The organism is Kitasatospora azatica KCTC 9699, from assembly GCF_000744785.1.
Classification (GTDB): Bacteria; Actinomycetota; Actinomycetes; order Streptomycetales; family Streptomycetaceae; genus Kitasatospora; species Kitasatospora azatica.
Genome location: NZ_JQMO01000003.1, coordinates 4,906,869 through 5,017,871 on the forward strand (window position 1 = coordinate 4,906,869; position 111,003 = coordinate 5,017,871).

112 protein-coding genes, 1 pseudogene and 2 riboswitches (1 of these 115 cut by a window edge) are annotated in these 111,003 nt (G+C 71.7%); of the genes and pseudogenes, 55 read left to right on the forward strand and 58 right to left on the reverse strand.

The window, feature by feature from the left end; all coding sequences use genetic code 11:
• The 3 genes from BR98_RS32440 to BR98_RS32450 form a co-directional block, all read left to right on the forward strand.
• Positions 1-574 carry the end of a purple acid phosphatase family protein gene (locus BR98_RS32440; RefSeq protein WP_083977735.1) on the forward strand. Its footprint begins 1,094 nt before the window's first position, so 574 of the gene's 1,668 nt are visible here — the last part of the coding sequence; the start codon falls outside the window, past its left edge; its stop codon occupies positions 572-574.
• Positions 575-701: 127 nt separating this feature from the next.
• Positions 702-1,790 carry an S-(hydroxymethyl)mycothiol dehydrogenase gene (locus BR98_RS32445; protein ID WP_035850542.1) on the forward strand — a complete coding sequence of 363 codons (1,089 nt, stop codon included), beginning with the start codon at positions 702-704 and terminating at the stop codon, positions 1,788-1,790.
• Positions 1,790-2,434, forward strand: a complete 645-nt coding sequence (locus BR98_RS32450; RefSeq protein ID WP_232247767.1) for an MBL fold metallo-hydrolase — start codon at positions 1,790-1,792, stop codon at positions 2,432-2,434. Before BR98_RS32445 ends, BR98_RS32450 begins: the two co-directional genes overlap by 1 nt.
• A gap of 18 nt (positions 2,435-2,452) precedes the next feature.
• Here the strand turns inward: BR98_RS32450 and BR98_RS32455 are convergent, their stop codons facing one another.
• On the reverse strand, positions 2,453-2,929 hold the full coding sequence (locus BR98_RS32455) for a peroxiredoxin (RefSeq protein WP_035850549.1): 477 nt from the start codon (positions 2,927-2,929) through the stop codon (positions 2,453-2,455).
• 72 nt (positions 2,930-3,001) lie between these two features.
• Between BR98_RS32455 and BR98_RS32460 the strand changes: the two genes are divergently transcribed.
• On the forward strand, positions 3,002-3,556 hold the full coding sequence (locus BR98_RS32460) for a TetR/AcrR family transcriptional regulator (protein WP_232247769.1): 555 nt from the start codon (positions 3,002-3,004) through the stop codon (positions 3,554-3,556).
• On the opposite strand, the gene BR98_RS32465 is transcribed toward BR98_RS32460, so the two are convergent.
• The gene (locus tag BR98_RS32465) at positions 3,534-3,866 is read right to left on the reverse strand and encodes a YnfA family protein (RefSeq protein WP_035850553.1); all 333 of its coding nucleotides are present in this window, start codon (positions 3,864-3,866) and stop codon (positions 3,534-3,536) included. The two genes, BR98_RS32460 and BR98_RS32465, sit on opposite strands and share 23 nt — an antisense overlap.
• Positions 3,867-3,910: 44 nt before the next feature.
• Here BR98_RS32465 and BR98_RS32470 point away from each other — a divergent pair, with 44 nt between their 5' ends.
• The gene (locus BR98_RS32470; RefSeq protein ID WP_035850558.1) at positions 3,911-4,555 is read left to right on the forward strand and encodes a suppressor of fused domain protein; all 645 of its coding nucleotides are present in this window, start codon (positions 3,911-3,913) and stop codon (positions 4,553-4,555) included.
• Positions 4,556-4,578: 23 nt separating this feature from the next.
• On the opposite strand, the gene BR98_RS32475 is transcribed toward BR98_RS32470, so the two are convergent.
• Both BR98_RS32475 and BR98_RS32480 read right to left on the reverse strand, forming a co-directional pair.
• Positions 4,579-6,849: a terpene synthase family protein gene (locus BR98_RS32475; RefSeq protein ID WP_035850562.1), complete on the reverse strand. Its 2,271-nt coding sequence runs from the start codon at positions 6,847-6,849 to the stop codon at positions 4,579-4,581.
• 159 nt (positions 6,850-7,008) lie between these two features.
• Entirely contained in the window at positions 7,009-8,220 is a 1,212-nt protein-coding gene (locus tag BR98_RS32480) for a pyridoxal phosphate-dependent aminotransferase (protein WP_035854600.1), read from the reverse strand.
• A gap of 91 nt (positions 8,221-8,311) precedes the next feature.
• Between BR98_RS32480 and BR98_RS32485 the strand changes: the two genes are divergently transcribed.
• From BR98_RS32485 to BR98_RS32495, 3 genes are read left to right on the forward strand one after another with little or no spacing between them, the layout of a single operon-like run.
• Positions 8,312-8,683 carry a winged helix-turn-helix transcriptional regulator gene (locus BR98_RS32485; RefSeq protein WP_035850565.1) on the forward strand — a complete coding sequence of 124 codons (372 nt, stop codon included), beginning with the start codon at positions 8,312-8,314 and terminating at the stop codon, positions 8,681-8,683.
• Between the two features lie 23 nt (positions 8,684-8,706).
• Positions 8,707-9,492 carry an SGNH/GDSL hydrolase family protein gene (locus BR98_RS32490; protein WP_035850566.1) on the forward strand — a complete coding sequence of 262 codons (786 nt, stop codon included), beginning with the start codon at positions 8,707-8,709 and terminating at the stop codon, positions 9,490-9,492.
• Between the two features lie 20 nt (positions 9,493-9,512).
• A complete protein-coding gene (locus BR98_RS32495) occupies positions 9,513-11,180 on the forward strand; it encodes an AMP-binding protein (RefSeq protein ID WP_035850569.1) in 1,668 nt (555 codons plus the stop codon).
• 31 nt (positions 11,181-11,211) lie between these two features.
• Here the strand turns inward: BR98_RS32495 and BR98_RS32500 are convergent, their stop codons facing one another.
• Positions 11,212-11,601, reverse strand: coding sequence for a PPOX class F420-dependent oxidoreductase (locus BR98_RS32500; protein ID WP_035850574.1), 390 nt, complete (start codon positions 11,599-11,601; stop codon positions 11,212-11,214).
• A gap of 247 nt (positions 11,602-11,848) precedes the next feature.
• Here BR98_RS32500 and BR98_RS32505 point away from each other — a divergent pair, with 247 nt between their 5' ends.
• Positions 11,849-14,227, forward strand: coding sequence for a Tex family protein (locus tag BR98_RS32505; RefSeq protein WP_035854602.1), 2,379 nt, complete (start codon positions 11,849-11,851; stop codon positions 14,225-14,227).
• Between the two features lie 58 nt (positions 14,228-14,285).
• On the opposite strand, the gene BR98_RS32510 is transcribed toward BR98_RS32505, so the two are convergent.
• Positions 14,286-14,846, reverse strand: coding sequence for an NUDIX hydrolase (locus tag BR98_RS32510; protein ID WP_051970625.1), 561 nt, complete (start codon positions 14,844-14,846; stop codon positions 14,286-14,288).
• A 119-nt stretch (positions 14,847-14,965) separates the two neighbouring features.
• Here BR98_RS32510 and BR98_RS32515 point away from each other — a divergent pair, with 119 nt between their 5' ends.
• The 5 genes from BR98_RS32515 (at position 14,966) to BR98_RS32535 (ending at position 20,487) form a co-directional block, all read left to right on the forward strand.
• Positions 14,966-16,033 carry a type III polyketide synthase gene (locus BR98_RS32515; protein ID WP_035850577.1) on the forward strand — a complete coding sequence of 356 codons (1,068 nt, stop codon included), beginning with the start codon at positions 14,966-14,968 and terminating at the stop codon, positions 16,031-16,033.
• Positions 16,030-17,226 carry a cytochrome P450 gene (locus tag BR98_RS32520; protein WP_035850580.1) on the forward strand — a complete coding sequence of 399 codons (1,197 nt, stop codon included), beginning with the start codon at positions 16,030-16,032 and terminating at the stop codon, positions 17,224-17,226. The genes BR98_RS32515 and BR98_RS32520 overlap by 4 nt, the downstream gene beginning before the upstream one ends.
• Entirely contained in the window at positions 17,223-17,798 is a 576-nt protein-coding gene (locus tag BR98_RS32525; protein ID WP_063774873.1) for a cupin domain-containing protein, read from the forward strand. Before BR98_RS32520 ends, BR98_RS32525 begins: the two co-directional genes overlap by 4 nt.
• A gap of 20 nt (positions 17,799-17,818) precedes the next feature.
• Positions 17,819-18,766: a GNAT family N-acetyltransferase gene (locus BR98_RS32530; protein ID WP_035854606.1), complete on the forward strand. Its 948-nt coding sequence runs from the start codon at positions 17,819-17,821 to the stop codon at positions 18,764-18,766.
• 89 nt (positions 18,767-18,855) lie between these two features.
• Positions 18,856-20,487 (forward strand): isovaleryl-CoA dehydrogenase, encoded by a 1,632-nt coding sequence (locus BR98_RS32535; RefSeq protein WP_035850583.1) that lies wholly within the window; start codon positions 18,856-18,858, stop codon positions 20,485-20,487.
• 57 nt (positions 20,488-20,544) lie between these two features.
• Here the strand turns inward: BR98_RS32535 and BR98_RS37165 are convergent, their stop codons facing one another.
• From BR98_RS37165 to BR98_RS32555, 4 genes and pseudogenes are all read right to left on the reverse strand, one after another.
• Complete coding sequence (locus BR98_RS37165) at positions 20,545-22,074, reverse strand: carbohydrate binding domain-containing protein (protein WP_035850588.1); 1,530 nt, start codon at positions 22,072-22,074, stop codon at positions 20,545-20,547.
• Positions 22,075-22,216: 142 nt separating this feature from the next.
• Positions 22,217-22,816, reverse strand: a complete 600-nt coding sequence (locus BR98_RS32545) for a GNAT family N-acetyltransferase (RefSeq protein WP_051970629.1) — start codon at positions 22,814-22,816, stop codon at positions 22,217-22,219.
• A gap of 54 nt (positions 22,817-22,870) precedes the next feature.
• Positions 22,871-23,265, reverse strand: a pseudogene (locus tag BR98_RS32550) (nitroreductase family protein).
• 29 nt (positions 23,266-23,294) lie between these two features.
• Positions 23,295-24,932: an ABC-F family ATP-binding cassette domain-containing protein gene (locus BR98_RS32555; protein WP_035850589.1), complete on the reverse strand. Its 1,638-nt coding sequence runs from the start codon at positions 24,930-24,932 to the stop codon at positions 23,295-23,297.
• Positions 24,933-25,376: 444 nt separating this feature from the next.
• Between BR98_RS32555 and BR98_RS32560 the strand changes: the two genes are divergently transcribed.
• Positions 25,377-26,987, forward strand: a complete 1,611-nt coding sequence (locus BR98_RS32560) for an ABC-F family ATP-binding cassette domain-containing protein (protein ID WP_051970633.1) — start codon at positions 25,377-25,379, stop codon at positions 26,985-26,987.
• A gap of 34 nt (positions 26,988-27,021) precedes the next feature.
• Here the strand turns inward: BR98_RS32560 and BR98_RS32565 are convergent, their stop codons facing one another.
• Positions 27,022-28,323: a hypothetical protein gene (locus tag BR98_RS32565; RefSeq protein WP_157538022.1), complete on the reverse strand. Its 1,302-nt coding sequence runs from the start codon at positions 28,321-28,323 to the stop codon at positions 27,022-27,024.
• 69 nt (positions 28,324-28,392) lie between these two features.
• Positions 28,393-28,938 carry a SigE family RNA polymerase sigma factor gene (locus tag BR98_RS32570; protein ID WP_232247770.1) on the reverse strand — a complete coding sequence of 182 codons (546 nt, stop codon included), beginning with the start codon at positions 28,936-28,938 and terminating at the stop codon, positions 28,393-28,395.
• A gap of 84 nt (positions 28,939-29,022) precedes the next feature.
• On the opposite strand from BR98_RS32570, the gene BR98_RS32575 reads away from it, so the two are divergent.
• Entirely contained in the window at positions 29,023-29,250 is a 228-nt protein-coding gene (locus BR98_RS32575; protein WP_035850591.1) for a hypothetical protein, read from the forward strand.
• Between the two features lie 2 nt (positions 29,251-29,252).
• Entirely contained in the window at positions 29,253-29,621 is a 369-nt protein-coding gene (locus BR98_RS32580; RefSeq protein WP_035850599.1) for a hypothetical protein, read from the forward strand.
• A gap of 49 nt (positions 29,622-29,670) precedes the next feature.
• Here the strand turns inward: BR98_RS32580 and BR98_RS32585 are convergent, their stop codons facing one another.
• From BR98_RS32585 to BR98_RS32605, 5 genes are read right to left on the reverse strand one after another with little or no spacing between them, the layout of a single operon-like run.
• Positions 29,671-30,318 carry a Pr6Pr family membrane protein gene (locus BR98_RS32585; protein WP_035850606.1) on the reverse strand — a complete coding sequence of 216 codons (648 nt, stop codon included), beginning with the start codon at positions 30,316-30,318 and terminating at the stop codon, positions 29,671-29,673.
• A gap of 56 nt (positions 30,319-30,374) precedes the next feature.
• Positions 30,375-31,061 (reverse strand): response regulator transcription factor, encoded by a 687-nt coding sequence (locus BR98_RS32590; protein ID WP_232247775.1) that lies wholly within the window; start codon positions 31,059-31,061, stop codon positions 30,375-30,377.
• The gene (locus tag BR98_RS32595) at positions 31,058-32,329 is read right to left on the reverse strand and encodes a sensor histidine kinase (protein WP_035850609.1); all 1,272 of its coding nucleotides are present in this window, start codon (positions 32,327-32,329) and stop codon (positions 31,058-31,060) included. The genes BR98_RS32590 and BR98_RS32595 overlap by 4 nt, the downstream gene beginning before the upstream one ends.
• A 35-nt stretch (positions 32,330-32,364) precedes the next feature.
• A complete protein-coding gene (locus BR98_RS32600; RefSeq protein ID WP_035850611.1) occupies positions 32,365-33,180 on the reverse strand; it encodes a GNAT family N-acetyltransferase in 816 nt (271 codons plus the stop codon).
• Positions 33,177-33,908, reverse strand: a complete 732-nt coding sequence (locus BR98_RS32605; protein ID WP_232247776.1) for an EI24 domain-containing protein — start codon at positions 33,906-33,908, stop codon at positions 33,177-33,179. The genes BR98_RS32600 and BR98_RS32605 overlap by 4 nt, the downstream gene beginning before the upstream one ends.
• Positions 33,909-34,071: 163 nt before the next feature.
• Here BR98_RS32605 and BR98_RS32610 point away from each other — a divergent pair, with 163 nt between their 5' ends.
• The 3 genes from BR98_RS32610 to BR98_RS32620 are packed head-to-tail and all read left to right on the forward strand — an operon-like array spanning position 34,072 to position 38,619.
• Positions 34,072-35,214, forward strand: a complete 1,143-nt coding sequence (locus tag BR98_RS32610) for a CaiB/BaiF CoA transferase family protein (protein WP_267886107.1) — start codon at positions 34,072-34,074, stop codon at positions 35,212-35,214.
• Positions 35,211-36,425 carry an acetyl-CoA C-acetyltransferase gene (locus tag BR98_RS32615; RefSeq protein ID WP_035850615.1) on the forward strand — a complete coding sequence of 405 codons (1,215 nt, stop codon included), beginning with the start codon at positions 35,211-35,213 and terminating at the stop codon, positions 36,423-36,425. The genes BR98_RS32610 and BR98_RS32615 overlap by 4 nt, the downstream gene beginning before the upstream one ends.
• Positions 36,426-36,450: 25 nt before the next feature.
• On the forward strand, positions 36,451-38,619 hold the full coding sequence (locus BR98_RS32620; RefSeq protein WP_035850617.1) for a 3-hydroxyacyl-CoA dehydrogenase NAD-binding domain-containing protein: 2,169 nt from the start codon (positions 36,451-36,453) through the stop codon (positions 38,617-38,619).
• Between the two features lie 57 nt (positions 38,620-38,676).
• Here the strand turns inward: BR98_RS32620 and BR98_RS32625 are convergent, their stop codons facing one another.
• Positions 38,677-39,096 (reverse strand): ATP-binding protein, encoded by a 420-nt coding sequence (locus BR98_RS32625; protein ID WP_035850619.1) that lies wholly within the window; start codon positions 39,094-39,096, stop codon positions 38,677-38,679.
• Between the two features lie 257 nt (positions 39,097-39,353).
• On the opposite strand from BR98_RS32625, the gene BR98_RS32630 reads away from it, so the two are divergent.
• From BR98_RS32630 to BR98_RS32665, 7 genes are all read left to right on the forward strand, one after another.
• The gene (locus BR98_RS32630) at positions 39,354-40,205 is read left to right on the forward strand and encodes a helix-turn-helix domain-containing protein (RefSeq protein ID WP_035850622.1); all 852 of its coding nucleotides are present in this window, start codon (positions 39,354-39,356) and stop codon (positions 40,203-40,205) included.
• Positions 40,206-40,213: 8 nt separating this feature from the next.
• A complete protein-coding gene (locus BR98_RS32635; protein WP_035850624.1) occupies positions 40,214-40,405 on the forward strand; it encodes a hypothetical protein in 192 nt (63 codons plus the stop codon).
• Between the two features lie 335 nt (positions 40,406-40,740).
• Positions 40,741-41,268: a DUF6879 family protein gene (locus tag BR98_RS32640; protein ID WP_035850626.1), complete on the forward strand. Its 528-nt coding sequence runs from the start codon at positions 40,741-40,743 to the stop codon at positions 41,266-41,268.
• Positions 41,269-41,289: 21 nt separating this feature from the next.
• A complete protein-coding gene (locus tag BR98_RS32645; protein WP_035850627.1) occupies positions 41,290-42,138 on the forward strand; it encodes a DUF5753 domain-containing protein in 849 nt (282 codons plus the stop codon).
• A gap of 347 nt (positions 42,139-42,485) precedes the next feature.
• Positions 42,486-43,715: a methyltransferase domain-containing protein gene (locus tag BR98_RS32650; RefSeq protein WP_051970637.1), complete on the forward strand. Its 1,230-nt coding sequence runs from the start codon at positions 42,486-42,488 to the stop codon at positions 43,713-43,715.
• Positions 43,716-43,820: 105 nt separating this feature from the next.
• Positions 43,821-44,666, forward strand: coding sequence for a protein kinase domain-containing protein (locus BR98_RS32655; RefSeq protein ID WP_035850629.1), 846 nt, complete (start codon positions 43,821-43,823; stop codon positions 44,664-44,666).
• 373 nt (positions 44,667-45,039) lie between these two features.
• Positions 45,040-45,339, forward strand: a complete 300-nt coding sequence (locus BR98_RS32665) for a hypothetical protein (RefSeq protein ID WP_035850634.1) — start codon at positions 45,040-45,042, stop codon at positions 45,337-45,339.
• Between the two features lie 46 nt (positions 45,340-45,385).
• Here BR98_RS32665 and BR98_RS32670 read toward each other — a convergent pair whose 3' ends face one another.
• Positions 45,386-45,841 carry a GNAT family N-acetyltransferase gene (locus BR98_RS32670; RefSeq protein WP_035850636.1) on the reverse strand — a complete coding sequence of 152 codons (456 nt, stop codon included), beginning with the start codon at positions 45,839-45,841 and terminating at the stop codon, positions 45,386-45,388.
• A gap of 87 nt (positions 45,842-45,928) precedes the next feature.
• Between BR98_RS32670 and BR98_RS32675 the strand changes: the two genes are divergently transcribed.
• Complete coding sequence (locus BR98_RS32675) at positions 45,929-46,726, forward strand: inositol monophosphatase family protein (protein WP_035854614.1); 798 nt, start codon at positions 45,929-45,931, stop codon at positions 46,724-46,726.
• A gap of 23 nt (positions 46,727-46,749) precedes the next feature.
• Here BR98_RS32675 and BR98_RS32680 read toward each other — a convergent pair whose 3' ends face one another.
• On the reverse strand, positions 46,750-46,941 hold the full coding sequence (locus BR98_RS32680; RefSeq protein ID WP_035850638.1) for a hypothetical protein: 192 nt from the start codon (positions 46,939-46,941) through the stop codon (positions 46,750-46,752).
• A gap of 47 nt (positions 46,942-46,988) precedes the next feature.
• Here BR98_RS32680 and BR98_RS32685 point away from each other — a divergent pair, with 47 nt between their 5' ends.
• A complete protein-coding gene (locus tag BR98_RS32685) occupies positions 46,989-47,525 on the forward strand; it encodes an RICIN domain-containing protein (protein WP_051970639.1) in 537 nt (178 codons plus the stop codon).
• Positions 47,526-47,530: 5 nt separating this feature from the next.
• Here the strand turns inward: BR98_RS32685 and BR98_RS32690 are convergent, their stop codons facing one another.
• The 6 genes from BR98_RS32690 to BR98_RS32715 form a co-directional block, all read right to left on the reverse strand.
• Positions 47,531-48,259, reverse strand: a complete 729-nt coding sequence (locus BR98_RS32690) for a MerR family transcriptional regulator (RefSeq protein ID WP_035850640.1) — start codon at positions 48,257-48,259, stop codon at positions 47,531-47,533.
• 75 nt (positions 48,260-48,334) lie between these two features.
• Positions 48,335-49,357 (reverse strand): isopenicillin N synthase family dioxygenase, encoded by a 1,023-nt coding sequence (locus tag BR98_RS32695; RefSeq protein WP_035850641.1) that lies wholly within the window; start codon positions 49,355-49,357, stop codon positions 48,335-48,337.
• 256 nt (positions 49,358-49,613) lie between these two features.
• The gene (locus tag BR98_RS36790; protein ID WP_051970641.1) at positions 49,614-49,865 is read right to left on the reverse strand and encodes a hypothetical protein; all 252 of its coding nucleotides are present in this window, start codon (positions 49,863-49,865) and stop codon (positions 49,614-49,616) included.
• Positions 49,866-50,058: 193 nt separating this feature from the next.
• Positions 50,059-50,427, reverse strand: a complete 369-nt coding sequence (gene trxA, locus BR98_RS32705; RefSeq protein WP_035850644.1) for a thioredoxin — start codon at positions 50,425-50,427, stop codon at positions 50,059-50,061.
• 28 nt (positions 50,428-50,455) lie between these two features.
• Positions 50,456-51,895: a dihydrolipoyl dehydrogenase family protein gene (locus tag BR98_RS32710; protein WP_035850646.1), complete on the reverse strand. Its 1,440-nt coding sequence runs from the start codon at positions 51,893-51,895 to the stop codon at positions 50,456-50,458.
• Between the two features lie 80 nt (positions 51,896-51,975).
• Positions 51,976-52,947, reverse strand: a complete 972-nt coding sequence (locus tag BR98_RS32715) for a lysylphosphatidylglycerol synthase transmembrane domain-containing protein (protein ID WP_051970643.1) — start codon at positions 52,945-52,947, stop codon at positions 51,976-51,978.
• A gap of 116 nt (positions 52,948-53,063) precedes the next feature.
• Between BR98_RS32715 and BR98_RS32720 the strand changes: the two genes are divergently transcribed.
• From BR98_RS32720 to BR98_RS32730, 3 genes are all read left to right on the forward strand, one after another.
• A complete protein-coding gene (locus BR98_RS32720; RefSeq protein WP_035850648.1) occupies positions 53,064-53,723 on the forward strand; it encodes a hypothetical protein in 660 nt (219 codons plus the stop codon).
• A 114-nt stretch (positions 53,724-53,837) separates the two neighbouring features.
• On the forward strand, positions 53,838-54,698 hold the full coding sequence (locus BR98_RS32725; RefSeq protein WP_051970645.1) for a DsbA family protein: 861 nt from the start codon (positions 53,838-53,840) through the stop codon (positions 54,696-54,698).
• Between the two features lie 32 nt (positions 54,699-54,730).
• Positions 54,731-55,312 carry a vitamin K epoxide reductase family protein gene (locus tag BR98_RS32730; RefSeq protein WP_035854621.1) on the forward strand — a complete coding sequence of 194 codons (582 nt, stop codon included), beginning with the start codon at positions 54,731-54,733 and terminating at the stop codon, positions 55,310-55,312.
• A gap of 71 nt (positions 55,313-55,383) precedes the next feature.
• Here the strand turns inward: BR98_RS32730 and BR98_RS32735 are convergent, their stop codons facing one another.
• The 6 genes from BR98_RS32735 to BR98_RS32760 all read right to left on the reverse strand — a co-directional run bounded on the left by BR98_RS32735 (position 55,384) and on the right by BR98_RS32760 (position 62,085).
• The gene (locus BR98_RS32735; protein ID WP_035850649.1) at positions 55,384-56,631 is read right to left on the reverse strand and encodes a tyrosine-type recombinase/integrase; all 1,248 of its coding nucleotides are present in this window, start codon (positions 56,629-56,631) and stop codon (positions 55,384-55,386) included.
• Between the two features lie 72 nt (positions 56,632-56,703).
• Entirely contained in the window at positions 56,704-56,934 is a 231-nt protein-coding gene (locus BR98_RS32740) for a helix-turn-helix transcriptional regulator (RefSeq protein ID WP_035850652.1), read from the reverse strand.
• Positions 56,935-56,948: 14 nt separating this feature from the next.
• Complete coding sequence (locus BR98_RS32745) at positions 56,949-58,724, reverse strand: hypothetical protein (protein WP_063774874.1); 1,776 nt, start codon at positions 58,722-58,724, stop codon at positions 56,949-56,951.
• Positions 58,721-59,647, reverse strand: coding sequence for a bifunctional DNA primase/polymerase (locus BR98_RS42180; RefSeq protein ID WP_051970647.1), 927 nt, complete (start codon positions 59,645-59,647; stop codon positions 58,721-58,723). The genes BR98_RS32745 and BR98_RS42180 overlap by 4 nt, the downstream gene beginning before the upstream one ends.
• Before the next feature lie 90 nt (positions 59,648-59,737).
• Positions 59,738-60,223 (reverse strand): single-stranded DNA-binding protein, encoded by a 486-nt coding sequence (gene ssb / locus BR98_RS32755; RefSeq protein WP_083977264.1) that lies wholly within the window; start codon positions 60,221-60,223, stop codon positions 59,738-59,740.
• An 11-nt stretch (positions 60,224-60,234) separates the two neighbouring features.
• Entirely contained in the window at positions 60,235-62,085 is a 1,851-nt protein-coding gene (locus BR98_RS32760; protein ID WP_035850654.1) for a DNA polymerase, read from the reverse strand.
• Between the two features lie 158 nt (positions 62,086-62,243).
• Between BR98_RS32760 and BR98_RS32765 the strand changes: the two genes are divergently transcribed.
• A complete protein-coding gene (locus tag BR98_RS32765) occupies positions 62,244-63,554 on the forward strand; it encodes a PIN-like domain-containing protein (RefSeq protein ID WP_035850657.1) in 1,311 nt (436 codons plus the stop codon).
• 29 nt (positions 63,555-63,583) lie between these two features.
• On the opposite strand, the gene BR98_RS32770 is transcribed toward BR98_RS32765, so the two are convergent.
• From BR98_RS32770 to BR98_RS36800, 12 genes are all read right to left on the reverse strand, one after another.
• Positions 63,584-63,832: a hypothetical protein gene (locus BR98_RS32770; protein WP_035850659.1), complete on the reverse strand. Its 249-nt coding sequence runs from the start codon at positions 63,830-63,832 to the stop codon at positions 63,584-63,586.
• A 384-nt stretch (positions 63,833-64,216) separates the two neighbouring features.
• Entirely contained in the window at positions 64,217-65,398 is a 1,182-nt protein-coding gene (locus BR98_RS32775) for a DNA cytosine methyltransferase (RefSeq protein ID WP_232247778.1), read from the reverse strand.
• Entirely contained in the window at positions 65,395-65,961 is a 567-nt protein-coding gene (locus tag BR98_RS32780) for a hypothetical protein (protein WP_051970649.1), read from the reverse strand. The genes BR98_RS32775 and BR98_RS32780 overlap by 4 nt, the downstream gene beginning before the upstream one ends.
• 34 nt (positions 65,962-65,995) lie before the next feature.
• Positions 65,996-66,184 carry a hypothetical protein gene (locus BR98_RS32785; protein ID WP_035850661.1) on the reverse strand — a complete coding sequence of 63 codons (189 nt, stop codon included), beginning with the start codon at positions 66,182-66,184 and terminating at the stop codon, positions 65,996-65,998.
• Positions 66,185-66,206: 22 nt separating this feature from the next.
• Complete coding sequence (locus BR98_RS32790) at positions 66,207-66,737, reverse strand: hypothetical protein (RefSeq protein WP_035850662.1); 531 nt, start codon at positions 66,735-66,737, stop codon at positions 66,207-66,209.
• Positions 66,738-66,761: 24 nt separating this feature from the next.
• A complete protein-coding gene (locus BR98_RS36795) occupies positions 66,762-67,301 on the reverse strand; it encodes a DUF6197 family protein (RefSeq protein WP_051970650.1) in 540 nt (179 codons plus the stop codon).
• Between the two features lie 17 nt (positions 67,302-67,318).
• Positions 67,319-67,510 carry a hypothetical protein gene (locus BR98_RS32800; RefSeq protein WP_035850664.1) on the reverse strand — a complete coding sequence of 64 codons (192 nt, stop codon included), beginning with the start codon at positions 67,508-67,510 and terminating at the stop codon, positions 67,319-67,321.
• A gap of 258 nt (positions 67,511-67,768) precedes the next feature.
• Entirely contained in the window at positions 67,769-70,147 is a 2,379-nt protein-coding gene (locus BR98_RS32805) for an FtsK/SpoIIIE domain-containing protein (protein WP_035850666.1), read from the reverse strand.
• A gap of 100 nt (positions 70,148-70,247) precedes the next feature.
• Positions 70,248-70,433, reverse strand: a complete 186-nt coding sequence (locus BR98_RS32810; RefSeq protein ID WP_035850669.1) for a hypothetical protein — start codon at positions 70,431-70,433, stop codon at positions 70,248-70,250.
• A gap of 39 nt (positions 70,434-70,472) precedes the next feature.
• Positions 70,473-71,633 carry a hypothetical protein gene (locus tag BR98_RS32815; protein WP_035850671.1) on the reverse strand — a complete coding sequence of 387 codons (1,161 nt, stop codon included), beginning with the start codon at positions 71,631-71,633 and terminating at the stop codon, positions 70,473-70,475.
• Entirely contained in the window at positions 71,630-71,911 is a 282-nt protein-coding gene (locus BR98_RS32820; RefSeq protein ID WP_035850673.1) for a hypothetical protein, read from the reverse strand. Before BR98_RS32820 ends, BR98_RS32815 begins: the two co-directional genes overlap by 4 nt.
• Positions 71,908-72,243, reverse strand: coding sequence for a hypothetical protein (locus BR98_RS36800; RefSeq protein ID WP_051970652.1), 336 nt, complete (start codon positions 72,241-72,243; stop codon positions 71,908-71,910). The genes BR98_RS32820 and BR98_RS36800 overlap by 4 nt, the downstream gene beginning before the upstream one ends.
• A 730-nt stretch (positions 72,244-72,973) precedes the next feature.
• Between BR98_RS36800 and BR98_RS32830 the strand changes: the two genes are divergently transcribed.
• A complete protein-coding gene (locus tag BR98_RS32830; protein ID WP_035850676.1) occupies positions 72,974-74,104 on the forward strand; it encodes a helix-turn-helix domain-containing protein in 1,131 nt (376 codons plus the stop codon).
• Here BR98_RS32830 and BR98_RS32835 read toward each other — a convergent pair.
• The 3 genes from BR98_RS32835 to BR98_RS32845 all read right to left on the reverse strand — a co-directional run bounded on the left by BR98_RS32835 (position 74,088) and on the right by BR98_RS32845 (position 76,866).
• Positions 74,088-74,891: an NUDIX domain-containing protein gene (locus tag BR98_RS32835; RefSeq protein WP_083977266.1), complete on the reverse strand. Its 804-nt coding sequence runs from the start codon at positions 74,889-74,891 to the stop codon at positions 74,088-74,090. The genes BR98_RS32830 and BR98_RS32835 overlap by 17 nt on opposite strands.
• 221 nt (positions 74,892-75,112) lie before the next feature.
• Positions 75,113-76,288, reverse strand: a complete 1,176-nt coding sequence (locus tag BR98_RS38600; RefSeq protein ID WP_083977739.1) for a hypothetical protein — start codon at positions 76,286-76,288, stop codon at positions 75,113-75,115.
• Positions 76,289-76,299: 11 nt separating this feature from the next.
• A complete protein-coding gene (locus BR98_RS32845) occupies positions 76,300-76,866 on the reverse strand; it encodes a DUF4365 domain-containing protein (RefSeq protein WP_035850678.1) in 567 nt (188 codons plus the stop codon).
• A 616-nt stretch (positions 76,867-77,482) separates the two neighbouring features.
• On the opposite strand from BR98_RS32845, the gene BR98_RS32850 reads away from it, so the two are divergent.
• The gene (locus BR98_RS32850) at positions 77,483-78,157 is read left to right on the forward strand and encodes a DUF4232 domain-containing protein (RefSeq protein WP_051970655.1); all 675 of its coding nucleotides are present in this window, start codon (positions 77,483-77,485) and stop codon (positions 78,155-78,157) included.
• Positions 78,158-78,164: 7 nt separating this feature from the next.
• Here BR98_RS32850 and BR98_RS32855 read toward each other — a convergent pair whose 3' ends face one another.
• Positions 78,165-79,058: an EamA family transporter gene (locus BR98_RS32855; RefSeq protein ID WP_051970658.1), complete on the reverse strand. Its 894-nt coding sequence runs from the start codon at positions 79,056-79,058 to the stop codon at positions 78,165-78,167.
• A gap of 45 nt (positions 79,059-79,103) precedes the next feature.
• Here BR98_RS32855 and BR98_RS32860 point away from each other — a divergent pair, with 45 nt between their 5' ends.
• The 6 genes from BR98_RS32860 to nicT all read left to right on the forward strand — a co-directional run bounded on the left by BR98_RS32860 (position 79,104) and on the right by nicT (position 83,823).
• The gene (locus tag BR98_RS32860; RefSeq protein ID WP_035850680.1) at positions 79,104-79,622 is read left to right on the forward strand and encodes a MarR family winged helix-turn-helix transcriptional regulator; all 519 of its coding nucleotides are present in this window, start codon (positions 79,104-79,106) and stop codon (positions 79,620-79,622) included.
• A gap of 170 nt (positions 79,623-79,792) precedes the next feature.
• Positions 79,793-80,398, forward strand: coding sequence for a hypothetical protein (locus tag BR98_RS32865; protein ID WP_157538024.1), 606 nt, complete (start codon positions 79,793-79,795; stop codon positions 80,396-80,398).
• Positions 80,399-80,437: 39 nt separating this feature from the next.
• A complete protein-coding gene (locus BR98_RS32870) occupies positions 80,438-80,995 on the forward strand; it encodes a sigma-70 family RNA polymerase sigma factor (RefSeq protein WP_063774875.1) in 558 nt (185 codons plus the stop codon).
• A complete protein-coding gene (locus tag BR98_RS32875) occupies positions 80,992-81,708 on the forward strand; it encodes a zf-HC2 domain-containing protein (protein WP_051970662.1) in 717 nt (238 codons plus the stop codon). The genes BR98_RS32870 and BR98_RS32875 overlap by 4 nt, the downstream gene beginning before the upstream one ends.
• Positions 81,709-81,767: 59 nt before the next feature.
• Complete coding sequence (locus BR98_RS32880) at positions 81,768-82,427, forward strand: class I SAM-dependent methyltransferase (RefSeq protein WP_035850684.1); 660 nt, start codon at positions 81,768-81,770, stop codon at positions 82,425-82,427.
• A 48-nt stretch (positions 82,428-82,475) separates the two neighbouring features.
• A riboswitch (cobalamin riboswitch) is annotated at positions 82,476-82,690 on the forward strand.
• A 41-nt stretch (positions 82,691-82,731) separates the two neighbouring features.
• Positions 82,732-83,823 (forward strand): Nickel transporter NicT, encoded by a 1,092-nt coding sequence (gene nicT, locus BR98_RS32885; protein WP_407639522.1) that lies wholly within the window; start codon positions 82,732-82,734, stop codon positions 83,821-83,823.
• 77 nt (positions 83,824-83,900) lie between these two features.
• Here the strand turns inward: nicT and cobN are convergent, their stop codons facing one another.
• Positions 83,901-87,506 carry a cobaltochelatase subunit CobN gene (gene cobN / locus BR98_RS32890; protein WP_035850687.1) on the reverse strand — a complete coding sequence of 1,202 codons (3,606 nt, stop codon included), beginning with the start codon at positions 87,504-87,506 and terminating at the stop codon, positions 83,901-83,903.
• Positions 87,507-87,539: 33 nt separating this feature from the next.
• Positions 87,540-87,687, reverse strand: a riboswitch (cobalamin riboswitch).
• 135 nt (positions 87,688-87,822) lie between these two features.
• Here cobN and BR98_RS32895 point away from each other — a divergent pair.
• Together BR98_RS32895 and BR98_RS32900 are read left to right on the forward strand one after the other, a co-directional pair.
• The gene (locus BR98_RS32895; RefSeq protein WP_157538025.1) at positions 87,823-88,302 is read left to right on the forward strand and encodes a hypothetical protein; all 480 of its coding nucleotides are present in this window, start codon (positions 87,823-87,825) and stop codon (positions 88,300-88,302) included.
• 121 nt (positions 88,303-88,423) lie between these two features.
• Positions 88,424-89,071, forward strand: a complete 648-nt coding sequence (locus tag BR98_RS32900; protein WP_035850700.1) for a class I SAM-dependent methyltransferase — start codon at positions 88,424-88,426, stop codon at positions 89,069-89,071.
• Between the two features lie 63 nt (positions 89,072-89,134).
• Here BR98_RS32900 and BR98_RS32905 read toward each other — a convergent pair whose 3' ends face one another.
• Positions 89,135-89,950 (reverse strand): putative quinol monooxygenase, encoded by an 816-nt coding sequence (locus BR98_RS32905; protein WP_035850703.1) that lies wholly within the window; start codon positions 89,948-89,950, stop codon positions 89,135-89,137.
• Between the two features lie 542 nt (positions 89,951-90,492).
• Positions 90,493-91,248: an SDR family oxidoreductase gene (locus BR98_RS32910; RefSeq protein ID WP_035850706.1), complete on the reverse strand. Its 756-nt coding sequence runs from the start codon at positions 91,246-91,248 to the stop codon at positions 90,493-90,495.
• A gap of 380 nt (positions 91,249-91,628) precedes the next feature.
• On the opposite strand from BR98_RS32910, the gene cobG reads away from it, so the two are divergent.
• From cobG to BR98_RS32930, 4 genes are all read left to right on the forward strand, one after another.
• On the forward strand, positions 91,629-92,846 hold the full coding sequence (gene cobG, locus BR98_RS32915; RefSeq protein ID WP_035850708.1) for a precorrin-3B synthase: 1,218 nt from the start codon (positions 91,629-91,631) through the stop codon (positions 92,844-92,846).
• Positions 92,843-93,469, forward strand: a complete 627-nt coding sequence (locus BR98_RS32920) for a precorrin-8X methylmutase (protein ID WP_035850710.1) — start codon at positions 92,843-92,845, stop codon at positions 93,467-93,469. The genes cobG and BR98_RS32920 overlap by 4 nt, the downstream gene beginning before the upstream one ends.
• Positions 93,466-94,959: a precorrin-2 C(20)-methyltransferase gene (locus BR98_RS32925; RefSeq protein WP_035850713.1), complete on the forward strand. Its 1,494-nt coding sequence runs from the start codon at positions 93,466-93,468 to the stop codon at positions 94,957-94,959. The genes BR98_RS32920 and BR98_RS32925 overlap by 4 nt, the downstream gene beginning before the upstream one ends.
• Before the next feature lie 376 nt (positions 94,960-95,335).
• Positions 95,336-96,832 carry a helix-turn-helix domain-containing protein gene (locus BR98_RS32930; protein ID WP_051970668.1) on the forward strand — a complete coding sequence of 499 codons (1,497 nt, stop codon included), beginning with the start codon at positions 95,336-95,338 and terminating at the stop codon, positions 96,830-96,832.
• A gap of 137 nt (positions 96,833-96,969) precedes the next feature.
• Here BR98_RS32930 and BR98_RS32935 read toward each other — a convergent pair whose 3' ends face one another.
• Both BR98_RS32935 and BR98_RS32940 read right to left on the reverse strand, forming a co-directional pair.
• Entirely contained in the window at positions 96,970-97,908 is a 939-nt protein-coding gene (locus BR98_RS32935; protein ID WP_035850717.1) for an SDR family oxidoreductase, read from the reverse strand.
• A 43-nt stretch (positions 97,909-97,951) separates the two neighbouring features.
• The gene (locus BR98_RS32940; protein ID WP_035850719.1) at positions 97,952-98,689 is read right to left on the reverse strand and encodes a cobalt-precorrin-6A reductase; all 738 of its coding nucleotides are present in this window, start codon (positions 98,687-98,689) and stop codon (positions 97,952-97,954) included.
• A gap of 23 nt (positions 98,690-98,712) precedes the next feature.
• On the opposite strand from BR98_RS32940, the gene BR98_RS32945 reads away from it, so the two are divergent.
• Complete coding sequence (locus BR98_RS32945) at positions 98,713-99,852, forward strand: cobalt-precorrin-5B (C(1))-methyltransferase (RefSeq protein WP_035850721.1); 1,140 nt, start codon at positions 98,713-98,715, stop codon at positions 99,850-99,852.
• Between the two features lie 44 nt (positions 99,853-99,896).
• Here BR98_RS32945 and cobM read toward each other — a convergent pair whose 3' ends face one another.
• Positions 99,897-100,649 carry a precorrin-4 C(11)-methyltransferase gene (gene cobM / locus BR98_RS32950; RefSeq protein WP_035850723.1) on the reverse strand — a complete coding sequence of 251 codons (753 nt, stop codon included), beginning with the start codon at positions 100,647-100,649 and terminating at the stop codon, positions 99,897-99,899.
• Entirely contained in the window at positions 100,646-101,884 is a 1,239-nt protein-coding gene (gene cbiE / locus BR98_RS32955) for a precorrin-6y C5,15-methyltransferase (decarboxylating) subunit CbiE (RefSeq protein ID WP_232247779.1), read from the reverse strand. The genes cobM and cbiE overlap by 4 nt, the downstream gene beginning before the upstream one ends.
• A 284-nt stretch (positions 101,885-102,168) precedes the next feature.
• Here cbiE and BR98_RS32960 point away from each other — a divergent pair, with 284 nt between their 5' ends.
• Positions 102,169-103,116 (forward strand): DMT family transporter, encoded by a 948-nt coding sequence (locus tag BR98_RS32960; protein WP_051970670.1) that lies wholly within the window; start codon positions 102,169-102,171, stop codon positions 103,114-103,116.
• 72 nt (positions 103,117-103,188) lie between these two features.
• On the opposite strand, the gene BR98_RS32965 is transcribed toward BR98_RS32960, so the two are convergent.
• Entirely contained in the window at positions 103,189-103,644 is a 456-nt protein-coding gene (locus BR98_RS32965) for a MarR family winged helix-turn-helix transcriptional regulator (protein ID WP_035850727.1), read from the reverse strand.
• 174 nt (positions 103,645-103,818) lie between these two features.
• Here BR98_RS32965 and BR98_RS32970 point away from each other — a divergent pair, with 174 nt between their 5' ends.
• Positions 103,819-105,210 (forward strand): FAD-dependent oxidoreductase, encoded by a 1,392-nt coding sequence (locus BR98_RS32970; RefSeq protein WP_035854655.1) that lies wholly within the window; start codon positions 103,819-103,821, stop codon positions 105,208-105,210.
• A 7-nt stretch (positions 105,211-105,217) separates the two neighbouring features.
• Here the strand turns inward: BR98_RS32970 and BR98_RS32975 are convergent, their stop codons facing one another.
• Positions 105,218-105,892: a Tat pathway signal sequence domain protein gene (locus tag BR98_RS32975; RefSeq protein ID WP_051970672.1), complete on the reverse strand. Its 675-nt coding sequence runs from the start codon at positions 105,890-105,892 to the stop codon at positions 105,218-105,220.
• Positions 105,893-105,999: 107 nt separating this feature from the next.
• Positions 106,000-106,800, reverse strand: a complete 801-nt coding sequence (locus BR98_RS32980; protein WP_051970674.1) for a hypothetical protein — start codon at positions 106,798-106,800, stop codon at positions 106,000-106,002.
• A 536-nt stretch (positions 106,801-107,336) separates the two neighbouring features.
• On the opposite strand from BR98_RS32980, the gene BR98_RS32985 reads away from it, so the two are divergent.
• From BR98_RS32985 to BR98_RS33005, 5 genes are all read left to right on the forward strand, one after another.
• The gene (locus tag BR98_RS32985; protein ID WP_232247781.1) at positions 107,337-107,975 is read left to right on the forward strand and encodes a TetR/AcrR family transcriptional regulator; all 639 of its coding nucleotides are present in this window, start codon (positions 107,337-107,339) and stop codon (positions 107,973-107,975) included.
• A 166-nt stretch (positions 107,976-108,141) separates the two neighbouring features.
• On the forward strand, positions 108,142-108,828 hold the full coding sequence (locus BR98_RS32990) for a DUF6230 family protein (RefSeq protein WP_035850733.1): 687 nt from the start codon (positions 108,142-108,144) through the stop codon (positions 108,826-108,828).
• A gap of 2 nt (positions 108,829-108,830) precedes the next feature.
• Positions 108,831-109,223 (forward strand): DUF6114 domain-containing protein, encoded by a 393-nt coding sequence (locus BR98_RS32995; RefSeq protein ID WP_035850736.1) that lies wholly within the window; start codon positions 108,831-108,833, stop codon positions 109,221-109,223.
• 216 nt (positions 109,224-109,439) lie between these two features.
• Entirely contained in the window at positions 109,440-110,474 is a 1,035-nt protein-coding gene (locus BR98_RS33000; protein ID WP_232247783.1) for an amidohydrolase family protein, read from the forward strand.
• Positions 110,475-110,638: 164 nt separating this feature from the next.
• Positions 110,639-110,923 carry a hypothetical protein gene (locus tag BR98_RS33005; RefSeq protein ID WP_035850739.1) on the forward strand — a complete coding sequence of 95 codons (285 nt, stop codon included), beginning with the start codon at positions 110,639-110,641 and terminating at the stop codon, positions 110,921-110,923.
• Positions 110,924-111,003: the final 80 nt, after the last annotated feature.

Below are 111,003 nucleotides of genomic sequence, written 5' to 3' on the forward strand. Positions count from 1 at the left end.
CTTCGTCGTGGTCTTCTTCCACCACTGCGCCTTCTCCACCACCACCGCGCACGCCTCCGAGGGCGGTGTCCGCGAGGCCTGGGTGCCGCTGTTCGAGAAGTACCGCGTGGACCTGGTGATCAACGGTCACAACCACGTCTACGAGCGCACCGACGCGATCCTCGGCAACAAGGTCTCCAAGGCGATCCCGAGCGGCGCCACCCTGGAGCCCGAGAAGGACGGCGTGGTCTACGTCACCGCGGGTGCGGCCGGCCGCAGCCTGTACTCCTTCGGCGCCCCGCAGACCTACGAGGGCCACGAGAACCGGGTCGACGAGGTGCAGTCCTTCCACTTCGAGAAGGGCCAGGTCAAGGTGCCCGAGACGGTCGAGTGGTCGCGCGTGCGCTACCTCGGCTACTCCTTCATCAAGGTCGACGTCACCCCGGCCCACCTGGGCCAGAAGTCCTCGATGAAGGTCACCGCGCTGACCGAGACCGGCCAGCAGATCGACCACTACACCATCCTGCGCAAGGTCGGCGAGGGCTGGGACAGCAACTCGGACGACGACGGCCAGGGCGGCGGCTGGGGCTGGTAGTCCCAGCGCCGAACGCCGCGGCGCGTGACGCCGACTGACGGACGGGCGTCGCAGGGCGGCCCCTCGGGAGAGAATCTCTCCTGAGGGGCCGTTCGGCTTCTGCGACTGAACGAAGGGTCAGGGCCGCATGTCACAGCAGGTCAGGGGCGTCATCGCCCGGGGCAAGGGCGAACCGGTGCAGGTCGAGACGATCGTGGTGCCCGACCCGGGGCCCGGGGAGGCCGTGGTCCGGGTGCAGGCCTGCGGGGTCTGCCACACCGACCTGCACTACCGCGAGGGCGGGATCAACGACGAGTTCCCGTTCCTGCTCGGCCACGAGGCGGCCGGACTGGTGGAGAGCGTCGGCGAGGGCGTCACCGAGGTCGCGCCAGGCGACTTCGTGATCCTCAACTGGCGTGCGGTCTGCGGACAGTGCCGCTCCTGTCGGCGCGGTCGCCCGCAGTACTGCTTCGCCACCCACAACGCCAAGCAGCCGATGACCCTGCTGGACGGCACGCCGCTGTCGCCCGCGCTCGGCATCGGCGCCTTCGCCGAGAAGACCCTGGTGGCCGCCGGACAGTGCACCAAGGTGGACCCGGCCGCCTCGCCGGCCGCCGCCGGACTGCTCGGCTGCGGGGTGATGGCCGGGCTCGGCGCGGCGATCAACACCGGCGGGGTGTCGCGCGGCGACAGCGTCGCGGTGATCGGCTGCGGTGGGGTCGGCAACGCGGCCGTGCTGGGCGCCCGGCTGGCCGGCGCGGCGCGGATCATCGCGGTGGACCTGGACCAGCGGAAGCTGGAGCGGGCCCGCGGGCTCGGCGCCACCGACGTGGTCGACGCGTCGTCCGGTACGGATGTCGTCGAGGCGATCCGGGCGCTGACGGGTGGTCACGGCGCCGACGTGGTGATCGAGGCGGTCGGCCGCCCCGAGACCTACAAGCAGGCCTTCTACGCCCGCGACCTGGCCGGCACCGTGGTGCTGGTCGGTGTGCCGACCCCCGAGATGACCCTGGAGCTCCCGCTGCTGGACGTCTTCGGCCGCGGCGGTGCGCTCAAGTCCTCCTGGTACGGCGACTGCCTGCCCTCCCGGGACTTCCCGATGCTGATCGACCTCTACCTGCAGGGCCGTCTCGACCTGGACGCCTTCGTCACCGAGACGATCGGCCTGGACGAGGTCGAGGCCGCCTTCACCAAGATGCACGGCGGCGACGTGCTCCGCTCGGTGGTGGTGTTCTGATGCGACAGATGCCCCCCGAGCCCGAGATCGAGCTCCTCACCACCTCCGGCGTCTTCGAACTGGACGGCGGCAGCTGGGAGGTGGAGAACAACGTCTGGATCATCGGCAACGAGGACGAGGCGGTGGTGATCGACCCGGCGCACGACGCCGCGGCGATCGCCGAGGCGCTGGGCGACCGCCAGGTGCTGGCGATCATCTGCACCCACGCGCACAACGACCACGTCAACGGCGCGCCCGCGCTGGCCGCGCTCACCGGTGCGTCGATCCACCTGCACCCCGACGACCTGCCGCTGTGGAAGCAGGCGCACCCCGACGACAACCCGGACGAGGAACTGCGGGACGGTCAGCGGATCGTCGTCGGCGGCCTCTACCTGCACATCCGGCACACGCCGGGCCACAGCCCCGGCTCGGTCAGCGTGTACGTCCCCGCGCTGGACGCCGTCTTCACCGGGGACACGCTCTTCCAGGGCGGGCCGGGTGCCACCGGGCGGTCCTTCTCGGACTTCCCGACCATCATCCGGTCGATCCGGGAGCGGCTGCTGGACCTGCCCCCGGAGACCGTGGTGCACACCGGGCACGGGCCGACCACCACGATCGGCGATGAGGCGCCGCACCTGGAGGAGTGGATCGCGCGCGGGCACTGACGCGCTGTGCAGCGCCGGTCAGAGCGCTGCGAGTGCCTCGGTGAGGGTGTCGGTCTGCTGGAAGGTCAGACCGGCCAGCGCGATGTGCCGCCAGCGGACCGTACCGTCGCCGTCGAGGATGAAGACCGAACGGCGCAGCCCCAGCCCCGGGACGGCGATCCCGAAGGCCTTGGCGACGGTGCGGTCCGGGTCGGCCAGCAGCGGGAAGCGCAGGTCGTACTTGCGGGCGAAGCCCTCGTGGCTGTCCAGGTCCTGCGGGCTGACCGCCCAGACCGCGGCGCCGAGGTCGCGGAAGCGGTCCAGGTCCGAGGTGTAGGAGCAGAGCTGCTTGGTGCAGACGGCGGTGTTGTCGCCCGGGTAGAAGACCAGGACGAGCGGGTGGCCCTTGGCCTCGGCGAGGCGGTACTCGCGGCGCTCGGCGCCCTCCTCGGCGAGCAGCAGGCCGGGGAGGGTGAAGTCCGGGGCGGGGGCGCCGATCTCGGGGGACTTGGCCATGGGGTCCTCGTCTTCTCATCCGGTGAGGCAGAACGTTCGTTCTCTCTCTTGGATAGTAGTACGGTCCTGGGTGTGAGTACAGATTCCCCCGCCCGCGCCCGCGTCCTGGAGGCCGCCACCAGGCTCTTCTACGCGGAAGGCATCCACGCCGTCGGGGTGGACCGGATCGTGACCGAGGCCGGCGTCACCCGCGCCACCTTCTACCGGCACTTCCCCGGCAAGGAGGACCTGGTCCGGTCCTACGTCCAGCACTGGGACGCGCAGGTCCGCGCCGAGGTGGCCGCCGCCTTCCCCACGCTGACACCCGATCAGGCGCTCGGACTGTTCGTCGCGCGACTCAGCCAGGAGATGTGCGGCCCCGGCTTCCGCGGCTGCCCCTTCATCAACGCCGCCGCCGAATACCCGGACCCGAACCACCCGGTCTCGCTCGCCATCGCCGAGCACCGGCGCTGGCTGCACGGCACGTTCGAACAGGTGCTCCGGGGCCTCGGCCTGCCCGACCCCGAGCGCCGCGCCGACATCCTGCTGCTGCTCCGCGACGGCGCCATGGTCGGCGCGGCGCTGGGCGACCCGGCGGCAGTCGCCGAACAGTTGGCCGCCGCCGTTACCGCCTTGGTCCATACATGATCACGCCCACCCCGACCAGGCAGATCGCCGCGCCGATCAGGTCGTAGCGGCTCGGCCGGAACCCGTCCGCCAGCACGCCCCAGAGCAGCGAGCCGGCGATGAACACCCCGCCGTAGGCCGCGAGCACCCGCCCGAAGTGGCTGTCCGGCTGCAGCGTCGCCACGAACCCGTAGGCCCCCAGCGCCACCACGCCGGCCCCGATCCACGCCCAGCCCCGGTGCTCGCGCGCCCCCTGCCAGACCAGCCAGGCGCCGCCGATCTCGAGCACGGCGGCGAGCAGGAACAGCAGGGCGGATCGGGCGACGGTCATGAGCAGGAAGTCTAGGCGGGTGACTGGGGCTGGGAAGGGCGGTCATGGCCTCCGAACCTCGCGAGCTGATGCTCGAACCTCGCGAGCTGATGCTGGAAAGGCTGCAGATGAACGAACGAGACACCCCGGGCCGACTGGCCCGCTATCTGGCGCGGTTGACCGAGCTGACCGGCGGTGAGCCGACCGTCCAGGAGGTCGCGGCGCCCGGAGCGGAGCAGGGCCGGGTGCTCGCGGTCTCCTTCGCGGACACCCCGGAGCCGGGCTGTCTGACGGCGTTCAGCTACGGGCTCTCGCTGGCGGACCGGTCGGATCCGGACTCCGCCGGGCGCGAGCTGGTGCTGACCGGGCGGACGGACGATCCCGGCTGGGCGACGGTTCCGGCCACGGTGGTCGCCGCGTTGCGCGGGCGCTGCCCGTTCGACCACGGCCAGGCGATCGGTTCCGCCAGGCGGCTCGTGCCGAGTACCGACCTGAACAGCCTGGTGGTCGCGGAGCCGGTGATCGGCGGCGGCTCGGAGTCGATCCGGTTGGACCTGAGCGATCCGGACACGGCGCAGGCCGATCCGGTCGAGATCCTCGGCGTCTACCCGGTGTTCGACTACGAGCGGGAGTACGTCACGGAGCACGGCTTCGAGGCGCTCTGGAGCTTCGACTGGGACCGGCTCGACCTGCGGCGGGCCAGAGCCTGAGTCGCTGACTGAGAGGGCCCCGTTCAATCACGCACGGGAGTGAGGATCGTGGCGATCCGGGCGGCGGAGGTGCCCAGGCCCCTGAGGGCGGGGATGCGGGCGGGGATGCGGGCGGGGGTGGTGGCGAGCGTGGTCGCCGGGCGGGCGTGGTACATGGTGGGCTGGTACTCGAGTTCGGACTCGCGGTAGCGGCTGACGTCGCGGTGCCAGACGTAGATGCCGCTCATCCAGTGGCGCAGGTCGTCGACGTAGGCCTCGAGTTCGGCGCGCTGGGCGGTGGAGAGGGCGAAGTCCTCGTAGAGCTGGGGGAGTTCGAGTGCGCTCAGGTGCTCGAACTGGTGCATCCGGGAGGTCTGCAGGTCGGAGACGACGCGCAGGGCGTGTTCCAGGTCGCAGTTGAGGAAGTTCTGCACCACCAGGACGAGGTTGTGGATCTCGCCCTCGTACTGGATCTCCTTGCGGTAGGAGTAGAGGTCGTTGATCAGCCAGGCGTAGTCGGCGGCCGCGTGCTCCAGGGCCTGGAGGGAGCCGGAGGCCCACACCTCGTCGGGGACCGTGCGCTGGTGGGCGAAGCGGGCCAGGTTCATGGTCAGGTCGGAGCCGAAGGTCTTGCGGCGCATCTCGATGTAGTCGACCGGATCGGGGATGCGGTGCTCCGCGACGTTGGCGACCTCCCAGACCCAGCTCTCCAGCATGTCGTCGACGGTGGCGCGGAAGGCCGCGCGGGCGCGGGGCGGCATCGGGCCGGCGGTCTGGGCCCAGAGGTCGGCGAGGCCGCGTTCGAGGGCGGTGGTGGGGACCGGCGAGGCGGAAGGATTCTCCAACGGCATGAACCGGGCCAGGCGTTCGATGCAGGCCCGGGCGCCGGGGACGTCGCCCGAGTGGTTGAAGGCGAGCGGGAACCAGTCGTCCCCGTACGTGCCCCAGACCAGCCACTTGGCGGAGAGGTCGAGTTCGGCCGGGGACGCGTCCGGGTCCAGGCCGGCCGAGCAGAGCGCTAGGTCGGCGGCGGCGATCCTACGGTCGTCCCAGACACCGGAGTCGACCACGCCCGGGATGACGTCGAGGTAGCCCATCTCGCGGGCCCAGGCGGTGGAGGTGCGCCGGGCCGAGTCCAGGTGCGGGCTGAGGGCCGGGGTGAAGGGGAGGTAGATCTCCGGGAGTTGGAACGGCGGCACGGTCTGGTAGGGGACGTGGCTGAAGCTGCGCAGGGCGGGCGGGTCGAAGAGCCGGCGCAGGTCGGCGGCCGAGGTGCCGAGGCCGACGGGGGTCGCGGAGAAGGTCGATGTGCCCAGGTTGGCCCGGTCGTTCATGTACCGGCTGGACCGCATGTGCCACTCGTGGCCGCCGGACTGCCAGTCCTGCAGGCCCTTGGCGTAGGCCAGCACCCGCCGGACCTCCTCCGGCGACAGGCCGTGTTCGGCGAAGAGCAGCGGCAGTTCGGTGAAGAAGGTGTTCTCGAACTGGTGCAGCCGGCTGGTCAGCAGCTCGTTGACGGCGTCGGCGGCCTGCTGGGTGGTGTAGTCGAGGAAGGTCTCCAGCACCAGGACGCCGTTGCTGAGCTCGCCCTCGTTGGTGACCTCGCGCTCGTAGGAGAAGAGGTCGTTGCGCAGGTGGACGCCGTCCGCGAAGGTGTCCCGCAGTACCCGCAGCGGTCGGCTGTGGGCCACCGCGGCGGGGACCTCGGCGCCGGCCGCGTACTCGACCAGCCCGGCGGACCAGGGGGCGCCGCCGACCTTGCGGCGCATCTCGATGTACTCGACCGGGTTGGCGACCCGGCCCTCGTTGATGTTGGACAGCTCCCAGAGCGACTCGTTCAGCAGGTGCTCGGTGGATTCGCGGAAGCGGGCCCGCCAGTCCAGCGACATGTGCGGCACGGTGCGGGCCCACAGGTCGGCCAGGCCGGCCTCGACCGGGTTGGTGGGCTCGGGGAAGCCGTCGGCGAGGTCCATCGGCATGAAGAGCGGCAGCCGGTCCAGGTAGGCCTTGCCGCCGGCCCGGTCCAGGGTGCGCTTGAAGGTCTCCAGGAAGTGGTCGTCGAAGAAGAAGACCCAGACGTACCAGTCGGTGACCAGGTCCAGCGCGGTGCTGTCGCAGTCGGGGTGGGTGTAGGCGCAGAGCAGGGCGTAGTCGTGGTCTTCGAGGTCCTGGAGGTCCCAGATGCCGCTGCCCTCCAGCATCCCCATGCCGCGGGCCCACTGCCGGGTGTGCTCCCGCGCGCCCTCCACCTGGGGGTTGAGGCCGGCCGGGTGTGGCAGGTAGAAGTCGGGTAGCTGGAACGGTTGTTGCGCCATTGGTATCCCCCCACCGGGAAGTCGGACGGTCGATCTTCCTCAGTCTCGGTGGAAGATCGACTGCCGGTAAGACGCGTACGGCAGCGCGGGGGAGGCGTGCGGCCGGAGCCGCACGGGATCTTTCGAGTGAATGCCCAGCAGATCGGCGGCGGGTGGGAATTACTGACGATATGTCGCCAGGAAGCGCCCGATCCGGCTGATCGCCGTCTCCAGGTCGTCGGCGCGCGGCAGGGTGACGAACCGGAAGTGGTCCGGGCGCGGCCAGTTGAATCCGGTGCCCTGGACGATGTGGATCTTCTCGCGGAGCAGCAGGTCCAGCACGAACTGCTCGTCGTCCTTGATCCTGTGCACCGCCGGGTCCAGTTTGGCGAAGGCGTAGAGCGCGCCCTTGGGCTTGACGCAGCTCACCCCGGGCAGCTCGTTGAGCGCCCGCCAGACCACGTCGCGCTGCTCGGTGAGCCGGCCGTTGGGCAGCGTCAGGTCGTGGATCGACTGGTGGCCGCCGAGCGCGGCCTGGACCGCGTACTGGGCCGGCACGTTGGGGCACAGCCGCATGCCGGCCAGCATGGTCAGGCCCTCGAGGTAGTCCTTGGCGTGCTCCTTGGGGCCGGAGACCAGCAGCCAGCCGCTGCGGAAGCCGGCCACCCGGTAGGCCTTGGAGAGGCCGTTGAAGGTGAGGGTCAGCACGTCGTCGGCGAGCGCCGCCAGGCAGTGGTGCTCGACGCCGTCGTAGAGGATCTTGTCGTAGATCTCGTCGGCCAGCACCATCAGGCCGTGCCGTCGGGCCAGGTCGAGGATGCCGTTGAGCAGTTCCTTCGGGTAGACCGCGCCGGTGGGGTTGTTGGGGTTGATCACCACGATGGCCTTGGTGCGGCTGGTGATCTTGGCGGCGATGTCGTCCAGGTCGGGGTACCAGTCGGCCTCCTCGTCGCAGAGGTAGTGCACCGCCTTGCCGCCGGCCAGCCGCACCACGGCGGTCCAGAGCGGGAAGTCGGGGGCCGGCACGAGCACTTCGTCGCCGTCGTCCACCAGGGCCTGGACCGCCATCTGGATCAGCTCGGAGGCGCCGTTGCCGAGGTAGATGTCGTTGACCGTGACGCCGCTGACCCCGCGCTGCTGGTAGTACTGCGCCACCGCGCGGCGGGCCGGCAGGATCCCGCGCGAGTCGCTGTAGCCGTGCGCGCTGGGGAGGTTGCGGATGATGTCCTGCAGGATCTCCTCCGGCGCCTCGAAGCCGAACGGCGCCGGGTTGCCGGTGTTGAGCCGCAGCACGCTGTGCCCGGCCTCCTCCAGGGCGTTCGCCTGGTCGACCACCGGCCCGCGGATCTCGTAGCACACGCCCGTGAGCTTGCTGGACTGCCGAAACTCCATCTGGTGCCTCCCGGCGGTGGCCATCTACCTGCTTGCTTTGTTCTACCAAGTAGGCACTTGGAAAGTCCAACCTATTGGCTATGCTGATGCCATGTCACGCCGAAGCTACGACCAGTACTGCGCGATTGCCCGGGCCCTGGACGCGGTGGGGGAACGCTGGAGCCTCCTGATCGTCCGCGAGTTGCTCGGCGGCCCGCGCCGCTACACCGACCTGCACGCCGATCTGCCCGGGGTCAGCACCGACATCCTGGCCGCCCGGCTCAAGCAGCTCGAGGCGGAGGGCGTGGTGCTGCGGCGCAAGCTGGAGCGGCCGGCCAACGCGACGGTCTACGAGCTGACCGAGCACGGGTCGGCGCTGCGCGAGGTGGTCGTCGCGCTGGGGCAGTGGGGACTGGCCGCGCTCGGGGAGCAGCGGCCGACGGATGCCGTGCGCGAGCACTGGGTGACCACTCCGGTTCACTGACCCGCGAGTAGCATCGGGGGGCGATGAGTACCCCCACACCTTTCACCAGCTATGTCGCGGTCGGTGACTCCTTCACCGAAGGCATGTGCGACGACCTGCTCCCCGACGGCCACTACCGTGGCTGGGCCGACCGTCTGGCCGCCGCGCTCGCGGCGGAAGTCGCGCCCGCCGACTTCCGGTACGCCAACCTCGCCGTGCGCGGGAAGCTGATCGGGCAGATCAGCGGCGAACAGCTGGACCCGGCGGTCGCCCTCGGCGGAGAGCTGGTCACCCTGGCCGGCGGGCTGAACGACGTGCTGCGGCCCGGCTGCGACATCGCCCGGGTGGAGGCGCAGCTCGGGGCCGCCGCCGAGAAGCTGCTCGCCACCGGCGCCACCGTGGTGCTGTTCACCAGTACCGACCCGACCCGCCGGATGGCCGGCGGCGCCCGGCTGATGCCGGCCATCCAGCGGCTCAAGGCCTTCGTGGAGCAACTCGGTGAGCACCCGCGGGTGGCCGTGGTCGACCTCTTCTCGGCCGACTGCTTCGACGACCGCCGGCTCTGGGCCGAGGACCGGCTGCACCTCTCCCCGGAGGGCCACCGCCGGGTCGCCGAGGCGGTGTTGCAGGCGCTCGGCCGCCCGGCCGCCTTCGACTGGCGGGCGCCGCTGCCGGCCGCCGCACCGGTGAGCCGCCCGGCCAAGCTCCGCAGCGACCTGCGCTGGCTGTGGATTCACGTCGGCCCGTGGCTGGTCCGGCGGGTGACGGGCCGTTCGTCCGGCGACGGGCGCCCGCCCAAGCGCGCCGAACTGCTGCCCTACGAGGGCTGAAGTCCCTATGATCGGCAACCGTGACCGACGCCACCGCAACCGCGAGCTACCGCGCCGCCCGTGACCTCCTGCTGGGCCGGGAGGAGTTCTCCTGGCCCGTCATCGAGGGACGCTTCAACTGGGCGACCGACTGGTTCGATGCCATCGCCCGCGGCAACCGGCGCACCGCGCTGTGGATCGTGGAGGAGGACGGCAGCGAGGCGAAGTACAGCTTCGACACCCTCGCCCACCGCTCCGACCAGGTCGCCCACCAACTGGCCGGACTCGGGGTCGGAAAGGGCGACCGGGTGCTGCTGATGCTCGGCAACCAGGTCGAGCTGTGGGAGACGATGCTCGCGGCGATGAAGCTCGGCGCGGTGATCATGCCGACCACCACCGCGCTCGGCCCCGCCGACCTGGCCGACCGGATCCGGCGCGGCGGCGCCCGGCACGTGGTGGCGAACGCGGCCGACACCGCCAAGTTCACCGAGGACGACGGCCTGACCCGGATCGTGGTCGGCGGGGCCGCGTCGGGCTGGACCTCGTTCGAGGCCGCCTACGAGCTCGCGCGGCCGGCCCCGTTCAGCGCCGTCACCGGGCCCGAGGACCCGCTCCTCGTCTACTTCACCTCGGGCACCACCAGCCGCCCCAAGATGGTCCAGCACACCCAGGTCTCCTACCCGGTCGGCCACCTCACCACGATGTACTGGGCCGGCCTGCGGCCCGGCGACGTGCACCTCAACATCAGCTCACCGGGCTGGGCCAAGCACGCCTGGAGCTGCTTCTTCGCGCCGTGGATCGCCGAGGCGACGATCTTCGTCCACAACTACACCCGGTTCGACGCGGCGAAGCTGGTCGAGCAGCTGCACCGGGCCGAGGTGACCACCTTCTGCGCGCCGCCGACCGTGTGGCGGATGCTGATCCAGACCGACCTGTCGGCCGGTCCCGGCTCGCTGCGCGAGCTGTTCGCGGCCGGCGAGCCGCTCAACCCCGAGGTGATCGCGCAGATCGAACGGCACTGGGGGCTGACCATCCGGGACGGCTTCGGGCAGACCGAGACCACGCTGCTGATCGGCAACACGCCCGGGGCGGCGGTCAAACCGGGATCGATGGGGCGGCCGCTGCCCGGCGTGCCGGTGGTGCTGGTCGACCCGGTCACCGGCAAGCCCGCCGAGGAGGGCGAGATCTGCCTGGACCTGACTCGCCGCCCGCTCAACCTGATGACCGGCTACCTCGGCGACGAGGAGCGCAACGCCGAGGCGATGGCGGGCGGTTACTACCACACCGGCGACGTGGCGAGCCGGGACGCGGACGGCTACATCACCTACATCGGGCGTACCGACGACGTCTTCAAGGCCTCCGACTACAAGGTCTCCCCGTTCGAGCTGGAGAGCGTGCTGATCGAGCACCCGGCGGTCGCCGAGGCGGCGGTGGTCCCGGCGCCCGATCCGACCCGGCTCGCGGTGCCCAAGGCGTACATCGCACTCGCGCCGGGTTGGGCGCCCGACCGGGAGACGGCGCTGGCGATCCTGCGCCACGCCCGGCAGAACCTGGCGCCCTACCTGCGGGTGCGGCGGCTGGAGTTCTTCGAGCTGCCGAAGACGATCTCCGGCAAGATCCGCCGGGTCGAGCTGCGGGCCCGCGAGGAGCAGGGCGGCGAGCTGAGCACCGAGTGGCGCGAGGAGCAGTTCCCCGAGCTCCGTCAGTAGCTCGTGCGGCAGTAGTTCGTGCGGCAGTGGCTCAAGCAACCGTGAGGGTGATCCGGATGCCCACGGTCCCGTCGGTGCCCCGGCGCAGCCTGCTGCCGAGCAGGGTGAGCCGCCCGAGCAGGCCGTACTTGCGGGCCAGCAGCGTGCGGTAGCGGGCCGTGCCGGCGGCGTCGAGGATCTCGGCGCTGCCGGGCACCGAGGCGCCGGTCGGCTTGCCGCGCACGTCGCAGGGGCCGACCAGGACGTCGGCGCGGCGCCGGATCCGCTTGACCTTCCAGGCGTCGGCGACCGTCCAGATGCCCAGCGCCGCGCCGTCGGGCACCACCCAGACCGGGGTGGCCACCGGCGTGCCGTCCTTCTTGTAGGACGTCACCAGCAGGTACTTGCCCCGGCCCAGCCGCTCGAGCAGCGAGTCATCCATACCCGGACCTTAGACCGCCCGGCGATTGGGGGGCGGCGTCGCAACGCCCGGACTCTCGCCTGAACGGCTTCTCCTCAGTCGCCAATGCTCCGCAGTGGCTCCCTCGTCGGCACCGCCCAGACTCGGCCCGGACGCCGCTCCTTCACCCACCCCCCAATCGCCGGGCGGTCTTACCGCCGGACCGGCTGACAACTGCCAGAATGCAGGGCGTACCCGCAAGGCAACTCTGGAGAAGGTGACCGGCTTCGTGACCACGCCAGCCGAAACAGCAGTCGGGCGACGGATCGCCGAGGAACTCGGGGTTCGCGAGGGGCAGGTGAAGGCGGCCGTCGAGCTGCTGGACGGTGGCGCGACGGTGCCGTTCATCGCCCGCTACCGCAAGGAAGTCACCGGTGAGCTGGACGACTCCCAGCTGCGCACGCTGGAGGAGCGGCTGCGCTACCTGCGCGAGCTGGAGGAGCGCCGCACCGCCGTCCTGGAGTCGATCGAGGCCCAGGGCAAGCTGGACGAGGCGCTGCGCGCGCAGATCCTGGCCGCCGACTCCAAGGCCCGACTGGAGGACATCTACCTCCCGTTCAAGCCCAAGCGGCGCACCAAGGCGCAGATCGCCCGCGAGGCCGGCCTCGAACCGCTGGCCGACACGCTGCTCGCCGACCCGGCGCAGGACCCGGCCGCACTCGCGGCAGGCTTCGTGAACGAGCAGGTCGCCGACGCGCCCGCCGCCCTGGAGGGCGCCCGGGCGATCCTGGTCGAGCGGTTCGGCGAGGACGCCGACCTGGTCGGCTCGCTGCGCGAGCGGATGTGGACCCGCGGCCGGGTGGTCGCCAGGGTCCGCGAGGGCAAGGAGCAGGAGGGCGCCAAGTTCGCCGACTACTTCGACTTCGCCGAGCCGTACACCAAGCTCCCCTCGCACCGGATCCTGGCCATGCTGCGCGGCGAGAAGGAGGAGGTGCTCGACCTCGACCTGTCGCCGCTCTCCGCGGAGGACACCGACCTGCCCGGCGAGAACGACTACGAGCAGCGGATCGCCGCCCGGTTCGGCATCGCCGACCACGGCCGCCCGGCCGACAAGTGGCTCGGCGACACCGTCCGCTGGGCCTGGCGGACCCGGATCCTGGTCCGGCTCGGCCTCGACCTGCGCGGCCGGCTGCGCCAGGAGGCCGAGGACGAGGCGGTAAAGGTGTTCGCCGCCAACCTGCGCGACCTGTTGCTCGCCGCCCCCGCCGGCACCCGCGCCACCATGGGCCTGGACCCGGGCTTCCGCACCGGCGTCAAGGTCGCGGTGGTGGACGCCACCGGCAAGGTGGTCGCGCACGACACCATCTACCCGCACCAGCCCGCCAACAAGTGGGACGCCTCGATCGCCACCCTGGCGGCGCTGGCCGCCAAGCACCAGGTCGACCTGATCGCGATCGGCAACGGCACCGCCTCGCGGGAGACCGACAAGCTGGCCGAGGACCTGATCAAGCGTCACCCGGAGCTGAAGCTCACCAAGGCGATGGTCTCCGAGGCCGGCGCCTCGGTCTACTCCGCCTCGGCCTTCGCCTCCCAGGAACTGCCCGAGCTCAACGTCTCGATCCGCGGCGCCGTCTCGATCGCCCGCCGGCTGCAGGACCCGCTGGCCGAGCTGGTGAAGATCGACCCCAAGTCGATCGGCGTCGGCCAGTACCAGCACGACCTGAGCGAACTGAAGCTGTCCCGCTCGCTGGACGCCGTGGTCGAGGACTGTGTGAACGCGGTCGGCGTGGACGTGAACACCGCCTCCGCCCCGCTGCTCACCCGGGTCTCCGGGGTGACCGCCACGCTGGCCGAGAACATCGTGTCGCACCGCGACGCCAACGGCCCGTTCCGCACCCGCAAGGCGCTCAAGGACGTGGCCCGGCTCGGCCCGAAGGCCTTCGAGCAGTGCGCGGGCTTCCTGCGGATCCCCGGCGGCGACGACCCGCTGGACGCCTCCGCCGTGCACCCCGAGGCCTACCCGGTGGTGCGCCGGATCCTGGCCAGCACCGGCGGCACGGTCAAGGAGCTGATCGGCAACGGGACGGCGCTGCGCGCGCTGCGCCCGGCCGACTTCGCGGACGAGACCTTCGGTGTGCCGACCGTCACCGACATCCTGGGCGAGCTGGACAAGCCCGGTCGCGACCCGCGCCCGGCGTTCCGCACGGCCACCTTCAGGGAGGGCGTCGACAAGATCGGCGACCTCGAGGTGGGCATGGTGCTGGAGGGCGTGGTGACCAATGTGGCCGCGTTCGGCGCCTTCGTGGACGTGGGCGTGCACCAGGACGGGCTGGTCCATGTGTCGGCGCTGTCGACGAAGTTCGTCAAGGACCCGCGCGAGGTGGTCAAGTCGGGCGACGTGGTGCGGGTCCGGGTGGTCTCGGTGGACGTGCCGCGCAAGCGGATCGGGCTGACGCTGCGGCTGGACGAGGAGGTGCCGGCCGCGAAGCCCGCCCAAGGCGGCGGTCGGGAGGGCGGTGCCCGCGAGGGTGGCGGCCGTGACGGTGGCCGCGACCGCGGGCCGCGCCCGCCGCGGCAGGACCGGCGCGGTGGCGGCGGTTCCGCTGCGGCGCCGGTGGTCAACAGCGCGATGGCCGACGCGCTGCGCCGGGCGGGCCTGGGCAAGTAGCGCCGTGCCGAGGCGGGGTGTGCGAGAACCTCTCGCACACCCCGTCCCCGTACCGCCGCTAGCGCGCGCCTCGTTGCTCGGCCGCGAGCCGGACCAGCTCGCCCCACCAGGCCTCGCGCCCGTTCACCAGCAGCTTGCAGGCCTCGGCCACCGTCATGGCGCGCACCTCCACGACCTCCTCGCCGTCCTCGGGATTGGTCGGCGCCGAGTCCACCGTCACCTCGGCCCAGCCCCAGAGCCAGGCCTTCACCGGGTGCGGCTGCCAGGGCCGGTACGGGGTCGGACGGTCCGTCACCGCGCGGTGCGCGCCCACCCAGACCGGCTCGCCGAGCAGCCGTGCGCCGGCCTCCTCGCGCAACTCACGGGCCAGGCAGTCGAGTACCGACTCGGCCGGCTCCCGGGTGCCGCCCGGCAGGAACCAGTGGTTGCGGGCGTCCCGGCAGAGCACCACCCGCTGGTCCGGGGTGAACCCGATCAGGTGGATATTGGTGATCAGTTCGTCGGGCGGGAGCTCGGTGGCGAACTGGGCGTCGATACCACCCCACTCCCAGCGCTGGGGCGCGAAAAGCGCAGGAAATCGGTCCTCGGGCGGGCTGGCGAGCTCAGTCGTTTCCGTCATCGGGTGATCGTAGTCCGGGTCCCGCCGTCGATGTGTCCGGTGATCACCGACCGTGTGCGCATCGTATGGTGCTGACGAAAAGTCAGTTGGTGCTGTCGAGGCCACAGGAGACGGATGAGATGGCAGTGCTCTGCAGGCCGGCGACCGAGGTCCCGGAACACGTCATCACGATGGACGACACGCTGGCGATCGCCCGCGAGCTGCACCGGGACCACCCGGACCTGGACCTGGTGTTACGGCTGATCAGCCACACGGGGGTGCGCAAGCGACATCTGGTCCAGCCGATCGAACGCACCCTGAACCACCCCGGCTTCGAGTCCCGCAACGAGCTCTTCCTCGCCGAGGCCAAGAAGCGGGTGCCGCCGGTGGTGCGCCGGGCGTTGGACCACGCGGCGCTGCGGGTCGAGGACATCGACCTGATCGTCTTCGTCTCCTGCACCGGGTTCAGCATGCCCTCACCGACCGCCTGGCTGATCAACGAGATGGGATTTCGGCCGCAGACCCGGCAGTTGCCGATCGCCCAGCTCGGCTGCGCGGCCGGCGGCGCCGCCGTCAACCGCGCCCACGACTTCTGCACCGCCTACCCCGACCGCAACGCCCTGGTGGTGGCCTGCGAGTTCTGCTCGCTCTGCTACCAGCCCACCGACCTCGGCGTCGGCCAGCTGCTCTCCAACGGCCTGTTCGGGGACGCGGTGGCAGCAGCCGTGGTGCGCGGCGGGCAGGACGGTCTCGGGGTCCGACTGGAGCGCAACGGCTCCTACCTGATCCCGCACACCGAGGAGTGGATCTCCTACGCCGTCCGCGCCACCGGCTTCCACTTCCAGCTGGACAAGCGGGTGCCCGGGACCATGGAGCCGCTCGCCCCGGTCCTGGAGGAACTCGCCGAGGCGCACCAGTGGAAGGTCGCCGACCTGGACTTCTACATCGTCCACGCGGGCGGCCCGCGGATCCTGGCCGACCTCGGCCGGTTCCTCAACGTCCCCGCCGAGGCCTTCCGGCACAGCCGGGACACGCTGACCGAGTACGGCAACATCGCCAGCGCCGTGGTGCTGGACGCGCTGGGCAGGCTGTTCGAGGAGGACACCGCCCTGGACGGGCACCGCGGCATCCTGGCCGGGTTCGGACCGGGGATCACCGCCGAGGTGGCGCTGGGCAGTTGGAACGACCGACGGAGTGACGAGCGATGAACCGACCCCCGGTCACCCGGTGGACCGTCGATCACCTGGACGAGCTGGCCGTCGACCCGGTGCTGCTCGACGCAGTGGCCCGCGAGACGCCGGGAAGGGTCGCCCTGCAGTACGGCGAAGGGGACGCCTGGCTGGTCGGCAGGTACGCCGACGTCACCAAGGTCACCTCGGACGCCCGGTTCGGCCGGGCCGCGCTGCGGCAGCGGAACGTCACCCGGCTGGCCCCGAACCCGATTCCGCTGCACGATGCGGTCGGGCTGGCCGACCCGCCCGAGCACACCCGGCTGCGGCGCTCCGCCTCGCGCGCCTTCACCGCCCGGCGGATCGACCGGCTCCGGCCGCGCGCCGAGAAGCTGGCCGGGCGACTGCTGGACGGGATGGAGCAGGCCGGAGCGCCGGCCGATCTGCTGGCGCACCTGTACACCCCGTTCGCGCTGCACGGGATGAGCGAACTGATGGGCATCCCGGAGCCGGACCGCGCCCAGGTCGCCGAGTGGACCGGACAGATCATCACCTCCGCGGCGCTCCCGGAGGAGTGCGAGCGGGCCAAACGGGAGATCGGCGAGTACCTCGGCAGCCTGGTGGAGCAGCGGATGGCCGAGCCGCAGGACGACCTGCTCAGCCACCTGGTGGCGGGTGAGCAGGCGGGGGAGCTGAACCGGTCCGAGCTGGTCGCCTTCGCGGTGTTGATGCAGATCAGCGGGATGAACGCGGTCCGGTTCAACAGTGCCACCATGGGCTACATCCTGCTCACCAGGCCGGAGTTGTGGCAGCGGCTGCTCGCCGAGCCGGAGCTGCTGCCGCAGGCGGTGGAGGAGCTGCTGCGCTGGCTGCCGCACCGCAACGCCACCGGACAGGCCCGGATCGCCACCGAGGACGTGGAGTTGGGCGGGGTACTGGTCAAGGCCGGGGAGGCGGTGCACTCCTCCTATCTGGCGGCCAACCGCGATCCGGCGGTCTTCGACCGGCCGCACGAGCTGGACTTCGACCGGCACCCCAACCCGCACCTCGCCTTCGGGCACGGCCCGCACTACTGCGTGGGCGCGGCCTTCGCGCGGATGGAGACGCAGGTGATGCTGCGCGCGCTGCTGGACCGCTTCCCGCGGCTGCGGTTGGCCGTACCGGCGTCCGAGATCCGTTGGCGCAAGGGCGAGTTGATCCGTGGACCGGGCGAGCTCCCGGTGGCCTGGTGAGCGGGCTGGTGCTGCCGCCGGGCGGCGGGCGGCAGTTGACCGGCCCGGCGCAGCACGTGACCTTCAAGATCACCGGAGCGCGGAGCACGGTCGGCTCGCTCTTCGAGGTGGTGGTGCCGGTCGGCTTCGACGTCGGCGCGCACCGGCACACCAGGAGCGAGGAGTTCTTCTACGTGCTGGACGGGGAGGTGGACCTGTTCGCCTTCGAACCGGTGGTGCGGACGGCCGGCGACTGGTCCGACTGGCGTTCGGCGGACGGCGAGACGGTGCGCCGCGGCACTCGCGGTGCGCTGATCCACATCCCGCCGGGCTGCCCGCACGGCTTCGCAAACGCCGGGCATACGCCGGCCCGGCTGCTCTTCCAGGCCGCGCCACCGCCGGACCACGAGCGCTACTTCGAGGAACTCCTGGCCCTGCTCGCGGACGGACCGCCGGTGGCGCCGGAGGCGGTGGAGGAGCTGCGGCGCCGCTACGACATCGAGCAGCTGACGCCGCTCAAGCCGGGAGTGCCGCTGCCGGAAACCCCGCTGCCGGAAACTCCGCTGCCGGAAACCCCGTTGCCTCCCGGGTGACCCCGGCCTACCGTGCGGGCATGCTGCTGCGCTCCGCCGTCGAGTCCGACCTCGACCGCTTCCTGCCCCTGCTGGTCGCCGACCCCGGCTGCTCGACCGTCACCGCCGAGAGCTACCGGACCAAGCTGGCAAGCGGTGAGTACCGCCTCGACCGGACCTGGCTGGCCGAACAGGACGGCGACCTGCGCGCCGTCGCCGTCTGGTGGGGTGGCGCCGGCTCCGCCGCGCCGCAGGCGCTGGACGGGATCTTCACCCATCCCGCCGTCGGCACCGGGCCCGAGCGCACCGCGCTGGCGGCCGAGCTGCTGCGGGCCGCGCACACGGCCTTCGGCGACTCGCCGAGCTACCACGTCTTCCTGCCCGGCGACTGGCGCGAGCAGCCGGCGGTGCTGGCGGCGCTGACCTGGCGTCAGCAGGCGGCCCGGCAGGCGGGGCTCACCGGCGAGCTGGAGCGACTGCGGTTCGAGTGGCGCCCGGAGGTCTGCCCCGAACCCGCGCCGCCCGGCACCGGGCTGGAGTTCGCCGAGGAGCCGGACGACGAGGTCTTCGTCGAGCTGTTCCGCCGGGTGATCGCCGGCAGCCTGGACTCCGACAGCACCACCGGGGCCGCCAAGGTCGGGGCCGAGCAGCAGGCCCGCGAGGACGTCGCGTTCTACCGCGACGAGATGCTCGGCGAGCGCTCCTGGTGGCGGGTGGCCCGCAACGCGGCCGGCGAGCTGGTCGGCTTCGGGCTGCCCTCGCGCAACCACTCCTTCCCGGTGGTCGGCTACCTCGGGGTGCTCCCCGAACACCGCGGCCACGGCCACGCGGAGTCCATCCTCGCCGAGATCACCCGGATCCTGATCGCCGAGACCGCCCCCGCCGAGATCCGCGCCGACACCGACCTCGGCAACCACCCGATGGCCGCCGCCTTCCTCCGCACCGGCTACCGCAACAGCGCCCGGCGACTGGTGCTGTCTGCGGACTGAGCGGGTCCGTCACGAGTGGGGTACTCCCCAAGTGAGAGGGGATGCGGCACTCTGGTGCTGTCCACTTACTCGCGAGTAGGGAGCAGGCCGTGCCGCACACCCACGAGGTCACCAACCAGGTCCCGCCGCCGTACGGCCACAACACCGCCGAGGATCCGGCGCTGCTGGCCGCGCTGCACCGGGCGGGGGCCGGGTGGGCGGAGCCGGAGCTGCGGGAGCTGGGCGCGCTGGCCGGGACCGAGCAAGCGGCGGACTGGGGGCGGCTGGCCAACGAGAACGAGCCGGTGCTGCACACCCACGACCGCTACGGGCACCGGATCGACGAGGTCGAGTTCCACCCCGCCTGGCACCAGCTGATGGGCGTGGCCGTCGAGCACGGCCTGCACGCCGCCCCCTGGCAGGACCCGCGCCCGGGTGCGCACACCGCCCGGGCAGCCAAGTTCTACCTGTGGAGCCAGGTCGAGGCCGGGCACGGCTGCCCGATCTCGATGACCTACGCGGCCGTCCCGGCGCTGCGCACCACCCCCGCACTGGCCGACTGGCTGGAGCCGCTGCTCGCCTCCACCGTCTACGACTTCGGGCTGCGCGAGCCGCACGGCAAGCGCGGGCTGATCGCGGGCATGTCGATGACCGAGAAGCAGGGCGGCTCGGACGTGCGCGCCAACAGCACCGTGGCGCTGCCGGCCGGCGACGGGACCTACCACCTCACCGGCCACAAGTGGTTCACCTCGGCGCCGATGTCCGACGTCTTCCTGACCCTGGCTCAGGCACCCGGCGGGCTGAGCTGCTTCGTGCTGCCCCGGGTGCTGCCGGACGGCACCCGCAACGCGCTGCGGATCCAGCGGCTCAAGGACAAGCTGGGCAACCGCTCCAACGCCTCCGCCGAGCTGGAGTACGAGGAGGCGGTCGGCTGGCTGGTCGGCGAGGAGGGCCGCGGGGTGCGGACCATCATCGAGATGGTCAACATGACCCGCCTGGACTGCACCCTCGGCGCCGCCGCCGGCATGCGGCTGGGCGTCCAGCGGGCGGTCCAGCACGCCGAGCACCGGCGGGCGTTCGGCAAGGAGCTGATCCACCAGCCGCTGATGCGCAATGTGCTGGCGGACCTGGCCCTGGAGTCGGAGGCGGCCACCACGGTCGCGCTGCGGCTGGCCGAGGCGACCGACCGCGCCGTGGGCGGCGACGAGGGCGAGGCGGACTTCCGGCGCCTGGCGCTCGCGGTCACCAAGTACTGGGTCTGCAAGCGCGGCCCGGCGCACGCGGCCGAGGCGCTGGAGTGCCTGGGCGGCAACGGCTACGTCGAGGAGTCCGGCATGCCGCGGCTCTACCGGGAGGCGCCGCTGGTGTCGATCTGGGAGGGCTCGGGCAATGTCGCCGCGCTGGACGCGCTGCGCGCGATGGCCCGCAGCCCGCAGTCGGTGGAGGCGTACTTCGCGGAGCTGGACGCGGTGGCCGGCGCCGACCGGCGGCTGGACGCGGCGGTGGCGGAGCTGCGCAAGCAGCTCGGTGACCTCAGCGAGGTGGAGTACCGCACCCGGCGGCTGGTCGAGTCGATGGCGCTGACCCTGCAGGGCGCGCTGCTGGTGCGCCACTCCAGCCCGGCGGTGGCGGACGCCTTCTGCGCCTCCCGGCTGGGCGGCGACCACGGCAACGCGTTCGGCACGCTGCCGGCCGGAGTGGACACCGAGACGGTCATCTCGCGGGCGCGGATGGTCTCCTGAGGCGGTGAGCTGGGCGCCGGCCAGCCGGTCGGCGCCCCGCTCGTCAGCCCGGGTACGTCAGCCCGTGTACTTCGCGAAGATCTTCGAGAAGTCGAAGGGCTGCTGCGGCACATTGGTGCACTTGTACAGCGCGCCACCGGTGCAGGCGTTGGCGTCCCGGCTCATCTCCCAGAAGGCCAGCTCACCGAGGTGGTGCTGCTGGGCGAAGGTGACCACCTGCCGGGCGGCGGCCTGGTCGAAGATCTGGTGGTCGTCGTTCTCACCGATCATCGGGGTGACGCCGACCGCGGCCCAGAGCTGGGCGTCGGTCCTGGCCGGGTAGAGCGTCCGCAGCTGGTCGTGGGTGCTCTGCGCGGCCTGGACGGCGGCGGTGCCGTAGTTGGTGCCCGGGCGGCCGTAGTCCATCGCCATCACGTTGACCAGGTCCAGGCTGACCCCGGCGTTGATCGCGGAGCGGACGACGGCCACACCCTCCGAGGTCAGGCCCTCGGGCAGCACCGGCAGGGTGAGCGAGACCTTCAGCCCGGGGTGGGCCTGCTGCAGCTTGGCCAGCGCGGCCGAGCGGCGGTCGTTGGAGGCGGTGTCGGAGACCGCCGCGCCCTCGATGTCGAAGTCGACGTACTTCAGGTCGTACGCCTTGACCACGGCGTCGTACTCGGCGAAGAGCGAGTCCACCGTCGAGCAGGCGGCGGCGAGTTCGGTGCCGGAGGCGCCGCCGAAGGAGACCTTGACGTCCCCGCCGGCCGCCCGGACCGCGTCGATCTGGTCCTTCGCCCAGGCTGCCCGCGGGTCGTAGGCGTTGAACCAACTGGCCTTGCAGCCCACGCTGGTGACGAAGGCGAGGGTGAAGGACCTGATGCCGCTGCCGCTGGCGTCGGCGGTCAGCGAGGGGGTCGGCCAGGCGCCCATGTCCACGTACGGGGCCACCGGCACGGCCAGGTTCGGCGGCGGGCTGGTCTGGGTGGGTGTCGAGGTGGGCGTCGGCGTCGGGGTGGGCGTCGGGGTGGCGGTGGTCGTCGACGTGGGCGTGGGCGTCGGAGTGGGCGTCGGGGTGGAGCCGCCGCCGGGCCCGCTGAGCACCACGTCGTCCGCCAGGTAGGAACCCTGCCCGTACCAGCCGTGCAGGTAGACGGTCACGCTGGTGGTGCTCGGCCCGGTGGTGAAGCCGCCGTTGAGCTGGGTCCAGGAGGTCGCGCTCGGCGTCCAGACCTGAGGGTCCGTCACTCCGCTGCCGGTGGCGCCGAGGTAGACGTAGCTGCCCTGCACCCAGGCGCTCAGCGTGTAGCTGGTGTTGGGCTGGACGGCGACGGTCTGGCTGCACTGGGCGTTGTCGCTGCCGCTCGCGGCCCCTTGCAGGGCGCCGCTGCCGGAGTGGGTGGGGGAGGAGACCACCGAGCCGGTGGCGCCCGAGCAGGTCCAGGAGCCGAGGCCGCTCTCGAAGCCGGGGTTGCCGAGCAGGTTGGCGGTGGCCGCGTCGGCGCCGACGGCGAGAGCGGCGATGCCCCCGGTGGCGAGCAGGGCGGCGCAGCCCAGCGAGAGCAGTTTGGCCCGGCGGGGGACGGCCTGGCGGTGGAGCGCGCGTGGCATGGGGGTGCCTTTCGGACGTGTGGGGGTCCGCCGAAAACGACGTACGCCCAAAATGGACTAGACCAACTGGGCGCGTCAAGGCATCGGTTGGGGGCGGGGTGAGCTTTACGTCCGACTTAAGGTTCCCGCCGGCGGATCGGTGTCAGCGGTCGGCCAACTCCTTGATCCAGATGAGCTTCTGGCCGGTCTCGGCGGGGGCCTCGGCCGGCTCCTGGGCCACCCGGTCCAGCCGGTAGCCGAGCTTGCGCGGCACGGCGGCACTGGCGGCGTTCGCCTGGTCGCAGTGGATCTCCACCCGCTCGACCTCGGGGAGCGCGAAGGCGGCCTCGGTCAGCGCGGCGGCGCCGTTGGTGGCCAGCGAGCGGCCGGTGTGGTCCTGGTCCACCCAGTAGCCGATCTCCAGGGCGCCCGGGCCGATCCGCCGGTGCAGGCCGAACATGCCCAGGATGCCGGCCGGTTGGTCGGCCCGGCTGAGCACGTACATGAAGTCCGAGCCGCTCTCCCAGAGTTCCCAGCCGCGCTTGGTCATCTCGGCGCTGCGCGCCAGGGTCGGGGTGCTGGCGGCCCAGGCCATCCACGGGCGCAGGTGCGCGATGTTGCGGACGATCACCTCGTTGATCGTGGCGGCGTCGTCCAGGGTGCGCCGGCGCAGGATGTAGCCGTCGGGCAGGTCGAGCCACTCGGGCGGGCGAGAGCTGGTCAGCGGCGCGGCTTCGACAGGGCCGTCGGCAGTGTGGTTCATGACAAGTATCATCGCAGTTGATTCTCGCCGCTGACCAGCTAATTCGTCGCCCGCTCAGAGGCGCACCAGTACCTCGTCCAGTTCCTTGCGGTGAAGATCGGGCACCAGTGCGCCGTCGGCCGGGTAGCCGACCGGGATCACATAGGCGGCGCGCTCCTCCAGGGGGCGCTCGCAGACCTCTCCTCCGCCTCGGCCGCCTCGCGCAGGCGCCGCTTGCGCGCCGGATCGGTGACCACCACGAAGCGCCAGGGCTGGACGTGCGCGCCGCTGGGCGCGGTGGCGGCGGTGCGGATCGCCCAGTCCAGCACGCCCTCGGGGATCGGGCGGCGGTCGTAGTCGCGGACGGTGCGGCGCTGGGCCATCACCTGGTGGAAGGTCCTGGCGCGGTCCTCGGCCTGGTGGGCGGGCACGCTCATCGGACGCAGCGGGACGGCGGGGTAGGTCGTCATACGCGGAGTATGACGACCTGTCGAGTGGTCTAAATCTCCGTCAACTTCCCGTCCGCCACCGCGATCCGCCGGTTCACCGAGACCGCCTCCAGCATCCGGCGGTCGTGGGTCACCAGCAGCAGGGTGCCGGTGTACGAGGCCAGCGCCGCCTCCAACTGCTCGATCGCCACCAGGTCCAGGTGGTTGGTCGGCTCGTCCAGCACCAGCAGGTTCACCCCGCGGGCCTGCAGCAGCGCCAGCGCCGCCCTGGTCCGCTCGCCGGGCGAGAGGGTGTCGGCAGGGCGCAGCACGTGCGCGGCCTTCAGACCGAACTTGGCCAGCAGGGTGCGCACATCGGCCGGGTTCAGCTCGGGCACGGCCGCGCCGAAGGCGGCCAGCAGCGTCTCGCTGCCGAAGAACAGCCCGCGCGCCTGGTCCACCTCGCCGATCACCACGCCGGAGCCCAAGCTGGCCTGACCCGAGTCGAGTTCGAGCCGGCCCAGCAGGGCGGCCAGCAGCGTGGACTTGCCCGCGCCGTTGGCTCCGGTGATCGCCACCCGGTCCGCCCAGTCGATCTGCAGGTCCACCGGTCCGAAGCCGAACTCGCCGCGCCGGACCATGGCCTGACGCAGCGTCGCCACCACCGAGCCGGAACGCGGGGCGGCGGCGATCTCCATCCGCAGCTCCCACTCCTTGCGGGGCTCCTCGACCTCCTCCAGCCGTTCGATCATGCGCTGGGTCTGCTTGGCCTTGGCGGCCTGCTTCTCCGAGGAGGAGACCGCGGCGGCCTTGCGGATCTTGTCGTTGTCCGGGCTCTTCTTCAGCGCGTTGCGCACGCCCTTGTCCGCCCAGCCCTTCTGCATCCGGGCCCGGGCCTCCAGGCCCGCCCTGGTGTCGGCGTACTCGTCGTACTCCTCCCTGGCGTGCCGGCGGGCCCGGGCCCGCTCCTCCAGGTAGGCGTCGTAGCCGCCGCCGTACAGGTTGACCTGCTGCTGGGCCAGGTCCAGCTCCAGCACCCTGGTGACCGTGCGGGCCAGGAACTCGCGGTCGTGGCTGATCAGCACGGTGCCGGCGCGCAGGCCCTTGACGAAGGCCTCCAGCCGGTCCAGCCCGTCCAGGTCCAGGTCATTGGTGGGCTCGTCGAGCAGGAAGACGTCGTAGCGGGAGAGCAGCAGCGAGGCCAGACCCGCGCGGGCCGCCTGACCGCCGGAGAGCGAGGTCATCGGCTGGTCCAGGCTGACGGTCAGGCCGAGCGAGTCGGCGACCTGCTCGGCCCGCTCCTCCAGATCGGCGCCGCCCAGGTTGAGCCAGCGGTCCAGCGCGTCGGCGTAGGCGTCGTCGGCCCCGGGGCGGCCCTCGACCAGGCCCTCGGTGGCGGAGTCCAGCTCCTGCTGGGCGGCGGCCACCCCGGTGCGCCGGGCCAGGAAGTCGCGCACCGACTCGCCGGGGCGGCGCTCGGGCTCCTGCGGCAGGTGACCGACGGTGGCGGCGGGCGGGTTCAGCGTGATCGAGCCGCTCTCCGGCCGGTCGAGACCGGCCAGCAGACGCAGCAGCGTCGACTTGCCGGCACCGTTCACCCCGACCAGGCCGGTCACCTCGCCCGGGGCGACGACCAGGTCGAGGCCGGAGAAGAGGGTGCGGTCGCCGTGGCCGGCGGCGAGGTCCTTGGTGACGAGAGTGGCACTCATGATGGGGTCGATCCTAGACGGCGGCGGAAAATGCTTTGCGCCCGCGTGGGACGCCTCCTAGCCTCGTTCTCGTTGGTTCGCCGGAAATCGCTTCGCCCGGAACAGGAGAAGGCCGTTGCTCTACTGAGGTCCTGAGACACCGCTCCCGCGCTGAGTTCCCGCGCGGTCGATGGAGTGTGCCTTGCGATCTCGGTACGGAGCCTTCCGTTCCCCCTCGCCCTCCCCGCGGTGTCTCCCGTGTTGCGAGTACCGCGTCAGGCAACCTTCGCCCCGTCGCGACGCCCAGCACGCACTCTCGCCGCACCGGCCGAAAGCCCAAGTACGTCCAGTACGAGGACTTCCGGCCGGCACGCCGAGAGCACGCACCGGCCGCCGCTCCTTGACGGGCGAAGGTTGCCCGACCCGGCACTGGTTCCCATTCCGGCAACCCCGCAGGAGGCCACCATGGCACCGACCACCACCGCGATCCTCTGCACCGACCTCAGCTTCGAGTGGCCGGACGGCAAGCCCGTCCTGGACCGCTTCCACCTCGCCGTCGGCCCCGGCCGGACCGGTCTGATCGGCCTCAACGGGGCCGGCAAGTCCACCCTGCTGCGGTTGCTGGCCGGCGAGCTCACCCCGTCCGGCGGCAGCGTCAGGATCGGCGGCGAGGTCGGCTACCTGCCGCAGGACCTCGCGCTGGACACCGCCCTGCGGGTGGACGAGGCGCTCGGCATCCGGGAGCGCCGCGAGGCGCTGCACGCGATCGAGTCCGGCGACGTCGACGAGCGGCACTTCGCCGCGATCGGCGAGGACTGGGACGTCGAGGAGCGGGCCCGGGCCACCCTCGACAAGCTGGGCCTGGCCAGGCTCGACCTGGACCGCACCATCGGCGAGCTCTCCGGCGGTGAGGCGGTGCTGCTGCGGCTGGCGGCCCTGCTGCTGGAGCGCCCGGACGTGCTGCTGCTCGACGAGCCGACCAACAACCTGGACCGCGCGGCCCGGGCCCGCCTCTACGAGGCGGTGGCGAACTGGACCGGGGTCATGGTGATCGTCAGCCACGACCGCGAACTGCTCCGGCAGATGGACCAGATCGCCGACCTGCGGGACGGCGAGGTCACCTTCTACGGCGGCAACTTCGACGACTACGAGCAGGCCCTGGCGGCCGAGCAGGAGGCGGCCGAGCGGATGGTGCGGGCGGCCGAGGCCGACGTCCAGCGCCAGCAGCGGGACCTGACCGAGGCCAATGTGCGCCTCGCCCGCAGCGCAAGCTACGGCAAGAAGCGCTCCATCGCCCGGAAAGACCCGAAGATCGTCTCCGGGGCGCTGAAGCGCCAGGCCGAGAACACCGCGGGCCGGGTGCGCGGCATGCACTCCGAGCGCCTCGCCGAGGCCCGGGAGCGGTTGGACGCCGCCGAGGATGCGGTGCGCGACGACGCCGAGATCCGGATCGACCTGCCCCGCACCGAAGTCCCGGCCGGGCGCACGGTGTTGAGCATGGACAACGTCGAGCTCCCGTACGGCGCCACGGTCAAGCTCGACCTGCGCGGCCCCGAGCGGGTCGCCCTGGTCGGGCCGAACGGCGCCGGCAAGACGACCCTGCTGCGCACCATCGCCGGCGAACTGCGCCCGCCGGCCGGCGAGCTCACCACTCCGGTGCAGATCCGCTACCTGCCGCAGCGGCTCGACCTGCTGGACGACTCGCTCAGCGTGGTGGACAACGTCAAGGCGCTGGCCCCCACCATCGGGGACAACCAGGCCCGGGCCCGGCTCGCCCGGTTCCTGTTCCGCGGCGGGCGGGCCGACCAGCCGGCCGGCACGCTCTCCGGCGGCGAGCGGTTCCGGGCCACCCTGGCCGCGCTGCTGCTCGCCGACCCGCCGCCGCAGCTGCTGCTGCTCGACGAGCCGAGCAACAACCTGGACCTGGCCAGCATGCGCCAGCTCACCGAAGCACTGGAGGCCTACCGCGGCGCGTTGGTCGTGGTCAGCCACGACCTGGAGTTCCTGCGCCGTCTCGGACCCACCCGCTGGCTGCGGCTGGACCAGTCCGGGCTGCGCCAGGTGGCTCCGATGTGACGCAGGCAAGCCGGCCGGCAGGCGCGGCGCGGTGTTACTTCGCCGCGCCGTGCCAGGTCGGGCTGAGCGCGATCGCCTTGAGCTGATCCAGCGTCAGGGCGGGCTTGTCGCGGGTCGCCGAACCCTTGTAGTCGGTGCCGTTGAAGGCGTCCACCCGCACCAGCAGCTTGTCCGGGCGCAGCACCGAGACCTCGTTGCACACCACGTCCGGGTAGGGCCCGTACGGGTCCTGGGTGTCGGCGTTGATCCTGCTGCCGTCCGGCAGCGTGGGCGAGTCGGTGAACTGGTTGGAGATGTCGCCGCCGTTGAACTTCCCCTTCTGGTAGACGCTCCAGTCCTCCACCGTCACCCGCACCAGGCTCCTGCCGTCGCCGTCGTCCACCAGGAAGTGAGCGAAGGAGGGCTCGCCGCCGGGCTCCAGCTCGGTGAGGCCGGCCGGCAGCAGCGGGGCGGCGGTGTGCAGGATGTCGTCCAGCGGGAGCGGGAGCCAGGTGTGCGCCGTCGCGTCGATGTACCCGAGGTCGGGCGTTACTCCCCTCGCGGCGTCCAGCCAGACCGGGGCTTGGGCCAGCGCGGCGAGCTGGTCGGTGCTCAGCGGCGGCTGGTCCCGGGTGGCATCGGTGTGATTGGTCAAGAAGTTGCTCGAGCTCGCGGTGACCAGGATGCCGTCCGGGCGCTGCAGTTCGGCCCGCCAATCCAGCAGGTCGCTCTCACCCAGCCTGAAGCTGTCCTTGGTGATGCGCAGGTAGGCGCCGCCGGGCAGCTGGGTGCGGGTGCAGGCGATGGTAGGGAGGGCCGGATCGGCGCAGACCAGCGTCTTGAAATTCAGGTCCACCGGTGTCGGGACCCGCTGCAGATTGATCATGACGCGGCCCTGGCCCTGGCTGTCGGTGACGGTGTAGGACGCCATCGGGCCATCCGCCTTCACATTGGGGTCCGGGGTCACGCCCTGGCCGGTGCCGTCGCTCAGCCGGGTGCCCGGGGGCAGCTGCTGCTTGAGCAGGGTGAGCATCTGCTCGGTGGTGACCGGCGGGGCGCTGGTGGCGGCCACCGGGCTGGTGGCCGCCGTCGGGCTCGCGGCCGCTGCGGAGGTCCCGTTGCTCGTCGCAGTCGGCGGGTCGGCGGCCTGCGCGGAGGCGGTCGGTCGCAGCTGGGCGACCAGCACCCCGCCGCCCGCCACCAGCGCCATCGTCGCCGTACTGGCGACCAGTGCGCGCCGCAGCTTCTTGCGCCTGCCGCGCTGCTGGGCGCCGACGGCCAGCAGCTCGACCGCGGGCGGTGGAGAGGCCTCGGCGGTCACTCGCAGGGCATGACTGAACTCGTCCTCAAAAGGCATGGGAATCTGCTTCCTTGGCTTCTAGGCGAAGAAGAGAGGGGGCGGTGGGCCGGGACGGGCGGACAGGCCCTAGCCCGCCAGGCGCTCGGCGAAGGCGTCGCCGAGGATCGCGCGCATCCGGCCCAGCGCGCGGTGGCTGCGCGAGCGGACGGCGGTGGAGCTCAGGTTCAGGGCGCTCGCGGTCTCCTCGACGCTGCGGTCCTCCCAGAAGCGCAGCACCAGCACCGCGCGGTCCTGCGGGGAGACCTGTTGCAGCGCCTGGAGCATCGTCAGACGCAGGACCGGGTCGGTGTCGGAGACGGCGAGGTCGGGGAACTCGTCGGTCACCCGCTCGCGGCTGCTGCGTCGACGGCGCAGCGACAGGAAGGTGTTGACCAGCACCGTCTGCGCGTAGCCGGCCGGGTTCTCCAGCCGGCACAGGCGTCGCCAGCGCACGAACATCCGACTGAGTGCCTCCTGCACGAGGTCCTCCGCCAGGTGCGAGTCACCACCGGTGAGCAGGTACGCCGTCTTGTAGAGGTGCCCGCCTCGGGCCGCGGCGAACTCCAGGAAGTCGAGCGGGCCTGGGGGCGCCGGATCGGTCGTCGGTGAGTGGTCCATGCCTCGGTAACGCATTGGGTTCACGGTCGTGTTGCAGGGGGACGGACGGTTCTTCGAGAGCCCTGTCGGTGGTGGTACCTGTCCGGTACCCTGAGCCGCATGCCAGCTCTCAACATCGAGTACACCGAGGCGGAACTGGCCGCGATCAGGGAAGCCGCGGCAGCCGACGGCAAGAGCGTCAAGGCGTACGTGCACGACCTCAGTGTGCGCGAGCAGCAGCGCCGAACCTTCGTCAACCACGCGGTGGCGTTCTGGAACGCGCACCTGGAGGAGTTCGACGCGGCCTTCCCGGAGGACACGCCCGCCGCCAAGCGCAGCGCGGCCTGAGCATGCTGCACGTCGACATCCGGTGGCTCCTCGACGTCCAGGAGCAGGCCTCGCCCGAGGACCTGAGCGTGCGTGACTACTCCGCGCTGCAGGCCGCCGTGGCCCGGCACCGGGTGAACACCGCCCAACTCGGCCACGACGCCGACCCCGCTTGGTGCGCCGCCGCGCTGATGCACACCATCGTGCTGCTGCGCCCACTGCCGGTGCGCAACAACCTCTACGCCTGCATGGCGACCGCCGCGTACATGCACGCCGCCAAGGAGGGCATCGACCCGCCCTACGGCGCCCTGGTCGAACTGGCCAGGGACGTGGCCGAGACCAAGGCGGACATCTTCGCGGCGGCCGACCGGATCCGCGACTGGCGGATCTGATCCGGTAGCGCCTCGTCAGCCGGTAGTGCTCGGTCAGGCGGCAGCTCCGTCAGGCGGTGGCGGGGCGCAGCTTGGCCCGGACCGCGGTGCCGAGTCGGTCCAGCCCGACCACCAGCGTCGCCAGCACGATGAACTCCACCGTCAGCTGGGCGATCTGCAGCCAGACGTAGCCGTAGCCGCGGTCGCTCGGGTCGAAGAAGAAGTACGGGTACTTGTTGGGGAAGCCCGGGAAGAGCGCGGCGCGGGCCATGGTCAGCGCGGCGTAGCCCAGTGGGAAGGTGAGCCAGAGCGGGATGTCGCGCCAGGCCGAGGCGTTGCGCGGCTTCAAGCAGAGCCAGTCCAGGATCACCATCACCGGCGTCACGTAGTGCAGGAGGAACGAGGACCAGTTCTGCAGCCGGTCCGGGCCGGAGGCCAGGCCGGGCAGCGGGTTGGCGCCGTGGTTGAGCAGGATGTGCGCGACCAGCCCGGTGATCAGGATGTACAGCGTCGCGGCGCCGCGCAGTCGGGGCGCGGGCGCGTCCACGGTGTTGCGCCTGACCATCCAGTAGACCGCGCCGGCGAAGGTGCCGAGCACGATCACATTGCTCTCGATGGTGAAGTACACCAGCGAACCGGTGCCCAGGACCAGCCCGAGCCCGGCGGAGAGGACGATGGCCAGGCGCCACCACAGAGCGGGGCGGGTCCAGACGTTCATACAGGTCACCAGGTGTTTCGTGCGAGCGGGTCGCCGTACTCTACCCGCGGGTAGCATCACTTCGGGAGCACGAACCCCGACTCGTAGGCGATGATCACCGCCTGTGTCCGGTCGCGTGCGCCGAGTTTGGCCAGCACGCTCCCCACATGGGTCTTCACGGTCTCCGGGCTGACCACCAGCTCGCCGGCGATCTCCCCGTTGTTCAGTCCGACCGCCATCAGCCGCAGTACCTGCTGCTCCCGGTCGGTGAGCCGACCGGTCCGGCTGTCCTTGCGGTCCTCGGGCGCCGCCGGCCCGGTGCGGGCCTGGCCGGCGGCCAACTCGCGGATCGCCGCCGGGTAGAGCAGCGAGTCGCCGTGCGCCACCAGCCGCACCGCCTGGACCATCTCCTCGGCGCGGGCCCGCTTGAGCAGGAACCCGGCGGCGCCGGCCCGCAGCGCCTGGTAGACGTAGTCGTCGTTCTCGAAGGTGGTCACCACCAGGATCCGCGGCGGCTCGGGCAGCCCGGCGGCCAGCAGCAGTTCGGTGGCCCGGATGCCGTCCAACTCGGGCATCCGGACGTCCATCAGCACCACGTCGGGGCGGGTCTCGCGGACCAGCGGCAGCACCTCGGCGCCGTTGGCCGCCTCGCCGACCACGGTCAGGTCCGGCTCGGCGTCCAGCACCACGCGCAGGCCCAGCCGGACCAGGCGCTCGTCGTCGGCGATCACCACGCGGATGCCCGGGTTTCCAGTCGCGGTCACGGCGTGCCCACCGGGAGCCAGACCGCCAGCCGCCAGCTCGTGCCGTCCGCCGTCCGGCCGCTCTCGCAGCCGCCGTGCAGCGCGGCGGCCCGCTCGGCCACTCCGCGCAGCCCGCGCCCGCCACCCGGGCGGCTGAGCCGGTCGGCGCCGATCGGGTTGGTCAACTCCATGTCCAGCCGTCCTTCGGTCAGGTCGAGTCGTAGCGTGGCCGGCACCGGGCCGGCGTGCCGCAGCACATTGGTCAGGCCCTCCTGCACGATCCGGTAGGCCTCCCGGGAGAGCGGTTCGGGCAGCTCGGCCAGGCCCGGTCCGGCGTCCGTGCGCACCGGGACGCCGGCCAGGCCGAGCTGACGGATCAGCAGGCCGAGCGCGGCCAGCGTCGGGCCGGTCGCCCCGGTCGGTGCGCCGGGCTGGTCCGCGTCCTCGCGCAGCACGCCCAGCACGGCGTCGAGTTCGGCGACCGCCGCACGGGCCACCTCCTCGATCGCCTCCAACGCCTGCTCGGCGAAGTCCGGATCGCGGCGCAGCACCCGGCGGGCCGCGGCGGCCTGCAGGGTGACGGCGCTGAGCGCGTGGCCGACCGAGTCGTGCAGCTCGCGGGCCAGCCGGTTGCGCTGCGCGAGTTCCAGGGTGCGCCGCTCGGCGGCGGCCAGCCGTTCGGCCGGGGTCGGCCCGAGCAGCAGCGGCGCGCAGTGGGCCAGCAGGGCGCCCGCGCCGGCGCTGGCAGTCAACAGCAGCGCCAGCAGGGCCAGGCCCAGCGGCAGCCCGAGCAGCAGGCCGCCGGGCGGATGGGCGCCGAAGAGCTTGCGCAGCACGTCGCCGCCCGGGCCACCGACCCCCAGCGAGGCGAGCCAGAGCGTCACGACCATCGGTGGGACGGCCAGCGACATCCCGCTGACCACGCCGCCGAGCAGCAGGTGCAGGGCGAACCAGTGCGAGGTGCGGCGCCGGGCCGCCCAACTGGTGGCGGGGCTACGGGCCAGCTCGCCGCCGCTGGTGCCGGCCAGCGCCCGGGCGGCGGTGCTGACCAGCACCCGGGCCACCGGGAGCAGCGCCACGATCCACGCCATCGGGAGGGCGAGCGGCAGGGCGAGCAGCTGGATCAGCAGGGCGATCAGCCGGTTGTTGTTGGCCTGGCCGCCGAAGCCCACGCCGAGCAGCACCGTGGCGAGCAGCCAGAACGGCATCAACAGGGCACCGCCCAGCACCAGATGCACCCACCGCACCCGGGCCCGCCGCCCCGCCAGCGCCCCCACCACCCACTGCATGCGGAGCACTCTACGATGCGCCGGCTGAGTGGGCGTCAGCCCCCGGGAGGGCGCGGAACTCCCCCGGCCGGGGGAGGCGGCGGGGTCCAGGTGTACGGCGTGCTGGTGGTGATCGGGCGGAGGCCGAGGCGGCGCAGGATGGGCGCGCTGTCGGGGGAGGCGTCCACCTGGACGTACCGGTGGCCGCGCTGCTGCGCGAAGCGCGCGCGGTGCGCGACCAGCGCCCGGTAGACGCCCCGCCCGCGCCACTCTGGCAGCGTGGAGCCGCCGAGCAGCGTCGCGAACTCCGTCCCCGGCCGCAGCAGCACCCAGGCCGCCGAGACCAGCGTTCCGTCCGCCGCCTCCGCCAGCAGCACCCCGGCGCCGTCCGGTCGGGCGGCCAGCTGACCGGTCAGCAGCTCGGCCAGGAACCCGAGGTCCTGCCCCCAGATCGCCGTCTGCAGCGCCGCGAAACGTTCCGCGTCCGCCGCCTCCCTGGTCCAGCGCAGCGTGACCCCGTCCGTGGGCGTCGGCTCGCCGGCCAGCTCGTCGGCGTGCCCCACCAGCACCGTCGACTGCCGGCCCGCCACGAACCCGGCGGCCGCCAGTCGTTGGGGCAGCTCGGTGGGACGGTCGTGCCCGCGCACCTTCCACAGCACGCCCTGCCCGAGCCGCGCGAAGTGCGCCAGCTGACGGGCGATCAGCGCGTCCAGCTCGGCGCCGCGCACCCCGAGGTCGGGCGGGCCGCTCAAGTACCCCTGGTGCCCGCCGCTGATCCGCAGCAGCGGCCCGTCGTACTCCCGTACGGTGTCGGGGTCCTCGAAGCCACCTCGCAGGTCACGGTCGTAGGCGGCGAGCAGCTGCTCGCTCACGCCTGCGCCGCCACGTGCCGCACTGCCTCCGGTTCCACCGGCGGCCGGCCCTGCTCCGGCTCGTCCGCCGGGTCCGGCTCGTCCTCCGCCGCCACCAGCAGCGCCGCCCCGGCCACCGCGCCCGGCATCAGCAGCACGGTGGCGAACGGCACCAGGAAGGCCAGCACCAGCGGCACACCGAAGCCGATCGCCAGCATCCGCCGCCCGCGCAGCCGCTCCCGGGGCGGCACGCCGCGCAGTTCGAAGGCGGTGGCGGTCAGTTCCACGGTCAGGAAGTACCCGGCGACCAGGACCCCGAGCACCGGCGCCAGCAGCTGACCGAGCACCGGCACGCAGCCGAGCAGGAACAGCCCCACCCCGCAGCCGGCCGCCCGCAGGCCCACCTTCACTCCGTCGACCAGGGAGTCGAGGATGCCGATCTGCGGCGCATCGGCCGGCGGCGGGGTGACCTCGCGCACCAGGCGCTCGTAGAAGGGCTGCCCGATCGCCAGCGTCAGCCCGGTGAAGGCCACCACGGCGAGCAGCACGCCGCCGCCCAGCACCAGCGCGCTGAGCAGGTCCCGGAAGGTCCGGCGCCAGGCCGGGGACCAGTGCTCGGCGAACGGCGTCGCCCAGTTCACCAGGTCGCCGAGCCACCAGAGCAGCGCGCCCAGCGCCACCCCGACCAGCACCATCGCCAGTAGCGCGGGCAGCAGCCCGAACGCCCACCAGCGTGGGTTCCGTGCCACCCACCGCTGTCCCCGCCAAAGTCCCGCCACGCCCGCCACCAGGTCTGTCATGCGCGTCAGGTTATCGGCACTCGTGTCGGTGCCACCCTTGTTACTGGCGAGTCACCGGCATACCATCCCCAGTGTTACAGCTCCACTGTCACGCTCAGGAGGCGACGGTCAGGTGGAACAGCCGGGTGGTCCGCTGGCCGGTGTGCGGGTGGTCGAGCTGGCCGGGATCGGGCCGGGGCCGTTCGCGGCGATGCTGCTCGGCGACCTCGGTGCCGACGTGGTCCGGGTGGACCGGCCGCAGGGTTCGCCGCTCGCGGGCGATCCCGCGCACGACCTCACCAACCGGAACAAGCGCTCGGTCATGGTCGACCTCAAGGCGCCCGACGGCCCCGCCACCGTGCTCGACCTGGCCGCCCGCGCCGACCTGCTGATCGAGGGCTACCGCCCGGGCGTCGCCGAGCGGCTCGGCGTCGGCCCGCAGCAGTGCCTGGCCCGCAACCCCGCACTGGTCTACGGCCGGATGACCGGCTGGGGCCAGTCCGGGCCACTGGCCGCCACCGCCGGCCACGACATCGGCTACACCGCGCTCACCGGCGTCCTCGGCATGATCGGCCCGACCGACGGCCCGCCGGCGATCCCGGCCAACCTGCTCGGCGACTACGCGGGCGGCTCGCTCTACCTGGTGGTCGGCCTGCTGGCCGCCCTGCAGCACGCCCGGGCCACCGGCACCGGCCAGGTGGTGGACGCCGCGATCGTCGACGGCACCGCCCATCTGGCCACCCTCTTCTGGGGGTTGCTGGCCGAGGGCCGCTGGCAGGACCGGCGCGGCGGCAACCTGTTGGACGGCGGCGCCCCCTGCTACGCCGTCTACCAGGCGAGCGACGGCGGCTGGTTCGCGGTCGGCGCACTGGAGCCGCAGTTCTACACCGAGTTCGCCCGGCTGCTCGAACTGCCGCCCGACGCACCGGCGCAGTACGACGCCACCCGCTGGCCCGAACTGCGGGCGCTGATCGCCACCCGCTTCGCCAGCCGCACCGCCGCCGAGTGGACCGCCGTCTTCGCCGGCTCCGACGCCTGCGTGGCACCGGTCCTGACGCTCCGTCAGGCGGCTGCCGACCCGCACCTGACGGCCCGTGGCACCTACCTGACCCGGGGCGGGGTCACCCAACCCGCCCCCGCCCCGCGCTTCTCGGCCACCCCCGGCGCGCTGCGCCGACCGCCCGCCCACCCGGGCGCCGACACTTCCGAGGTCGCCCGCGACTGGGGCGTCCCCGCACTCAACTGCGTTGACAATGCCGTAGAGAGGAAATCGTGAGTACCGAAGCGTACGTCTACGAGGCGATCCGCACCCCGCGCGGACGCGGCAAGGCGAACGGCGCCCTGCACGGCACCAAGCCGGTCGACCTGGTGGTCGGGCTGATCCAGGAGATCCAGCGCCGGCTGCCCGGCCTCGACCCGGCCGCGATCGACGACATCGTGCTCGGAGTGGTCAGCCCGCTCGGCGACCAGGGCTCCGACATCGCCCGGATCGCCGCGATCGCCGCCGGCCTGCCCGACACGGTGGCCGGCGTGCAGGAGAACCGGTTCTGCGCCTCCGGCCTGGAATCCGTCAACCTGGCGGCCGCCAAGGTCCGTTCGGGCTGGGAGGACCTGGTGCTGGCGGGCGGCGTGGAGTCGATGTCCCGAGTGCCGATGGGCTCCGACGGCGGCGCCTGGGCGATGGACCCGATGACCAACTTCGACGTCTCCTTCGTCCCGCAGGGCATCGGCGCCGACCTGATCGCCACCCTCGGCGGCTACTCCCGCACCGACGTGGACGCCTTCGCCGCCGAGTCCCAGGCCCGCGCCGCCAAGGCGCAGGCCGACGGCCTGTTCGACCGCTCGGTGGTCCCGGTCCGCGACCGCAACGGCCTGGTCGTCCTGGAGCGCGACGAGTACCTGCGCCCGTCCACCACGGTGGAGACCCTGGCCGGCCTCAAGCCCGCCTTCGCCGGCATCGGCGAGATGGGCGGCTTCGACGCGGTGGCGCTGCAGAAGTACCACTGGGTGGAGCAGATCGACCACGTGCACACGGCCGGCAACTCCTCCGGCATCGTGGACGGCGCCTCGCTGGTGGCGATCGGCTCGCGCGAGGTCGGCGAGCGCTACGGGCTCCGCCCCCGCGCCCGGATCGTCTCCGTCGCGGTCTCCGGCTCCGAGCCGACCATCATGCTCACCGGCCCGGCCCCCGCCACCCGCAAGGCGCTGGCCAAGGCCGGTCTGACCGCCGCCGACATCGACCTGGTGGAGATCAACGAGGCCTTCGCGGCCGTCGCGCTGCGCTTCATGGCGGAACTCGGCTTCGCGCACGAGCAGGTGAACGTCAACGGCGGCGCCATCGCCCTGGGCCACCCGCTGGGCGCCACCGGCGCGATGATCCTCGGCACCCTGATCGACGAACTCGAGCGCCGCGAACTCCGCTACGGCCTGGCCACCCTCTGCGTGGGCGGCGGTATGGGCATCGCCACCATCGTCGAGCGCATCTGACCACCCCTTCCTGGAGACAACTCTCATGAGCGAGACGACCGTTATCCGCTGGGAGCAGGACCAGGAGGGCATCGTCACCCTCGTCCTGGACGATCCCAATCAGTCCGTGAACACCATGAACACGGCCTTCACCGCCGACTTCGAGGCCGTGGTCGCCCGGCTGGCCGCGACCGAGAACCTGCGCGGGGTGATCATCACCTCCGCCAAGAAGACCTTCTTCGCCGGCGGCGACCTGAAGATGCTCTCGGCCGTACAGTCCGAGAACGCCGAGGAGTTCCTGCAGGGCTCGCTGAAGCTCAAGCGGGCGATGCGCACCCTGGAGACGCTGGGCAAGCCGGTGGTCGCGGCCATCAACGGCAGCGCGCTGGGCGGCGGGTTGGAGCTGGCGCTGGCCTGCCACCACCGGGTGGCGCTGACCGCCTCCGGCAGCAAGCTCGGCTTCCCCGAGGTGACGCTCGGCCTGCTGCCGGGCGGCGGCGGTGTGGTGCGGACCGTGCGGCTGCTCGGGCTCGCCGACGCGCTGCTGAAGTGGCTGCTGACCGGTCGTCAGTACCGGCCCGCAGCTGCGGTGGAGGCCGGACTGGTCCACGAACTCGCCTCCTCGCCGGAGGAGTTGATTGCCAAGGCGCGCGCCTTCGTGCTGGCGAACGAGACCGCCCAGCAGCCCTGGGACGTCAAGGGGTACAAGATCCCCGGCGGCACCCCCGCCACGCCGGCCCTCGCTGCCCAACTCCCGGCCTACCCCGCCAACCTGCGCAAGCAGCTGAACGGCGCGCCGTACCCCGCGCCGCGCAACATCCTGGCGGCGGCGGTGGAGAGCAGCCAGGTGGACGTGGACACCGCCTTCGTCATCGAGGCGCGGTACTTCACCGAGCTGGCGGTCGGGCAGACCGCGAAGAACATGATCCAGGCGCTCTTCTTCGACATGAACGCCGTCAACGCGGGCGCCTCGCGCCCGGCGGGCGTTCCGGAGAAGCCGGTGCGGAAGGTCGCCGTGCTCGGGGCCGGGATGATGGGCGCCGGGATCGCCTACTCGTGCGCGCGGGCGGGGCTGGAGGTCGTGCTCAAGGACGTCTCGCTGGATGCCGCCGACCGCGGAAAGGCCTACTCGGCGGGCCTGTTGGACAAGGCGGTGGCGCGGGGTCGGTCGACCGCCGAGCAGCGCGAGCAGTTGCTGGGCCGGATCACGGCGACGGCGCAGGCGGCCGACCTGGCCGGCTGCGACGCGGTGATCGAGGCCGTCTTCGAGAACGTCGAGCTCAAGGGGCAGGTCTTCCAGGAGATCCTGAGCGTGGTCGAGCCGGACGCGCTGCTCTGCTCCAACACCTCCACGCTGCCGATCAGCCTGCTGGCCAAGGCCGTTGACCGCGACCAGGACTTCATCGGCCTGCACTTCTTCTCCCCGGTGGACAAGATGCCGCTGGTCGAGATCATCAAGGGCGAGCGAACCGGGGAGGAGGCGGTCGCCCGCGCCTTCGACCTGGTCCGCAGGATCGGCAAGACCCCGATCGTGGTCAACGACTCGCGCGGCTTCTTCACCTCGCGGGTCATCGGCCAGTTCATCAACGAGGGCGTCGCGATGGTCGCGGAGGGTGTCGAGCCCGCCTCCATCGAGCAGGCCGCCGCCCAGGCCGGCTACCCGGCGAAGGTGCTCTCCCTGCTGGACGAACTCACCCTCACCCTGCCCCGCAAGATCCGGGGCGAGGCCCGGCGCGCGGTCGAGGAGGCGGGCGGGGAGTGGCAGGCCCACCCGGCGGACGTCGTGTTCGACCGCATGGTCGAGGAGTTCGGGCGTCCGGGCCGCAGCGGAGGCGCGGGCTTCTACGAGTACTCCGCCGACGGCACGCGCGGCCGGCTCTGGCCGGGCCTGCGTGAGCACTTCACGCGTGCCGACGCGTCGGTCCCGTTCGAGGACATGAAGGAGCGGATGCTCTTCGCCGAGGCCCTGGACTCGGTGCGCTGCCTGGAGGAGGGCGTGCTCACGTCGGTCGCGGACGCCAACGTGGGCTCCATCCTCGGGATCGGCTTCCCGGCCTGGACCGGCGGCGTGCTCCAGTACATCAACGGCTACGAGGGCGGCGTCGCGGGATTCGTCGCGCGGGCGCGGGAGTTGGCGGCCGCGTACGGAGAGCGGTTCACGCCGCCGGCGATGCTGGAGCGGGTGGCGGAGGAGGGCGGCACGTTCAAGGACTGAGTGAAGTAGCAATGAGCGGCTGTCGCATCCCCTCCGGTGCGGCAGCCGCTCTGTTTGTCAGCTCTGTTTGATTCCTGCGACTACGGACTTGCCACGGGTGGGGCGGGGGACGACCGCCCAGGTATCGCAGAGCGCGTCGACCAGGATCAGGCCGCGCCCGCCGGCGGTGTTGTGGCCGGGCGCGACGAGGGTGGGCTGAGTGGGGCCCGGGTCGGAGACCGCAACCCAGTAGTGGCCGTCGGCCGCCCAGAAGACCAGCTCGACGTGCTCGTCCTCGCAGGCGCGGGCACCGTGGCGGATCGCGTTGGTCACCAGCTCGGAGGTGAGGAGGCGGACCTCGTAGGAGAGCTGGGCCGGACAGGGCCGAGGCAGCGCGCTGGCGACGAGGCGTCGCGCGTGGCCGACGGAGCTGAGTTCGGCGGGGAGCCGCCAGTGCGAGGGGATAGCAGGAATGGACGGGAGCGGGATCTCAGGCATGGCTGACTCCTCGCGGGGGTCGGGTGGTTGACGGCATGTGACGGCTGCGCCGGTGGCCTGCCTCCCTGGGCGCGGGCACACCCGTCCCAGGGAAGGTGGGCATGCTCGCGCGGTGCACTTCCGGCCGTTGCCGTGCGTGTCTCTTGCGATACCCAAAGTAGCGTATCGGGAGCACATGTAGCACCTACTTCCCGAACGAGATGGACCAGAGATCCTCCGGCGAGGCAGACTGAGCGGCATGTACGGAGAGGGAACTGATGCCGCCGAGGAGTAATCCCACAGCTCGTCAGCAACGCCTAGGAGCCGAGCTTCGAAAGCTCCGTGAGGCTTCGGGCCTGTCCACCGAGCAGGCTGCGGCTGTGCTGGCGACGAACCGGACCGTCATCACGAGCACGGAGGCGGGACGGCACGGGATCAGCCCCGAGCGAGTGCGCCGGTTGGCCTGCAACTACGACTGCGCGGACACGGTCCTGATCGAGGCGCTCGCCCGGATGGCTGCCGAACGCACCAAGGGATGGTGGGAGGAGTTCCGAGGGGTTCTGCCGCCGACGTTCCTGGACATCGCCGAGCTGGAGTGGTTCGCCAGGGGCCTCCGGATGAGCACGATGACGCATGTCCCGGGGCCCTTCCAGACCGAGGCGTACGCCAAAGCGCTGTTTGATGCGGCCATCCCGGCCCTTCCGCCGGCTGAGTTCGAGGCCAGGGTGGCCCACCGGATCCAGCGGCGTCGGGCATTCGACCGTCCGGACGCACCTCCATACGTGGCCATAGTCCACGAAGCAGCACTTCGCATCGAGGTTGGCGGGCGTCAGATCCTGCGCGAGCAGCTCCAGCACATCTTGGAGATGGCGGAGCGCAAGACCATCACGGTCCAAGTCATTCCGTTCGCCTCCGGAGCCTTTCCCGGCTCAGGGCAGTCCATCCTCTACGCCGAAGGCGATGTGCCAAGCCTGGACGTGGTGCAACTGGACCGAACCACCGTGGCCGAGTTCCTCCATCTGGAAGCGCAGCTCCGCAAGTTCGCGCTTCAGTTGGACCGGATGCAACAGATCGCGCTCGAACCGGACAAAACCCGAGACCTGATCCACTCCATCGCGCAGCAGCTATAGGAGAAGCCATGCAAGACATCACCTGGGAAGACCCCTTCTGCCAGGACTCCGGCAACTGCTTCCGCTTGGGCACCGACACCGCTGGCAACGGCTATATCGCCGTCAACGGTCAAGAGGAACACCCGCTCACCGACTCCCTCGATGCTCTCCGAAGTCTGATCCTGGACATCAAGGCCGGAAAGGCCGACCACCTTCTGTAGCTGCACGCTACCCGCTTGCGTCTATGCGCTCTTGACGGTCCGTCGGCTCCGCGAAACGGTGAGGCAGGCATGTGTCACCAGGTTGGTATGGGAGGCCACCATGGCACTACGGTTTCTCGGGATCGATCCGAACACCGGCAAGGACGAGAGTCCGACGGTCTGGTTCGACGACGAGGAAGACGAGGTCGTCATCCAGGGCTGGAACCCCAACGAGAAGCTGACGGGAAAGATCACCAGTACCGCATGGGCTCCGGACCACACGCCGGGGATACCTGATGGTGAGAGTGTGGTCCGTCTCCCGGCCCGTATGTGGGAGATCTTGAGGAAGGCAGCTGATGCAGCAGAACGTGCTCACCTTCGCCGAGCAGCTGACGGCAGCACAGAGATCGGCGGTTCACCTGGAGATGAGGGATAGTTACGGGATCGCTGGCGAGGCGGAGGAGTTCGAGCACTTCAAGCGCACCGGCGTTCATCCTGACACTGACCTTGACTCCGCAGGATGGTCCGGGTGGGTGTCTCTGGTCCGTGGGGCTCTCGCTCGCGGCGTCGTGATGCGCCGAGCCCGGATCGTCTCCGAGCCCGTGACGGACTACATCAGGTATGAACACGCTGGAACCGTGGTGAATCTGGCTGCCGGTGAGCTCGTGCGCTGGCTGCCGAGGCGTCAGGCGTCCGATATCGCCCTGCCGGGTAATGACTTCTGGCTGTTCGACGACGCGATCGTACGGTTCAACCACTTCACCGGCGACGGTGGCTCGGCGGGGCCGACGATCAGCGACGACCTGGCCGTGGCCAAGCTCTGTGCTGACGCCTTCGAGGCTGTCTGGGAACGCGCCATCCCGCACGACCAGTACATCGTTTAGCAGCCATCGGACCGTCAGTTCATGCCCGGATCACCGTCTTCCAGCGCCCATGCTGCACGTCTCGCCGTCGCTGGGCGCCTGCGAGAGATCATGCTGGACGCCGCGTTGGACGGTCAGGGGCTGGCCGCCCGGTGCGGCTGGAACGGCTCCAAGACCTCGCGCATCATCAATGCCAAGACCGCGCCGTCCGACAAGGACATCCGCCTCTGGTGCAGTGCCTGCGACGCCGATGACCAAGCCGAGGACCTGATTGCAGCCAGCCGCGCCGTGGACTCCATGTATGTCGAGTGGCGACGGCTCACCCGGACCGGCCTGCGCCAGCTGCAAGAATCCGCAGTGCCCCTCTACGAGCGCACCCGCCACTTCAGGGCCTACTCCTCCCGCGTCGTGCCCGGAGTCTTGCAGACCGAGGCGTACGCAACCGCCCTGCTCGCCACCGTGGCCGACTTCCGCCGCACACCCGACGATGTCGCCGCAGCTGTGATGGCCCGCTTGGCGCGATCCCGCGTCATCCGCGTCGGCAACCACCGGTTCGCGATGCTGGTGGAGGAGGCAGTCCTGTACTACCGCATCGGGAGCGTCGAGACGATGGCAGAGCAGCTGGCCCATCTGCTCACCGCTATGTCACTGCCGGCTGTGTCGCTCGGGGTCATTCCGTTCACCGCGCCGCGCACCATGTGGCCGGTCGAGACCTTCAACATTTTCGACGACGATCAGGCCGCTGCAGAGTTGCTGACCGCCCAGGTGACGGTGACCTCGCCCGGCGAAGTCGGCCTCTACGTGCGGGCGTTCGACCGGCTCAAGGATTTCGCGGTGTACGGAGTGAAGGCCCGTGCCTTGATTACCAAGGCGATCGACTCCCTGGGCTGAAGGTCTGCAATCGCCTGCAAACGCGTTGAGTGCTCTGCGTTGCCCTCCCTACTGTCCTCGTAGCAGCCCTGATTGACGGGGAATCGCCGCGCAAGGAGCGCAAACGTGACCACGCCTCCCCCCGAGCGCCCGCCAGGGCCGATGCCCGATGGCAAGGCCATCAGCTCTAGCTCGTCTGCGACTGGCAAAAGGTAGAGGAGACCCCATGGGAGACCAGAACAAGGGCGGCCCCAACGATGGCGGTGGCGGAAGCCACTCCAAGCCTGGTGGCCCCGTGATCGGCCCGGCCCCGTCGAAGGACGGGCAGAACCCCACCCCACCTCCGAAGCACCGGTGATAAGCACAAGATGACTGACTATCAGTACGAATCGGAGCAGGCCGCCACACGCGGCCTGCTCCAGGCCGTCAGCGAAGAGCTCGGTCACGACCTGGCTCCCGAGTGGGCGGCCGCCGCGCTGGCCGCGCCGCGCCACCACTTCCTTCCCGAGCGGATCTGGCTGGACGACGGTGCCGGCGGCTATGCTCCCTGCGGTCGCGAGCAGGATCCCGCGCGGTGGTTCGCCGCCGCCTATGCCAACGAGGCCGTGGTGACGCAGGTCAACGATGGACAGGAGCCTGACGGCCAGGTGTGGCCCTCCTCCTCCCTGTCTGCGCCGGCCATCGTGTTTCGCATGCTCGAGGCGCTTGACCTGGACGCCCTCGGCCCCGACGACGCGGTGTACGAGATCGGTACCGGCCGGGGGTGGAGCGCCGCGCTGCTCTGTCACCGGCTCGGAGACCATCGAGTCGTCACCGCCGAGATCGACGCGTCGTCGGCGGAGCAGGCGCGTGCCAACCTGGCCGCCGCCGGGTTTCTCCCCGAGATCGTCATCAGCGACGGCGCCGAAGGCTGGAACGCGCGCGGCCCGTACACCCGGACCGTCGCCACGTGTGCGGTTCGCCGTGTGCCACAGCCATGGGTCGAGCAGACGCGCCCGGGCGGGATCATCCTGACTCCCTGGGACAACCCATGGATCTGCTGGGGTCTGCTCACGCTGGCCGTCTCCGAGAGCGGCGCTGCGGTAGGCCGTTTCAGCTCGGACTCCGCGTTCATGCTGATGCGCACGCAGCGCGCCAGCCTGAGCATCTCCGACGTGGTCAAAGAGGGCCACAAGCCGGACGAGTCGACGACAACGCTCCCGCGCCGAACCGTGGTGTGGGGCAACGCGGCGTTCGCCGTCGGGATGCGCTTGGGCGATGTCGGAAACACCTGGCAGGACGCTCCGGTGGAGGGGGTGAAGGACCGGCTGTGGTTGGTCACCATTGACGGGACGTCGTGGGCGGCGGTCGACCACGACGGCGGCGACCAGGACGAGTTCACGGTCCACCAGTACGGTCCGCGCCGGCTATGGGACGAGGTGGAGGCCGCCTACTTCTGGTGGGTGGAGAACGGCAAGCCGGGGCCTGAGCGCTTCGGGCTCACTGTTACCCCCGATGGCGAGCATCGGGCATGGCTGGACGAGCCGGTGCTGTCCTGGCTGTTGCGAGACGCCTCCGGGGCCATGACCGAGGCCCCTGAGGCAGGGGCTCTACCGTGATGTGTCCGCGTGCTCCCGGGGGCCAGTCATCAGTGGAAGGCCATCACCAGGGCCTGAGTGATGAGGCGTTCGATCTGTCCACCGAGCGGAGAAGGCGGTACGAGTATGGGCGAGTTCGCTTCCTGCCCGCCGCAAGCCGTAAAGGCCGCAGAGGTGATCTGCGGGCCGGTCAAGCTGAAGGCGATCACCGACCGACGCGGCTCTGCCGTCTGGAAGGCCACCGGCCCCATGGCTGCGGTCGCGATCAAGCTGGGAACAGGAGCGGCCGCCGAGGTGACGGCGCGCGAGGCGTCCGTGCTTGACCAACTTCCCGGCTACACGGTGACGGCAGGCCGAGCTAGTGAGGCCGTATGGTTCGTCACCCCGTGGCTCAATGGGCAATCTACCTGGGACCTTTTCCGAGCCGCCCGAGAGGGCGCTGCCGGCCGTCCGACGGCGCTTGCCGGAGCAGTCGACCTGTGTCGCGCGGTCGCCGGCCTGCACGCTACAGGCTGGGTTCACGGTGACTTGCAGCCGACTCACGGCCTCCACACCAGGATGGGGGTGAAGCTTATCGACTTCGCCTGGTCCTGGCAGGCGGGGACAACGCCCTGGACCGTCTTCGAGGGGGCCATAGTTCACCTGATGGCGCCTGAGCTTGCCGCTTGGATCGCGGCCGGGCCGCAGCCGGTCAAGACGACACGGGCTGCCGAGGTGTATGCCCTCGCCGGAGTGCTCTGGACCTGCGCTACCGGTGGCTGGCCTCTCGACTACCGGGCGGCCGGTATCGACCGGAAGGAGGCAGGAGCCGAGGGGCTGCGCGATGCCATCGCCACGGGGAAGCTGCCCCTTTCCCTGGCGACGCCCTGGCCGGAGCTTCAGGACGTGCTCCGCCCGGTGCTACTCTCCGGGCCGGCTGATCGACCGACCGCTTCGGAACTCGCCGTTGCCCTGGTAGCGGTGAGCAGGTGATCCAGCTGCGGGAGCTGCGGGCTGGGGACGAGCACGCTGTCCAGCGGATCTACAGTCCTGAGGCGGTCAGGTATCTGGGGCGGGGCCCGATGGGCGAAGACGAAGCCCAGCTCTACATCAGCCGGGCTGTGGCAGCGGTTGGGCGCTCTTCTCGCACTGAGTACAGCTTCGGAATTGAAGTGGACAGCGACCCACTGGGCGTTGCCAAGCTCAACACGGACAGTGGCGACGGCGCGCTGAGCTAGATCCTGCGACCGAATGCCTGGGGCCAGGGTTACGCGACCGACGCGGTAACCCAACTCCTGGCCTTGGCCTTGGGCGCTCTGCACCTCTCGATCGTCCGCGCCAAGAAAACACCTGGCAGGACGCTCCGGTGGAGGGCGTGCAGGACCGGCTGTGGTTGGTCACCATCGACGGGACGTCGTGGGCAGCCGTGGACCACGACGGCGGTGACCACGACGAGTTCACGGTCCACCAGTACGGTCCGCGTCGGCTCTGGAATGAGGTGGAGGCCGCCTACCTGTGGTGGTTGGAGAAGGGCAGACGCGGGCCGGAGCCCTTCGGGCTCACCCTCACCCCCGATGGTAGGCATCGGGGGTGGTTGGACGAGCCGGCGACCTCCTGGCCGCTGGGGCCACATCCGGTGCGGCAGCCGCTCAGCCGAGGATTGTGAGGCTGCAAGATGAGCTGCTTACCACGGGCACCGGGGATACAACCCGTCAGAGCTCCCTGGTCATGAACGCACTGTTGGGGTCCGGCTGGTAGTCCGCGAACGGCTCGCACTGGACGAACCCGAACTTCTCGTACAGCTTGCGCGCGGGCAGAAAGAACTCGGCTGTGCCGGTCTCCAGGCTGAGGCGGGTGAAACCCCCGCGCTTGGCCTCGGTGATGATGTGCTCCAGCAGCAGGGAGGCGACCCCGGAGCGCTTGCGTGCCGCGGAGGTGCGCATCGACTTCAGCTCGGCGTGGTCCGCGTCCAGCCGCTTGAGCGCTCCGCAGCCCACCAGGGCGTCCCCGTCCCGCACCGACCAGAACGTGATGCCGGGCTTGCGGAGGGCCTCGAGATCGAGCGCGTGCTTGCTCTCCGGAGGCGAGATGGACTGCATCTGCCGGACGTGCTCGGTGAGGAACGCGGCGATCTCGGGGCCGGACAGGTCGTCGGTCGCGATCTTCATTCCTGGAGTCTGCCACGCGGGGACGGGAACGAGCCGTCCGCCCGTCCGTCGGCCCGCCGACAGGACCCGGAGGATACGATGCTCGGCATGATCAACTCCCATACCGGGCCCGGGGATGCCGAGGTGGCGATCGCCGCCGCACGGGCCGGCGCGGACGTGGTGCGCGGTATGTACGGCCGTCAGCTCGACCGCATCGACAAGGGGGCCGGCGACTTCGCCACGGCTGCCGATGTGGCGGCAGAGGCCGCGATCCTCGGGGTGATCCGGGGCGCGCGGCCCGGTGACGCGGTGCTCGGGGAGGAGGGCGGGCAGCAGGGGGCGGCCGATGCGGAGCGGCGGTGGCTGGTGGATCCCCTGTGCGGGACGCTGAACTACGCCGTCGGGAACATGCTGGTGGCCGTCAACGTGGCGTTGCGCGGCGGGGCGGCGGCCGTGGCGGACCCGTTCAGCGGTGAGGTCTTCCACACCGGCGGCGGGCCGGGCGGCGCCTGGGTACGACAGGACGGGGCGGACGCGCCGCTCGTGCCCACAGCCGCCACCCGGTTGGTGGACGTCAACCTCGACCCGCCGTTCCCGAGTGCGCCGGGATTCCGGGCGGTGGAGCTGCTGGGCCACCCGGAGTTCGTCGCGCGCTTCCGGCCGCGGGTGGTCTCCACGACGCTGGCGCTCGCCTGGGTCGCGGCCGGCAAGCGGGCGGCCTATGTCACCGATGGCGGCGACCTGTCCGGGAGCGTGCACTTCGCCGCCGGCATCGCGTTGTGCCGGGCCGCCGGCTGTGTGGTCACGGGGATCGACGGCGCTCCGCTCGGGCCGGACGGCCGCGGGCTGGTCGCGGCGGCCGATGCCGAGACGCACGGGTTGCTGATGGCGATGATCCGCGGCTGAGATCGGGACGAAGAGCTGTCCTGTCAGCGGGCCTGGTCCTGGTCGGGAAGGACGGCCTCGGCGCTGACGGCCCGGTAGGAGCGCTCGAGCCTGGCGATGTGCACGGTGAGTGCCCGGTACCAGTTGGCACGGCGGGGTCCTCGATTCGGCTGGCGGATCGGGTGGTTCAGGCGGGTCCAGCAGGCGGTCCCGACCACCACGATGTGGTCGAGCACGGGGATAAGCTCGGCGATGGTACACACCACCGCGCTACGCTGCCGCAATGTCTCTCAGAACCCGCATAGCCGCCGCCGTTCTCGGTGCCGGTCTCGCGCTCACCGCGGCCGCACCCGCCGCCAACGCGGCCGGCGCCGACTACTTCCACCCGTGGCTCCCGGACGTGGTCGTCCTGGGCAACGCAGCCGCCCCCGAGTGCCTGGAGATCGGCGGCTGGCACACCGAAAACGGCGCTCCGGCCAACCAGTGGAGCTGTCACTACGGCGCCAACCAGCAGTGGAGCCTGGTGGCCGGCCCGTCGGGGTCACTGGTCAACGTCCACAGCGGCAAGTGCCTGGAGATCGCCGGCTGGCGGACCGACAACGGCGCTCCCGCCCAGCAGTGGGACTGCACCGGCGGGTGGAACCAGAAGTGGATCTGGACGCACATCCCGGGCACCGGGTACGTCCTGCGCAACGGCTGGAGCGGCAAGTGCCTGGAGGTCGCGCTCAACCCCTACGCGATCAACGGTTCGCTCGCCCGCCAGTGGGACTGCTGGGCCGGGAACAACCAGATCTGGTACGGGTTGGGGCCGACGCGCTGACGGCCTCAGTCACCCGCCGCCGGCAACGCGTCCTCTCCGCCGCCGGCCAGCTGTTCCGCCAGTGAGCGGTGAAAGGCCGTCACCAGGGCCTGGGTGAGCAGCGGTTCGATCTGGCCGCTCACCTGGCGCATCCGCTCCACCTCGGACTCGGCCGGGGCGCTCTCGCGGAAGGGCCTCCAGACCGTGTCGCGGAAGAGGCGGTGCAGGTCGCGGGCGGCCGCCTGGCTGTGCAGGCGGACCACCGCGCGGGCGGCGACGATGGTCTCCAGCGGGATCGGGAGGTCCAACACCCGGGCGCCCAGCGGGAGCAGGCCCGGGTCGAGCAGGAACTCGCCGTCCTGATCGGTGCGTTGCAGGGCTCCCATGGCGACCAGCTGGTCCAGGTCGCCGTCCGACAGCTCGCGTCCGACCCGCCGGGAGAGCTGCTCGACGCTGGCCCGTTCGGCGGTCTCCGGGGCCCAGACGGCGAGCAGGGCGCGGTGGATGGCCAGGTCCAGCGCGCTGATGTCGGCCGGGAGTTGGTCGAGGTAGCGCTCGATCGCGGCGAGTGTCAGGCCGAGTCGCTGCAGCTCCTCGATCAGCTCCAGCCGGTCGAGGTGCTGCGCACCGTAGATCCCCACCCGGCGCGGTCCGAGTTCGGGCGGGGGCAGCAGGCCCCGGCTGCCGTAGAAGCGCAGCGTCCGCACGGTCACCCCGGCGCGGGCGGCGAGTTCGTCAACGGTCAGACGCAGCACGTGGGCGCTCCTGGTGGGACAGTCCTGCTGTGACACTAGCAGTGTGACTGTCCCACCGGCGGGCTCGCGCGCGAATCAGCCGACCAGCTCGGCGTGATGCCGGCGCGCCACCTCGGGGTGGGCTCGCAGGTATCCCTTGAGCTCGTTGAATCCGTACTCGGCGAAGAGCGGATTGGCCGGGTCCTCGGTGGCGCCCGGGGCGTGGTGGGCGTGCGGGAAGTCCAGCGGGTCGATGTGCGCGTTCAGCCGCGGGTTGTAGAAGAACGGCACCGAGTAGCGCTCGCGGCCGCCGGGCGGGCTGACCACGCGGTGGTTGGTCGCCTTCAGGTAGCCGTCGGTGGCGACCTCGAGGAGCTCGCCGAGGTTGACCACGAAGGCGCCGGGCATCGAGGGCACGTCCAGGAAGCTGCCGTCCGCGCGCTCCACCTGGAGACCGGGCACGCCGTCGGTGAGCAGCAGGGTCAGGAAACCGTAGTCCTTGTGCGCGCCGACGCCCTGGCCGGTGCCGTCCGGCGCGCTGCCCGGGTACCGGACCAGCTTGAGCCGCAGGTGAGGATGGCCGGCGAAGGCGGCGTCGTAGAAGTCGGGCTTGGCGCCGATGGCGGTCAGCAGCTCGTGCAGCAGGCGCTCGGCGACGGCGCTCAGGCGCTCGATCCAGTGCAGGCTGGCCGTGCGCAGCTCGGGCAGCTCGTCCGGCCACTGGTTCGGGCCTTCCAGCCACCAGTAGTCCGGTTCCCCCGGTCCGGGGCGGTGCGGGGGCAGCTCGGCGCCTATGTCGATCTGGTCGCGCCAGTCGCTGCGTCCGCCGGTGCGCTCGTCACCGATCTTGGTGTAGCCGCGGAAGTGCGGGGAGTTGAGGTTGCTGATCGCCATCCGCTCCGCCTCGGGGAGGGCGAAGAAGGCGTGCATCGCGGCCGTCAGCTCGGCGGTCTCCTGTTCGGTGACGCCGTGGCCGATGAGGTGGAAGAAGCCGACCTCGGTGGCCGCGTGAAGCAGGTCCGTGTGCAGGGCGGCCCGCTGCTCCGCCGTGCCGGAGGCGGCGGAGAGGTCGATCACGGGAAGGTCGTTGGCCGGCGTGGTGGTGTGCTGCTGCGACATGAGGGAGACATCCGCTGGGGTCGGCCCGGCAGCTCCGGCGGTGGCCGGGACGGTCGGGGACGCGGCAGAGATGGCGCGGCGCCCCCGGGGCCGGGGTCCTGGAAAAACTGGGGAGGGACGGGGTCAGCGGGAGCGGCGACAGGACATGCTCGTGACGCGGAGCAGGTCCACGTGGCGACGGCTGACGAGTAGAAGCACGTTCACCAGGTTAGACGAGGGCCGGCGGGGCACGGCATGTGACCTGCATAACAGACGATTATGCGGGCGGGTCCTGGAGCCCGTCGATGCGCAAGTCGGCCAGCCGGAGCTGGTACCAGACGTCGGTGTGGCCGCCGCCCGCCCAGTACTCGGTGAGGATCACCGTGGAGTGCCCGGCTCCGCTTCCGCCGTAGGCGACCGACCAGTCGGTTGGCACGCTCTGGGCCCGGAACACCGGGTCGGCGTCGTGCACTGCCGCCCACTGGTCGAGCTCGGTGTTGAGCTGCGGAGTGAGGAACTCCCCGCGCACTTCGACGGGGTTCTGGTTGGGGTTCTGACCCAGAATGGCGTCCCGATACTGGCCGAAAAACGCGTTGACCTGGCCTTCGGGCCGGCTCTGGGCATGCGCACCAGTCTGTCGACCGGCAGTCACGCTCCGCGTGCGGAACGCGGAGGCCCAATGGGAAGTCGAACGGGTCGACTTCCCATTCCCGGTGGGAAACTCAGGCCTGCGGAGTCTCCGCCGCGATCTTGCTGCGCACCTCGTCCATGTCCAGCCCCTTCGCCTGCTGGATGATGTCCTCCAGCTGGGCGGCGGGCAGGGCGCCGGGCTGCGCGAAGATCAGCACGTTCTCCCGGATGATCGCCAGGGTCGGGATCGAGGTGATCCCGAAGGCGCCCGCGAGCTCCTGCTGCGCCTCGGTGTCCACCTTGCCGAAGACCAGGTCCGGGTGGGCCTCGGCGGCCTTGTCGTAGACCGGGGCGAACTGGCGGCACGGCCCGCACCAGGACGCCCAGAAGTCGATCAGGACGAAGGAGTCCTCCGTCACGACCTCGTCGAAGTTGTCCTTGGTGAGCTCCACAGTAGTCATGGTCGGCTCAACCAGACTTCGCGCGGGGCTATTCCGAGTCCCGGTGGGAGTCCCGGTAGGTCTCCAGCAGCCGCAGCCAGATCTCACTGACCGTCGGATACGCGGGCACCGCGTGCCAGAGCCGGTCGATCGGCACCTGCCCGGTCACCGCGATCGTGGCCGCGTGCAGCAGTTCGCCGACGCCCGGGCCGACGAAGGTGACGCCGAGCAGCACCGCACGCTCCTCGTCCACCACCATCCGGGCCCGCCCGCGGAAGTCGTCCGCCGCGAGCGAGGCGCCCGCGACCTGCCCCAGTTCGTAGTCCACCACCCGCACCCGGTGTCCGGCCCGGCGGGCCTCCTCGGCGCTCAGGCCGACCGCCGCCACCTCGGGTTCGGTGAAGATCACCTGCGGTACGGCCGCCCGGTCGGCCGTGGCCACGTGCGCGCCCCAGTCGGCGGTGTCCAGCGGTCGGCCCTGGGCCAGCGCGGCGATCGCCGCGCCCGCGATCCGGCCCTGGTACTTGCCCTGGTGGGTGAGGAGCGCGCGGTGGTTGACGTCACCGGCCGCGAACAGCCAACCGCCCTCGACGCCGCGCACCGCGCAGCTGTCGTCCACCGGCAGCCAGTCCCCGTCGGTCAGGCCGACACTGGCCAGGCCGAGCCGGTCGGTGCGCGGCGCCCGGCCGGTGGCGTAGAGCAGTTCCTCGGCCGTCAGCTCCGCGCCGTCGGCGAGTCGGACCGTGACCACCGGGCCGTCCCGGTGCACCGCCGCGACGTCCGCGCCCAGACGCACCGTCACGCCCGCCGCCCGCAGGCCGTCCGCGACCAGCTCGCCCGCGAACGGTTCCAGGCGCGGCAGCAGCCCGCCGCCGCGGGCCAGCAGGGTGACCTGGGAGCCCAGCGCCTGCCAGGCCGCGGCCATCTCCACGCCGACCACGCCGCCGCCGACCACCAGCAGCCGGTCCGGCACGGTGGGGGAGCTGGTCGCCTGCCGGCTGGTCCACGGCTTGGCCCCGGCCAGTCCGGGCAGCTCCGGCAGCACGGCGCGGCTGCCGGTGCAGACGGCGACCGCGTGGCGGGCGGTGAGCAGCAGCTCGCCGCCGTCGGGGGTGCGCACCGCGACCCGGCGCGGACCGTCCAGCCGGCCCTCGCCGCGGATCAGTACCGCGCCGATCCCGTCCAGCCAGGAGGCCTGGCCGTCGTCCTTCCAGTGCGAGGCGAAGGAGTCCCGACGGGCCAGAACGGCGGCCGCGTCCAGGGCGCCGGTGACCGCCTCGCGCGAGCCGGCCACCGCGCGGGCGGCGGCCAGGGCGGCGGCCGGGCGCAGCAGCGCCTTGCTCGGCATGCAGGCCCAGTACGAGCACTCGCCGCCGACCAGCTCGCTCTCCACCACGGCGGTGCTCAGCCCGGCGGCCCGGGTGCGGTCGGCCAGGTTCTCCCCGGTCGGCCCGGCGCCCAGGACGATGACGTCGTACTCGGTGGTCATGGGCAGCTCCCCGGGATGGTTGACGGTCCGTCAGCCATCCTCGCACGCAGAACCGCTCGGCGTGCCTCGGTTGAGCGGGCTCAGAGCGCCTTGCGTCGCTGCAGCACGGTGAAGGCCGCCCAGCCCGGCAGTACCGGCAGGACCAGGGTGATCAGGCGGTAGAGCACCACCGCGGCCAGCGCCGACGGGTAGCCCAGCCGCGCGGTGCTGGCCAGCAGCGCGGCGGTGGCCGCCTCGACCCCGCCGAGCCCGCCTGGGGTCGGCACCACGTTGCCGATCGTGTTGCCGAGCAGCAGGGCCACCGCGACGGCGGCGAACCGCGGGTGCTCGCCGGTGGCACGCACGCAGCAGTAGAGGGCGGCGACCAGGGTCATCGAGATCAGCACCTGGCCGAGCATGCCGAGGGCGAGGTGCCGCGGATGGTGCAGCAGCTGGCGCAGCCGGGTCAGCGAGCCCTCGGTCAGCGGGCGCAGCTTGGCCAGCGCCCAGCGGCGCAGCCGGGGGATCAACAGCAGTGCCACGGAGAGCAGGGCGACCGCGGCCGTGCAGCCGAGGGTGATGGTGCCGAGGTAGCCGGAGTGGTGGCCGGTCGGCTGGAAGCCGGTGAGCCAGAGGAAGAAGCTCAGCTGCAGCAGGTGCAGGCTGAAGCCGACCAGCTGGCTGGCGCCGACGCTGGAGGCGGCCGGGCCGGGGGCTATCCCCGCGCGCAGCAGCAGCCGGGTGTTGAGCGCCACGCTGCCGAAGCCGCCCGGTGCCACCAGCTTCACGAAGGAGCCGGCCAGCTGCGCCAGCAGGGCCCGGGCGACGCCGATCCGCTCCGGCACGAAGCCGAGGAAGCCCATGGTGGCGGCCGGGTAGCTGGCGGCGGTGGCGAGCAGTGCCAGCACCGACCAGGCCGGGTCCGCGCTCAGCACCAGGCCGACCGGGTCGACCGGGGAGTGGGTGCCCTGGATGTACAGCAGCGCCGCGAAGGCCAGTGCCCCCGCGGTGGTGATCAGCGTGCGCGGCCTCAGCCATCGGGCCGGCCCGGTCTGTGTTATCCCCCTCGTCACGCGTGCATGCTCCCACGGGCACCTTGCATCCCGCTCAACGTTTCGAGTCGCGCAGGCGAGGAGTGTGCGGTCCGCGGTCTCGTGCCCGTTCGGCCGCGCGTGGCATACTCCGGACCGTGACCACCCGCCGAACGCCCCGCACGCTGCGCGCCGCGCTCTTCGCCGCGCTCGCCGTGCCGTTGGCGGCGGCCGGCCAGGTGGTGGTCACCGGACGGCCGTTGCCGATCACCGTGGTGGCCGGCGCCGGTGTGGCGGTCTTCGCCCTCGCGGCGCTGCTGGCCGGTGCCGAGCGCGGGTTCGCGCAGATCGCCGCGCTGCTGCTGCCGGTGGAGCTGCTGCTCAACACCACCTTCAACCTCGGTCAGCAGACCTGTGCCCCGACCCCGGGCCGCCCGCATCCGACCGGCTCGCACGGCCTCGACCTGATGGTCTGTGGTGGCGGCTCGGTCGGTGGCACGGACAGCGCGCTCGCGCTGGCGCCCTGGGTGCTGGAACTGCTGCTGCTCGGGGTCCACGTCGTGGTCACCCTGCTCGCCGCGCTCTGCCTGCGGCTGGCCGAGCTGGCCCTGCTGCGGCTGCCCGAACTGCTCGGCGCGCTGGCCCGGTTGGTGCCGGGTGCGGTGCGCGCGCTGCTGCTGCTCGCCCCGCTGCCGGCCCGGCCGGCGCCCGGCGTGCCGCTGCCCGAGCCGCGGCCCGAGCACGCGCCCACCGAGGACCTGCCGCTCGCGCCGTCCCGTCGCCGGGGTCCGCCGGCGTCGTTCGCGCTCGCCTGCTGACGTCCCGTCCCGCCCGCCGGGGATCGGGAGCACGGCCGGCCTGCGCCGTCGACGCCCACCCCGTAGCGAGACAGCGACGCAGCGGCCGGTCCGGCCGCGGAATCGGACATCCCCATGAGCAACACCAGCAACCTGAACAACAGCAACCTGAACAACAGCAGTCACGAGCAGCGGCAGGCCGCCCGGCGTGAGCGGATGAACGAGGCCCGGCTGCGCGAGCAGCGGGCGCAGACGGTCCGCCGCCGGGTGGTGATCGGCGTCTCGGTCGCGGTGGCCGCGGCGCTGGTCGGCGGCGTGGCGATCGCGATCAACAGCGCGGGCGGCTCGAGCAGCGCCGCCGCTCCCCGGTCCGCGAGCTCGGCCGCCGGCTCCGGCAGCGGCGCCGTCGTGGTCCCGGCGCACGCGCAAGGCAGCGGCACCGACAGCACGGTGATCACCTACGGCAAGCCCGACGCCCCCCACACGCTGGCCGTGTACGAGGACTTCCGCTGCCCGATCTGCAAGAAGTTCGAGGTCGCCAACGGCGCGCTGGTGCAGCAGCTGGCCGACCAGGGCAACTACAAGATCGAGTACCACCTGGCCGCCTTCCTGGACGACAACCTCGGCGGCAAGGGCTCGATCACCGCCCTCGCGGCGGCCGGCGCGGCGCTCAACCAGAGCCCGGACGACTTCAAGAAGTTCCATGACGTGCTCTACGCCAACCAGCCCGACGAGCGCACCGACGGCTTCGGCGACGTCAACCGGATCCTGGACCTGGCCGGGCAGGTCCCCGGGCTCAAGACCGACGCCTTCAGCTCGGCGGTGAAGGACGGCACCTACCTGCCCTGGGCGGAGGGCGTGGCCAAGGCCTTCAACAGCAGCGGGGTCACCGGGACGCCGACCATGAAGCTGGACGGCAAGCAGCTGACCCTCTTCGACAGCAAGGGCACGCCGGTCAGCGCGGACAACTTCAAGCAGCAGGTCGGCGCCCAGTGACCGGCCAGCCGACCGGCCACGGGACCAGTCAAGTGACCAGAGCCTACGGTTGGTTGCTCGCCGTGGCGGGTGCCCTGGGGCTGGCGGCCTCCGCGGTGCTCACGTTCGACAAGCTGCGGCTGCTGGAGAACCCGAACTACATACCCAGCTGCAACATCAACCCGATCATCAGCTGCGGCTCGGTGATGCGCACCGATCAGGCCTCGCTGTTCGGCTTCCCCAACTCGCTGCTGGGGCTGGTCGGTTTCACCGTGGTGCTGGCCACCGCGGCCGGCCTCGCGGCCGGAGCCCGTTACCGGCGCTGGTACTGGCTGGGCCTGCAGGCGGGCAGCCTGCTCGGGGTGGTCCTGGTGCACTGGCTGATCGGCCAGTCCCTGTACTCCATCGGGGCGTTGTGCCCGTACTGCATGGTGGTCTGGGCGGTGACCATCCTGCTCTTCTGGTACACCACGCTGGCCAACCTGCGCACCGGGGTGATCCCGGTCTCCGACCGACTTCAGCCGGTGGTACGGGAGTTGAACCGCTACCACTGGGTGGTGCCGGTGCTCTGGTACGCGGTTATCGCGCTGCTGGTGCTGAACCGGTTCTGGTACTACTGGCAGACCCTGCTCTGAGTGAACACCTTTGATGGCTCCCACCTGCGGGTTTCCAGGCGGGAGCCATCAACTGGTCTGTCCTGGGCCGTCTACGGGCCGTCCGAGCGATCAGCCGGGCCCTTGTAGAGCGCATCGACGGCCCGGCGGGTCCTGTCCGGGCTGCTCGGCATGAGGTGTGTGTAGGTCCGGAGAGTGATCGCGGCGTCGGCGTGTCCCAGGTACTCGCTCAGGGCCTTGATGTTCTCGCCGGCGTCGAGGAGGACAGAGGCGTAGAAGTGCCTGAGCGCGTGCATCCCGTCCCTGGGTGCGCTGGCATACCGCTGCCCTTGCTGCGGGACCGGAATGACGCCGCCGGCCGCCAGCGCGGGCTTCCACAACGAGTCGTTGAACGTCGACCTGCGGAAGGTGCACCCGGCGGCGTCAGTGAAGAGCAGGAGCTTGGTGACTTTGGGACCGTCCCAAGTTCGCCAGGGGAGCGTCACCGCGACGGGAGGGGTGGCGGCGATGTGCTCCTTGAGAATGGCCGCAATGGCCGCCGGCAGGGGTACGTCGCGCACCTTGTCCCCCTTCGGCGGCGCGAAGACCAGCCCTTGCCGAAGAACCTTCGTCTGCGAGACGACACGCAGGATTCCTGCGTCGAAGTCGATGGCGTCGACTGCCAGGCCGAAGATCTCGCCCTGCCGTAGCCCGCAGCCGCTCCCGAGATCCACCATCGGCCGGAGAGCCTGCGGGAGCCCGGCCCGGACCGAGAAGACACGATCGGGGGTCCAGGGGACGACCCGCTCCCGGCGGAACGAAGGCTGGCGGACTGAGCGGGAAGCGCACGGGTTTCGTGGGAGGAAGCCGTCGTCCACGCCGGCGGAGAGCACCGCTCGTACAACCGTGTAGATGATCCCGATGTACGACGCCGCCAGGCCGGATGCCTCCAGCCGCTTGAGCCATTCGCGGATGTGGGCGGGCTGGAACGTCCCCATCGGACGGTTGCCCAGGTAGGGGAGCACATGCAGACGGAGCCGCCTTTCGGTGCCCTCCTGGGTGACGGCGTCCGTAGTCTGCGACGCCAACCACCGCGCGGCATACTCCTGGAACGTCGTGCGGGCGGCTTTGGGGTCGATGTACTGGCCGCGAGCCATGTCGGCTTCGATCTGTGTGAGCCAGTTCTCGGCTTCGCGCTTCTTGCGGTCGGGGAAGGACTTGGACTGTTCGGCGCCGTCGGGGCCGATGTAGCGGGCGCGGTAACGCATGCCGGTGCCGTAGCGGTCGGTCTTCACCCTTCGGCTCTTGCCATCGGGATCGGTCTCGGTCTTGTACCAGCGGTCTTGGACGTGGCCAGCCATGCGGCCGGTCTCCTTTCGGGTTTGGTACGGCGAAGGCCCGCGACGGATGGCGTCGCGGGCCTTCAGGCGGAACTACGCGGCGTCCTGACGCGCCTGGCTGTCCATCCAGGCGAGGACGGAGGCCAGGGTGTACCGAACGTGACGGCCGGCGCGGAAGCCCTCCGGGCCGGTGCGCTTCCGGCGCCACTGGTAGACGGTTTCGACCGAGGGGAGCTTGAGGAAGTCCGCCAGCTCCTCGCAGGTGAGGACGACCAGGCGCGGGTCGGCCAGCCCGTCGCTGAGCAGCGCGGTGTTCTTGGGCATGTCGGCTCCGGTGTTCAGGCGGTGCAGTCCGGGTGGGTGAGGTGTCCGGCGGTGGTGAGAGCGGGGTCCATGGGATGGCCGCAGGTAGCGCAGCGGAGGTGGTAGCCGGAGATTGGCTGCAATTTGCCGTCCGAGCCGTCCGCGCTGTCCGGGGGTGCCTGTTGGTGCTGGTCAGGGACATGCATGCCGTTGGGGGTTGCTGTCCGGGTGCTGTCCGAAGTGCTGTCCGTGCTGTCCGGGGCGGGTGCTGTCGGACAGCACTCACCGGTGGTTCGGACAGCACTGACCGGAGTGCCGTCCGGCGGTCGCCGCAGGTCAGTGGCATGTTCGGACAGCGCGGACGGCTCGGACGGCAAATTGCGGGCCATCTCTGGTGACGCGGTCAGTCGGATGATCCGGTTGCGTCCGCTGTCGCTCTCGCGCGGGGTCTCGAAGCCGACGCCGGCGGCGCGCAGCGCGGGTGCGAAGCGGCGCAGTTGGCTGCCGACCTTGGAGGGGTTCTTGGGCCACTTCGGGTCGTGGCTCTCCGGCGGCGGGAGGAGGTTGAGGAGCTGGGTGGCGGTGCCGGTGAAGGCGCCGTGGGTCTCCACGAAGGCCAGGACGGCGGCGGCGAAGGGGTCGGCTTCGAGCGCTTCGATCGCGACGGTCTCGGAGGACTTGAGGTAGTCGCGCAGGGTGTTCCAGCCCTGGACGTGGTCGACGGCGGCCAGGACGGTGGCGAAGTCGGCCATGCGGGGCTTCTTCGCCAGGTGGACCTCGGGGAGCTGCTTGAGGACCTTGGCGAGCAGGTCGAGCAGGGCGGCGAGGATGGCGGGGCGGGCGGCGGCGTAGACGGCGTCCAGCTCCTCCTCGGTGCGGCGCAGGTGCTCGGGGATGAGCTGGAGTTCCAGCATCATCAGCCGCTCGGCCAGGTCCCCGGCGAGGGCGCCGGCGTCGATGGTGGTCATGGCCAGGACCCGGCGGAACGTCAGCACCACCACGTCGTCGTCGGTGTAGAGGGCGCGGTCCACGATGCCGTCGCCGGTGACCGCTTTGCACAGGGTGTCGGAGAACCACGGCGGGATCGTGGACACGTTGTCCAGGCACAGGGCCCAGGAGTTGAACGCCTGGGTGGCCCAGGTCTTCACGTCCCTGGGCTGGGAGCGCTTGGTGGCGGCGGAGGGGTCGACGAGGTTGATGACCATCTGGGCGGTCTTGGACTTGCCGGTGCCCTGTTCGCCCTTGAACGTCAGTACCGGGTGGGGGATGTGCGGGATCCAGGCGGCGACCAGCCAGGCGATGAGCTGGTGGAACGCGCCGTCGTCCATGTTGAGCAGGCCGCGCAGCTTGGCCAGGCCGTCGCCGTCGCCGGGTTCGGGGGTGGGCATGGGGGACATGGCGCCGGAGCGGCGGAAGTAGACCGGGGAGCGGTCCTGGACGCTCCAGCCTTCGGGGGTGACGAGGACGCAGCGGCCGTCGGCGGTGCCCAGGTCGAGGACGACGTGGTGGGAGTCGCCGGCGACGCGCAGGTGGACGGGGACGGGGTCGGTGGCCGCGGCGATGCCTTCCAGGACGGTCATGGCGTCGGCGAGGGCGGACTGGGAGGCGACCTGGCCTCCGTTGTTCTCGGTGAACTTGCGGGCCAGCTGGGAGCGCAGGCCGGCCTTGCCGCGCAGCGGGAGGACGACGTTGGGGCCGTGGCGGCGTACGCCGTAGGGGCGGCCGTCCTCGGACATGACCAGGTCGTATCCGGCCTTGGCGAGGGACACGACGAGGGCGGCCTGTGAGGGGCCCTTCTCGGCCGCGCTCACCCGCGCACCCCCGCCCGGTCCCGGGCGGCACCCTTGCCGGCGTTGCGGAACACGTGCTGGATCTCCTCCTCGTCCAGGCCGGTCTCCCGTGCGGCGTCGGTGAGTTCGCCCAGTGCGGTGGCGGGGTCGATGCCTGCGGCCAGGGCGGTGCGGGCGGCCCAGTAGAGCCGGTTGTTGCGCTCGCCCCCGGGCGCCTCCCGTACGGTCCGTACGAGGCCGTCCAGGCGCCGCCTCGGCCCTGCTGCGGGCCGCCCGGCGTCCTGCCCGTGCGGTGCGCCCGTGGTGTCGTGGCGGGCCGTCAGGAGGGCGAGGAGTTCGGCGGGGGCGGGGGCGATGGTGCGGGGGTCGGTGCCGGGGGCGAAGGCGTAGCGGCCGAGGGTGCCGGCGCTGCCGGGGCCGACGAGGTAGCCGCCGGTGCCGCGGGTGTCGACGCCGGGGGCGAGCAGCCCGGCGGTGTTCGGGACCACGAAGCGGTCGGGGGCGGTGAGCCAGACGTGCAGGCCGCCGGACTGGGTCGTGACGGCCGCGGTCGGGGGCAGGGCGAAGCCGTGGCGGGCGGTCAGGGCGTGGAAGTTGGCGATGCCGTCGGTGCCGTTCTTGCGGTCGAGGTCGAGGCCGAACAGGTGGTGCGGGGCCTGGCCGCAGGCGATGGCGTATCCGGCCGCCCAGGGGGCGGCGGCGAACATCGCCTTGACCTGCTCGGGGTTGCTGCTGGCGTCGTGGATGCCGTGCCCGAAGGTGCCGCACTGGCCGGTGCACAGGCTGTGGATGTCGTCCTTGTGGGCGGAGGCGATGGCGGGGAGCTTGGAGCGGGTGAGCGGGGCGACCTTGTGGCCGTAGAGGACGGCGGCGGTCAGGGCGTGGGCGCGTGCGGCGGGCCACCAGGGGCCGGGGTGCTGGGCACGGGCGGGGGTTCGGGGCATGCTGGGTGTCTCCTGTCGTGCTCGAGGTACGGGCAGGGGCCTGGGGCAGCCGGATTCGCCGGGAAGCTGTGCGGCTGCCCCGGGGCGCTCCTAGAAGGGCGGCTCCTCGCTGAACCCGCCGCCCGACGGGGCGCCCCAGCTGCTCGCGGCGGGACCGCTGGTGGACCAGGCGTCGCCCGCCGGGCCGCTGTCCGGGCCGGTCGTGCTTCGGGTGGTGCGGTTCACGGTGGCGGTGGCGTAGCGCAGGGATACGGCGATGTCCTCCACGTCGATGCCGTAGCCGGTGCGCTGGACGCCGTCGGCGCTGGTCCACTCGAACTGGCGCAGGGCCCCGGTGACGATGACGCGGGTGCCCTTGGTGAGGGTCTTCTCGGCGTTCTCGGCGAGCCAGCGCCAGGCGGTGCAGCGCAGGAAGAGGGTGTGGCCCTCGCCCCAGCTGGCGGTGTTCTTGTCCCAGTTGCGGGAGTTGGAGGCGATGTTGAACACCAGACGGGCCACGTTGCCGCTGGTGTAGGACAGTTCGGGGTCACGAGTCAGGTTGCCGACCACGGTCAGCACGGTCTCTCCGATGGGCACAGCAGGTCTCCTCAGGCAGCGGGGGTGAGGGTTGCGGGTTCGGGCAGGCGGCCCCAGTGGGTGCCGAGGATCTCGGCCTCGGCCTCGATGGGGACGCCCCGGTAGCTGGTGGTCATGACCTGGGTGAGTAGGTCGCGCACGCGCTCCGCGTCCTGCTCGGGGACCTGGACGATCACCTCGTCGTGGACGAAGAGCCACAGGTTCGCGGCCAGGCCGTGGGCGGTGGCCAGTTCGTGGACGGCGGCCACCAGCAGGTCGCGGGCGGTGGACTGGATCGCGTAGTTGCTGTTGGCGTAGGGGCGCTGCGGGTCCGGGGGGATGCGCCGCCCGGACCCGGTGACCACCACCGGCGCTTCGGCGATGGCCTTCCCGAAGCGGATCACCTCGGGGTAGGTGCGCTGCCAGCGCTGGATCACCTGGCGGGCCACCGCGATCGGCACCCCGGTCTGCTCGGCCAGGGCCTTGGCGCCGCCGCCGTAGATGGTGCCGAAGGTGGCCCGTTTGCCGACGGTGCGCTGCTCCTTGGTGAAGCCGGGCCCGTACATCAGCTCTGCGGTGGCGTCGTGGATGTCGACCCCGGAGGCGATGACCCGCATCAGCGTGGCGTCGCGGGACAGGGCCGCGGCCACCCGGACTTCGACGGCGGCAAAGTCGCAGCCGACCAGCACGTGGCCCACCTCGGCGCGGAAGCAGTGCCGCAGCCGGCTGTCGTGCTTCTTGAGGGTCTGCAACGCCGGGCCGGTGATGGACATGCGGCCGGTGCGGGCCCGCAGCGTCTTGACCTGCGGGTGCACCCGGCTCTGGGCGTCGGCCGCGGCGAGGAAGGAGCGCAGGTTGGTGCGGATGTTGGTGGTGGCGGCCATCGCCCGCCGGGCCGCCAGCATCGCCGCCCCCTCCTCGGTGATGGCCGCGGTCCCGGCCTCCAGTTCCTTCGCCAGCTGGGCCAGGGTCTCGGCCGTGGCCTGCGGCTGGCCCTTGGCGGTGCGCGGCAGCTCGGTGCCGGTGACCTGGCCGGCCAGCCAGTGCGCGAACCTGGGGCTGTTGCCCGGGAAGCCCAGCTCCCGCTCGATCGCCCCGGCGGCCTGCTCGAACTCCCCCTGCACCTCGTCCAGCAGGCGCTCGGTGTAGGGGCGGTCAAGCAGCAGGCCGCGCACCGTGATGCCGGTGGCCTGGGCGGCCAGCCACTGCTCCATGCGCACCAGGTGCGAGAACGGCGCGCACTCGGCCAGCAGGATGGGCAGCAGCCGGCGCACGTAGATGGCGTCCAGCCCGGCGTACACGGTGTAGGCCTCGTCCGTGGACGGGATGTGGTTCCAGCCCCAGGTCAGCGCGTTGTTCCCGGCCCGCTGACCGGTCGGGGCGAGCTGGCGCATCCGCTCGTACAGGGCCTGTTGGGCGGTGACCAGGCCGTCATCCAGGTAACGGAGCGACAGATCCTTGAGGCCGTGGCCGGCGCGCTCGTCCGGCTGGACCAGCTTGGACAGCAGGTGGGTGTCCACCACCCGCTGCCCGAGCGCGATCCCGAACGCCGACCAGACGGCCAGCACGTCGTAGTTGGTGTGGGTGGTGAACCGCCGCTCCGAATCGGCCAGCACGGCCGCGATGGCCTGGCGCTGGGCGGGGACGAGCGGGTTGAGGACCCACGCGGCGGTCGGGGTGCCGAACTGGACCAGCCGCAGGCCGGCGTCCGGGCCGAAGTGGCCCGGCCCGCCGTCCACGATCGCCCGGCCCTCCACGTCCAGCCCCAGCACCGGGTCAGAACGGGCGAACGCGGCGAAGGCCTCCCGGTCGAAGTCGCCCTCCCCGGAAGGGGCGTGGACGGTCATGGTGTACCCGGAGTAGGTGCGGGCGTGGGTGGCCACAGGCTGTCTCCCTAGGATTCATTCGCTTCCTGCTGCTATGCCTGGGCCGGCTGCGGCGGCTCTCGTCCTCGCCAACTGCTGTAAGGCCCATGGCGGTTCGGGTGAGTTCGTTGCTGCATGACGGCTACGCTTGGGTCAGGCTTGGGAGAGGCGGGGCAGTGAAGCAGCAATTCTCGGAGTACTACAGTCCGTCGGACGAGGAATACAAGGCGTTTCTTCAAGAGGGGATTATTTCCCTGGATGCAAACGTCCTTCTCAGTCCGTACAGGGTCGACCGAGAAGCGCGGGGGCAGATCTTCGAGCTTCTGGAGGTCGTCGCAGATAGGTTGTGGGTCACCTATCAGGCGGCCTGGGAGTTTTTCCAGAACAGGCCATCCGTCCTGGCAGGCGAGGACAAGGTCTACCAGAAGCTTCAAGCTCCTCTGGCGACAGCGAAAACGCAACTCGAAGCCCATATGGCCACGATTAAGCACCACCCCGTGGTCTCGTCAGCTGACTGCCAAGACATTCTCCGCTCAATGGATGCGATCATTGAGAAGGTGAATCGCCTCAGCGGAGAGAAGGACAGCAAGCTTGAGGACGCCCTCCGCACCGACCCGATTCTTGAGAAATGGGAGCGGCTCCTAGAGGGTCGGGTCGCCGACCGTCCACCCCTGGCGGAGCTTGAGGAATTCAAGGAGGAAGCTGACAAGCGCCTCAGGGAGGGGGTCCCTCCGGGAAACCGAGACGAGAAGAAGGACGAGAACGGCAATGGGGACGCTGTCCTCTGGCTTCAGCTGCTCCGCCGAGCCAAAGAGCAGAACAAGCCCGTCCTGCTGATCACCAATGACACCAAGGACGACTGGTACAGGCGACACGGAGGCAAGACCTTGGGGCCGAGAGTAGAACTCGTCCGGGAGATGATGGATGGCGCCGGAGTTCCCTACTACCAGCAGCCCCTCCCGAGCTTCATCCGGCGCGCGGGCTCTACTCTGCATAAACCCGTATCCGAGAAGACAGTCACTCAGGCGCGCCATTCAAGCCCCCAGGAAGCAGCCCGGCACTACGAAAACGCAGTGTGGCATGTCATTGCCGACCTTCACGGATCAGGCCAGCTGGTCATGGTCTCGAAGCAAGCCCATGACAATGGGACTGACCTACTCGCAGCGGGGCGAAGCGGGATCACTGTTGGCATTGATATCTGCTATATCACCCCCGGGCGGAAAGGTTCATCGGCCTATGTTCACCAGCTGCTCGGGAAGGCCGCCGTCGGCCCTGTGAATTCGATCCTAATTATCTCCAACGAGGCCCCCACCCAAAAGGCAATTTCGCTTCTGGGCGACGGAATTCCGAATCGCCCAGTGGCCCAATGGATCACGTGGGATCCATTGGAGCCATCGGAGATCCTGGCGATGCAGATCCTAATGCGAATGGATCGCTCACAGGTACAGATCAATCGACAGTGGCCGTGGCGCCAGAGGCCGGTCTGACTGGCGACATGGTGTGCAATCCCACAGTGTCACTGCGGGATGTCGCAGCTGGTGCACTGCCACAGCAGCGGGACCGCAGGAAGGCGCATCGGCCGGCGGCAGCGCGGGCACGGCAGCGGAGCGGGCGGGGGCAGCAGGCGGGCCAGCCAGCCGTAGCCGTCGCCGGCCACTGCGGCGTCGAAGGCCACGATGCTCGCCGCCTGGTACGGCACCGCCCCGGGCGTCTCGTCCGGGGTGGTGGGGGTGAACAGGGCTTCCTGTCCGATCAGTTCGGTCATCGTGTGTCTCCTTCGCGGCGGGGGTATCGGCCGGCGCGGGGAGGATGGTGACGAGGGTGCGCAGGTTCATGCCGCCCGCGCGCCTGGGGCTGGTGCCGGGGCCTCCGGTGCCGTCGGAGGCGGTGGGCGTGGGCAGCAGCACCGGCTCGGGCGGGTCGGCGCCCCGGGCCGCCCGGCCGCCGCGGGTGCGGCGGGCGGGCTTGCGCGGGGTGAGTTCGTAGGCGTGGCCGGCGCGGAGCATGCCGGTGCGCGGCCAGCTGGCCGGGGCCGCGGTCCAGCCGGGCGGGTTGGTGCGGCGCCAGGCGCGCCACGTTTGGGTGGCGCGGTCGAGGGAGGCGAACAGCCGCAGCCGCGCGCCCTGCTCGCCGGGCACTGCGGGTCTGGTCACGCCGCCTCCGCGCCGGTCTGGGTGTGGGTGGTGGTGTGGGCTTCGAGGAGCAGGCCGTAGGCGTGGTGGGCCTGCTGGGGGACGGCGCCGTTGCCGATGATCCGCAGTTCCTCCCGGCGCGGGAGGCCCAGGCCGGTGACGCGGCCGGGGTCGATGCCCATCATCCATTCGGCGAACGCGGAGGCCAGGCGCCGGTTGCCGCGGGTTCCGGGCTCGGTGGGGCACGGCGCCGGATGCCCGGTGACGTGCTCCCAGCGGCGGATCGCGGGCCCGTAGTCGGTGCCGTCCAGGGCCACCCACCGCTCGTCCAGGCGCACGGCCTGGCCGGGCAGGTAGTAGCGCCCGGAGGCGTCGCGCTGGTTCGGTCCGCCGTTGGGCCCGTCCGAGGCCTTCGGGGTCGGCAGCAGGTTCACTGCGACCTCGTTCAGCGGACGGGAGTTGACGCCCAGCAGGTTCGACGCGCCCGACTTCCAGTCCCGGGCCGCAGGCGTGGGCAGCAGGCTCACTCCCACGGCGCGGTCGGGAGCAGGAACACCGCCTCGTCCTCCAAGGTCGGGCCGTGCCCGCCCGCCTTGCGCTTGTCCGGGTGCTGCGGTCCACCGTTCACGCCAAGCTGCGAGGTCGGCGTCTTGAGCAGCGGGATACGCGACGGCGAACCAGCGGTCCCGCGGGTGCGGGGCGCCGACCTCGGGGTCACCAGCTCGAAGGCATGTCCACCGCGCGTCATACCCGAGCGCGGCCAGGTCCGCGGCGACGACGTCCAGCCCGCGGGAGCGGATCGCCGCCACGTTCTCCAGGAACACGAGGCGCGGTCGAAGGACGCGAACAGCCTCAGCGACGTTCTTCCAGATCCCCGAGCGCTTGCCACCGATGCCCACCCTTCGTCCGGCGTTGCTGATGTCCGTGCACGGGAACCCCGACGCCAGCACCTCGGGCGCGAACTCCTCGCGCACCCGGTGCCAGTCGGTGCGGGTGATGTCCCCCAGATTCGGCACCCCCGGGTGGTGCGCGGAGAAGGCCTGGGCGGCGAACGGGTCGTTCTCGGCGAAGGCCACGACCTGGCCGCCCAGGCCGGCGCGGACCGCGATCTCCAGCCCGCCGTACCCGGAGCACAGCGACAGCAGCCGCGGCCCGCCGCCCAGCAGCGCGAGGCCGGCGGGGGCCGGGTTGGCGTTCACCGGGCACCGCCGGCGGCCAGTTCGTTGACCGCCTTGGCCTGGGTGTTGACCAGGTCCACCAGGGTGTGGACGGCCTCCTTGGCCTGGGCGATCAGCTCGGCGCCCTGGGTGGTCGTCGGGCGGGGAAGGAGGTCCTCCGGGACCGGGACGACGATGGCCGCGGTGAGCAGCAGCGCGGGCCGCCCCCGCAGCTCCTCCGGCTCGATCAGATCGGTGAACCGGCCGTCGTCGCAGTACGTCCGCTGCTGCCACCAGTCCGAGAACTCGACCCTGGGGCGGTTGGCCAGGACGCGGTGTCGCAGCGGCACGTCGATGCTCAGCAGCAGCTCGCCGTCGTCGGTGAACGTCGTGTAGATGCCGTCCACGTCGGGGCGCAGGCGCACGTAGCCGGGGGCCATGACGGGGCTGGTGGCGATCCGCCAGGCAACGGCGGCGAAGTGCCCCGGGGGCAGCGGCTCGCCGTCCAGGACGAAGTCCCGGCGGTGCTGGGCCAGGTAGTTGCCGTAGCGCTTGCGGGCGTACTCGTCGCACAGGGCGAGCGTGTGCGAGGTGAACTCGGTCATGCGGACTCCCTCCACGGGTCGGGGTGATGCCGGGTCAGGCCTTCTCGACCTCGTCGTTGAAGAACTTGTAGGTCTGGGTGCTGTCCGGGCCGTCGAGTCCGGCGATGGTGACCCCGTCGGCGGTGGGGGTGACGACGGTGCCGGTCTGGCCGACGAACGTGCGGTCGCCGGGGTCGGCGTACAGGTTCTGGGTGATGCGGACGGTGTCGTTCTTCTTGAACATGGCTTTCTCCTTGGCGAGTTGATCAGGCGGTGGCGAGGGTGGGGGTGAGCAGGTTCTCGATGCGGTAGGCCTCGTCCTCGTCGCGGGCGACGGACGCGTTGTGGTCGGCGAGCCAGCGGCGGGACTGCTTGCCGAGGCCGAGGTGGTGCCGGTTGCGGGCAAGTGCGGCGTTGGCGACGGCGGGGCGGCCCATCTGCACGGCGTGGGCGAATTCGTGGACCAGGGTGGGCATGACCTGGTCGTCCTCGCGCATGGCCTCGGTGTGCAGCAGGACCAGCACGCGCCCGTCGTGGGTGGGCAGGGTCATGCCGGTGGCGATGTGGGCGGTGCTGCGCATCTGCTCGCCCTGCCACAGCTGGCGCCACAGGCGCGGGGTGCCGCCGGTGGCCTCCACGACGGCGGGGCCGAAGTCCCCGGCGCCGGCGAGCCGCACGAGGGTGTCCGGCATCCGCTCGCGCATGTGCCGCTGCACCGCGTCGGCGGCGCCGGTCAGCAGGGGTTCGATGCGGCGGCGCAGCGAGCGCGGGCCGACGGTGTCGAGGGTGACGCTCAATCCGGTCAACTCCTTTAGCTGGATTCAGTGGTGGGCGCGGGCGGCGGCGATGTCGAGCTGGCGGTGGACCTCGGCCGCGGTGCGGCCGTCGGCGTCGTTCCACTCGTCCACCGAGCGGGCGCCGGGCTGGAGCCGGCGGAACTGCTCCATGAGGCAGGCGCGGGCGCGCATGGCGGTGGCCTCGGTGCCGTATCCGGCCTGCACGACGGCGAGTTGGGCGCCGAGGATGCAGCGGCGCCCCTGCGGGTCCCAGAGCAGGCCCTGGCACCAGCCGTGGACGGTGAGGTAGCGGGAGACCAGGCGCAGGTGGGTGGCCGCGTCGATCGGCACCGGGGCCGGCGCCCGCTTGCGCAGCCGGTCCAGTGCGGTCGGCTGCGGCCGGGTCATGCCGAGGTCCCACTGGACGGGGGCCTGGCCGAGCGCGCAGATCACCGGGACGGGGTAGCGGGGCGAACTGGGTTGGGCGGCGAGGTACTTCTCGATCTCGCGGACCAGCTGGCCGCCGTCGGCGACGAATGAGAGGTCCGGCAGGCCGAGCAGGGCGGCGGTGCGGGTGGCGGTCATGGTCGGGTTCCTCTCGTTCAGTGCAGGCCGGGCAGGGCGTGGAAGAGGGCGGTCATCGTGCTGCGGACGGCGGGGGCTATGCCGGTCGAGGCGAGGTAGAACCCGAACAGCGCGGCCACCACGGCGCCGCCGGGCTTGGCGGCGCCGAAGCGCAGCATGAGTACCAGGACGGTGCCGAACAGGACGGCGGCGGAGATGGTGAGGACCACGGGCGGACTCCTCTCCCGAGAAGGCGGTTTGGGGTGGTTTGGGGCGGCTCTGGACCGCCGCCAGGGCGCCGCCTGGCGTGGATCGCCGCAGGTCAGCGCATTGCCGACCGCCGCCGGACCCCCGCCAGAGGTGGCGGCGGACTGGGTTTCGCGGCGGGGGTCGGCGGCGGTCCCGACACGGGGTGCGGGGCTGTGACCTGCGGCTTTCCAGGGGCGGCGGCGGTGTGGCGGCGGTCTAAACCGGGGCAGAACGGACTGTCAGGCGGCGTTGTCGAGGGCCGCGGCGGCGGCGCGCAGGTCGGCCAGGGTGTAGCCCATGGGCCGCGATCCGTCGGGCAGGGTGAGGCGGGTCTGGTCGATCTCGACCCCGAGGTTCACCAGTTCGTTCTTGAGGGCCTTGGCCGCGCGGGACTGCCAGGCGTTGGCGGTCTCGCGCTCGGTGCGGGCGTACCGGTCGGGGTCGGTCTCGGCGAACCGGGCCACCAGGTCGAGCACGGCGATGGCGCCGCCGGCCTCCTCGGCGGCCTGGACCATGCGGTCCAGCACGGTGCGGTGGGCGACGGTGCCGAAGCCGTCGGGGCCGCCGGCCGCGGCGCTGACCCCGGTGGTGCGGGCCATCGCGGTCTCGACCGGGTCCGGGTAGTGGCCGGGCAGGCACCCGGCCTCGGTCCGAAGCTCCACCCCGCGCTCGATCAGCGGCAGGATCTCCCCGGCCCCCTCGTCAATGAAGAGGCTGCGGGTCTCGATGACGCCGGTGTCGGGGGTGGTCAGCCAGTTGCGGCCCCGGCTGGTCTTCTCGATCGGGATCTTCGAGGCGTCGTAGCCCTGGCCCACCATGCCGTCCCCGAGCACCACGTTCGAGGCGCCGGGGGACTCCACGCGCATGGCCATGCGCGCGGCCAGGTTGCCGCGAAGCCGCGGGGTCACGATCTCCGAGTCCGGGTACTGGGTGGCCAGCGCCAGCACGATCCCCACCGCCGCGCCGACGGCGGCGAGCTGCGCGAGCAGCTCCGTGATCTCCTCCGCGTACTTGCCGGACGGGCCGTTCTTGGCGGTGTAGGTGGCGAGTTCGTCGATGATGACCAGCTCGATCCCGCCGAGCCTGTCGATCAGCTTCTCGTTCGCCTTGGAGAGCCCGGCCTCCACCAGGATCTCGGTGCGGCGGTTCATCTCCTCCACCATCAGCCGCAGGAACTGGACCAGCCGCTTGGGGTTGCGGCGCACGAACGTGGCCAGCACCCGGGCGTGGGGGACGTACTCGCCGGCGCCCTTGCCGTCGAACAGCCGGATCCGCACCCGCGGGTCGAGCAGCGCGGCGGCCAGCAGGTTGGCCAGGCCCATGCCCTTGCCGGAGCGGGTGGCGCCGGCGAACAGGAACGAGTAGTCCGACAGGGTCGGCTTGATGATGTTCCCGCGCTTGTCGAAGGCGAGCGGGAACCCGTCGCGCCAGGTGTTCACGGACTTGGCGTTACCGGCGACCAGGGGGTTGCGGCGGGTGGCCAGGAACGGGTCCTGCCCGCACGCCCAGATTGCCATCCGTCGGCCGTTGGAGCCGACCTGGCGGATGTCCAGGTTGGTGCGGTCGATGCCCATCGGGCTGGCGATCTCGTCCACCGCCGCTTTGGCCTTCTTGACCGTCACCCCGTCGGGGAGGTCGATGACGGCGTGCCAGGCGTTGGGCACCGCCGGGTCGATCGCGCACGGCGTCACCATCGACAGCCGCTGGTTCTCGCCGATGACTTTGGCGGCCTTGAACGCCCGGTCCAGCATCGACTCGGTCATCGGGTCGCCGTCCGACAGCGAGCGCACATCCGCGTCCCAGACCGTCTCCCGGTCGGGGCGGCGGCCCAGGAACGCCTCGAAGGCGAGCACCGCCCCCATGCCCAGCCACAGCCCGGCGCCGCCGAACGCGACGTAGACGGTGAGCACGACCGCAAGGGGCAGGCCGTAGGCGACCAGGGCGCGGGCGAAGCGGACCCGGCGCCGGTTGGACTTGGCCCTCTTGTGCGCGGCCACCGCCGCCACCGAGGCGGCCACCGCGGCCTCGGCCTGCTTGTTCGCCACCGCCCGGTCGCCGGGCAGCAGCGTGAACCGCGCCCGGCGGGTCAGGTCCCTGGCCTCCCGGGCGGAGATCAGCGCCTGGTTCGCCGCGGCCTGGACGTGGACGCCCTCGAACCCGGCCACCCACTGGCCCGAGCGCCGTATCCCCCGCCCCGCCTGGGCCAGGTGGCCGCGGGTCGTGGTCTGCCGGGCGAGCCAGCGCCGCACCGCCCGCCGCAACTGGACGGCGTTCGCCCTGGCCATCGTCCGGCGGCCGTCACGGGTGCGGAGCCACGCCGGGATCAGCGGCCGGTCCCCGGCCAGGTCCGCCAGGCGGCTCTTGGCCACCACCTTCGGCGCCTCGGTCGGCGGGTCGAGGTCGGCGGTGCCGCGGCTGTCCGCCAGGTACACCGAGCCTTCGCCGACCGGCTCGACCTGGGCCTCCTCGACCGGTGAGGGAGCGGGCTCCGGCTCGGTGTCGGGCTTGGCGAAGCGGTCGGGGAAGGGGAGCACCTCCCCGCCCGGCTCGCCGTCGCCGTCGATGGGTCCGTGCGGCCAGTCCGGCATGCGGTCGGCCGGGGTGTCGTCGTGGTTCACTGAGGGTCCTTCCATGCAGCTCAACGAGGTTGGGTCGTGCTGGTTGGGGAACCCGGGGCGGCCGTCGTGCCGGCAAGCTGGGCGGCCGTCCCGGGGCAGGTCAGTGGTCGGTGGAGCGAGGGGTGTTGTCGGGGTCGGGCTCGGAGCAGACCCGGCGCATCGTCTCGGGGCCGAACTCGGTCTCCAGTGCGTCGAGTTCGGCCATGACGGCATCGAAGCCGGCGGCGTGGGCCTGGTCGATGCGGTGCTCGATCGCGGCGCGGACCGCGGGCGGAACGGTGCTCATGAGTGATTTCTCCTCAGGGGTGTGACGGCGGTTCAGGGGTCAGCCGGCGGCCTGCTGGCCGCGGCGGTTGCGGGCGGCCAGGGACATGGCGCGCCGGGCCGCCGGGGAGAACCGCGGGGTGTCGCCGGTGCGGCGAACCGGCGGCATCCCGCCGTTGCTGCGGCGCCCGTCAACGCTGGACGTGCGGGCAGCACTGCGGGTGGGGGTCACTAGGGATTCGACCTGCGGCTTTTCCGCCTTTTCGACCGGATTCGCCGGGTCCTTGGCGGCGTCCTTCGCCGCGGCCTTCGCGGCCACCCGCGCGGCGATCGACCGGGCCGTGTCGCCGAGCTGGGCGCCCTCGGTGTCGTCCCACGCGCGCTTCCAGGTGGACTCGCTCGGGTGCAGCTCGCCGAGCGCCGCGGCCAGGGCCACCGCACGCTCCCACACGTCCGGCCACTGCACCGACCGGGAGGTCTCACGGGCGGCCAGCTCATCGGCCGCGCGCTCCTCGGCCAGCTTCTTCTCGGCCGCCGCGGCGCCGGCCTTGCGGGCCTCCTCGCGGCGCTGGCGGCGGGTCTTGCGGCCCTCGCGCTTGCGGATGCGGCCGTGCTCGTGGAGGTCCCACACCATCGGGCCGGCCAGCGAGCAGAACGCCCCGCCCAGCCCGGTGCCCAGGCCGAACGCGGCCGAGCCGTGGACGAAGTTCACCAGCGCGGCGAACAGCGCGACCGCGCCGGCCAGCGCCCGGTAGTGCCAGGACGGGCGGTCGTCGTCGATCGCGGCCTCGGCGCCCTTGAGCAGCACCCACGCCAGCCCCTCCAGCACGAGCGGGGCGGCCAGCAGGAACGGTGCCTTGGGCGACCAGAACGCCATCATCTGCAACGGCAGCGAGACGACCACGCAGACCACGGCGATGGTCTTGGCGTACTGGCGCCACTGCGCGGCCGTTCGTGCGGCCTTCTCCCGGGCTGCATCGGCCTCGGCCCGCACCCGGTCGGCCTCGCGCCGCTTGTCGGCGGCGGCCCGGCGGATCTCCTCCGCCTTCGCCTCGTCGGCGGCGATACCCACCGCGGCCTTAGCGGCCTTGGCCTGGTTGGCGATGTTGGCGGCCTCGGTCTTGGCGCGCAGCGCCTCGGCCTCGGCCTGCTCCTTCGCGGCGGGCTTCGCGGCCGCGGTGCGGGTGCGGGCGGTGCGCGGCTGGAGTTCGGAGACGCTCATCGGACCCCCTCGGGCGCCAGTCGGGACGGGTTGAACAGGCGGCCCGCGCGGACCAGCCGGCGCACCTGCCGGCGGCGGCGCGAGCGGGCCACCCGGCGGCTGACGGCCCGCGCGGCGCTGACGGCCAGCAGCACGCCGGCCGCCGCACACACGGCCCGCGGGTGGGCCTCGATCACGGACCCGGCCACGGCCAGCGCGGCCAGGGCGGTGCGGGCGGCGGCGGGGAAGGCGAGGGCGAGCAGCACCAGCGCCCACCCGAAGCGCTTGACGGCGATCACGCGGCCACCCGCCCCGCCATCGCCAGCGCGGCGACGCTCTTCCCGGACCGCGGCGCGCCGCCGATCAGGAGGACCAGGTGGCGCAGCCGGACCGGGGCCGGCGGCAGCGGCTCGGGCTCCACCGGCAGCAGCCCGGCGGCGTAGGCGGCCAGCTCCGGGTCCTCCCGGCGCAGCACCACCAGAATGTCGCGGGCGGCGTCCAGCCGCGCGGCCCGCTCCTCGGCGCCCTCCGGCCCTTCCGGACCGGCGAACAGCTCGGTGTCGACGCCCAGCGCCAACTCCGCGAACTCCTGCTTGGACCAGGCCTGATGGCCTGCGACGATGTCACGCATGGGTCGTGCTCCCTTCACGCAGGACGGCCCTATGCGGCCCCGGTGCACCACCACCGGGGCCGCAGCCGTATCGGAATCGGCACTCAACGAGCAGCCGCGGAAACCCGGCGTGCCGCCCACCCCACGGGGAGAGCGGCACGCCGAGAACCGTGGTCACTGGTGAAGCGACCAGAACGCGAAAGCCTCACCGAGCAACCGCTGGGTGAGGCCACCTATGGGACCTGCTGTCGATCAGGTGCATCGGGGCTCCTTTCGTAGGCCTGAACAGGGAGAATCACTGCATGGAGGGCTCGTGTCCCTCACTCTCCGGCCGTTGCTCGCGGTCACCGGGCCACCTCGCCAGTCGGGCCGAAACCCTGTCCCCTGGCCTTTGCGGACTCGCAGCGTCGTCCGCCTCAGCAGTGGTGCGTTCCCTTGCATCCGGGCAGCCCAAAGAAGGCCTATGGATGTTGGGGTTTTGATCAAGTCCCGGCAGACCGGGCGACGTTCAGCACTGTGGGTCCGCCTTTTGGCGGTCCCAACTGGTGCGCACCAGTAGTCTGGCAACTGGTGCGCACCAGTGTCAAGCACTTCCTGTCGGGCCGTCAGTTCCGGCCCTGAATCCATAGAACGCCGTGCGCCAACGAGCCGGTAGCCAGCAGGGGTTAACCCAGTTCTGTTAACCCCCGGTGAGATGGGAGAACGTGCTGCATGCTGGGGGAGCAGCTATCGCCGCGGCAGAGGTAGGCACATGACGAACCGTCTGCGCGTCGCTCGGGTGGAGCGGGGTTGGTCGCAGGACCGCCTAGTGCGCGCGATTTTGGAGTACGCCCGGGAACATCTCCTGGACGTGGCATCGCAGGCGAGCCTCAAGGTCTACGTCTCGGAGTGGGAGAACGGGCGCCGGTCGGTCTCCGAGACCTACTCGGCGATCCTTCGATCCCTGCTCGGCAAGACCAACGACGAGTTGTTCGGCGAACCAGTGCCGGCTGCCGCGCCGGCGGCGGATGGCTATGACGAGCTGCTCGGCCGCATCGACTCAGCTCGGAGCCTGAGCCTGAGCATGGTGGACACTTTCCTGGCGCAGACCGAGCTGTTGCGGAGCTTCGACCGCCAGATGGGCGCAGCAGGTCTGGTCGATCAGATGCGAGCGCACCTCAGCTCGCTTGAGGACGCGCTCACCTTCGCGGTGCTTCCCGATGCCCGCCGTCCGGTTGCCACTGCTCTGGCTGGCGCAGCGACGCTCGCCGCGTGGCAGGCTCTTGACGTCGGGGCAGTGGAGCGGGCTTGGCGGCACTACGAGTTGGCCAAGCGGGCGGCGAGCGAGGCGGAGTCGCCGATGTACCTGGCTCACGCGATGGCCGAGCAGGCGTATGTGCTCTCCGATGCTGGACGCGCAGAGCTGGCCGTCGACCTGGTTCGAGACGCACAGCGGACGGGAGGCTCGAAGGTCTCCCCGCGGCTTGCCGCCTGGCTCTTCGCCGCGGAAGCCGAACTCTGCGCCAAGGCCGGGTTGGCGGATGACTGCCGGCAGGCCCTCGACCGGGCGGAGGCGGTCCTCCCGCCGGGGGAGGAGGCACGAGACCCGGACATGCTGAGCCTGTTCTTGAACACCAGCCACCTGACGCGGTGGCGCGGTAACGCCTTGGCCATCCTCGGCGAGGACGATGCCGTTGCGGAGCTGTACGCGGCACTGGACCGGATGGATCCTGCCTTCACACGGGCGATGAGCGGGCTTCGCTGCGATCTCGCCCAGGCGCACATGGTGCGCGGTGAAATCGACCAAGCCCGGCAGCACCTCCAGCAGGCCCGCCTCCTGGCGAACCGAACAGGATCGGTTCGCCAGCGGAGGCGGATTGAGCGTCTTACTGATGGGCTGTAGAGCGCTGCTGACGGGTAGCCAGTAGATGCAGCAGGGCCACGAGAGTCCCAGACCCGGCCAGCTCGCCGTTCGCCATCAGCTGCGGAACCTCGGCCAGTGGGATCCAGGCGATCCGGCCGGATTCCTCCGGATCACTGGGGTGGCCGACGCAGATTGCCCCGTGGGCGACGAAGATCTCGTGAGGTGAGTCGATCATGCCGATCATGGGCTGATACGTCACGACGTGCTCGATGTTCTCCGGTCGCCAGCCGGTCTCCTCTTCGATCTCCCGGGCCGCGGCACTCGCAGCGTCCTCCCCGGCGTCCACGATTCCGCCGGGAAGCTCCCAACCGAACTTGCCGGGGACGAACCGGTAGCGCCAGAGCATCAACACCCGCTCCTGATCGTCCACCACAGCGGTGATGGCGACGTGCTGCAAGCGGACCACGTGGTGCTCGAACCGCTCGACCCCGGGAGGCTCGACATCCACCAGGGTGAGCCGGACCCACTCGTTGTCGTACACGGCCCGCTCACCGTGGATCTGCCAGGGCTCCAGCTCCACCAGCGGCTCACTCACGATCTGCCGACCGCTGCGCTCGTCCCCGCTGACGTAGTAGCCACTGCCGTGCTGAGGGGTGATCAGTCCCTCGGCGGCGAGCTTCGACAGTACGAGGCGGATAGTTGTTCGGCCCGCTGCGAGGTCTGCCGCTAGGGTGCGCTCAGACGGGAGCTTGGCGCCGGCGGTCAGCTTGCCGGAACTGATCCAGCCCCGGACCGTCTGCTCGACCTGGTCGGTCTTCCCACCCATGCTCTCGTCTGCCCCTCTGCCTGTGACGACTTCGTCGGACCAGCCTAGGTTGAGAACCATCAGTTGTGGACCCTCTCTGGGCGCCTGGAATCACTGCGCGGTCGGGTCCGCTACCGCCGGGCCGGCGCAGTGCCCTGAATAGCGTCGGCTTATGTCATGACCACGAGCGCTCCTCTGGGTAGGTCGACCTGGCGCGTAGAATCACGCGGCCAGGATTCTCGCTACTCGGTGCTCTCAGGGCTGTGCTGGTCACGGCCTACATGATGCTGCAAGAAGCTCGAATCGACCGAAATACTGCCGGTAAGCCGCCAAGCCCCGCGTTCAAATGAGAGATCGCCCGAGACAGTGAAGGGCAGCCTTTGCTGATAAGCCAGAATGGCCCAGTCGTGATCGGCGCCTGAAAGTGTCATATGGACGAGCCGTTGCTTGCGGTTGACATCAGCAGCAACCGTAACCAGGGCTGTATCTTCGTCGTCATTGGCACTGTCATCTCGGCTCAGCTTCTTCACGGTGCCGACCAGCGTCACATGCCGACGAGGCTCCTCCTGCCTCATTAGCCTTTCGCGCACTGCTGGGAGTTCCGGAAAAATATCGCGATCCATGATGATGGTTGCGAGGCCAACATCAGGGCGAGGTTCTGCTGCCGCCCATTCGAAGGAGAGATCAAGCTGCCGAAGATGTGCTGGTTTGGTCAACTCTTCTAGAGATTCAACCAGTCCCGTGCTAAGGCCTCTGGATCCCGGACTTTCCAAGACGGATTCATCCCACTGCTGCGTCAGTTGCCGAGTTGTTTCGAGCCCTCTGGCAAGAGTCTCCATAACGCGGCGAGGAAACGGTAGGATTCCGTTCAGTTCCCCGGTCTCCTGAGGCTGATCGCCCAGGCGGGAGACGATTGTGAAGATGAAGCTTCCCCGCTTTGTGTGACCGAGGCGCATGCCATCTTCGAGGAAATCGGCCACCGAGCCCGATGTTCGACCCTTTCCGCTTCCTGTCGGATTCTCTGCTGTTTTGGCGGCGGAACGCATCATCTTGTAGAGCGAATCGAGAGCGAGCTCGGCTTGGCGGAACGGAATGGTTCCGTCAAGCATAGCTTGATCAAGGCGCACAAAGAACAGGTCTGCCCGGGTAGCGACAATTTGCTCATAGAGCTTAATGGCGTCCCAGTCGTGGATGCCGCCCAGGGCAAATAGGGTGTCGTTAAATCGCTGTTTGAAATCGACGTAGTCCGTAGCCAGGGGAAGCATGATCCGAGCATCGGATGCGCCATTCCCTCCACGCAGGCGCCAAATCTGCTTAATGCCAGCCTGCGTTGCTTCAAGCTCCCACTGATGTGCCGCCAGAAATTGGGAGACAGCTCGTGGGGTGAGTGCGCTTGCCGCCTCGCGGTAGCTCTCCATGGTTGACCTGCTCACCAGACTCCACCCCCTTCGCCGATCTTCTTCATGATCCCCAAGAGCTGAGGGACATCAAACAGGTTACTCCGTGGAAGCCTGACTGTCTGTGTGTCATTGCCCTCCTTGAAGGGGGGCAACAGTGCGGCCTCCTGCCAGTACATCCGACTGCGAGTCAGCAGGCGACTCTCGTCCATCTCAAGCCAGGTTTCCGGCCCTCCTGGCACTAGAAGCACCATTAGGTACGAGGGGGCCATTCTATTTGGTTGGATTAGCTTTTTATATGTATCCGGCTTCATTGGCCACGCCATGTGATTCTTGCGTAGCAGCTCGGTCCGAGTTGTGCATTTCATCTGAACATTGAACTCTGGGCCGTAATAGAAACCGTAGTCCGCCGCCGACGTGACGGTAATGTCGAGGCCTTCGTAGTCGGTCTCGTGCACCTTGATGGAGCAGCCAGCTGCGTAAGTCACCATACGGAGATATGCGAGGCTGAAGTGCTCCTGTCTGGCGTTCTTGGGCAGGTTGCCGTCCAGCAGCTCTGTCTGCGTGGCGAGCAGCGCGTCATCCTCGTCTTCGCCCATGTCCGGGCCTGGCTCATCCCGCACGGTCTCCGCAACCCCCTCGGCTCTGTGTTCCACACACTAGCGACGGCTGGACGGGCACGTGTACCCCTCGGGTGTGACCGGCTGGAGATGCGCTATGTCGGTGCAACGGGCGACCCTAAGGGGCTGGGCTCTGTACTCTTCGGCTGCCTGTTCTCTCGTGGCAGACAGCGACGGTCACCGCAGCGACATTCTCGTCCGAGTCCCGCATGGATCGAGAGGTGCCGACACCAGGTCCGTGGCGGCCACAGTGTGGAGCTGCTGGGGGCAAGGCAGATCGCAGAACACTGCTTTAACGTCTTGCCCCGCGATCTGGAGGCCAAGTGGCCCGACGCGGCGCCGGGGGGCGGTTCCCACGGCGCCCGTACGGCTGCGGGGGCTGGGCCGCCCTTGGGCCGTGCGAGGGTGGCCAGCACTGCGCATCGCTGACAACTGGTGACCAATAACCGCAGGTCAGCGGAGGGGGTGGCCGAAGTGCTGCTGGTTGCATCGCTGGGGCGCCACTCCTGGTACTACTGGCAGACGCTGATCTGAGGCCGGACGGGTAGCGCGGTCCGGGGCGGGAATAGGCGCAGTGGTGGAAGGAGAACCCACGATGTCGCCTCGAACTCTCCGGACCGCGCTCGGCACGGTCGCACTGCTCGTCCTCGCGGGGTGCTCGTCCTCGACGGGGAGTTCGAGCGGTGCGCCCGCACCGGCGACCTCGCCCGCACCGGCGACCTCGGCACCCGCACCCGCCCCCTCCCCGTCCGCCCCTGGCTCCTCCGCCACGCCCGCGCCCGCACCCAGCCCCACCTCCGCCCGAACCCCTACACCCACCCCCACCCCCACCCCCACGCCCGCGCCGCCCGCCGGACCGTCCGCCTGCAGCACCGCCCAACTCGCCGTCGCCCAGACCAATCCGAGCTTCGGCGCCGGCCAGTACTACGCCACCCTCACCTTCACCAACACCTCCGACCGCCCCTGCACCCTCACCGGCTACCCGGGCGTCTCCTACGTCGCCACCGCCGGCGTCCAGTCCGGCAACCCGGCCCAACGCACCGGCGAGCCCTACAGCACCGTCACCCTCCAGCCCGGCGGCACCGCGGGCGCCACCTTCCACGATGCCAACGGCATCGGGGGCTACGACCCCGCCCAGTGCCAACTCGCCCAGGCGGAGGGCCTGCGGATCTACCCGCCGGGGGAGAAGGCGGCGCTCTTCCTGCCCTGGAAGACGCAGCACTGCGCCGGACCTGACATCCACTCGGCCTCGGTCGGCCCGGTGAAGTGAGCAGCTCTCAGGCCGGACGGGACGCGAGACGCCGCACCCGGCCGAGGGCGCCCGGCGGGAGTTGGGCCACCAGCAGGGCGGCCAGGATCATTGCGCCGCCGATGAGTTGAATGCCCGTCAGCTCCTGGTCCAGGGCCAGCCAGCCGACCGCCGTGGCGACCACGGGGCTGAGCAGGCCGAGGAAGGTGACGTTGGTCGGCGGGAGTTCGCGGATGCCGCGGAACCAGAGCGCGTACGCCAGGGCGGCGCCGATCAGCCCCAGGTAGGCGTAGCCGCCGAGGTTGCGCGCGGTCAGCACGGTCGGCGGCGGCCCCTCGACCAGCAGGGTCACCGGCAGCAGGACCAGCCCGCCCGCGACCAGCTGCCAGCCGGTGGCGGCCAGCACCGGCACGGGGGCAGGCCAGCGCTTGCTGAGCACCACTCCGGTGGCCATCACCAGTGCGCTGGCCAGTGCCGCGAGGATTCCCAGGGAGTCCAGTCGGGTGCCGGACTTCAGGACCAGCAGGCTCACCCCGAGCACCCCCGCCAGTCCGGTCAGTACGGTCCGCGGGGTCAGCCTGGTCCCGAGCAGGCCGGTGGAGAGCAGCGCCACCAGCAGCGGTTGCAGGGCTGCGATGGTGGCGGCGACGCCGCCGGGCAGCCGGTAGGCGGCGATGAAGATGAGCGCCAGGAAGGCGCCGATGTTGAGCGTGCCGAGCAGCAGCGCCCGCCACCACCAGACCCCGGTGGGCAGCCGCCGGGTGATCACGACCAGCAGCAGTCCGGCGGGCAGTGCCCGCAGCAGGGCGGCCAGGAGCGGGCGGTGCGGGGGAAGGAACTCGGTGGTGACGTAGTAGGTGGTGCCCCAGACGCTCGGCGCGAGGGCGGTCAGCAGAATGATCCCGATCCGATTTCTTAGCACTAAGAGAAAGTATCTCAGCGCTAAGAGATTCGCTACCCTGTTTCCATGACACCGCGCGATCCGGACACCGAACCGACCGCCGACCACGTCGACATGGTGCTCGGCCAGTGGGCCCGGCAGCGTCCCGACCTGGACTTCTCGCCAGTGGGGGTGATCGGTCGGCTCAAACGGCTGACCCGGCTGGTGGAGGGCGAGATGCGGAAGACCTTCGCCGCGCACGGCCTGGACACGCCCTCCTTCGACGTCCTCGCCACGCTGCGCCGCAGCGACCCGCCGCACCGGCTCACCCCGGCCCAGCTGATGCAGTCCACGATGGTCACCTCGGGCGCGGTCAGTCAGCGGCTGGACCGGCTGGAGGTCGCAGGCCTGGTCAGCCGCAACCGCAGCGAGGCCGACGCCCGCGTGGTGCACGTGGAGCTCACCGGGAAGGGTCGGGAGCTGATCGACCAGGTGCTGCCCGCCCACATCGCCACCGAGACGCGGCTGCTCGCCGCCCTCGCCCCGGTCGAGCAGACCGCGCTGGCCGACACGCTGCGCACCCTGCTGCTCTCACTGGGGGACTGACCGGGGGGCTGGGCGGGGGCTGGGTAGGAGACTGACCGGGGGACTGGGTGGAGGCCGATTGAGGGGCTGACTTGCAGAAACCGTCCCGTGCGTTGAACGGCGGCCCCGGCCGGCGCGTACCCCCGGGTGCAGCGGCCGGGCGGCCGCCAGTCAACGGACGGAGAAGGACCATGTCAGCCATCCGCCGAGCCGGGATGCTCGCGGCCTCCGGGGCCGCCGTGCTCGCCTTCGCGACCGCCTGCGGTTCCAGCGGCCACTCGAGCAGCTCCAGCCCCACGCCCGCCCCGTCGACCACGGCGCCCGCCACCCCGCAGCCCAGTTCCCCGGCGCAGCCGAGTGCCCCGGCGACGGGGGCCGCCCTCAAGGTGGCCACCGACGCCAAGCTCGGGCAGATCGTCACCGACAGCAACGGCTTCACGCTCTACCGCTTCGACCACGACACCGCGAACACCACGACCTCCGCCTGCACCGGCAGCTGCGCCGAGCTGTGGCCGGCCGCCACCGCGCCCAGCCAGCCCACCGGCAGCGGGGTGAACTCCAGCATGATCGGGACCATCACCCGGGCCGACGGCACCAAGCAGCTCACCCTCAACGGCTGGCCGCTGTACCGCTACGCACCCGACGCCAAGCCCGGCGACACCAAGGGCCAGGGCTTCAGTGGCATCTGGTGGGCGGTGACCCCGACCGGCGGCAAGGCGATGGCGAGCAGCACCTCCCCGTCCACGGTGCCGAGCACCCCCAGCAGCCCGTCGAGCGGCAACGGCTACGGATACTGACGGTGCGTCAGGGAAGGGTGACTCGACCGGGAGGCACAGGTGCGCCAGGATGGTCTTGTGACCGATGAACCCCGCGGCGGCGACGCGGCCGATACGGACGAGGAGCTGATGCGGGCCCTCTACCGGGATCACGCGGGCCCGCTCTTCGGATTCGTGCTGCACCTGGTCGGCGGCGACCGGCAGCGCGCCGAGGACGTGGTCCAGGAGACCCTGGTACGCGCCTGGCGGCACGCGGACCGGCTGGACGCCCAGGGCGGGTCGCTGCGCCCCTGGCTGGTCACGGTGGCGCGCCGGATCGTCATCGACAGTCACCGGCGCAGCGCCGCCCGCCCACCGGAGACCGACCCCGGGCCGCTCGAACTGCTCCCCGCCGAGGACGAGCTCGACCGGGCGCTGCGGATGATGGCGATCACCGACGCACTGGGCGCACTCACCCAGGCGCATCGGGAGGTCGTCGTGGAGACCTACCTCAAGGGCCGTTCGGTCGCCGAGGCGGCGGCCGAACTGGGCATCCCGGAAGGTACGGTGAAATCGCGGGTGTTCTACGCGCTGCGCTCGCTGCGGGTCGCACTGGAGGAAAGAGGGGTGACGTCGTGACAAGCTCGCGGGTCCCACCTGACCCCCAGGAACAGTCGGACCGGCACCTGGACGCCGGCGCCTACGTCCTCGGGCTGCTCGACGAGCCGGACCGGACGGCCTTCGAGGAGCACTTGGCCGGCTGCTCGCGCTGCCGGCGCGAAGTGGACCAACTCGGCGGGTTGGAACCGCTGCTCGCCGAGTACGCGGCCAGCGGTGCGGAGCCGGTGGAACCCAGTCCCCGGCTGCTGGACGCACTGCTGGACGAGGTCGCCGCCACCCGCCGGCGTGGGCGGGTGCGGCGACGCTGGCTGGTCGCCGTGGCGGCGGCGCTGGTCCTCGGCGGACCGGCCGTGACGGCGGCCGTGATGGAGGCGAGCCCCGCGCCCGCCCCACCGGCGGCGGTCGCCGTGGTCAGCCACGGCGCCACCGGGCCGACCGGTGCGAACGCCACCATCGGTGTGGCCCCGAAGGCCTGGGGCAGCGCGATCACCCTCACGCTGGGCGGCGTGACCGGCCCGCGCAGCTGTGACCTGGTGGCCGTCTCCACCACGGGCGCACAGCAGACGGTCACCAGCTGGACCGTGCCCGACGCCGGCTACACCGTGCGTGGCAACACGGTGCCACAGCTGACCACCGCAGGCGGCGTGGGCTTCCAGCCGGGCGAGATCAGCCACTTCGAGGTACGCGACCTGGCCACCGGCCAGATCCTGGTCTCGGTGCCCGTGACCTAGCACAGCCGGTGTCAGCGGAGGCTGGGAGCAGTGTCAGTGGAGGCTGGCAGCCTGGTGGCATGACTGCCCTCACCGGCGCCATCGCCGCCTACTGGAACGCCGCCGCCCCCGCCTTCGACCAGGAACCCGACCACGGTCTGCGCGCCGCCGCCACCCGCGCCGCCTGGGCCGCGCGACTGGCCGGTTGGCTGCCCGCCGCCCCGTCCGAGGTGCTGGACCTCGGGTGCGGCACCGGCTCGCTCACCCTGCTCGCCGCCGAGGCGGGCCACCGGGTGACCGGCGTGGACTGCGCGGAGGCCATGGTCGAGCAGGCGCGCGCCAAGCTGGCCGCCGCCGGTCACGGCGACGCGGTCCTGCTGGTCGGCGACGCCGCCCGGCCGCCGGTCGCCGCCGCCGCGTTCGACGTGGTGCTGGTCCGGCACCTGCTCTGGACGCTGCCCGACCCGCACGCCGCGCTGCGGGCCTGGACCGAACGGCTGCGCCCGGGCGGTCGCCTGGTGCTGGTCGAGGGCCGCTGGCGACAGCCCGCCGAGCCGGTCGCGTACGTACCGGGCGCCGACAAGCTGCCCTGGAGCGGTGGCGTCGGCGCCGAGGCGCTGGCCGAGGCGGTCGGCGAACTCGGCCTGACCGCACGGGTGGAGCAACTCGCCACCGAGCCCGAGCTGTGGGGGCACCCGGTGGACGACGAGCGCTACGCCCTGGTCGCCGAGCGCGGCTGAGACATCCCCGACACTGCGGCAGGGTTGCTGACCAGGTGTCCCGGCACCTACGGTGGTGGACGCCGTGGTGTTCGGGAAGACCGGTGACGGACCTTCAGGGGTCCCAGACCGGAGCGGCCCTCGCCACTGTGATCGGGGAGTTCTCCCACCGCCACCGCCGTGCTCACGGCGGCGGCCACTGGGCGCGGCAGCGTCCGGGAAGGCCGGGTGGGCAGGACGTTCGACCCGTAAGCCAGGAGACCGGCCACGGCACCGCACGACTACTGTCCACGAGGTGCTGGAGAGGCTGCCCCTTCCCATGGCCATGCCCAGAACAACCGCTGTTCCGATCGCCGCGAAGCCGATCACCCGCTTCGAACGCAAGGACTGGATCCGCACCGGCGGCCTGCTCGGGGTGATCGCGGGGATGCACATCGTCGCCTTCGGCGTCCTGGTGATGATGGTGGCGCCGCACCACTACACCGTCGGGACCCAGGTCTTCGGTGTCGGCCTGGGGGTCACCACCTACACCCTGGGGATGCGGCACGCCTTCGACGCCGACCACATCGCCGCGATCGACAACACCACCCGCAAGCTGATGGCCGAGGGCAAGCGCCCGGTCTCGGTCGGCTTCTGGTTCGCCCTCGGCCACTCCTCGATGGTGGTCATCATGGCCGCCCTGGTCGGCGGCGGGGCACAGCTGGCGACCAGTCTGATGGACGACAACTCCCGCACCCACAAGGTGCTCTCGGTGGCCGGTACCACGGTCTCCGGCAGCTTCCTGTACCTGATCGCGGCGCTCAACCTGGTTGCGCTGGCCGGCATCTACCGGGTCTTCAGAGCGATGCGGGCCGGGCAGTTCGACGAGCACGAGCTGGAGAAGCACCTGGACAACCGGGGCTTCATGAACCGGATCCTGGGTCGGCTGACCAAGTCGATCAGCCGGCCGGGCCAGATGTTCCCGATCGGGATGCTCTTCGGCCTCGGCTTCGACACCGCCACCGAGGTCACCCTGATGGTGATGGCCGGCTCCGGCGCGGCCTCCGGGCTGCCCTGGTACGCGATCCTCTGCATGCCGCTGCTGTTCGCCTGCGGGATGAGCCTGTTCGACACGCTGGACGGCACCTTCATGAACTTCGCCTACCAGTGGGCGTTCGCGAACCCCGTCCGCAAGGTCTTCTACAACCTGACCATCACCGGGCTGTCCATCGCGGTGGCCTTCTTCATCGGCACCATCGAGCTGGTCACCGTGCTGCACGACCAGTTGGACCTGGGCGACCCGGTCACCGACTGGATCTCCTCGATCAGCCTGAACAGCGCCGGCTACATCATCACCGGGCTCTTCATCGGAGTCTGGGCCTGCGCACTCGGCTACTGGCGCTTCGCCAAGGTCGAACAGCGCTGGTCCGTCCGCTAGTCGGCACGAACCAGTTGACCCGAAGGGGGGCGTCCGGTGGTCCGGGCGCCCCCCTTCGGTGTGTCACCAGTCGCGGGTCACCGGTCCTCGAGGTCGCCCTCGGCCTCCAGGAACGCCGCCTGCAGCTCGGCCAGCAGCTCCGGGTCCGGCTCGGCCCACAGGCCACGCTCGGCCGCCTCCAGCAGCCGCTCGCTGATCCCGTGCAGCGCCCAGGGGTTGGCGTCGGTGAGGAACTCGCGGTTGACCGGGTCCAGCACGTACTCCTGGGTCAGTCGCTCGTACATCCAGTCCGCGACCACGCCGGTGGTGGCGTCGTAGCCGAACAGGTAGTCGACGGTGGCGGCCATCTCGAAGGCGCCCTTGTAGCCGTGCCGGCGCATCGCCTCCAGCCAGCGCGGGTTGACCACCCGGGCCCGGAAGACCCGGGCCGCCTCCTCGGTCAGGGTGCGGGTGCGCACCGTCTCCGGGCGGGTCGAGTCGCCGATGTAGGCGGCCGGCGCCGAGCCGGTCAGCGCCCGGACGGTGGCCACCATGCCGCCGTGGTACTGGAAGTAGTCGTCGGAGTCGGCGATGTCGTGCTCGCGGGTGTCGGTGTTCTTCGCGGCCACCGTGATCCGCTTGTACGCCGTCTCCATCTCCTCGCGGGCCGGCCGCCCGTCCAGCCCACGGCCGTAGGCGTAGCCGCCCCAGACCGTGTAGACCTCGGCCAGGTCGGCGTCGGTGCGCCAGTCCCGACTGTCGATCAGCTGCAGCAGACCGGCCCCGTAGGTCCCCGGCCGCGAGCCGAACACCCGGACGGTGGCGCGCCGTTCGTCGCCGTGCTCGGCCAGGTCGGCCTGCACGTGGGCCCGGACGAAGTTGTCCTCGGCGGGCTCCTCCTGCTGCGCGGCCAGCCGCACCGCGTCGTCCAGCAGCGCCACCACGTGCGGGAAGGCGTCCCGGAAGAAGCCGGAGATCCGCAGCGTCACGTCGATCCGGGGGCGGCCGAGTTCGGCGAGCGGGATCGGCTCCAGGCCGGTCACCCGGCGGGAGGCGTCGTCCCAGACCGGGCGGACGCCGAGCAGCGCGAAGGCCTCGGCGATGTCGTCACCGGCGGTGCGCATCGCGCTGGTGCCCCAGAGCGAGAGGCCGACCGAGGGCGGGAAAGCGCCGTCGTTGTCCGCCTGGTAGCGCTCCACCAGCGAGGCCGCCAGCGCCTGCCCGGTCTCCCAGGCCAGCCGCGAGGGCACCGCCTTGGGGTCCACCGAGTAGAAGTTGCGCCCGGTCGGCAGCACGTTGACCAGCCCGCGCAGCGGGGAGCCGGACGGCCCGGCCGGCACGAAACCGCCCTTGAGCGCGTGCACCACGGCGTCCAACTCGTCGGTGGTGGCGGCGAGTCGGGGCACCACCTGGCGGGCGGCGAAGTCCAGCACCTCGGCGACGGCGGCCGGCAGGCCCTCGGCCACCTTGGCGACGGCCTCCGGCGCCCAGTCGGCCGCCTCCATCGCCTCGACCAGCTCGCGCGCCCTGGCTTCGGCCGCGTCGGTCGCACCCAGGGTGAGTGCCGCCTCGTCCAGGCCCAGCGCCTCCCGCAGACCCGGCAACGCGCTGACGCCGCCCCAGATCTGACGCGCCCTCAGGATCGACAGCACCAGGTTGACCCGGTCCTGGCCGGCCGGTGCCTGGCCCAACACGTGCAGGCCGTCACGGATCTGAGCGTCCTTCACCTCGCAGAGCCAGCCGTCGACATGGAGCAGGAAGTCGTCGAACCCGTCGTCCTCCGGCCGCTCGTCCAGGCCGAGGTCGTGGTCGAGACGGGCCGCCTGGATCAGGGTCCAGATCTGCGCCCGGATGGCCGGCAGCTTGGCCGGGTCCATCGCGGCGATGTTGGAGTGCTCGTCCAACAGCTGCTCCAGGCGCGCGATGTCCCCGTAGGAGTCGGCCCGGGCCATCGGCGGGACCAGGTGGTCCACCAGGGTGGCGTGCGCCCGGCGCTTGGCCTGGGTGCCCTCGCCCGGGTCGTTGACCAGGAACGGGTAGATCAGCGGCAGGTCGCCGAGTGCCGCGTCCGGCCCGCAGTCGGCGGAGAGCGCGGCCGTCTTGCCCGGCAGCCACTCCAGGTTGCCGTGCTTGCCCAGGTGTACGACGGCGTCGGCGCCGAAGCCGCCGTCCGCCTGCGCGGCCGCGATCCAGCGGTAGGCGGCCAGGTAGTGGTGGCTGGGCGGCAGGTCGGGGTCGTGGTAGATGGCCACCGGGTTGGCGCCGAAGCCGCGCGGCGGCTGCACCAGCACCAGCAGGTTGCCGGCGCGCAGGGCGGCCAGGATGATGTCGCCCTCCGGGTTGCGGCTGCGGTCCAGGTACAGCTCGCCCGGCGCCGGACCCCAGTGCTGCTCGACCCGCTCGCGCAGCGAGGCCGGCAGCGTCGCGTACCAGCGGCGGTAGTCGGCGGCCGGGATCCGGACCGGGTTGCGGGCCAACTGGTCCTCGGTCAGCCAGTCCTGGTCGTAGCCGCCGGCCTCGATCAGCGCCTTGATCAGCGCGTCGCCCTCGTGCTCGCCCGCCACGGGCTCCATGCCGGGGAACCCGTCCCCGAGCTCCCAGCCCTCCTCGCGCAGCCGGCGCAGCAGGCGGGCCGCACTCGCGGGGGTGTCCAGACCGACCGCGTTGCCGACCCGGGCGTGCTTGGTCGGGTACGCCGACAGCACCAGCGCCAACCGCCGTTCGCCGGCCGGGATGTGGCGCAGCCGGGCGTGCCGCACCGCGATCCCCGCGACCCGGGCGGAGCGCTCGGGGTCGGCGACGTAGACCGTCAGCCCGTCCTGGTCCAGTTCCTTGAAGGAGAACGGGACGGTGATCAGTCGCCCGTCGAACTCCGGCACCGCGACCTGGGTGGCGGTGTCCAGCGGGGAGAGCCCGTCGTCGCTGCCCTCCCACTGCTCGCGCGACCAGGTGAGGCAGAGCGCCTGCAGGATCGGCCGGTCGAGGGCGGCGAGTGCGCCCGCGTCCCAGGCCTCCTCGTCGCCGCCGGCCTGCGCGTCGGCGGGGCGGGTGCCGCCGGCCGCCAGCACCGTGGTCACGATCGCGTCGGCGCGGCCGAGTTCGGCCAGCAGCTCGGCGGGGGCGCCGCGCAGCGAGGAGCAGTAGAAGGGGCGGGCCTGGCCGCCGGCGTCCTCGATCGCCGCGCACAGGGTGTCCACGAAGGCCGTGTTGCCGCTCATGTGGTGCGCGCGGTAGTACAGCACCGCGACGGACGGACCCTCGGTGCGGCGGGGCTCCCGCTCCAGCGGACCCCAGTCCGGGGCCGAGGCCGGCGGTGCGAAGCCGTGACCGGTGAGCAGCACGGTGTCGGAGAGGAAGGCGCCGAGCTCGGCCAGGTTGGCCGGGCCGCCGTGCGCGAGGTAGGCGTGCGCCTCGGCCGCCAGGCCCGCCGGGACCGTGGACAGCTCCATCAGCTGGGCGTCCGGCGCCTGCTCGCCGCTGAGCACGACGACCGGGCGCGGCCCCGCCAGCAGCGCGTCCAGGCCCTCCTCCCAGGCCCGACGCCCACCGAGCAGCCGGACCACCACCAGGTCGGTGCCCTCGACCAGCTCGGGCAGGTCCTCCGGCCGCAGCCGGGCCGGGTTCCCCAGCCGGTAGCCGACCGGGCCGGTACTGGCCCGGGCCGACAACAGGTCGGTGTCGGAGGTGGAGAGCAGCAGGATCATGCGGCGGCCTTCCTCGGGGTCCGCGCCCCGGGCTGGTGAAAAGGACGGCAAGGAGTTCCTGGCTCCCACGGTTGTCGAGCCGTGGTCACAGTGGCGGGACCGCACCGGCTTCGCACCGGTTTCCTCCCCTGCGCCGTCACTGGCGTGAGCGCGCCGGCCGGCCCGCCCGGCGTCATCCTAACGGGCCGGATGCACCCGATATAGCCGCGATACAGCCGCGATACAGGTCCTCGGCAGTCTCTTCCGCAACGGGCCACCAGCCGGAGGCAGGTGACCGACAGTCTCGACCCGACAGTCTCGACAGGGGATGGTGGACATGCGTGGATTCATGCGGAAGCTCGCGGTGGGCGCGGCGCTGGCGGTGGTCGGTGGCGGTCTGACCTTCGCCTCGGCCGGCCCGGCCGCGGCCGGCGGCTGGGGCTGCTCCGGCAGCGAGGTCAGCGGCTCCCCCTATGCGGTCACCAGCAGCTCGGGCAGCACCGTGTACAGCAACGTGCACCTCTACTACGACTCCGCCACCGGCAACAACTGCGCGGTCAACGTGAAGGCGGGCAGCCTCTACGGGATCTCCAGCTACGTGGACGTCACCCTCGAGGAGTGCGCCCAGGACTCGGGCAGCAGCTGCACCACCGTCGCCATCTCCGCCGACCCGGGCGGCGCCAGCCCGCTCTACAAGTACTACGCGGGCCCGGTGAGCGTCCCCGGCCGGGGCCACTGCATCAGGCTCTTCGCCGAGACCGACAACGCGAACAGCACCGACGACGGGACCATCTACCTCGGGCCGTTCCACTGCTGACGTGCTGCGATCAGCCCGGGATGAGCGCGTCCCACTGATCCCGGCTCGGGCCGTCGTGGGTCGGCGAGAAGTCCGGGCGGGCAGCCAGCCAGGCGCCCGACGACGTACTAGGGTCGCGCGCATGACTGAGCCCTCCTATCTGGCCGAGCTTCGCGAGTCGTACGACACCGTCGCCGGCGACTACGTCAAGCTCGTCAACTCCCCAGCCGCGATCGACCCGTTGGGACGCGCGATGCTGGCCACGTTCGCCGAACTGGTCCGGGCAGCCGACCTCGGGCCGGTAGCCGATCTGGGCTGCGGGCCGGGCCGTGTGACGGCGCACCTGGCGGATCTGGGGGTGTCGGTGTTCGGCATCGACCTGTCGCCGGAGATGATCGGGCTGGCCCGACAGGCGTACCCGGAGCTGCGGTTCGCGGTCGGATCGATGACCGCGCTCGAGCTCGGGGACGAGGAGCTCGGCGGGATCCTCGCCTACTACTCCACCCATCACACTCCGCCGCAGTGGCTGCCGGTGGTGTTCGCCGAGTTCGCCCGCACGCTCGCGCCCGGCGGCTGGCTGATGCTGGGAGGCTACGTCGGGGATGACGAGCAGGTGCGTTTCACCGAGGCGTACGGACACCCGGTGTCGTACGGGTCGTACCTCCTGCCGTTGGAGCGGATCGCCGAGCTGCTCGGCGGAGCCGGGCTCGTGGTCACCGCGCGGTTGCTGCAGGAGCCGGCGGAAGGGATGAAGAGGCGGCACGCCTGCCTGCTGGCCCGCAAACCGTAGGACGCCGGGACCGACGGCCCCGACGGGCGGGGCCCGTGGCGTTGCCACGAGCCCCGTCGCTGGTCAGGAGTCCTGGTCGGGGACGGACCAGCCGCCGGGCTTGTCGAAGCCGGTGTGGGACTCGGTGATCGAGAAGTCCGGGCCGATGATGCCGGCCTTGGCGACCACGTCGAGGTAGGCCTGGGCCGGGGCGCCGTTCTTGTGCAGGTAGAAGGCGTCCTTGTCCGTGAAGGTCTCCAGGAAGACGAAGCGGGTCGGGTCCTGGGGGTCCGGCACGGCGTGGAAGCCGAGGGTGCCGGGCTCGCCGGTGAGCGAGCCGTAGCCGTCGGCCTCCGCGATCTTGAGGAACTCGTCGCGGTACTGGGCCGTCACGTTGGTGAAGACGGCTGCGACGGTGTAGACGCTGCCGGCGTCGCCGCGCGGGGTGGCGAACCGGCCGTCGCCCCTGGTGGCCGGCAGGTTGTAGTTGGCCACCAGGTTGTTCGGGCCGGTGGCGCCGTCTCTGCTCGCGGCGGCGCGCAACTCCCGCTCGTAGCTGCCCTGCTGGTGCCGCTGGTAGGCGGCCTCGCTGAGGAAGGTCGAGGCGATCAGGACCCGGTCCGGGTGCTCCGGGTCGGGCACCACGTGCGCGCTCTCGGTGCCCGGCTCGTGCTTGAGCGCGTCGTAGCCGGCGTCCTGGGCGGCCGCGATGAAGCGGTCCCTGGTGGCGGCCGGGATGTGCTCCCAGGTGGTGATGGAGACGAAGGAGAGCACGCCCTCGTCCTGGTTGGCCGCGACACGCGGCGCGCCGCGCTCGGCGCCGGCGGCGCCGGCGGTCTGCGCGCCGGCCAGCAGGGCGGCCGTGAGGGCCACCGGGAGCAGGGCGGTACGGAGTTTCATGGTGTTCCCCGTTCTCGAGTTCTCTGGTTCTCTGGTGCGATTCGGTTTCGCCGGCCGTGCGGGCATGGCGCATCGAGCCGCGGCTGCCCGTGCGTTGACGGGAAGCCGGGCGGCAGGGAGATGCGGTGCGGGAGGCCGGACCCCGGGGCGTGCGCTGTGCGGCTCACCTGAAGGGGCTCACCGTGCTCGGGGCGGGTCTGAGCACGGCGAGCCGCCGCAGGGCAGGCGCGGGTTCCGTGGCGTCGCGAGGTACGGCGACGGGGCGGAACGGAGCGTTGCGTGGCGGGGGAGCGCCGGAGAGAGAAGCGCTGCGTGCCGGGCGGCCTGCGGCAAGGGCAGGCGGGCGGCAGGGGAAGAGTCGCAGCGCGCACGAGCGTGCGAAGGTGCCGGAGAGAGGGCACCGGGTGCGCGGACGATCAGCCGCGCGGGGGCGGGCCGGATGATTGGGGCCCGTGCTGGAGCTGAGGTTGGTTCAGCTGCGTCGGTTCAGCTGGGTCGGTTCAGCTGGGTCGGTTCAGGTGGGTCGGTTCGGCTGGGTCGGCTCAGGCCTGCTGGGTGGGCATGACCACGACCTGGGAAAGGTTGATGTGCTTGGGCAGCCCCACGGTGTACGCGATCAGCTCCGCGATGTCCCGGTCGGAGAGCACGTCGATCGACTTGATCAGCCCTTCCAGCCACTCCTTGGACGGCGCGTCGTCCACGTGCGAGATCAGCTCGGTGTCCACCACGCCCGGCTCGAAGGCGGTGACGCGGATCCCCTTCGGGCCGAACTCGGTCCGCAGGTTGCGCGAGAGGTGGCTGACCGCCGCCTTGGTCGCGCAGTACAGGGCGAAGTTCGGCGCGACGGCGGTGGCGCCGATGGAGGAGATGTTGACCACGTCCGCCGGGCGCCCGGCCCGGGCGGCCTCGGCCAGCTGCGGCTCGAAGACGTGGATGGTGCGGACCAGCCCGGTGAGGTTGGTGCTGATCATGCGGTCCCACTCGTGGGCGCGGCCCAGGTCGAAGGGCGAGGTGAGCATCGACCCGGCCCCCGTCACCACCAGGTCCACGGTGCCCAGCGGCGCCACCTGCTCGACGGCGGCGGCCATCGACCGCTCGTCGGTGACGTCCGCCGGCACGACCAGCGCCTCTCCACCGGCCTCGGCGATCTGCGCGGCCACCGCCTCCAGCCGGTCCTGGCGCCGGGCCAGCAGCGCGACCTTCGCCCCCTGCTCGGCCAGCACTCGCGCGGTCGCGGCACCGATACCGCTTGCCGCACCGGTGACCACGGCGACCCGGCCGGTCAAGGCTTCAGACATATCGACAATCCAATTCTGCCAAGGATGATGACTACCCGCTGGAAACCACGGGGGTACTCGGCAGCTGACTCGGCGTCAGAGCGGAACGCTCGACCGTCATCGGTGCCCCGTTCCCCCGTGAACGGACACTCTGTATGACTCACGATGACCGTATGAGCTCGTATAGGTCGGGTCAAGCGCTACCCATCCTGGAACTTAACGCTATAAGACATCGATTGCCCCAGTCCTCACTACCGCCCCACTCGCCGCACCAGTCTCCGGCGCACTCCGGCGCTCGCCGGTCGGGGAAGAAGGCGAAGAAGGCGGTGCGGCGGCCGGACCGGCGGGCCGAGACGTGGATCACGCCTGATGCGGGGCATACGCGCGGTCAGATCATCGGTATGCTCGCGGCCATGTCACCCTCACCCGCCGCCTTCGAGCCTGCCCCGATCCGGGCCGGGCGGGGACGGGACGACGCCTGTCCGGGGGCGCTGCGGCTGCACCAGGCCGACGACGGCGCGCTGGCCCGGGTGCGGGTGCCCGGTGGGTTGCTGTCGCCGGATCAGGCGCACGCGCTGGCTCGGGCGGCCACCGAGCTGGGGGACGGTCAGCTGGAGGCCACCTCGCGCGGGAACGTGCAGCTGCGCGGGCTGGCCACGGACTGCGGGGGAGAGCTGGCGGCGCGGCTGCGCGACGCCGGCCTGCTTCCTTCGGACACCCACGACCGGGTGCGCAACATCGTCGCTTCGCCGCTGGCCGGGCTCGACGGCAGCGGGCCCGACCTGCGGCCGTGGGTGCGCGAGCTGGACGAGCTGTTGCAGGGCAGCGCCACGGCCCGCGGGCTCTCCGGGCGCTTCCTCTTCGCCCTGGACGGCGGACGCGGCGACGTCGCCTCGCTGGACGCCGATGTGACCTTGATCGCTCGGCCCGACGGGACTGCCTTGCTGCGCCTCGGTCGAGCCGGGAACGCCGCCGAGGTGACGGACGGCCCGCACGCCGCCCTGCGCGCCGCCGAGGAGTTCCTCGCGCTCGCCGACGGCGCCTGGCGGGTCCGCGAGGTCGACCCCACGGGCGAGCGCATCACCGCGGCGCTCGGCCTGACCCCGCGTCCGCTCCCCGCCTTCCCCGGCACCCGCCCCACCGTCGGCCCGCACCCCGGCGCCCTCGGCGTCGGCCTGCGCTTCGGCCGCGCCACCGCCGCCCAGTGGCGGCTGCTCGCCGACACCGCGCGCGAGGAGCTGCGGGTCACTCCCTGGCGCACCGTCGTCCTGCCGGGCGTCGAGCGGGCGGCCGACCTCGCCGCCGCCGGCCTGCGCACCGACCCCGCCTCGCCGTGGGAGCAGGCCACCGCCTGCACCGGCGCGCCGGGCTGCGCCAAGTCGCTGGCCGACGTGCGGGCCGACGCCGCCGCAGCCCTGGACGCCACCACCGAGTTCGGCGGACTTCCCGTGCACTGGTCGGGCTGCGAGCGCCGCTGCGGCCACCCGAGCGGGGAGTGGGTGGACGTGCTGGCCACCGCGAACGGCACCTATCGAGTAGCCCAAACACCGGACACCGCAACAGAAGTGACGAACCAACAAACAGCGGCAGCGGTCGCCGCCGCTCGGAGGACCACGTGATCGAGTACGAGAAGGACGGCGCGGCGATCTACCGCGAGTCCTTTGCCACCATCCGCGCCGAGGCGGACCTCGCCGGGCTGCCGGCCGACGTGGCCCAGGTCGCGGTGCGGATGATCCACGCCTGCGGGATGACCGACCTGGTCGCCGACCTGCTGTGGACCCCGAACGTGGTGGCCGACGCGCGGGCCGCGCTGCGGGCCGGTGCCCCGATCCTGTGCGACGTCTCGATGGTGGCGAGCGGGGTGACCCGGAAGCGACTGCCGGCCGACAACGAGGTGGTCTGCACGCTCTCCGACCCGCGGGTGCTGGGCCTGGCCGCCGAGCTCGGCACCACCCGCAGCGCCGCCGCCATGGAGCTGTGGCACGACAAGCTGGAGGGCTCGGTGGTGGCCGTCGGCAACGCGCCGACCTCGCTCTTCCGACTGCTGGAGATGATCGAGGCGGGTGCGCCGCGCCCGGCCGCGGTGATCGGCGTGCCGGTGGGCTTCATCGGTGCGGCCGAGTCCAAGCAAGCGCTTGCTCAGCACCCGTCCGGCCTGCAGCACATCGTGGTGAGCGGCCGTCGCGGCGGCAGCGCGATCGCCGCCGCCGCGCTCAACGCGATTGCGAGTGAGGTCGAATGACCGGCCGGCTGTACGGAGTCGGCCTCGGCCCCGGTGACCCCTCGCTGCTCACCGTCCGCGCCGCCGAGCTGATCGGCAAGGCCGACGTGATCGCCTACCACAGTGCCCGGCACGGCCGTTCGATCGCCCGTTCCATCGCCGAGCGGTATCTGACGGGCGGTCAGATCGAGGAGAAGCTGGTCTACCCGATCACCGTGGAGACCACCGACCACCCGGGCGGCTACCGGGGCGCGCTGGAGGACTTCTACGAGGAGGCCTCGGCCCGACTGGCCGCCCACCTGGACGCCGGCCGTGACGTGGCGGTGCTCGCCGAGGGCGACCCGCTGTTCTACGGCTCGTACCAGCACATGCACAAGCGCCTGGCGCACCGCTACCCGACCGAGGTGGTGCCCGGCGTGACCTCGGTCAGCGCCGCCGCCGCCCGGCTCGGCACGCCGCTGGTCGAGGCCGAGGAGGTGCTGACGATCATCCCGGGCACGCTGCCCGAGGAGGAGTTGACGGCCCGACTGGCCGCCACCGACTCCGCCGTCATCATGAAGCTCGGCCGCACCTTCCCGACCGTGCGCCGCGCCCTGGAGCGAGCAGGCCGGTTGGACGAGGCCCGGTACGTCGAGCGCGCCACCATGGACGGGGAGCGGACCGCCCCGCTGGCCGAGGTGGACCCGGAGAGCGTCCCTTACTTCTCGGTGGCCGTGCTGCCCAGCCGGCTCAACCAGCCCAAGCCCGAGCCGGTCCGCGGCGAGGTGGTGGTGATCGGCACCGGTCCCGCCGGGCCGCTCTGGCTGACCCCCGAGGCGCGCGGCGAACTCGCCAACGCCACCGACCTGGTGGGCTACACCACCTACCTGGACCGGGTGCCGGTCCGGGCCGGCCAGCTGCGGCACGGCTCGGACAACAAGGTCGAGGCCGAGCGGGCCGAGTTCGCGCTCGACCTGGCCCGGCGCGGCCGCCGGGTCGCGGTGGTCTCCTCCGGGGACCCGGGCGTCTTCGCGATGGCCACCGCGGTTCTGGAGGCGGCGAGCGCCGAACCGTACCGCGAGGTGCCGGTGCGGATCCTGCCAGGGATGACCGCCGCACACGCCGCCGCCTCCCGGGCCGGCGCGCCGCTCGGCCACGACTACGCGGTGGTCTCGCTCTCCGACCGGCTCAAGCCCTGGGCCGTGGTCGCCGACCGGCTGCGCGCGGCCGCCGCCGCCGACCTGGTACTCGCGCTCTACAACCCCGGATCGCGCAGCCGCACCACCCAGGTCGGCCTGACCCGCGACCTGCTGCTCGAATACCGCGCTCCGGACACCCCGGTGGTGCTGGCCCGTGACGTCGGCGGCCCGACCGAGCGGGTGCGGACGGTCCGGCTCGGCGAGCTCGACCCGACCGAGGTGGACATGCGGACCATCCTGCTGATCGGCTCCTCGCAGACCCAGGCGGTGCAGCGCGGCGACGGCACCGAGGTGGTCTGGACGCCGCGCCGCTACCCGGACACGAACCGGTAGCGCCGAGCCCGGCCGGGTGGGGGTCCGGTCGGGCTCGCGCCACGCTCACCCGCACAAGGAAGGCTGGGAGTGCCCGAGCCGGCACCGCTCAGGGCGGTTCCGACCCGAGCACCCGCGTCCTCAGCCCGGGGAAGGGGCTCAGGAAGTCCGGCCGTCGAGGCGACCGGCTGCCGTCCCCCGCGCGGCAGCCGGCCGTGCCACGTGCGGTCGCGGCAGAAACCGGCCCGACCGACGTCGACACCTGAGACAGTACGTGCCGAAGATCCGCCCCGGTACCTCATCCGTGCACCCCCGGTCGCCCGCCGACCCTCACCGCTGCACACGGTGCACGACCGTCCGTTGCTACTGCGTCGCGCCAGGAGGGGAGTGGTGGCCGATGGGCCAGCACAGCGAGTTGGACCAGTACGCCCGTCGGCTCGACGATCTGCTGGGCCAGCTCCGGGTGCAGTCCGGCCGTCCCGAGGGCCCGGACCGGGTGGTCTCCTGGTTGGCCCGGGCCCTGGACGCCGACCTCAGACTGACCCTCACGGCCGCCGCAGACACCGACGTTGACGCCGCCGCAGACGTCGCCGCTGATGGCCAGGCGGCGCCGCCCGAGGTCGAACTGCCCGAGGTCGAACTGCCCGCGGCCCAGCGGCTCTTCCCGATCGGCCGACCCGCCCGCGCCGTGCTCGCACTGCGCCGCCCGGCGCCGCTCAGCGTCGCCGAGGCCCGGTTGGTCGGCCACGCCGAGACGGTGCTGGACCGGCTGCTGGAGGCCCGCGAGTCGGCCGCCGAGCGGGCCAGGCTGCGGGAGGTCTCGGCCTCGCTCCGGGTGGCCGCCTTCCAGCTGCTGATGGGCGGTCAGACCACGCTGGCCCGGCGGACCGCCGCCCCGCTGGCCCCCGGCGTGCTGACCCTCGACACCGCCAGGATCTACCTGGTCGACTGCGCCGGCAGTGACCGCGACGAGACCGCCCAACTGCTGGGCGAGGTGCTCGCCGGGAGCGCGCTGGTGATCCGCTGTCCGGCGCACGAGACCCAGCTGATCGTGCTGACCCCGCTCGGACCGCGCACCCCGCTGGACGAGTCCGGCTGGTGCCCGACCGGCCTGGCGCTGCGCCGGGCGCTCGTCGACCGCCTCGACCACCACCTCGGAGGCAGCACCACCGTCGAGCTGAGCCGCACCGCCGACGCCTACCGCGAGGCGTACAACGCGCTGGCCGTGGCCCGCCGACTGCCCCAGCGGTACGCCCTCTACCAGGAGCAGACCCCGCTGGCCCAGCTGCTCGAGGACCCCGCGCGCGGCTGGGCCGAGGAACTGCTGCAGCCGGTCCTCGCGCTGCCCCGCGAGCAGCGCGAGGAGGTGATCGAGACCACCCGCCTGGCACTCGCCTTCAGCCACGCGCAGACCGGCCGGATGCTGGACGTGCACCGCAACACGGTGGCCCGGCGGATCGAACGCGGCGTCAAGGCGCTCGGCCTGGACTGGGGATCGTTCCGGGACCGGGCGCTGCTGGACCTCGCGCTGCAGCTGCTGGCCCGCCCGCCGGCCGCCGCGACACCGGTGCCGGCCGGCAGCGCGCCGCCCCCGCCGCCCCCGCTGGCGGCGGTGCTCGGTGGCGAGGCCGCCCGCGCCTGGGCCCAGGCCTTCCTGGCGCCGCTCGCCGAGGACCGTCGGCCGTTGCTGCGCACCCTGGCCGGCTGGGTGACGGCCGGGGCCAACGCGCGTGACACCCGGGCCGCGCTCGGTCTGCACCACCAGACCGTGCTGGACCACCTGCGTACCGCCGAGCGGCTGCTGCAGCGCGAGCTGACGGCGGGTCGCAGCGGGGCGTACGAGCTCGCCTGGGCGCTGTGGATCAGCGGCGCCGCGACGGCGTCGACAGGCTGACGCCGACGCCATCGGCGGACCGAGCCCGGCGCCCCCGGCGGGCTGATCCCGACGCCGTTGGCGGGCCGAGCTCGCCCGCCTGCTCGCGCGGGAACGCTCCCACCGCCCGCACGCCTCGGCCCGGCTCCACAGCGCGCTCAGGCCGGGAACGCCACGCCGGTCAGCTGCTCCGAGGCCGTCCACAGCCGCGCTGCCGTGGCGAGGTCCCGGGCCCGGCGCGGCACCCGCGCGGCGGCCGGCAGGCCGGTCAGCTCGAACGGGCCGTCCGGACCGTAGTAGCCGCCGCCGACCGCCCGCTCGCTGGTCGCGGCCACCAGGCTCGGCAGCGCGCCGTACACCGGGTCCTGGGCGAGGCCGGGCAGCTGCAGCACCAGTTCGCCGGGGTTGAACGCGCCGGCCTCGCGCCCCATCAGCGGGCCGCTGCGCTGCAGGTTGGTGCGGGTGAAGCCCGGGTGTGCGGCCACGCTGCGGATACCCCAGTCGTGCCGGCCGCTGAGCCGGTCCAGCTCCTGGGCGAAGATCAGATTGGCCAGCTTGGCGCGGCCGTACGCGTCCCAGGGACGGTAGCGGCGTTCGGCGTTGAGGTTGGTCAGGTCGATCCGGCCGCGCCGGGCGGCCAGGCTGCTCACCGTGACCACCCGCGGCCGGGCGGCGGCCCGCAGCAGCGGCAGCAGGCGGCCGGTGAGCGCGAAGTGGCCCAGGTGGTTGGTGCCGAACTGGAGCTCGAAGCCGTCCTTGGTGGTGTGTCTGGTGGGCACCGCCATCACGCCCGCGTTGTTCACCAGCAGGTCCACCGGGCGGCCGCGCTCCAGCAGCACGTCGGCGAAGGAGGCCACCGAGTCCAGGCTGGCCAGGTCCAGGGTGGCGACCGAGACCCGCTCGCCGCCGTCGGCCCTGATCCGCGCTGCGGCCGCCTCGCCCTTGGCCGGGTCGCGCACCGCGAGCACCGTGTCGGCGCCCGCCAGCGCGAGCCGCCGGGCGGTCTCGAAGCCGATCCCGCTGTTCGCCCCCGTCACCACGGTCAGCCGGCCGCGCTGGTCCGGTACCACGATGTCCTTCGGGTTCCTACGGGCCACCAGGGGCTCCTCTCGACAAGTGTTCGAACCAGTCGAAGCTACCTCAGAGCAGACCCAACTCGCCCAGTACTTGGGCCACATCAGCCACTTCGGTGCCGCCCGCCGGAGGCGCGGGCCGGCGCACCACGACCACCGGCAGCCCCAGCTCACGGGCCACGGCCAGCTTCGGCGCGGTGGCCGCGCCGCCGCTGTCCTTGGTCACCAGGACATCGATCCGGTGCTCCTGGAAGACCTCCCGCTCGCCCTCCAGGGTGAACGGGCCGCGCTCCAGCAGCACGGTCAGCCGGGGCGGGAACGGCGGGTCGGGCCGCTCGACCGAGCGGGCCACCAGATGGACGTCCGTGACGCCCGCGAACTCCGACAGCCCGAGCCGTCCGGTGGTCAGCAACGCCCGCCGGCCCAGGCCGGACAGCAGCGCCGCGGCCTGCCCGAGCGAGTCCACCTCGTGCCAGCGGTCGCCCGGGACCGGGACCCAGCTGGGCCGGCGCAGGGCGAGCAGGGGAACATGGACGGCGGCGGCCGCCTCGGCCGCATTACGGCTGATGACCTGGGCGAAGGGATGCGTGGCGTCGATGAGGGTGTGCACCTGCTGCTCACGCAGCCAGTCGGCGAGGCCGGCCGCACCGCCGAAGCCGCCCACCCGTACCTCGCCCGCCGGCAGCCGCGGCTCGGCCACCCGGCCGGCCAGCGAACTGGTCACCCGCACCGTCGGCTCGGCGGCCAGCGCGGCCGCCAGCTGCCGGGCCTCGGTGGTGCCGCCGAGGATCAGGATGTGCCGCACGGGTTCCTCCAGTGGGGGTATGGATGTCTGAGGTTACGGGTGGGGCCGCCGGCGGCCGCGCCGAGCAACTGCGCAGCAGCGGCCTGCGGTCGGGATGGACGACCGGCGCCTGCGCCACCGCCGCCACCACGGCCGCGTACACCGCGCTGCTCACCGGCGAGTTCCCCGACCCGGTGGTGATCACCCTGCCGAAGGGCCAGCAGCCCGCCTTCGCCCTGGCCGGCGAGGAGTTGACGGAGGGCCAGGCCGCCATGGCGGCCGTGGTCAAGGACGCCGGGGACGACCCGGACGTCACCCACGGTGCGGTGGTGCGGGCCACCGTGCGGCTCGGCGCGCCCGGCACCGGCGTGGTCTTCCGGGCCGGACCGGGCGTCGGCACGGTCACCAAGGCCGGACTGCCGCTGCCGGTCGGCGAGCCGGCGATCAACCCGGTGCCGCGGCAGATGATGCGCGACACCGTCGCGGCCGTCGCCGCTCGGCACGGCGGCTCCGGGGACGTCGAGATCGAGATCTCCATCGACAACGGCGCCGAGATCGCCCGCAGCACCTGGAACCCGCGGCTGGGCATCCTCGGCGGCCTCTCGGTGCTCGGCACCACCGGCATCGTCGTCCCCTACTCCTGCTCGGCCTGGATCGACTCGATCCGCCGGGGCGTGGACGTGGCCAGGGCCGCCGGACGCACCCATGTGGCCGGCTGCACCGGCTCCACCTCGGAGCGGGTCGCGGTGGCCGAGTACGGGCTGCCGGAGGACGCTCTGCTGGACATGGGCGACTTCGCGGGCGCCGTGCTCAAGTACCTGCGCCGGCACCCGGTGGCGCGGCTGACCATCGCGGGCGGGTTCGCCAAGCTCTCCAAGCTGGCCGCCGGCCACCTGGACCTGCACTCGGCCCGCTCGCAGGTGGACAAGGGCTTCCTGGCCGAGCTGGCCCGCACGGCGGGTGCCGATGCCGAGCTGGTCGCCGCCGTGGCCGGCGCCAACACCGGTCTCGAGGCGGTCCAACTCTGCGGCGCCGCCGGCATCCCGCTCGGTGACGCGGTCGCCGAGGCCGCCCGGGCCACCGCCCTGGGCGTCCTGCGCGAGGCGCCGGTCGCGGTGGACGTCATCTGCATCGACCGCGCCGGCACCGTCGTCGGCCGCTGCGCACCGCTGGCGAACCGCTAGGCGAACCGCTCGGCCAACCGAGAGGGCTGGCTTTGCGTCCGCTGCTACGGCTGGCAGGAGCGGTCCCGGTCGCAGGAGTAGAGGTGGCTGTCGCGGAACTGCTCCGCGCCCAGGGTGCGGCCGACCAGGATCACCGCAGTGCGGATCACCCCGGCCGCCTTCACCTGATCGGCGATGTCCGCCAGGGTGCCGCGCAGCACCAGCTCGTCCGGGCGGCTGGCCATCGCGACCACCGCCGCCGGGCACTCGGGGCCGTAGTGCGGCAGCAACTCCGCCACCACCCGGTCCACATACCGGGCCGCCAGGTGCAGCACCAGCAGCGCCCCGCTGCGCCCCAGGGTGGCCAGGTCCTCGCCCGGCGGCATCGGCGTGGCCTGCTGGGCGATCCGGGTCAGGATCACCGTCTGCCCGACCGTCGGCACCGTCAGCTCCCGCTTCAGCGCGGCTGCCGCCGCCGCGAAGGCGGGCACGCCCGGGACCACCTCGTACGGCACGCCGACCGCGTCCAGCCGGCGCATCTGCTCGGCGACCGCGCTGAACACGGACGGGTCACCGGAGTGCAGTCGGGCCACGTCCTGCCCGGCCTCGTGCGCGGCCACCAACTCGGCGGTGATCTCGTCCAGGTTGAGCTTCGCGGTGTCGACCAGCCGGGCGTCCGCCGGGCACTGCTCCAGCAGTTCGGTCGGCACCAGGCTGCCCGCGTACAGGCAGACCCCGCAGCGCTCCAGCAGCCGCGCGCCGCGCACGGTGATCAGGTCGGCGGCGCCGGGTCCGGCACCGATGAAGTAGACGGTCACTGGGCATCTCCTCGCTTGACAACCGACCATTGCGTCACGGGCATCGCCTGCCGCCACCCGGTGAAGCCACCGACCGGTACGGCATGCGCGACGGCCAGCTTGACCAACTCGCCGCCGTGGCGCCGGTACCACTCGGTGAGCAGGGCCTCCGACTCCAGCGTCACGGTGTTGGCGACCAGTCGGCCGCCGGGGCGCAGCGCCGACCAGCAGGTCTCCAACAGGCCCGGCGCGGTGAGCCCGCCACCGATGAACACCACGTCGGGCACCGGAAGTTCGGCCAGCGCGGCGGGTGCCTTCCCGGTCAGCACGGTCAGCCGCGGCACGCCCAGCGCCCGCGCGTTGCGCACGATCCGCTCGGCCCGCACCGGATCGCGCTCCACACTCACCGCTCGGCAACTCGGGTGCGCCCGAAGCCATTCGATCGCGATGCTGCCGGAGCCACCGCCGATGTCCCAGAGCAGTTCGCCGGGCGCGGGCGCCAGCGCGGCGAGGGTCGCCGCACGGATGTGACGCTTCGTCAGCTGCCCGTCGCTCTCGTACAGTTCGTCCACCAGACCGGGGACCAGTGCGGCCCTGACGGCGCCGTCCGCCGCCCGGCAGTCCACCGCCACCAGGTTCAGCGGGTCGCCGGCCGGGTGCGTCCAGTCGTCGGCCGTCCCGGCCAGCTGCCGCTCCGCCGGACCGCCCAACTGCTCCAGCACCCGCATCCCGCTCGGCCCGTACCCGCGCTCGCGCAGCAGCTCGGCCACCACGGCCGGGGTGCGCGCGTCCGCGCTGAGCACCAGCAGCCGCCGCCCGTCGTACAGCGCGCCGGTCAGGGTGGCCGGGTCCCGTCCGACCAGGCTCACCGTCGCGGTCTCCTCCACCGCCCAGCCCAGCCGCGCGCAGGCGTGGGAGACGGCGGACGGGTGCGGCAGCACCCGCAGACGCTCGGCGCCGAGCTCCTCGGTCAGGGTGCGACCGATCCCGTAGAACATCGGATCGCCGCTCGCCAGTACCGCCACCCGGCGGTCGGCAAGGTCGGCGAACAGGCCCGGCACGGCCGGGCGCAGCGGGCTGGGCCAGGCGAGCCGCTCACCCTCGACCTCGGACGGCAGCAGCCCCAACTGCCGTGCGCCGCCGATCACCGCCTCGGCCTCGCAGAGCGCCCGCCGAGCCGTCCCGGTGAGTCCGTCCCACCCGTCGGCCCCGATCCCCACCACGGTCACCAGGGGTATCGCGGGGGCGCTGCTCACGGGGTCTCCTCCCAGCTCAGGACGGTTGCGTGGGGCAGCCTACCGGTCGGTCACCGCGGGCCTGCGGCGTACCGCCGGTTGGGACCGCGGCGACCGCCCCTCGGTCACCGGTTTCCTTCGGGTACCCTCGCTCCCATGCCCACCAGCGCAGTTCTGCCACCTCCCGCCCGCTAGGCGGGCGGCGAGGCCACGAAGACCCCGACCCGGGGTGAGTCCCCGGGGCGGCCGGTGCTGCCCGCAGACGCGATCACCGACCGGTTCACGTCTTCCGTGGGAGAACCCCTGTGTCTGCGACACCCTTCGCTACTTCGCTCGCCGCTGCGCGCCCGCTGCCCGTCGGGCGAGGGCTGCTCTACCTGCTGATCTCCGCCACCGCCTGGGGCACCGCCGGTGCCGCCGCCGCGCTGCTGTTCGGCCGCAGCGGGCTCGGCCCGATCGCGCTCACCTTCTGGCGCTCGGCCGGCGGCGTCGTCCTGCTGCTGCTCGCGGCCGCCACCGGTGGCCGCCGCGCCGCCCTGCTCCGACGCCCGGGGCTCACCCGACTCACCGTCAACGGACTCGGGCTGACGCTCTTCCAGGTCGCCTACTTCGAGGCGGTGCACGGGACCGGGCTGGCCGTCGGCACGGTGGTCACGCTCGGCGCCGCACCCGTCCTGGTGGCCCTCGGCGCCCGCCTGCTGCTGCGGGAACGGCTCGGTGTGGCGGGCCTGGTCGCGGTGGCGGGAGCGGTCACCGGTCTCGCGGTGCTGATGCTCGGCGGGGCCGGTACGCACGAGGTGCGGCCGGCCGGGGTGGCCTGGGCGCTCGGCTCCGCCGCCGGGTACGCCTGCATCACCCTCTACGGCCGCCGCACCGCCGCCAACGGTCCCGAGGCCTTCGCGACCACCTTCTACTCCTTCCTCGTCTGCGCGGTCGTCCTGCTCCCGTTCGCCGCCGGCGAGGGGCTCTGGCCCCGGCCGGACGGCCTGGCCCGCACCCTCGCCCTGCTCGTCTACACCGCCGCCGTGCCCACCGCCCTCGGCTACAGCCTCTACTTCGCCGGCGTCGCCGTGGTCCGCGCCACCACCGCGGCCGTGATCGCCCTGATCGAGCCGGTCAGCGCTGCCCTGATCGCCGTCGCCCTGCTCGGTGAGCACCGCGCCGCGGCCACCGTCGCGGGCACCGTGCTACTGCTGCTCTCGGTGACCGGCCTGGCCCTCGCCGAGGCACGGGCGGTGGCCCGGCAGACCTGACCGCCGACTCTGCAGACCTGACCGCCGACCTGGCCGATCTGACCGCCGACCCGGTCCCCGCAGGGCCGGGTCTCAGAAATCGAGCGGTGCTTCGAGCAGCGCGGTCAGCTCGCGGACCAGCGCCTCGGTCCGCTCGCCGTCCAACCCGCCCAGTGGCGCCAGCAGTTGGTCCATCAGCTGGCGGACGAGGACGACCGCGCGCGCTGCGGTCTGCCGACCCTGCTCGGTGAGCGCCAGTCGCACCGCCCGGCTGTCGGCGGGATCCGGGGTGCGGTCGATCAGGCCGGCCGTCTCCAGTGAGCGGGCCAGCTTGGAGACGTACAGCGCCTCCATCCCGATGTGGTCGGCCAGTTCGCGCTGGCTGGGGCGCAGGCCGGCACGCCCCATGCCGTAGAGCGAGCCGAGCAGGGTGTACTGCGCATGGGTGAGCCCGAGCGGGCCGAGGGCCCGGTCGACGGCGACCCGCCATTTGGTCGACAGTCGCCACACCAGGAAGCCCGCCGTGGGGCCGTTCGCCACCTCGCTCATGCAAATAGAGTACATGGCTACTATCGCGTGCCGGGCGGACGTGCCGGGCGGACGTGCCAGGCGGACGTGCCGGGCGAAGATGCTGGGCGGACGTGCCGGGCGGACGCCGAGCTGAGGCGGGGTGATCGCCGTGACAGTGTGGAAGGGTCAGTTGGACCGGAGCGGGGAGTGGGCATGGTGGAGCACGTGGTGGTCATCGGCGGGGACGCGGCCGGCATGTCCGCTGCCTCGCAGGCCAGGCGCCGGCGCGGCGCGGACGAGCTGCGGATCACCGTCTTCGAGCGCGGCTCGTTCACCTCGTACTCCGCCTGCGGCATCCCGTACTGGGTCGGCGGCCTGGTGTCCGAGGCTTCGGACCTGGTCGCCCGCACCCCCGAGCAGCACCGCGCCCGGGGCATCGACCTGCACACCGGTACCGAGGTCACCGAGCTGGACCTGACCGGCCGCCGGGTCCGCAGCCGGGAGCTCGCCACCGGCGAGCAGCGGTGGACCTCGTACGACCAGCTGGTGCTGGCCACCGGCGCCGCGCCGGTCCGGCCCGCACTGCCCGGGTTCGACGCGCCCGGGGTGCACTCCGTCCACACCCTGCCGGACGGCGAGGCGCTGCTCGACACGCTGGCGCGTACCGGTCCGGCGGACGGGCGGCGCGCCGTGGTGGTCGGCGGCGGCTACATCGGGGTCGAGATGGCCGAGGCCATGCTGCTGCGCGGCTACCAGGTGACCCTGGTGCACCGCACCCCCGAGCCGATGCCCAGCCTCGATCCGGACCTCGGCGCGCTGGTCCGGGAGGGCATGGTCAAGCTCGGCATCGAGGTGGTGCCCGGCGCCGAGGCGGTCGAGGTGCTGCTCGGGCCGTCCGGCCGGCCCCGCGCGGTGCGCAGCACGGTGGGGGAACACCCGGCGGAGCTGGTGGTGCTCGGCCTCGGGGTCCGCCCGCGCAGCGACCTGGCCCGCGCGGCCGGCCTCGCGCTCGGCATCCACGGCGGACTGCGGACGGACGAGCGGATGCGGGTGCTGGACGCCGAGGGCGCGCGGGTGGACGGCCTCTGGGCGGGCGGCGACTGCGTGGAGGTGCGTCACCTGGTCTCCGGCCGCCACGAGCACATCGCCCTCGGCACCCATGCCAACAAGCAGGGCATGGTGATCGGCGCCAACCTGGCCGGCGAAGCGCTGGCCTTCCCCGGCGTGGTCGGGACGGCGATCACCAAGGTCTGCGAGCTGGAGATCGCCCGGACCGGTCTGACCGAGCGCCAGGCGACGGCGGCCGGCCTGCAGTGGGTCACGGCGACGGTCGAGGCGAGCACCCGGGCGGGGTACTACCCGGATGCCGTCCCGATGACCGTCAAGCTGCTCGCCGAGCAGGTGAGCAAGCGCTTGCTCGGCGTACAGCTGGTGGGCGGACCGGGTGCCGGGAAGCGGATCGACGTCGGCGCGGTGGCGCTGAGCGCCCACCTGACGGTCGAACAGCTCCTCTTCCAGGACCTGGCCTACGCACCCCCGTTCTCCCCGGTCTGGGACCCGCTGCTGGTGGCCGCCCGCAAACTGGCGGCCCGGCTGTTTGGCTGACGATCAGTCAGTTCACGTAGACCGACGGGCTGCCCGCCTGGCTGGTGTCCTGCACCGGGCCGTAGGCCGCGGTGAAGTACCCGCTGGCGAAACAGGTGCCGGGCCCGCTGCTCAGGGCGAAGGACTGGTTGGTGAAGCTGATGGTCTGCGCGGTGTTGGAGGTGGTCCCCGACAGACTCGTCGGCGATGCCTGGTACTTGCAGGTCACCGTCCCCAGCAGGGTGCGCAGCACGATGGTGGTCTGGATCGGGCCGGCCGTCCCGGCGCTCAGCGTCACCGGGTTCCCGGCCGCGTCGCTGACGTTGTTGGTGTAGCTCAGGTTGTTCACGGTCACGCTGCTCACCCCTAGGACGCCGGGGACGTTGACGGCCGAGCAGTTGGCGAAGGTCTGGCTGGTCAGCGTCTCCACCGCGGTGTCCGGCGCGGCCGGGTTGCTGACCACGGTGGCGGTGAACGCCGAGGTGGCGCACTTGACGCCGGTGCCGCCGGCAGCCGTGGAGTAGAGCGTCGCGACGGTCCCACCGGCCAGCGAGGCGGTGAGCACGTCACCGGGGGCGACGGCGCTGCCACCGGCGCTGCCGTAGGTCAGCACGGAGGAGCCGGCCGCCGAGGCGGGCAGCGCGGGCAGGACGGCCAGGGCGGCGGCGGCCAGCGCCGCGCCCAGGTAGAGGCGATTGCGCACGAGGGTTTCCTCTTGTTTCTCGGGTTTGTTTCTCGGGTGGGGGAGTGTTCCTTGTGGGGGAGAAGTTCAGTGCCGGACAGAGGCGTTCGGCGCTCAGCCGAGGCGATTCAATGCCCGGCGGAGGCGTTGAGCGCGCCGGTCAGGTCGCTCACGCTGTCGTCCAGCGCCAGTGAGGTGTCGGTCCGTTGGAAGCTCACCGACCCCTTCCCGGCGCCGGCCGGGATGCCCATCGCCAGGTCGATGATCCAGTCCAGGCTGCCGCCCAGCCCGCACCCCGAGGCGCCGGGCACGGCGAAGGTGTTGTCCACCAGGGTGGCGCCGCTGAACGAGGCGATCACCGAACCGAACCCGTTCGGGTCGGTGTTGACGGCGATGGTGCCCGGGTCGCCGGTCATCGGCTGGGCGGGCGCGGGCGGCGCGGTGGTGCCGGTGGTCGGCCGCAGCACGATCGGCGAACTGTTCGATCCGATGTAGCAGTTGCCGCCGAAGAAGGCGTTGTACAGGTGCAGTTTGACCGGCAGCTTGAAGACGGGGTACGACTCGCCGGCCGCCAGCGGCGTGAAGTCGGTGACCTGACCGGCCAGTTCGACCTGCGCGAAGACGCTGGTCAGGCCTGGCAGGAAGTTGATGATTCCGGGAATGGTGATCTGCGCGGGCTGCGCCGTGAGCAGCTTCGCGCCGCTCGGTGCGACGGTCGCGTACTGGTTGGCACTGCTCCCGTCGGGGAACGTCACCTGCGGGGCCGACTTGTCCCAGTAGACCCCGAACTGCAGGGTGATCGGCGAGGTGAGCGGCACAGTCGTGGTACCGATGGTGAAAGTGCCGGCCCGGGTCACCGAGACCACGCAGCCGACCTGCAGATCACTCGGTTCCTGCAGCGGACCGGAGGCGATCGGGCAGTTGCCCATCCCGGCGTACGGGCCGCCGGGTGTGCTGACGGGCGTGCTGCCAGGCGTGCTGACGGCCTGTGCGGGCCCGCCGGCAGCCAGCAGGACGCCGGCTGCGGATGCCGCCAGTACGGATACAACTCGCTTGCGAGAAAGGTTCGTTCGAGCCATGGCAGGACTCCTCACGACGCGGCGGGTGGGCCGCGGGACGCGCACGCAGCACTCGGCGCCACGAGTGGTGCGGCGGACTGGACCAGGTGGCGAGCTCGGGTCGACAGGTCCGGCGGCTGCCACCGCCGCGCGGTATGTTCCGCGCCATACTGGGGAGTTGGACCGCGCCGAGAGCGCCGAACGGATTGGAAACCTGGGAAGGTTCTAAGCCTGGCCCACCGCAGCGTCAAGGGATGGTGCAAAAGTTGCAGATAAATCTTGAACTCGGCGTTCCAGCAGGAACATTGGCACCATCAGGCGAGCGCGCCCCGCTTCCTGGGGAGCGCAGCGGGCGGGATCCGGCCCGCTCGATCCGGCGTGGCCCCAGCCGGCTGCCGCCGGAGGTGGTGGCCGCCACCCAACGCGAGCGGCTGCTCGACGGCGTGGTGCAGGCGGTGGCCGCCGGTGGCTACGTCGGCGCCCGGGTGAGCGACATCTGCCAGGCGGCGGGCGTGACCCGGCCGGTCTTCTACGAGCAGTTCAGTGGCAAGGAGGAGGCCTTCCTGGCGGCTCACCGGCACGGCACCGCGGTGGTCGTGCGCCGGATGGAGGAGGCCTTCACCGCGCAGCCCGACTGGTGCACGGGAGTGCACGCCTCTCTGCGCGTGGTGCTGGCGATCCTCGCCGAGGTACCCGCGTTCGCGACCATGGCCGTGGTCGAGATCGACGCGGTGGGGCCGGCCGGGCGGCTGGCTCGCGAGCAACTTCGGGTGCGGCTGCGGAGGTTGTTCGTCGGCTGCCCCAAGCCGCCGACCGGCGTCTCGGCCGAGCTGCTGGTGGACACCGTGGTGGGCGGCGTCTACTCGACCATCTACCGCTACATCGCCGCCGGCCGACACGCCGAACTTCCAGGACTGCTCCCCACCTTGGCCCACTTCGCACTGGCGCCCTTCTTCGGCCCGGCGGAGGCGGAACGGCGACTGGCGCAGGCCGAGGCGGCCGGTGCGGGCTGGCGCCGGCCGGTCCTGCCGTGCGCGAACCCTTGACCCCCTGGCTACCCCGAGGTAACTTCCGGGCAAGCTGTCACGATACCTGATTGATCGTCAATTCTCCTGCCAGAGACGACAGTTGATCGCCCATCGTGGGCGCTGTCCGCGCCAGGGCAACGTGCCGCTGTGACCACAGGTTCCCCACCCCCTTCCTGGAGCAGTCATGGCCTCGTCCGAAGCACACCCTGAGAACGGCCCCGAGAGCGGCCCCGAGAGCGGCCCTGAGAGCAGCGTTGAGAGCGGAACCCCGGCTGCGCCGCGCCGTGGTCGGGTTCGGCTGCGCCGCGCCGCGCTGATGGCGATCCCCGCCTGCGTGGCCGGCGGTGTCCTGATGGCACTCACCGCGCAGGGCGTGCTGGCCGCCCAGTTCGCCATATCCGGCATGGCCTTCACGGTCACCGCCGACAAGCTCGACGGCACCGGCTTCGAGCAGTTCGGCGGTATGGACAACATGATCGACAACAGCCCGAACGCCGGGAACACCGGTGGCCAGGTGCTGGTCGCGGTCTCCGCGATCAAGTCCGCCTCGCTGACCAACCTGTGCCAGAGCGTCAACCTCGGCGGCACCAACCTGAAGATCACCGCCGGCACCGGCAGCACCCCGGTGACCGCCACCGGACTGACCACCGACTCGGACCTGCTCTCCGGCGACGCCTCCTTCAACAACATCGAGATCGGCGGCGACGCCAGCACCTTCACCAAGGCGGGCGTCCAGGGTCCGGCCGGCGTCTTCGGTCAGCAGGCGGACACGGTGACCATCGACCACCTGCGACAGGACAACTACGCCACCACGGCCGCCACCTTCAAACTGCCCGGCCTGCACCTGAGCTTCAGCGACACGGGCTGCTGAGGATGGCCGACGCCGCCGTGACGCGCTTCAAGAAGTGGCGAGGCGCCCGCCCGTTCTGGGGCGGCACCCTGGTCACCCTGGCCGGCGCGGAGATCCTGTTCACCGAGAAGGCCCCGCTGCCGGTCGTCCTGCACATCGGCATGCAGGGCCTGGCGGGCTACCTGGTCCCCGCCGTGCTGGTGCTCTGCGGGCTGCTGCTGCTCTTCAGCCCGGCGCAGCGGCTCTTCTACTCCATCCTGGCGGTGCTGCTCACCCTGGCCAGCTGGCTCACCTCCAACCTCGGCGGCTTCCTGTTCGGCCTGTTGCTGGGTCTGGTCGGCAGCTGCCTCTCCTTCGGCTGGCTGCCCGACCAGCCGGCCCGCCGCCGACGCCGCGTCCGCGCGACCGGCAACTGACGGCCGCTCAGCCCTGCCCTCGCGGATGCCCACCCAGTCCGCGGGGGCAGGTCACCTGCGTCAGGCCTGTGCGTTGCGGGCCTGCGCGTTTCGGGCTTGCGGGTTTAGGGCTTGCGGGTTTTCGGGTCCGGGTACCTCGAGCGTTCATATGATCGGCGGCGTCGGCCGGTGCGACGAATTGCGATGAATGAGGGGTGGTCGCCGGTGGTGCTGCAGGTGCGAGGCATCGTCCTGCCGGAGCGCGAGGAGCGGTCCTTCTGGATCGACGGGGACCGACTGCGGACCGAACCGGTCCCGGGTGCGGAGCTCGTCGTGGACGGCGGCTGGCTGCTGCCCGGCCTGGTCGACGTGCACACCCACCCGGGGACGGAGAGTCGCGAAGGCCCGTTCAGCGAGCAGCTGCTCCGCCGACACCTGACCGACCACCGTGACGCCGGGGTGCTGCTGGTGCGCACCCCCGGGACCGCCTCCCGGATCCCGGACTGGGTGGACCAGGACCCGGAGCTGCCGCGCGTCCGCTCGGCCGGACGCTGGCTGGCCACACCCGGCCGGTTCTTCCCCGGCTTCGGACGGGACGTCACCGAGGCCGACCTGGTGCAGGCCGCCGTCGAAGAGGTCAAGGCCTCCTCCGGGTGGTGCAAGGTGATCGGGGACTGGAAGCACGACCAGCCGGCGCTCCCGCTGGAGACCCTCACCGCCGTGGTGCAGGCCGTGCACGCGATCGGTGGCCGGGTGGCCGCGCACTGCCAGACCTCCGAGGGCAGTCGCAACGCCGTGCTGGCCGGGGTCGACAGTCTGGAACACGGCATGCACCTGGATCCTGAGCTGATTGACCGGATGGCCGCCCAAGGCACCGCGTTCGTCCCGACGCTCAGCGTCCTCGGCGCCGGGGCGGACCGACGGCGCGCATCGGCGCCGGGACCGGGTCGGGACTGGTGGCTGGCCGGCTGGGAAGGCATGCTGCCCAATGTCAGGGCGGCGCACGAGGCCGGCGTCACCGTGCTGGCCGGAACCGACAGCCTGCCGTGCGGCACCGTCGGCTCCGAGGTGGACTGGCTGGTGCGGGCCGGCCTGTCGGCGGAGGCGGCGCTCGGCGCGGCCTCCTGGTCGGCCCGGTCCTGGCTCGGTCTGCCCGGGCTGGTGGACGGCGGCCTCGCCGACCTGGTCGCCTACGACACCGACCCGACGCTCGACGCCGCGGCCCTCGGCCACCCGAGCCGCATCATCCTTCGCGGCCGCGTCGTCGCCTGAAAGTCGACCGGCCCGACGTTGGACGGCCCGACGTCGACCAGCCCGAGGTTGGACGGTCCGACGTTGGACGGTTTAGGGCATCCGTATGACGTGGACATCGAATCCTGCCCGATTCCGGGCAGGATTCTTTGTTTTTTCGAGCCTTCGACCTAGGCTCACTCTCCGTGCCCAGTACTCCGCCGCCGCAGCCGCTCTTCGCGGATCTGCTCGCGCACCTCACCCGGACCAGCGTGCTCGGTCCCGGGGAGGCCGCCCGGGTGGTGGCCGAGGTGCTGGCGTACTTCTCGGAGACGGCCACCGAGTTCGTGCAGCGCCGGCATGCGGAGCTCCAGTCCCGTGGGTTGACCAACGAGCAGATCTTCGCCCGGATCACCGAGGAGCTGCCGGCTCGCCGGGTCGCCGCGCCGGAGCTGTCGACGCGGCAGCTGCGGCGCATTGTCTACGGATAGCGCGATGACCAGCGACCAGTGACCACTGACGGATGACAGCTGACAAATTTCAGAATCTGTCAGCTGTCATCCGCCGACCG

Bases quoted from the DNA above. Each gene is read 5' to 3' on its own strand.
- BR98_RS32965 (WP_035850727.1), bottom strand. From the start codon at position 103,644: ATGAGCGAGGTGGCGAACGGCCCCACGGCGGGCTTCCTGGTGTGGCGA.
- BR98_RS32860 (WP_035850680.1), top strand. From the start codon at position 79,104: ATGACACCGCGCGATCCGGACACCGAACCGACCGCCGACCACGTCGAC.
- BR98_RS32650 (WP_051970637.1), top strand. From the start codon at position 42,486: ATGACTGACTATCAGTACGAATCGGAGCAGGCCGCCACACGCGGCCTG.
- BR98_RS32675 (WP_035854614.1), top strand. From the start codon at position 45,929: ATGATCAACTCCCATACCGGGCCCGGGGATGCCGAGGTGGCGATCGCC.
- BR98_RS32625 (WP_035850619.1), bottom strand. From the start codon at position 39,096: ATGCCTGAGATCCCGCTCCCGTCCATTCCTGCTATCCCCTCGCACTGG.
- BR98_RS32580 (WP_035850599.1), top strand. From the start codon at position 29,253: ATGCTGCACGTCGACATCCGGTGGCTCCTCGACGTCCAGGAGCAGGCC.
- BR98_RS32450 (WP_232247767.1), top strand. From the start codon at position 1,790: ATGCGACAGATGCCCCCCGAGCCCGAGATCGAGCTCCTCACCACCTCC.
- BR98_RS32780 (WP_051970649.1), bottom strand. From the start codon at position 65,961: ATGACCGAGTTCACCTCGCACACGCTCGCCCTGTGCGACGAGTACGCC.
- BR98_RS32455 (WP_035850549.1), bottom strand. From the start codon at position 2,929: ATGGCCAAGTCCCCCGAGATCGGCGCCCCCGCCCCGGACTTCACCCTC.
- BR98_RS32895 (WP_157538025.1), top strand. From the start codon at position 87,823: ATGCGTGGATTCATGCGGAAGCTCGCGGTGGGCGCGGCGCTGGCGGTG.
- BR98_RS37165 (WP_035850588.1), bottom strand. From the start codon at position 22,074: ATGCCACGCGCGCTCCACCGCCAGGCCGTCCCCCGCCGGGCCAAACTG.
- BR98_RS32640 (WP_035850626.1), top strand. From the start codon at position 40,741: ATGCAGCAGAACGTGCTCACCTTCGCCGAGCAGCTGACGGCAGCACAG.
- BR98_RS32560 (WP_051970633.1), top strand. From the start codon at position 25,377: ATGGCACCGACCACCACCGCGATCCTCTGCACCGACCTCAGCTTCGAG.
- BR98_RS32520 (WP_035850580.1), top strand. From the start codon at position 16,030: ATGAACCGACCCCCGGTCACCCGGTGGACCGTCGATCACCTGGACGAG.
- BR98_RS32445 (WP_035850542.1), top strand. From the start codon at position 702: ATGTCACAGCAGGTCAGGGGCGTCATCGCCCGGGGCAAGGGCGAACCG.
- BR98_RS32515 (WP_035850577.1), top strand. From the start codon at position 14,966: ATGGCAGTGCTCTGCAGGCCGGCGACCGAGGTCCCGGAACACGTCATC.
- BR98_RS32545 (WP_051970629.1), bottom strand. From the start codon at position 22,816: ATGAACCACACTGCCGACGGCCCTGTCGAAGCCGCGCCGCTGACCAGC.
- BR98_RS32865 (WP_157538024.1), top strand. From the start codon at position 79,793: ATGTCAGCCATCCGCCGAGCCGGGATGCTCGCGGCCTCCGGGGCCGCC.
- trxA (WP_035850644.1), bottom strand. From the start codon at position 50,427: ATGACTACTGTGGAGCTCACCAAGGACAACTTCGACGAGGTCGTGACG.
- BR98_RS32655 (WP_035850629.1), top strand. From the start codon at position 43,821: ATGGGCGAGTTCGCTTCCTGCCCGCCGCAAGCCGTAAAGGCCGCAGAG.
- BR98_RS32740 (WP_035850652.1), bottom strand. From the start codon at position 56,934: ATGCCCAAGAACACCGCGCTGCTCAGCGACGGGCTGGCCGACCCGCGC.
- BR98_RS32910 (WP_035850706.1), bottom strand. From the start codon at position 91,248: ATGTCTGAAGCCTTGACCGGCCGGGTCGCCGTGGTCACCGGTGCGGCA.
- BR98_RS32490 (WP_035850566.1), top strand. From the start codon at position 8,707: ATGAGTACCCCCACACCTTTCACCAGCTATGTCGCGGTCGGTGACTCC.
- BR98_RS32945 (WP_035850721.1), top strand. From the start codon at position 98,713: ATGTCTGAGGTTACGGGTGGGGCCGCCGGCGGCCGCGCCGAGCAACTG.
- BR98_RS32565 (WP_157538022.1), bottom strand. From the start codon at position 28,323: ATGCCTTTTGAGGACGAGTTCAGTCATGCCCTGCGAGTGACCGCCGAG.
- BR98_RS32670 (WP_035850636.1), bottom strand. From the start codon at position 45,841: ATGAAGATCGCGACCGACGACCTGTCCGGCCCCGAGATCGCCGCGTTC.
- BR98_RS32575 (WP_035850591.1), top strand. From the start codon at position 29,023: ATGCCAGCTCTCAACATCGAGTACACCGAGGCGGAACTGGCCGCGATC.
- BR98_RS32635 (WP_035850624.1), top strand. From the start codon at position 40,214: ATGCAAGACATCACCTGGGAAGACCCCTTCTGCCAGGACTCCGGCAAC.
- BR98_RS32835 (WP_083977266.1), bottom strand. From the start codon at position 74,891: ATGGGTGGGAAGACCGACCAGGTCGAGCAGACGGTCCGGGGCTGGATC.
- BR98_RS38600 (WP_083977739.1), bottom strand. From the start codon at position 76,288: ATGGAGAGCTACCGCGAGGCGGCAAGCGCACTCACCCCACGAGCTGTC.
- BR98_RS32530 (WP_035854606.1), top strand. From the start codon at position 17,819: ATGCTGCTGCGCTCCGCCGTCGAGTCCGACCTCGACCGCTTCCTGCCC.
- BR98_RS32645 (WP_035850627.1), top strand. From the start codon at position 41,290: ATGCCCGGATCACCGTCTTCCAGCGCCCATGCTGCACGTCTCGCCGTC.
- BR98_RS36795 (WP_051970650.1), bottom strand. From the start codon at position 67,301: ATGACCGCCACCCGCACCGCCGCCCTGCTCGGCCTGCCGGACCTCTCA.
- BR98_RS32880 (WP_035850684.1), top strand. From the start codon at position 81,768: ATGACTGCCCTCACCGGCGCCATCGCCGCCTACTGGAACGCCGCCGCC.
- BR98_RS32900 (WP_035850700.1), top strand. From the start codon at position 88,424: ATGACTGAGCCCTCCTATCTGGCCGAGCTTCGCGAGTCGTACGACACC.
- cobG (WP_035850708.1), top strand. From the start codon at position 91,629: ATGCTCGCGGCCATGTCACCCTCACCCGCCGCCTTCGAGCCTGCCCCG.
- BR98_RS32475 (WP_035850562.1), bottom strand. From the start codon at position 6,849: ATGGCGCAACAACCGTTCCAGCTACCCGACTTCTACCTGCCACACCCG.
- BR98_RS42180 (WP_051970647.1), bottom strand. From the start codon at position 59,647: ATGCCCCGAACCCCCGCCCGTGCCCAGCACCCCGGCCCCTGGTGGCCC.
- BR98_RS32470 (WP_035850558.1), top strand. From the start codon at position 3,911: ATGGCCTCCGAACCTCGCGAGCTGATGCTCGAACCTCGCGAGCTGATG.
- BR98_RS32850 (WP_051970655.1), top strand. From the start codon at position 77,483: ATGTCGCCTCGAACTCTCCGGACCGCGCTCGGCACGGTCGCACTGCTC.
- BR98_RS32810 (WP_035850669.1), bottom strand. From the start codon at position 70,433: ATGAGCACCGTTCCGCCCGCGGTCCGCGCCGCGATCGAGCACCGCATC.
- BR98_RS32695 (WP_035850641.1), bottom strand. From the start codon at position 49,357: ATGTCGCAGCAGCACACCACCACGCCGGCCAACGACCTTCCCGTGATC.
- BR98_RS32630 (WP_035850622.1), top strand. From the start codon at position 39,354: ATGCCGCCGAGGAGTAATCCCACAGCTCGTCAGCAACGCCTAGGAGCC.
- BR98_RS32995 (WP_035850736.1), top strand. From the start codon at position 108,831: ATGGCCGACGCCGCCGTGACGCGCTTCAAGAAGTGGCGAGGCGCCCGC.
- BR98_RS32620 (WP_035850617.1), top strand. From the start codon at position 36,451: ATGAGCGAGACGACCGTTATCCGCTGGGAGCAGGACCAGGAGGGCATC.
- BR98_RS32770 (WP_035850659.1), bottom strand. From the start codon at position 63,832: ATGACCGAACTGATCGGACAGGAAGCCCTGTTCACCCCCACCACCCCG.
- BR98_RS32905 (WP_035850703.1), bottom strand. From the start codon at position 89,950: ATGAAACTCCGTACCGCCCTGCTCCCGGTGGCCCTCACGGCCGCCCTG.
- BR98_RS32485 (WP_035850565.1), top strand. From the start codon at position 8,312: ATGTCACGCCGAAGCTACGACCAGTACTGCGCGATTGCCCGGGCCCTG.
- BR98_RS32710 (WP_035850646.1), bottom strand. From the start codon at position 51,895: ATGACCACCGAGTACGACGTCATCGTCCTGGGCGCCGGGCCGACCGGG.
- BR98_RS32585 (WP_035850606.1), bottom strand. From the start codon at position 30,318: ATGAACGTCTGGACCCGCCCCGCTCTGTGGTGGCGCCTGGCCATCGTC.
- BR98_RS32480 (WP_035854600.1), bottom strand. From the start codon at position 8,220: ATGGAGTTTCGGCAGTCCAGCAAGCTCACGGGCGTGTGCTACGAGATC.
- BR98_RS32930 (WP_051970668.1), top strand. From the start codon at position 95,336: ATGGGCCAGCACAGCGAGTTGGACCAGTACGCCCGTCGGCTCGACGAT.
- BR98_RS36800 (WP_051970652.1), bottom strand. From the start codon at position 72,243: ATGCGTGACATCGTCGCAGGCCATCAGGCCTGGTCCAAGCAGGAGTTC.
- BR98_RS32925 (WP_035850713.1), top strand. From the start codon at position 93,466: ATGACCGGCCGGCTGTACGGAGTCGGCCTCGGCCCCGGTGACCCCTCG.
- BR98_RS32465 (WP_035850553.1), bottom strand. From the start codon at position 3,866: ATGACCGTCGCCCGATCCGCCCTGCTGTTCCTGCTCGCCGCCGTGCTC.
- BR98_RS32500 (WP_035850574.1), bottom strand. From the start codon at position 11,601: ATGGATGACTCGCTGCTCGAGCGGCTGGGCCGGGGCAAGTACCTGCTG.
- BR98_RS32785 (WP_035850661.1), bottom strand. From the start codon at position 66,184: ATGTTCAAGAAGAACGACACCGTCCGCATCACCCAGAACCTGTACGCC.
- BR98_RS32555 (WP_035850589.1), bottom strand. From the start codon at position 24,932: ATGAGTGCCACTCTCGTCACCAAGGACCTCGCCGCCGGCCACGGCGAC.
- BR98_RS32980 (WP_051970674.1), bottom strand. From the start codon at position 106,800: ATGGGCAACTGCCCGATCGCCTCCGGTCCGCTGCAGGAACCGAGTGAT.
- BR98_RS32570 (WP_232247770.1), bottom strand. From the start codon at position 28,938: ATGCGTTACCGAGGCATGGACCACTCACCGACGACCGATCCGGCGCCC.
- BR98_RS32735 (WP_035850649.1), bottom strand. From the start codon at position 56,631: ATGGCTGGCCACGTCCAAGACCGCTGGTACAAGACCGAGACCGATCCC.
- BR98_RS32830 (WP_035850676.1), top strand. From the start codon at position 72,974: ATGACGAACCGTCTGCGCGTCGCTCGGGTGGAGCGGGGTTGGTCGCAG.
- nicT (WP_407639522.1), top strand. From the start codon at position 82,732: ATGCCCAGAACAACCGCTGTTCCGATCGCCGCGAAGCCGATCACCCGC.
- BR98_RS32725 (WP_051970645.1), top strand. From the start codon at position 53,838: ATGAGCAACACCAGCAACCTGAACAACAGCAACCTGAACAACAGCAGT.
- BR98_RS32845 (WP_035850678.1), bottom strand. From the start codon at position 76,866: ATGGGCGAAGACGAGGATGACGCGCTGCTCGCCACGCAGACAGAGCTG.
- BR98_RS32970 (WP_035854655.1), top strand. From the start codon at position 103,819: ATGGTGGAGCACGTGGTGGTCATCGGCGGGGACGCGGCCGGCATGTCC.
- BR98_RS32990 (WP_035850733.1), top strand. From the start codon at position 108,142: ATGGCCTCGTCCGAAGCACACCCTGAGAACGGCCCCGAGAGCGGCCCC.
- BR98_RS32815 (WP_035850671.1), bottom strand. From the start codon at position 71,633: ATGAGCGTCTCCGAACTCCAGCCGCGCACCGCCCGCACCCGCACCGCG.
- BR98_RS32595 (WP_035850609.1), bottom strand. From the start codon at position 32,329: ATGCAGTGGGTGGTGGGGGCGCTGGCGGGGCGGCGGGCCCGGGTGCGG.
- BR98_RS32685 (WP_051970639.1), top strand. From the start codon at position 46,989: ATGTCTCTCAGAACCCGCATAGCCGCCGCCGTTCTCGGTGCCGGTCTC.
- BR98_RS32510 (WP_051970625.1), bottom strand. From the start codon at position 14,846: ATGACGGAAACGACTGAGCTCGCCAGCCCGCCCGAGGACCGATTTCCT.
- cobN (WP_035850687.1), bottom strand. From the start codon at position 87,506: ATGATCCTGCTGCTCTCCACCTCCGACACCGACCTGTTGTCGGCCCGG.